The following is a 114806-nucleotide window of genomic DNA, read 5'->3' as shown; positions in this document are numbered from 1 at the left end:
CCGCCCGGTGGCGTCGGCGAGCAGCACCGGCACGCAATCGGCGACGAGCACCCCGAGACCGAGCCCCGGTTCCGCCGTGACCAGACCGTCCGCCGTGCCGGCACTCGTCGGGGGCGTGCCGGACCACTCGGCGCGCTCGTGGGGCCCGAGCTCGAGGACGTCGGCTCCGTGCACCTGCGTGGCGAACGCCACGGGGCTGCCGACCCAGTCGGCCAGCAGGTCACGGTTGCGCTGGACCCGGGCGCTGTCGTCACCGGTGCCGTCGGACAGGTCGAGCGACGACCACGGCGCCGGCGACACGCCCCCGTGCCGCGTGGTGAAGCCGGCGACGACTCCGGCGCCGAGGTCGACACGGAGCAGTCCGGCACCGAAGTCCTCGGGCAACATGGCCTCCTGGGCCCACGGGACGGACGAGGTCACTTGAGGAAGTCGGGGACGTCGAGGTCCTCGGCGGGCCGGGACTGGTCCACCATGCGGGGCACGTCCACCGGACGCTCGACCGTGACGCCCTCCCCCGCGCCCTCCTCGACCACGCCGAGGCTCGTCGGCCGCTGGACGTTGCCCACCGGCTCCAGGCTGGCGGGGACGTCGTCCGGACCGGCCGGGATCGGCCGCGGGCGCGCGTGGGCGGGCTCGGCGGCCGGCAGGGGCACCGGCGCCGTGGCCGGGGAGCCGCCGTGGCCGGTGCCCGGGCTCGCCGCGGACGAGCCCTGACGTCCGGCCGCGCCGTCGTCCCCGCCCGCACGGCTCGCCGAGGAGCTGCCCGCGACCTGCCCCAGGGCGCGGGAGTCCTCGCGCGCCTTGGGCAGCCCGCCGTCGAACCCGGCCGCGATGACCGTGACGCGCACCTCGTCGCCGAGCGCGTCGTCGATGACCGTGCCGAAGATGATGTTCGCCTCGGGGTGGGCCGCCTCCTGCACGAGCCGCGCGGCCTCGTGCACCTCGAACAGTCCCAGGTCGCTGCCACCCTGGATCGACAGCAGCACGCCGTGCGCACCGTCGATGGAGGCCTCCAGCAACGGCGAGGAGATCGCCAGCTCGGCGGCCTGGACCGCGCGGTCCTCCCCACGGGCCGACCCGATCCCCATGAGCGCGGACCCCGCCCCCTGCATGACGGACTTGACGTCCGCGAAGTCGAGGTTGATCAGCCCCGGGGTGGTGATGAGGTCGGTGATCCCCTGCACGCCCGAGTGCAGCACCTGGTCGGCGGAGTGGAAGGCGGCGATGGCCGACACGTTCCGGTCCGACATCGACAGCAGCCGGTCGTTCGGGATGACGATGAGCGTGTCCACCTCCTCGCGGAGCTGCTCGATCCCCTGCTCGGCCTGCACCGACCGGCGCCGGCCCTCGAAGGTGAACGGGCGGGTGACGACCCCGACCGTCAGCGCGCCGAGGGAGCGCGCGATGCGCGCCACGACCGGGGCGCCCCCGGTCCCGGTGCCGCCGCCCTCGCCCGCGGTGACGAAGACCATGTCGGCGCCGCGCAGGACGTCCTCGATCTCGTCGGCGTGGTCCTCGGCGGCCTTGCGGCCGACCTCGGGGTCGGCGCCGGCCCCGAGCCCGCGCGTCAGCTCGCGACCGACGTCCAGCTTGACGTCGGCGTCCGACATCAGCAGGGCCTGCGCGTCGGTGTTGATGGCGATGAACTCGACACCCTTGAGGCCGACCTCGATCATGCGGTTCACGGCGTTCACGCCGCCACCGCCGATGCCGACCACCTTGATCACTGCCAGGTAGTTCTGCGGAGTTGCCACGTCGTTGCCTCTCGGGTCGTTCGGGTCCTGACCCCACCGGTCAAACCTTCAGGTTATAGTTGAAGGTGAGTGTTATGTCAGGTTGCTGCTTGTGACGACGGTATTTCGCCGGAACCCGCCCGCGCCGCACGTGCCTCGGCGTGTCGCGACGGGTCGGACGGCGGTCACCGGGTCACCGGCAGCTCGGGCGACGAGACGTCGATGACGGCGACGTCCCCTCCGACCGCGCGCAACGTGCGCACGACCTCCACCTTCAGCGGCAGGCGGTCCGCCCCGCCCCAGCGGATGCTGAGCCCGTCGCGCAGCACGGTCTCCACGTCGTCCTGGGTGCGGGCGCTGACCTGCTCCACCCGCGCGGACAGCCCGGGCGGGAGCGCGGCGACGACCGCCAGCGCCGCCTGCAACGCCCGGGCGGACTCCTTCTCCAGCGGCACGGACACCACCGGGAGCCCCTCGGGCACGCCGGCACGGCGGCCCAGCCGCACACCCTCGTCGTCCAGCAGCACGTAGTCCGTGCCGTCCGGGACCGCCGCCACGGGTTCGCGGGCGACGACGACGACGCCGAGACCGTGCGGCCACGACCGGGCGAGCGTGACGTCCTTGACACCACGCAGGGAACGGATCTCGGCCGCCATGCCCGCCGTGTCGAGACGCAGCAGCGGTGTGCCGGCCGCGCCCAGGGCGATCTCGTGCACCCGCTCGCCGTCGACCACGGGCACGTCCGCCCCCGTGACGGTCACCTCCTCCGCGTCGAGCGCGAGCAGGTCGGACCACCCGACCACCCAGCCCGCCCCGCCCACGAGCCCGACCAGCAGCACCACCACGAGCGCCGTGCGCCAGGACCGGTGGCGGCGCATGGCCGAACGCTCGGCGAGCCGGTCGGCCATCGCGGTCGAGACGCGGGGGTCGCGGGCGGCGGGCGCCGGCACCGGGCGGGGGCCCCGCTCCGGCGCGGACGCCACCGGCCGGGGCCGCGCCGGGGACGCGGCGGACCGCGCGCTGCCGGCCGACCGTGCCGCACCGGCCGCACGACGTCCGGACCCCGCCGGGGACGCCGAGGACGCCGCCGGGGCGGGCCGTGGCCGCTCGGGCGTGCGGGGACGAGGTGGGGGACGCATCACCCCATCGTCGCGTCCGGCGCCGGTCCCGGGAGGTCCGCCACGCCGTGGCGCGCCGCCAGCTCGGCGAGGACGACGGGTCCGAGCTCGGTGACGTCGCCCGCCCCGACGGTCAGCACGACGTCCCCCGGGCGGGCCAGGCGGGCCACGGCGTGCGCCGCCTCGACCCGGTCCTCGACGGCCCGCACCCGCCCGCCGGAGACCGTCGGACCGGCCAGGTCCGTGATCGTCCTCGCGGTCACCTCCGGGTCGACGTCCTCACGCGCCCGGTACACCCCCGTCACCACGACCTCGTCGGCCAGGGACAGCGCGGCGGCGAACCGGTCGGCGAAGATCCGCGTGCGGGAGTACAGGTGCGGCTGGAACAGCACGAGGACCCGTCCCGTTCCCGCCACGGGCCGCGCCGCTCGCAGCAGCGCCTCCACCTCGGTCGGGTGGTGGTCGTAGCTGTCGAAAACCCGGACGCCACCGGCCTCGCCGCGGGGCTCGAAGCGTCGCCCGGTGCCCACGAAGGTGCCCGCCGCGGCCACCGCGGCCGACGGGCCGGCGCCGAGCAGCACGGCGGTGACCACCGCGGCGGTGGCGTTCAGCACGTTGTGCGCGCCCGGGACGTCGAGGGCCAGCAGCCGCTCCGCGTCGCCCAGGGGTCCGCCGGAGACCGTCGCCCGCGCGGTCCCGGCCCCGACCTCGACGCCGCGGACCCGCACGTCGGACTCCGGGACGGTCCCGTAGGTGACGACCCGGCCGCCCGCCGCCCGGTGCGCGGCCGCGAGCCGGGCCGAGCCGGCGTCGTCGGCGCACGCCACGAGCGTGCCGTCGGGGGTGATCCGGGCGGCGAAGTCGACAAAGGCCTGCTCGAACGCCTCCTGCGACCCGTAGTGGTCCAGGTGGTCGGCCTCGACATTCGTCACCACGGCCACCGTCGGGCTGTAGTTGAGGAACGAGCCGTCGGACTCGTCGGCCTCGGCGACCAGCACGTCGGCCGTCCCCGCGTGACCTCCCGGGACCGTCCGCTCCCCCGCCCCGTCGCGCCGTCGGACGGTGCCGCCGATCGCGAACGACGCGTCGACGCCCACCGCGGCCAGGACCGTGGCGACCATGGCCGAGGTGGTGGTCTTGCCGTGCGCACCGGCCACCGCGACCGTCCGCCGGCCCTCCATGAGGACGGCGAGCGCCTGCGACCGGTGCAGCACCTGCAACCCGGCCGCGCGCGCCGCGGCCAGCTCCGGGTTGCTCTCCCGGACGGCGGTGGACACGACCACGGTGTCCACCCGCGGCGTGCCGTCGGGGGCGACCACGTGCCCGGCGTCGTGCCCGACCCACACCGGGATCCCGTCGGCGCGCAGCGCGGCCAGCGCAGGCCCCTCCGCCGCGTCCGACCCCTGGACAGGGACGCCGCGGGCGGCGAGCAGCCGCGCGACGACGGAGACCCCGGCGCCCCCGATGCCGATGAGGTGGACGCGACCGAGCGCCGCCACGTCCGTCGGGGCGCTCATCGGGCTGCCCCAGCGACGTCCGCGACCATGTCCGCGACCCGTGCGGCCGCGTCCCGGACCCCGACGGATCCCGCGGCCTCGGCCATGGCGACAAGCCGGTCCCGGTCCTGGAGCAGGGCGGGCACCTCGGCCGCGACCCGTTCCGGGGTGAACGCGGCGTCGTCGATCACGATCCCGCCCCCGGCACCGACCACGTCGCGGGCGTTCAGCCGCTGCTCGCCGTTGCCGATCGGCAGCGGGACGTACACCGCGGGCAGGCCGAGAGCAGCCAGCTCGCAGACGGTGCCCGCCCCGGAGCGCGCGACGACGAGGTCGCAGGCCGCCAGCGCGTGCTGCATCTCACCGAGGTACTCGCGCACGTGGTAGCGCGACACGTCGTGGTCGCCGGCCAGCGCCGCCACGGCCTCCCGCACCTCGGTGTCCTTGCCCCGTCCCGTCAGGTGCAGCACCTGGACCCCGGCGTCGAGCAGCGTCGCGGCGGCACCCGTGACGGCCCGGTTGACGTTCAGCGCGCCCGAGGAGCCGCCGGTGACCAGCAGGGTCGGCAGGGCGGGGTCGAGCCCGAGCGCCGCGGCGCCGCGGGCGCGGGAGCCGGCCGGGTCCGCCCGGCGCTCGTCGACCAGCGCCGCGATCGCCGGACGGAGCGGCAGGCCCACGCAGGTCGCACCGGCGATCCGCGTGTCGGCGAAGGTGGTGCCCACCGCCGCCGCCCAGCGCGCCCCGAGCCGGTTGGCGAGGCCCGGGCGGGCGTTCTGCTCGTGGATCACCACCGGCACGCCGAGCCGGCGGGCCGCCAGGTAGGCCGGCGTGGAGACGTAGCCGCCGAACCCGACCACCGCCTGGGCGTCGATCTCGGTGATCGCGTCCTGGGCCGACCGCACGGCCGCACGGAGCCGGACGGGCAGGCGGAACAGGTCCGGGCTCGGGCGACGCGGCAGCGGGACGCGCGGGATCTCGTGCAGCGGGTAGCCGGCGGCGGGCACCAGGTCCGCCTCGAGACCGCTGGCGGTACCCAGGACCCGGAACGACGTCTCGGGGTCGCGGGCGCGCAGCTCGTCGGCGACCGCGAGCAACGGGTTGACGTGGCCGGCGGTCCCTCCGCCGGCCAGCACGACAGAACGCACGGAGGAAGTCTTCACACGGGCAGACCCTACCGGCCCCGGCCCCCCGCGCGGCCCAGCACCGTCAGGGAGCGGCGGACCACACCGGGCCGCGCCGCGAGCGCCTCGGCGGCACCCGGTTCGGACCGTGCGAAGCTGATGACCATGCCGAGCGCCGCCATCGTGGTCACCAGCGCGGACCCGCCGGCCGACACCAGGGGCAGCGGCACGCCGATCACGGGCAGCAGCCCGAGCACCACGCCGATGTTGACGAAGGCCTGGCCCACGATCCAGCAGGCCACGGCCGCCGTCGTGATCTTGACGAACGGGTCGGTGTGCCGGCGCACGATCCGGGCCATCGCGACACCGAGCACGACGAACAGGGACAGCACGAGCAGCGTGCCGAGGAGACCGAGCTCCTCACCGATGATGGCGTAGATGAAGTCGTTGTGAGCCTCGGGCAGGTACCGCCACTTCTCGCGGCTCGCCCCGAGCCCGACGCCGAACAGACCGCCGGTCCCGAGGCCGTACATCCCGTGCAACGACTGGTAGCACTCCCCCTCGGCGTCCGTGCACCCGCCGTAGGTCGCCAGGATGCGGCCCATGCGGTTCGCGTTGCCCAGCACGAACAGCCCCACGACCGCGGCGAGCGCGACGCTGCCGCCCAGGGCCAGCATCCGCCACGGGGCCCCGGCGACCCACAGGGCACCGGCGACGAGCCCGGCGATGACGAGCATGGTCCCGAGGTCGTTGCCGGCGATGACCAGGCCCAGGACCACCATGGCCCCGGGCACGGCGGGCACGACGGCGTGCGCCCACGAGCCCAGCAGGTGCTGCTTGCGGCCCAGCACGGCACCGAGCCAGACGGCCAGGGCGAGCTTGCTGACCTCGGCGGGCTGCACGGTGATCCCGCCGAGGGAGATCCAGCCGACGTTGCCGCCCTGCGCCCGGGCGAGCGCGGGGACGAGGGTCAGCGACTGCAGCACGATCGCGCACGCCAGCGCGGGCCAGGCGAGACGCCGGTACCAGTGCACCGGCAGGCGCGCGGCGACGAGCATCAGGGGCAGGCCGATCAGGGCGAACCGCGCCTGGGTCAGCCCGGCGGCGTAGGGCGGCTCCCCCGCGGCGATCGAGGTGACGGTCGTGCTGGAGAACACCATGACCAGGCCGATGAGCAGCAGCAGCCCGGTCGCCCCGACGACGAGGTAGTAGCTCGTCACGGCGGAGTTCCACTGCCCCAGCCACGGCCGGTCGGTGCGGCGTGCGGCAGACGTGACCGCCATCGTGCTCCCTACGTCAGGTCCCGCACCGCGGAGGCGAACTCCTCACCCCGTGCCGCGTAGGACGCGAACTGGTCCATGGACGCCCCGGCCGGGGCCAGCAGCACGGTGTCGCCCGCCCGGGCGGCCTGCCGTGCCGCGGCGACGGCGCGACGCATCACGGTGCCAGTGTCGCCGGGATCGATCACGGTGACCGGTACCTCGGGCGCGTGTCGGGCGAGCGCGTCGACGAAGGGCGTCGGGTCCGTCCCGATGACGACCGCGGCGCGCAGGCGGTCCGCGCGGCCCGCGACGAGGTCGTCGAAGGACGCCCCCTTGGCCAGCCCGCCCGCGATCCAGACACCCGTGCCCGGTGCGCAGGCCGCGAGGGACGCGGCCGCGGCGTGGGCGTTGGTGGCCTTGGAGTCGTCGACGTACGTCACCCCCTCCAGGGTGCGGACGACGGCGGCGCGGTGGGCGTCGGCGGAGAAGCTCCGCAGGCCGTCACGGACCGCCCGGGCGTCGACACCGTGGGCACGGGCGAGCGCCGCTGCGGCGAGGGCGTTGGCCACGACGTGCGGGGGCGGGCCCTGCGGGCCGCCGAGATGGGCCAGGTCGTCGAGGGTGGCCAGCTCGGCGGCCGTGCGGTGCCGGTCCGGGGCGTCGGTCGGCGCGTGGAAGGCGCGGTCGACCAGCACGTCCTCGACCAGCCCCAGCTGCCCCGGTCCGGGCGGACCGAGGGTGAACCCGACGGCCCGCGCCCCGTCGGCGACCTCGGCGTCGCGCACGAGCTGCTCGGTGCGCGGGTCGGCGACGTTGTAGACGCACGCCACCTGCGCGCCGCGGTAGATCCGGCCCTTGTCGGCGGCGTACGCCTGCGCCGAGCCGTGCCAGTCGAGGTGGTCGTCGGCCACGTTGAGCACGGCCGCGGCCTCCGCCGCCATGCTCGTGGTGTGGTGGAGCTGGAAGCTGGACAGCTCCACGGCCAGCACCTCCAGGTCAGGGTCCTGGGCGGCGGTGAGCACCGGGGTGCCGACGTTGCCGACCGTGGCGGTGCGCAGCCCGGCGGCCGTGAGGATCGAGGCGAGCATCTGCACGGTCGTCGTCTTGCCGTTGGTCCCGGTGACGGCCAGCCACGGGGCTCCGGTCCGCAGCCGCCAGGCCAGCTCCACCTCGCTCCACACCGGGACCTCGGCCTGCCGGGCGGCGGTGAGCAGCGGCGTCGACGGCGCCCACCCCGGCGACGCGACCACCAGGTCGGCGTCCGCGACGAGGCCGGCGACCACCCGCGGGTCCGTCGCGTCGGCCCCGGTCACGTCCGCGTCGCCGGCACGGCCGTCGACCGTCGTCACCATGGCCGCGCGACCCGCGAGCGCCGCGACGACGGCGCGGCCGGTCACGCCGAGCCCGGCCACGACCACCCGGGCACCGGTGAGCCTCAACTGACGACCCACTCGGCGTAGAAGATCCCCATGCCGAGGGCGGAGAAGAGGCCCGCGATGAGCCAGAACCGGATGACGATGGTGACCTCGCCCCAGCCGGACAGCTCGAAGTGGTGGTGCAGCGGGGCCATCTTGAACACCCGCTTGCGGGTGAGCTTGAAGGACCCGATCTGGATGATGTCGCTGAGCACGATGATCACGAACAGACCACCGATGATGGCGGCGAGGATCTCGGTGCGGGTGAGGATCGACAGCGCCGCGAGCGCACCGCCGAGGGCCAGCGACCCGGTGTCACCCATGAAGATCTTGGCCGGACTGGCGTTCCACCACAGGAATCCGAAGCAGGCTCCCATGACCGCCGCCGCCACGATCGCCAGGTCCTGCGGGTCACGCACCTCGTAGCAGCCCGGTCCGGCGGCGGCGAGGCGCTGGCAGGACTGGTTGAGCTGCCAGATGCCCACGAGCACGTAGGCGCCGAACACGATCAGCGACGACCCGGTCGCGAGCCCGTCCAGGCCGTCGGTGAGGTTGACCGCGTTGGACCATGCCGTGATGAGGAAGTTCGCCCAGATCACGAACAGGATCAGGCCGATCGTCGTCCCGGCGAAGGCGAGGTCCAGGTCGGTGTCCCGCAGGAACGAGATCTTGGTCGAGGCCGGCGTGCGGGAGTTGGCGTTGGGGAACTGCAGGGCCAGCACCGCGAACGAGATGCCGACGAAGCCCTGGCCGACGATCTTCGCGCGCGCCGTCAGGCCCAGCGACCGCTGCTTGCGGATCTTGGTGAAGTCGTCGAGGAACCCGACCAGCCCCAGGCCGGTCATGAGGTACAGCGCGAGCAGGGCCGAGGCGCTCGGCGGACGGCCCGCGAGGATCATCGAGGCGGCGACGCCCAGCAGGGTCGCCGCGATGATCACCACGCCGCCCATCGTCGGGGTGCCGCGCTTGGTGAAGTGCGCCGTCGGGCCGTCCTGGCGCACGAACTGGCCGTAGTTGCGGTGCACCAGGAAGCGGATGAACAGCGGGGTGCCCAGCAGGGCGACCAGGAGCGAGACGCCGGCGGCGGCGAGGACGGCGATCATCCGGCGGCCTCCACCAGCTCGTCGGCCAGCCGCCACAGCCCGGACCCGTGCGAGGCCTTGACCAGCACGACGTCACCGTCCGTGAGCGCCTCCGCCAGGAGCACGCGGGCCGCGTCCAGGTCCGGCACGAACACCGACTCCTCTCCCCAGGACCCCTCCTGCTGGGCCCCCTCGTGGATGTGGTACGCGCCCTCGCCGACCACGACCAGCAGCTTGACGTTGAGCCGGACGGCGAGCCGACCGATCGCGTCGTGCTCGGTGCGCGCGACCTCGCCGAGCTCGAGCATCTCCCCCAGCACGGCGACCGACCGGCGCGACCGGCCGGCCATCACGGCCAGGGTACGCAGGGCGGCCCGCATCGAGTCGGGGTTCGCGTTGTAGGAGTCGTCCACGACGGTCACACCGTCGGCCCGCTCGGTGACCGCCATGCGGTGCGGGCTCCGCGGCGTGGCCGACGACAGCCGCTCGGCCACGACCGGCAGGTCGACGCCGAGCCGGAGGGCCGCCGTCGCGGCGGCGAGCGCGTTGGTCACGTGGTGGGCGCCGACCAGCCGCAGCGCGACGTGGGCCGAACCCGCGGCCGTGCGGAGCGTGAACCGTGCGCGGCCGCCCTCGACGGTCACGTCCTGGGCGCGCACGTCGGCCGAGGAGATCGTGCCGAAGGTGACCACCTCCGTGCCGGGCTCCGCGCGGTCCGCCATCGCGGTCACGCGGGTGTCGTCGGCGTTGAGGGCGACCACACCGCCGGGGCGAACCCCGGCGACCATCTCGCCCTTGGTGCGCGCGATCGTCTCCACGTCGCCGAAGACGCCGAGGTGCGCGGTACCGACCGCGAGCACGATGCCGACGTCCGGCGGGGCGATGCGGGTCAGGTCGGCGATGTTGCCGGGCCGGTCCGCGCCCATCTCCAGGACCAGCAGCCGGGTGTCCGCGGTCGCCCGCAGCACCGTCAGGGGCAGACCGATCTCGTTGTTGAACGAACCGGTGGGCACCACGACGGCATCGGCACCGAAGGACGGCTCGAGGAGCTGGCCGAGCAGGTCCTTGGTGGTGGTCTTGCCCACCGACCCGGTGACGGCCACCACCCGGACCTCGTGCCGCTCGCGCAGCCGGGCCAGCACCACGCGGGCGAGCTCGCCGAGAGCCGTCTGGACGTCGTCGACGACGACGCAGGGCACGTTCTCCACGGGCCGTGCGGCCAGCACGAGGGCGGCCCCGGCCTCGACCGCGGCCGCGGCGAAGTCGTGGCCGTCGACGTGCTCGCCGGGGAGCGCGACGAACAGCGCGCCGGGTGACACCTGCCGGGAGTCGACGACGACCGGGCCGCGGACGACCACGTCGTCCCCGGCGCCGTGCGACGACCCCGCGGTCGCGGCGGCGACCTCGGCAGCGGTGAGCTCGATCATGCGGTGGGGGTCCTCTCTGCGCGGGCACGCAGCGCAGCGCGCGCCTCGACACGGTCGTCCAGCTCGAGGTCCACGCCGCGGACCTCCTGGAGGGTCTCGTGGCCGCGGCCGGCGACGAGCACCGTATCGGTGCCGGCCGCCTCGAGCACGGCGCGCCGGATGGCCTCGTCGCGCGGTGCCACCTCGGTGACGGTGACGTCGCGGCCCGCCGCGACGGCGCGGTCCCGGGCGGCCTCCGCCCCGGCGCGCACCGCGGCACGGACCGCGGCGGCGTCCTCGTCGTGCGGGTCGTCGTCCGTGACGACGACCACGTCGGCCCCCGCCACGGCGGCCGCACCCATGAGCGGGCGCTTGCCGGGGTCACGGTCGCCGGTCGCGCCGAAGACGACGACGAGGCGTCCGGTGGTGGTCGGGCGCAGCGCCGCCAGAGCCAGCTCCAGGGCGTCGGTGTTGTGCGCGAAGTCCACGACCACGCGGGGATGGGTGCCGTCCCCGGGTCCGACGACCTCCATCCGCCCGGGCACCTGCGCGGACAGCCCGTCGCCCGCCTCGAGGGCGGCGACGACGTCGTCCAGCGCGACCCCGGAGGCCAGCACCATGACGACGGCCAGGGCGGCGTTGGCGACGTTGAAGTGGCCCGGCAGGGACGTCCAGGCCCGCAGGGACCGGCCGTCGGCATGGGTCAGCGTGAAGGCCGACCCGGTGCCGCGCGGGGCGACCTCCGCGACGGTCCAGTCCGCGGCCGGCGCGCCCTCGCGGGCCGGGCCGGTCCGGACGGTCTGGACGGGGACGGTCGCCGCGGCGGCCATCCGCTCGCCCCAGACGTCGTCCACCACGACGACGCCCTGCCGCGACCTGGCGGGGGTGAACAGCTCGGCCTTGGCGGCGAAGTACGTGGCCAGGTCCCCGTGGAAGTCGAGGTGGTCCTGGCTGAGGTTGGTGAACCCGGCGACGTCGTAGACCACCCCGTCGACCCGGTGCATCGCGATCGCGTGCGAGGAGACCTCCATGGACAGCGAGTCCACGCCGTCCTCGCACATCGCCGCGAGCACCGCCTGCAGGTCGGAGGCCTCCGGCGTCGTGAGCCGGCTGGGCAGCACGCGGTCGCCCGAGCGGGTCTCGACCGTGCCCACCAGGCCGCCACGCCGTCCCAGTGCACGCAGCAGGTGGTCGAGCTGGTAGGTCGTGGTCGTCTTGCCGTTGGTGCCGGTGACGCCGAAGGTCGTCAGACGCTCCGCGGGGGCGCCGTGCACCCAGGCGGCGACCGGGCCGAGGAGCAGCCGTGGCTCCTCGGTCACCAGCACCGGGACGGGGAGGTCACCCAGGCCTGCGGCCCCCTCCGGGTCGGTCAGGACGGCGCGCGCGCCACGGGCCACGGCGTCGGCGGCGAACGCCGCCCCGTGGGCCCGGGCACCGGGCAGCGCCACGAAGAGGTCGCCGTCGGACACGGCACGATTGTCGCTGGCCACCGCGGTGACCTGCACCTCGGCGAGCGTCCCGGGGTCCGAGGTGGTCAGGTCGAACCGTGCGGCGAGCTCGGCCACGGGGCGGGGGACGAGCACCGCGGGCCGGATGCGGTCGGTCGGGGATGTCACGGGGAAGAACCTACCTGGTACCGGCTCGTCACCAGGTCAGCGGGAACAGGTCGGCCGGCTCCTCGGAGGGCGGCACGCCCGCGGAACGCAGGACGTAGCCCATCAGCTCGCTGAACACCGGCGCGGCCACGACACCACCGTAGATCGAGGACCGCGGGCTCTTGAGGAACACCGACACGGTGTAGCGGGGGTCGTCGGCGGGCGCCACGCCGATGAACGACGCGACGTACGTGGTCCCGCCGCCCTCGAACATCTGGGCCGTGCCGGTCTTGCCCGCCACGCGGTAGCCCGGGACCTGCGCGGCCGTGCCCGTGCCGTCCTCCGCGGTGACCGCCTCCATCATGGTCAGCACGTCCTGCGCCGTCTGCGACGACACCACCCGCGTCCCCTCCGCCCGCTCGGCGGGCACGACCTCCCCGGCAGCGGTCCGGGTGCCCGCCACGAGGTTGGCGGGCATCCGCACGCCGTCGTTCGCGACGGTCGAGAAGACCTGGGTCGCCTGCATCGCGCTGACCGCGACGCCCTGCCCGAACAGCACCGTGTACGGCGTGCGGTTCTCGATCTCGTCGATGTTCTCGTCGGGCAGCAGACCCGCGCTCTCCCCCGGCAGGCCGAGCGCCGTGCGCTGCCCGAAGCCGAACTTGCGCAGGTAGTCGTAGCGCACGGCGAAGGGGATCTCCTTGCCCATCATGACCGTGCCCGTGTTGGACGACTGGGCCAGGATCCCGGCGAGGGTCCAGTGTTCGACCGCGTGGGGGTGCGAGTCACGGAACGTCTCGCCGTCCACGGTGTAGGTGTCCGGGACCTCGAACTCGTCGGTCGGTTCCCAGTAGCCGCCCTCGAGCGCGGCCGCCATGGAGATGACCTTGCCGGTGGACCCCGGTTCGAAGACCACGTTCACCGCCCGGGACCCGTCCGCGACGTCCCCGGAGCTCCCGTTCGGGTCGACGTCGCCGGAGTCGGCCATCGAGACGACGTCGCCGGTGCGGAGGTCCTGCACGATCGCGATCCCGTAGCTCGCGCCGGTGTCCGCGACGGCCTCGTCGAGCAGCTCCTCCGCCTTCCACTGGACGTCGGAGTCCAGGGTGAGCTGGACGTCCTCGCCCGGCTCGGCCGGCACCGACTCGATCTCGGAGGTGGGGATGCGCGCACCGTCCCGGCCCCGTTCGTAGGTCAGGGTGCCGTCGGTCCCCGACAGGACGTCGTCGAAGGAGGCCTCGAGGCCGCCCACGCCGGTGTGCTCGCTGTTGACGTGCCCGAGCAGCGGGCCGGCCACCGTGCCGGCGGGATACGTCCGCTCCGACGTCAGGTGGGAGAACACGAAGCCGTACAGGCCGAGCGACGAGACCGCGCGCTGCACCTCGGGCACGACGTCGCGGGCCAGCACGACGTACTGGTCCTCCCCGTTCAGCCGGGCGCCGAGGGTGGCCCGGCTCTCCCCCAGCACGGGGGCGAGCAGCTGGGCGATGCCGAGGGCGCCGTCCTGCACGGGTTCGCCGTCCGCGTCGTGGCGGCCGTTGCCCCGGAACCCCTGGATGTTCACCTGGTCCGCCACGATGCGGTAGCGGTCCACGGACGTGGCCAGCACCCGGCCCTCGGCGTCGAGGATGTCCCCGCGGTGCGCCTGGGTCACCTGGGTCGCCAGCCGCGCCTGCTGGGCAGTGGAGGCGAGCGCCGGCCCCTGGACGACCTGGACGTCCACCAGCCGGGCCACGAACACCGACACGACGAGGGCCGCCAGCACGATCAGCCAGCGCTGGCGCCGCTCGGGATCCCCCGCCGTCCGTCCCGCCGGGCGCGCCGGGCGGCCACGTCCGGCGCCCGCGCCTGCGCGCGCCGCCGGTACGGCGCCGCGCCGACGGCCGTCCGGTCGTCTCGTGGACTGCACAGCACGATCGTGCTCCCCCGCGGACCGTCCGGTGCGGCGGCGCACCGGGCGTGTCGGGGTCACGGCTGCTCCGTCGGCTCCGGGACGACGGAACGGTCGGCGGCGGAGAGCATGGTGATCTCCTCGGCGGGGACCATGCCGAGGCGGTCGGCCTGCTCGGGCAGGGACGCCTCGGCGGCCCGCAGCTCGGCACGCACCTCCTGGACGTCCTGCGCCACGAGACCGGCCTCGCGCTGCAGCTGGGACATCTCGTAGGAACCGCGCGCCATGGTCGTGTTGAGCAGCAGCGCCGACAGGAGCGCGGCGACCAGCACCAGGGCGCACAGGACCATGAAGGGCAGCCCCGAGGTCGCCTGCAGGGGCGCGCGGACGGCGTCCAGGCGGCGGCCCGCACCGCCCTCGACGGCACGCAGCGGCGCGCGGCGAGGGGTGGGTTCGCCACGCGGGACCGGGTGGACGGTGGTGGCTCGCAGAGCGCTCATCGTGACTCCTTCCGGGTCTGGCCGAGCATGTGGGCGGGCGTGGGACGCAGGCGGCGGGCGGCGCGCAGCCGCACCGACGCCGAGCGGGGGTTGCGTGCCCGCTCGACCTCGTCCGCCTCCTCGGCGCCCCGGGTGAGGGCCTCGAGGTACGGCCGGTGGGTCTCGGGCTCCACCGGCAGGTCCGGCGGGGCGCTGGACGTCGTGCCGCGGGCGATCGCCCGCTTGACGATGCGGTCCTCCAGCGAGTGGTAGGACTCCACGACGATCCGACCGTCGACGGCGAGGACCTCGATCGCCGCCGGGACGGCACGTTCGAGCACCTCGAGCTCGCCGTTGACCTCGATGCGCAACGCCTGGAAGGTCCGCTTGGACGGGTTGCCGCCGGTCCGACGCGCGGCGGCGGGGATCGCCGCGCGCACCGCGTCCGCGAGCTCGGCGGTGCGGGCCCACGGCTCGCGGTCGCGCCGCCGGACCACCGCACGGGCGATCCGCGGGGCGAACTTCTCCTCGCCGTAGCGGCGCAGGACGCGGACGAGGTCCGCCTCGTCGTAGGTGTTCAGCACGTCGGCGGCCGTCATGCCCCGCGACGGGTCCATCCGCATGTCCAGCGGTGCGTCCTGGGCGTAGGAGAACCCGCGCTCCGGCTCGTCGAGCTGCAGCGAGGACACCCCCAGGTCCATGAGCACTCCCTGGACCGCGCCGCCCGCGTGCTCGTCGACGACGTCCTCGATCTCGTCGTACACGGCGTGGACCGGGGTGAAGCGCTCCCCGAACCGGGCCAGCCGTCGGCTCGCCAGCTCGAGCGCCTGCGGGTCGCGGTCGATGCCGAGCACCCGTGTCGTCGGGACCTGTTCGAGGACGGCCTCGGTGTGCCCGCCCATGCCGAGGGTGCAGTCCACCAGCACGCTGCCGGGCTCGGCCAGGGCCGGCGCGAGGAGGTCCACGCACCGCTGCAGGAGCACGGGCAGGTGCCGGTCGCTCGTCGGTCGCGTCGCGTCGTCGCTCACGGGCCCTCTCCTTCCTGTCGGTGACGGCCCCGCCCGACCAGGTCTCCCTCCGCGTCGTTCTGGCGCCGGGGAAGTGCGCCAGACCCTCGCGGGGAGAGGCCTCGCCGTGCGGGGCCGCGGCTGTGCTGATGTCGTCGTCGGTCGGTTAGAACTGCAGGTCGGGGAAGATCTGTTCGGCCACGTCGGAGTAGTCGGCCTCCTGCGCGGACAGGTAGCTCTCCCACGCTCCGGCGTCCCAGACCTCGACCCGGGTGCCGGCGCCGATCACGGCGACGTCCCGGCCGAGGCCCGCGTACTCTCGCAGGTTCGCGGGGATCACCACGCGGCCCTGCTTGTCCGGCACCTCGTCGCTCGCCCCCGACAGGAACACGCGCAGGTAGTCGCGTGCCTGGCGGCTGGTGACCGGCGCCTGCCGGACCTGCTCGTACATGCGGGAGAACTCGTCCATCGGCAGCAGGAACACGCAACGCTCCTGCCCCCGCGTCATGACGAGCCCGGCGGCGAGTCGGGAACGGAACTTCGCCGGCAGGATGAGCCGCCCCTTCTCGTCGAGCCTCGGGGTGTACGTGCCGAGCAGCAGCCCGGTCCCCGGGAACTGGTCTCCCAGCGTTCCTGCCACGGTCCGCACCTCCCCTCGGGCTCCCGCTTCCTCCACGCTACTCCACTTTCCTCCACCGGGCGCGGCTATTCGGCCGCCTCCCCTCCACCTGCGCACTTCCTCCCCATGTCTGCGCAGGTCAGAGAGGTGGGGGTGAAGTGGAGGGCCAGGCACCACCGCACCCCGCGGAACCACTCCCCGAGAGCCCCTCAGCGGGTGACCCGACTCACGAGACACGCCCGGGACGGGCTAGGCTGCAAGACGTACCGTCCCGCGACCGGAGGCCGCACCGTGCAGACCGACCACGTCACCGGCACCCTGCCGCCGCCCAACGAGGACGGGCAGGAGGCCCTGCGGGCCGGCCTGCGCGAGCTCGTGACGACCACGAGCCACGTGCGCGAACAGGTGGAGGGCGTCGTGACCGGGCGGCCCGACCTGGCCCGGCTGACCGTCGCCGTGCTCCTCGCCGGCGGGCACCTGCTGGTGGAGGACGTGCCGGGTGTGGGCAAGACCACCCTGGCCAAGGCACTGGCGCGCACGATCGACTCCCGTGTCGGCCGTGTGCAGTTCACCCCCGACCTGTTGCCGAGCGACCTCACCGGCGTGAACGTCTACCGCTCGGCCACCGGTGAGTTCGAGTTCCGGCCCGGTCCCGTGTTCAACAACGTCGTGATCGGCGACGAGATCAACCGGGCCTCGCCGAAGACGCAGTCCGCGCTGCTGGAGTGCATGGAGGAGGGACAGGTCACCGTCGACGGGTCCACCTACGTCCTGCCGAAGCCCTTCCTCGTGGTCGCGACGCAGAACCCGGTCGAGATGGAGGGCACCTACCCGCTCCCCGAGGCGCAGCGGGACCGCTTCATGGCCCGGCTCGCGGTCGGGTACCCCGACAACGAGGCCGAGATGGCCATGCTCGACGCCCAGTCGTCGGGAGACCCGCTGGCCCACCTCCAGCCGGTCACGCACGCCGACACGATGCTGCGCTACGCGGGATGGGTCCGCGCGGTGCACGCGGCACCCGCGGTCAAGCAGTACATCCTGGACCTGGTGGGGCGGACCCGTGATCACGCCGGGCTGCGTCTCGGCGCCTCGCCCCGCGCCTCGCTGCAGCTGCTCAAGGTCGCCAAGGCCCACGCCGCGATGGCCGGGCGGATGCACGTCCTGCCGGACGACGTCCAGGCGCTGGCGGTCCCGGTCCTGGCGCACCGCCTGGTGCTGTCCACCGAGTCCCGGCTGACCGGGCTGGACGGTCCGGGCATCATCGAGGAGGTCCTCCGGCAGACCCCGGTGCCCGCCCGGGCGCACGCCGCCCCCGGCGGCGCCGCCGTGCCACGCCAGCCCCGCTGACGATGAACGTCGAGCAGGTCACGAGCGCGCTGCGCCGCCTGGTCCGCGTCCGGCCGACGGCACGCGGCGCGGCGCTGATCAGCGCCGGGGGCGTCCTGGTGGTCGTCGGCGTCGTGCTGGACCTGCCCGACCTCGTGGGCCTCGGGGCCGCGGCCCTGCTGGTGGTGCTCGCCGCATGGGTCTCGCTCGGCGTGCAGCGGCTCGACGCGGGTCGCGGCGCGCTGGACGTGGAACGCCGGCTCGACCCCCACCCCGTGGTGGCCGGACAGCACGCGACCACCCAGCTCGTCGTCCGCGCCCGGGCGCGGACCGGAGCCGCGTTCGAACGGCTCGCCCGGCTGCGCCTGTCCGAGCAGGCGGCGCACGAGCTCGCCGGACCGCACGGCATCCGCGCCCGGGTGCGCGCCCACCCCGACCGCGTCGCGGTGCAGTACACGATCGCCCCGGTGCGCCGGGGGCGCTGGTCGCTCGGACCCGTCCTGACCACGCGGAGCGACGTCTTCGGCCTGGCCCGCACCACGCAGCCGCTCGGGGCGAGCACGCCGGTGTCGGTCTGGCCGCGCACGACGCACGTGCCCGCGCACAGCGCGGCGCTCGGTGACGTCGACCGGGCCGCGTCCGGCGCCCGGCTGGCCTCCTCCGACGACTCCGTCATCCGCGAGTACGTGCCGGGGGACGACCCGCGCCGGGTCCACTGGGCGGGATCGGCACGCCAGGGCCGGCTCATGGTGAGGGCCGACGAGAGCGCGGGCCTGCGTCCGGTCACGGTGCTGCTCGACAGCGGCCTGCTCGCGCCCGCCTCGGACGAGCGGCCGGGCGGACGCGCACCGACCCACGCCACCGTCGAGGACGGCGAGTGGGCCGTCGAGCTGGCCGCGTCGATCGCCACGTCCTTCCTCGAGGCGGGTCATCCCACCCGGTTGTCCGCCACCGGCGGTACCCACCAGCCGGCGACGCACCTCAGCGGGGCCCGGACCGGTCGCGCCGTGATGCTGGACTCGACCGTGGACCTGAGCGGCCTGCGCGGGGCGGCCGCCACCCGTGCCCTGGAGCAGACCGTCCAGGCGCTGCGGGCCGACCGCCGGCAGTCCGAGATCACGGTCGCCGTCCTCGGGCCCACCACGGGTCCGACCCGCCACGCGGTCGCCTCGCTGGGGGCGGACGGCGTCGCCTGGGCGCTGCTGGTCGTCCCGCGGGCGGAGGGCATGCGCCACGACGTGGAGCCCACGGCCGACGACCTGCGCTCCGCGGGGTGGCGCGTGACGACCTGCGCCCCCGGCACGCCGCCGGAACGCGTGTGGTCCGCACTGACGGAGCGCGTCGCATGATCCCGCCGTACGCCGGTCCGGTCGCGCGGCTCGTCGCCACGGGCGCACTGGTCGCGCTGGCCGTCGCGGCGTCGATGACGGCGCTGACCCAGCTCGTCCTGCCCGGTCCGTGGGTGCGTACCGGGGTGCTGGGCATCGTGCTCGTGACGGTCACGACGACCACCACGCGTGGCCTGCTGGAGGCCCGCGCGCGGCGCCGCGGTGTCGCGGGGGACGCCGGGAGCGGCTCGGCCCTGCCCACCCTCGCCGGCGCGCTGGTCGCCGCGTGGTTCGTCCTGTCCCGCTACGGCGCCCCGACGTCCGCGGCGGACCTGATCGTCGGCCCCGAGCACGTCAGCCGGGTGGTGGCACGGCTGGGCGAGGCGGGCGAGATCATCCGGTCCGAGGTCGCCCCGGTACCGGGCACGCTGCCGATGGCGCTGCTCACGGTGGGCGGCACATTGGCCGTGCTGCTGCTGGCCGACGCCCTGGCGGGCGGCCTGCACTGGCACGCCGGCGTCGGGCTGCCGCTGCTCGCCCTCTGGGCCCCGCCGCTGGTCCTCGTCGGCTCGGTGCCGCGCCTGGTCTTCGTCGTCGTGGTCGCCGCGCTGCTGCTGCTGCTGACGGTCTCGCCCCGGGGCGGCCCCCGGACCCGTCAGCGTGAGCAGCCACCGCGCTCGGTACGCCGCGCCGAGGGTCTGCGGGCCGTGGTCACCACGGCCGTGGCGGTCGTGGTCGCCGCCGGCGCGGGGCTCGTCGCCACCGCCTCGGAGTCGCTGCCCGGTTACGCGGGGGCCTGGTACCAGACGTTCACCACCTCGGGCGACGCCATCCAGCTCGCCGAGGACCTGGACGTGCTCGGCAGCCTGACCGAACGGTCGAGCGAGGTCGTGCTGACCTACACCGGCCCCACCGAGGGGGTCGGTCCCTGGCGCACCTACACCACGTCCGCGTTCGACGGCCGACGGTGGCAGCGCGGGGACGAGCGCTCCGGCGAGCCGTTCGGGCCCGACGACCTGCTCTGGCCCGAGGACGTCGACCGTGACGCCCTGGCCGACGCCCGGGCCGTGGCGGTCACGGTCGGGTCGCTGCGCGACGACCAGCTCCCCGTGCCGGGCGAGCCGCGGCGCGTGACCGTCGGCGGCACCTGGGGCTACGACGCGGTCCGGGACGAGGTGGTCGGCGACCGGACGGACGAGGGCGAGACCTTCGACGTCGCGGTCCGACCGCGCGACCTCGACCCGGAACGGCTCCGCGCTGCCGGTCCGGGCACGGCGGTGGACGCGTACCTGCAGGTCCCCGAGACCGACCGCGCCGCCGACGTGGCCGCGCTCGCCGAGGAGGTCGCCGGCGACGGACCGACGGCGTACGACCAGGCCGTCGCGCTGCAACGCTGGCTGCGCGACCCGTCGTCCTTCACGTACTCCACCGAGCTGCCGCGCGGCGGCACGGGCGACCCGGTCTGGGACTTCCTCCAGCACCGGACGGGCTACTGCGTGCAGTTCGCCACCACGATGACGATGATGGCCCGCACGCTCGACATCCCCGCACGGCTCGCGGTCGGGTTCCTGCCCGGCGAGGTGGTGTCCGAGTCCGACTCCGGGGAGCAGGCGACCTGGCAGGTGACCGGCCAGGACTCGCACGCCTGGCCGGAGCTGTACTTCGACGGGGTCGGATGGGTGCGGTTCGAACCGACCCCGGCGGTCCAGACCGGCGCACCGCCCGCCCACACGACGCCGCGGGACGGGCCCGCCGCCGGTCAGCAGGACCAGGCTCCCGAGGTGCCCGAGCAGGTGCCGCCGCAGGAACGTCTGGGCCAGGACGAGGTCGTCTCGCAGCCACCGGTCGCGGTGCCCGCCGGTGGTGGTGGGGGTCCCGAGGGCCCCGAGCCCTGGGTCTGGGTCGTCGGCGGAATCGTCGTCGTGGCGGCGGGCGTCGCCGGCGGCTTCCTGCTGCGTCGCCGGCGCGAGGACCGCCCCGTGGACGCCGAGCGCGCCTGGGAGCAGGTGCTCGCCGCGCTGGCCAAGAACGGGGTGACCCTGCCACCGCCGACGACGCCGCGTCAGGCGCCGGAGGCCATCGTCACCGCGGTGACCCGGGCGCACGGGCAACGGCCCTCCCCCGAGGTGCGCGACGGCCTGCAGCGGATCGCCGACGCCGTCGAACGGAGCCGGTACGCCGCCCCCGTCGAGGAGGCGCAGGACGACGACCTGGCCGAGCTGGCCGAGACGGTGGCCAGCGGACTGGCGCAGGGTCGTCGGGCGCGACGGACCGCGACGTCCGGTCGGTGACGACGTCCGGCCGGGTGCTCAGCGGGTGTCCGACCAGGTCCAGCAGGTCACGCATCCACGCGGACGTTCGGCGATCGCCGCGGTGCGAACCGGGCGTCGTGCGCGGGCGCCCGACGGGTCAGGTGCTCAACGGCCTTCGTCGCGACGTCGGTTCCAGCGCTCCTCGAGCCGGTTGAGGAACCCCGAGCTCTTGGGCTTCTTGGCCGTCCGGGTGGTCCTCCCCGAGGAGGCCGCCGACGGCGACACGGTGCCGTCACCCTTGACGACGCCCTGCGGCCCCTTCTTGCGCGGCGCCGCGAAGACGAACGCCACGCCGGCGAACATCAGCGCGAACCCGACGACGCCGAGCCACGCCATCTGCGACGCGGCACCGATCACCAGGAGCAGCAGACCGAGCACCACGCCCGCCCCGGCGAGCACGAAGCGCAGCGGAGAACGGCGGCGTGAGTGCTGGAGCGTGGTCGCCAACCGGGGGTCGTCGCTCTCCAGCGCGCGCTCCATCTGCTCCAGCACGCGCTGCTCGTACTCCGACAGAGGCATCGGGCCCCCCGATCTCGCTGTGGTCCACTGACGTTCTTCTAGGATATGCCCGCTCAGGGGTCCATGGTAGTCGACGGCGGGGCGAAGCTCGCCCCCAGCGCCACCGCGGACCGCCCGAACCGCGCCCGCACCGCGTCGACGGCGATCTCGGCCTCCCGACGGGCCTCGCCCCGGTCGTCCTCGGCGTCGAACAGGGTGGGCTGGCTCGACAGCCCGGACCGCGGGCGCAGGTTCTCCGCGCGGACGCCCACGAGCCGTACCGCGAGCCCTCCCCGGTCCACCCCGACCAGCAGCTCCCGCGCGACCGAGAAGAGCTCCTGGGCCACGTCCGTCGGCGCCTCGAGGGTCCGCGACCGGTTCACCGTGCGGAAGTCGCTGGTGCGGAGCTTCAGGGTGACGGTCCGCGCCACGACGTCGTGCCGGCGCAGCCTCGCGGCGACGCGGTCCGCGAGCTCGCGGAGCCGGGCCACCAGGTCGTCCGTGTCCCGCAGGTCCCGCTCGAACGTCGACTCGGCGCCGATGCTGCGCTCCGGCCGACCGGCGACCACCGGACGGGAGTCCCGACCCCAGGCGAGGTCGTGCAGGTGCTGTCCCGCGACGGGGCCGACGGCGGCACGCAGCACGTCCACCTCGGAGTCGGCGAGCTGGGCGACGGTGGTGATGCCCCACCGGGCCAGCACCGCCTCGGTCTTGTCCCCGACACCGGTCAGGGCCCCGACGGGCAGGGCTCGCAGGAACGGCTCGGTCGCGTCGCGCGGGACGAGCAGCAGGCCGTCCGGCTTCGCGTGCGTCGAGGCCAGCTTGGCGACGAGCTTGTTGCGGCCGATCCCGACCGAGCAGGTCACGCCGTGCTCGGACCGCACCCGTTCACGCAGGGCGGCACCGATCTCGGTCGGCAGACCGAGGCGACGACGCGCCCCCGCGACGTCGAGGTAGGCCTCGTCGACCGACACCTGCTCGACCACGGCGGTGATGTCCCCGAGCATCTCCATGACCGACCGCGACACGTCGCGGTAGGCCTGGTGGTCCGGGCGCACCACGACCGCCTGGGGGCACCGTCGCAGCGCCTGGGACATCGCCATCGCGGACCGGACGCCGTACGCCCGGGCCTCGTAGGTGGCGGCCAGCACCACGCCGCGGTCCCGTCCTCCGACGATGACCGGGCGCCCCCGCAGCTCCGGCCGGCGGGCCAGCTCGACGGAGGCGAAGAAGGCGTCCATGTCGACGTGCAGGATCGTGGCGCCGTCCTCGTCGCTCCCCCAGTTCCGGCGCACGTCCGCCGAACGCGGCCCGCGACTCACGACGCCGCCGTCGAGCGGTCCCGCAGACGCGTCAGCGCGAACCCGGCACGCGGGTCGAGCCGCAGGCCGACCTCGTCACGGAAGTCCTCGGCGCACGCGAGCAGCTCGTCGGCACGGCGAGCGGGCACCTGGTCGCCGTGGCCGGAGTCCACGACCGCCCGCAGCCGCGCGCCCGAGGCGAAGTAGACGCTCCAGGCCGCCAGCTCGGGCTCGACACGGCTCAGCAGCTCCCACACCGGCCGCGCGCGGCCACGGCGCGGCACGTCGTCGTGCCGGGCGACCACGGCGGCGGCCGCACGGAGCGCCGCCAGGTGCGCGTGCACGAACCGGTCGCCGCTGTCCCGCGCGTCGACGGCCTCGGCGAGCTCGGCGTCGGCGCGGGCGAGCAGCTGCTGGACGCGCTCCGGCATCGGGACGTCGTCTTGTGCGGACATCACACACCTCCAGACCCCAGAGCGGGTTCGTCCCGCCACCTCATCGTCGAACACCTGTTCGACTCCTGTCAAGATCGCGGACCGCTCGGGGAGAATGTCGGCCATGGCTCCACGCTCCCGGCGCGCCCGTCGCCCCCGATCCTCCCGCGAGGCACCGACACTGCCCGCCGGGGAGGTGCCGATCGACACCGGGACGGCACGCGTCGAGACCGACCCGGAGGACCCCGAGCGCCTGACCCTCTACGTCAACGACGTACCGAGCTCCTGCCTCGACCTCGGCGACGCGGGGTTCCTCGCCTTCGAGTACCTGCAGCAGATGGCCGCGGTCGTCGACGCGCTCCCGGACGGCCCGCTGCGTGCCGTCCACCTCGGCGCCGCCGGTTGCGCCCTCCCCCGCTACGTCGATCACACCCGGCCCGGTTCGCGTCAGATCGGCGTGGACGTCGACGCCGAGCTGCTGCGACTCGTCCGCCACTGGTTCGAGCTGCCCCGCTCCCCCGCGCTGCGGCTCCGCGCGGACGACGCCGGGCACGCGCTGGCGGGCCTGTCCCCCGGGCTGGCCGACGTCGTCGTCCGGGACGTGTTCGCCGGGGACACGACCCCCGACCACCTCGTCGGCACGGCGTTCGCCCGCGCGTGCGTCCGCGCGGTGCGCCCGGGCGGGGTGGTGCTGGCGAACTGCGCCGACCGCCCGCCGCTGACCACGGCACGGCGCGAGGTCGCGGCCTTCGCCGAGGCCCTCGGACCGGGCGCGATCGACGGCGGCCGCCTCGCGCTGGTGGCCGAGCCCGCGATCCTCAAGGGACGTCGGTACGGCAACGTGACGATCGTCGCGGTGGCGCCGACGCCCGACGGTGAGACGGACCCGGACGGGCCGCCCTCGCTCGACGTCCGCGCGCCGGCCCTGGGCCGCGCGCTGCGGTCGCTGGCCGTTCCGGCGCACGTGCTCGCCGGCGAGGAGCTGGCCCGGTTCACCGGCTCGGTCGCACCGTTGCCGTGACGACGCGCCCGGGAACGGCGCAGGCCGTCTCCCCGGCGGGGAGACGGCCTGCGCCGGTCGGGTACGCCTCAGATCGGGACGACCTGCTCCGCCTGGGGCCCCTTGGGCCCCTGCGTGATCTCGAACTCGACCCGCTGCGCCTCGTCGAGCGTGCGGTACCCCTGCGTCTGGATCGCCGAGTAGTGCACGAAGACGTCGGCACCGCCGTCGTCCTGGGCGATGAACCCGTAGCCCTTCTCAGCGTTGAACCACTTCACGGAACCCTGCGCCATGCTGATCCTTCGATCTTCCGTCCGATGCACGGGAGCCCCGGACGGGCACCCGCCGTCGCAGCGGGCGGTCGACGCCGGCTCGTGCGCTGCTCCGCCGATGCAACGCGGCAAGTGTGGCATGGAACACACCGGTTTGCACGGAATGGGCGGCGATGACCGGCAGGTGTCACGCAGCCGACACGTCCGACCCGGCGGGCGGGCGGCCGCGGGAACCTTCAGTCGTCGCCGCGCTCGGCCAGGAAGCGCTCGAACTCGGCGCCCAGCTCCTCCGCCGTCGGCAGGGACGAGTCCTCGGCGAGCAGGTTCTGCCGGCCCACCGACCGTGCGAAGGCGTCGTACTGCTCCTCGAGCTGGTGCACGACGGACGCCACCTCCTCGTTCTCCGCGACGAGCTCGGCGACCTCGACCCGCGCCTGGCCCGCCGCCTCGTCGAGGGCCCCGGTGTGCAGCGCGAGCCCGGTGGCCTTCTCGAGCTGCTGCAGCGCCAGGACCGCCGCGGGGACGTACCGCGACTGCCCCAGGTAGTGCGGGACGTGCACCGCGAACCCCATCGCGTCGTGCTCGGTCTCGCCGAGGCGGTACTCCAGGAGCGCCTCCCAGGAGCCCGGGACCTGCACGCGGCCGAAGTAGGTCGTCTGCTCGTCGACCAGCCCCTCCCGGGTCCCGTGCACCGTCAGGGTCAGCGGCCGGGTGTGCGGGACGGCCATCGGGATGCCGTGCAGCCCGACGGTCAGCGACACACCCAGCTCGTCGACGATCCGCCGCACCGCGGCCGCGGCCCGCTCCCACTGCAGGTCCGGCTCGGTCCCGTGCAGCAGCAGGAAGCCGGTGCCCTCGTCGTCGGCCAGGTGGTCGAGCGCCAGGACGGGTGCGTCGTACCCGGCCCAGCGGTCCGCGTCGAACGTCATCGGCGGGCGGCGGGACCGGTAGTCGACGAGCTGGTCGACGTCGAAGGTCACCAGGCGGGTCGGCGTGAAGCTCCCCAGGAGGTGCTCCGCCGCGAGCTCCCCGGTGGCACCGGCGTCCACGAAACCGCGCACCGCGTGCACCAGGACGGGCGCCGCGGCGGGTCCGCCCTCGTCGGCCGTGCCCAGGGTCCGCGCCACCGCGTCGTGATCCACCTCGTAGATGCCCTGCGGGTCCTGCACCGTTCCTCCTCACGAACCGGCTCCGGGGTGCGGTCGCACCTCTGCCGACCCACAACCCACGCCGCGCCCGAGATCATCCCGGCCGCCGGGAGCGCTCACCGCTGCGGCAGGCGCACCACCGAGACGAAGAAGTCGTCGATCTGCCGCACGACGTCGATGAACCGTTCGAAGTCGACGGGCTTGGTGACGTAGGCGTTGGCGTGCAGGCTGTAGGAACGCAGCACGTCCTCCTCCGCCTCGGAGGTCGTCAGCACCACCACCGGGATGTGCCGCAGCGCGGCGTCCTGCTTGACCGACGCCAGGACCTCGCGGCCGTCCATCCGGGGCAGGTTGAGGTCCAGCAGCACCAGGTCCGGGGTGGGGGCGGCGGCGTGCTGGCCCTCCTTGCGGAGGAACTCCATCGCGCTGACCCCGTCCGAGACGACCCACAGCGTGTTGGCGACCTTGTGCTCGGCGAAGGCCTCGCGGGTCATGAGCACGTCACCGGGGTCGTCCTCGACCAGGAGGACCTCGATGCCGACCTGCTGCTCCGCCATGGACGACACCATAGTCGCACGGCGCCGGGCGGCACGGTCGACGCCCGCCCGGTCCCGCGGGAGGGCGGAGCCGCCTAGGCCGCGGGCCCCCCGCCCTGGTCGATCCGGGTCGGGTCGCCCGGCCGCCAGGTCCGGTCGAACCAGGTCTCGAGGGGACCGTAGAGGCGGAACAGCATGTTCCAGCCCCGCCCGGGGACGGTCTGGACCCAGTTCGTCGCGCCGTTCGACGGCCGCTCGGGCCCGAAGTACACGTCGAACGACCCGTCGGCGTTCTGCTCGGCCCCCCGGGCGCTGCTGATGCCGGGCAGCCGCTGGTCCGTCTGCAGCATGGACCGGGTCTGGTTGTCGTAGACGACGAACGACCAGAAGTCCTGGGCCGGCACGTCGGGGGGCAGGTGGACGACGTAGGTCTCCGACCCGTCCAACGGTGCTCCGTCGGCGCCGAGGTACGCCACGGCGTACTGCGAGCCCTTGCCGACCATCGCCATGCTCATCGCCGGCGTGATGCCCGTGGCGTAGAAGTGCATGTAGGCACGGGCGTCGAGCAGCCGAGCGCCGTCGCGCAGGAACTCGTAGCTCCCCCCGACGAAGGGGTTCTGCCAGACGCGCTCCCCCGGGTAGAGGTAGTACTCCTCGTCGCGCGGCCGGGCCGCGAGCGCCCGGACCGTGGCCGCGCCGACGTCGGCCGCGTCGGCCAGGATCCGCCGCATCCGCGCGTCGGGCGCGAACGGCGCACCGTGGCGGATGCCGATCGAGGCCAGCAGCCCGAGGATCTCCGGATCCTGGCCGTCCGGCGGTTCGGTGCGCACCGTCGCGGCGACCTCGTCGAACAGTGCCGCGTCCATCCGGTGGACGGTGTTCAGCTCGGTCCCCGACACGTCGACCATCGTCATCTCGACGGGGTCGCTGCCGAGGGGGTGGATGCTGAACCGCTCGCGGGTCGTCCGCACCGCGGGCGCCGGGTCGCCGTCCACCGGGAAGCCCCGCCAGACCACCCAGTTGCCGAAGGTCTGCGTGCGGACCACGTGGTACCCGTCGGGTACCCCACCGTCGTGGCCGGGGGGCAGGACGAGGAACCGACCGCCCCGGCCCCGGTCGGGACCGGCGTTGCCGAAGTCGGCCACGTAGTGGAACCAGCTGTCGTCGATGATCCCCAGGACGTCCGGTGGGGTCTCCACGACGAGCGGCCCGTCGCTCAGGTCCAGCCACGACATCATGTAGACGCTGGTCGTGTTCGGCGTGAGGAACAGCGCGCGGGAGTCCATCATCGATTCGAACGCCACGATCGTGGTGTTCGCCGGACCCTGGGCGAGGATCCCCGCGCGCATCGCACGCATCGAGGCGATCTGGATGCTCGACAGGTACGCCTGCACCGCACGTTGGAAGTCGAGGTTGTCGTAGACCAGCCTCGTCGTCTCCTCGTCCGGCACCCCGTCGTGGAGCCGGAGCGTGCCGATGCGGGTGTGCAGCTCGTCCGGCGTCGCGATGCCCTCCGGGACGCTCGTGGTCATGCGCATCGTGGTGTCCTCTCGACGAACGCGGGCCGCCTGCTCGCATCGTCCTGCATCCGGCGAACGCTCGCCCTGTCGGCGGAACGGCGGCCTCAGGTCCACCCGATGCTGGCCCGGCAGCGGACCCGGGTCACCGGGCCGCCGGCAGCGTCCACCGGACGGTGGTCCCGGTGGTCACCTCCGGGTCGATCCACACCCTGCCGCCGTGATGCTCGACGACCCGCTTGACGAGCGCGAGCCCGATCCCGGTGCCGCTGTACACCTCCTTGGGGTGCAGGCGCTGGAAGATCACGAAGACGCGTTCGGCGTACTGCGGGTCGATGCCGATCCCGTTGTCCGTGCACGCCAGCTCCCACTCCTCGCCGTCGGGGCCGCTCACCCGCCGGGCCGACACGTGCACGCGCGGCGGCCGGTCCGGGTGGGCGAACTTCAGCGCGTTGCCCACGACGTTGCGCATCAGCATCGTCAGCGGGCCGCGCTCCCCCTCGACCACCGGCAGCGGGTCGCTGGTCACCTCGCCGTCCTTCTCGGCGAGGCGGTGCGACAGGTCGGACAGGACCTGGTCGAGCACGTCGGACAGGTCGACGTCCTCGCGCCGGCCGCCGGAGCGCCCCACCCGCGAGAAGCTGAGCAGGTCCTGGATGAGCCGCTGCATGCGGTGCGCCCCGTCCACGGCGAAGGCGATGTACTGGTCGGCCCGGTCGTCGAGCTGGTCGCCGTAGCGCTTCTGCAGGAGCTGGGTGAAGCTGGCGACCTTGCGCAGCGGCTCCTGCAGGTCGTGGGAGGCGACGTAGGCGAACTGCTCCAGGTCGCGGTTCGACCGCTCCAGCTCGGCGGCCTGCTCGCGCAGCCGCAGGTGGGCGTCCTCCACCTCCTGGTGCGCCGCGCGGGCGTCGGCGACCTGCTCGACCAGCTCGCGCCGCATCGCCTCGACGTCGCGCGCCAGGGCCGCGACCTCGCCCGAACCCACCGGAGGGATCTCGTGGTCGTGCTCGCCCGTGCTGGCGGCGCGGACCTCGGCGGCCAGGGTGGCCAGCGGGACCGTCAGGCCCCGGCGCACCTCGCGCAGGACCGTGACGGCGACGCCGACGCCGACGCCGCCCAGCACGACCACCACGGCCAGGAGCACCTCGTTCCACACCCGGGCGTCGTCGATCGCCGCGGCGTCGGCACCGGCTTCCAGCAGCCGCTGCGAACCCAGCGTGGCGACCAGGGCCAGCAGCAGCCCGGCGACGAGGGCCACCGTCCCCCAGCGCAGCAGCCGGCGCGCGCGGTCCAGCACGGAGCGTTCAGGACTCATCGGGCCACTCCACGGAGTCCGCGAGCATGGCGGAGCGCTCGCCCGGCACGTCCTCGGACCCGGTCCAGCCGACGACCAGCATCGCGGCGTCGTCCGCCAGGGGGCCACCGTGCAGGCGCCGGACCCGGCGCAGCACCCCCTCGACGACCCCGCCGAGACCTGCGCGCTCGACCTCGTCGCGGACGAGGTCGGCCAGACCGGCCACGCCCACGCGCAACGCGGCCCGCCGCCGTCCGACCCGACCCGGTGCGGACGACTCGTCGGCGGCCAGCGACGCCTCCACCAGACCATCGGTGTAGGTGACGACCGCGAACGGACCCTCGAGCTCGAGCCGTTGCGACGTCCACCCCCCGGGCACCGGCACGCCGAGGGCGCGACCACGCTCGACCGGCGCGAGGACCTCGCACCCCAGGGTGCCGTCCGTCCCGGTGAGGAGCATCGGGGCGAGGTGACCGGCGAGGCAGATCTCGACGGCGGACCGGTCGGCCTGCACGGTCACCTGGCACAGCGTCACGAAGATCTCCGGACGCGCACGTTCGGTGTGCAGCACCGTCTCCAGCGCGGGGAAGATCGCCTCGGGCGGGGTCCCGGTGAGCACGAGCGTCCGCCACGCGGTCCGGAGCGTCGCGCCGAGCGCGGCCTCGTCGGGCCCGTGGCCGGCGACGTCCCCGATCACCGAGAGCACCCGGCCGTCGGGCAGCTCGACGGTGTCGAAGAAGTCTCCGCCGAGGAGCCCCTCCCCGCCGGGCAGGTATCCCACGAGCACGGACACGGCCTCGTCGTCGACCAGGGGCGTGGGCAGCAGAGCCTTCTCCAGCCTCGCGGTCTCGGCCGCCCGGATCCGGCCGCGGTACAGGGCGCGTTCCTGCTCCGCCGACCGCCGGCGCTGCAGCGCGTAGCGCAGGGACCGGCCGAGCAGGTCCGGTCCGACCTCACCCTTGACGAGGTAGTCGTCGGCCCCGGCCGCCACCGCCTCGACGCCGAGATCGACCCCGCTGTGCCCCGTCAGCACCACGAGGGCGGGCGAGGCGGCGTGCCGGGCGCCCACGTGGCGCAGCCGCTGCACGGCCGTCAGACCCGCCGCGTCCGGGAGCCCGAGGTCCACCAGGAGGCAGTCCACCGCACCGGTGGCGACCTCGGCCGCTGCCTGGGAGACCGACACCGCGCGACGCAGCTCGACGTCGATCTCCGCGTCAGCGAGGAGCTCGGTGACCAGCAGGGCGTCGCCGTCGTCGTCCTCGACCAGCAGGACGCACGGCAGCGCGCCCCCCGCGGGGTCCCCGGCCTCCTCCTGACCCCCGTCGCCGCTGCTCATGGTCGGGATCCTATGCGCCGCTGTGGTCCACGTCACCGGTGGCGCGGCGGCGCGCCGCCCCAGATCACCCGGGGCGGGACACGACAGGGGTCACGGACGTGGAATGATGGTCGGCCGCACACCGAGCAGCACCTGGAGGACGCGTGGCGGGCAGGCACGACGAGCTGGCACGCGAGCAGGCGGTCGTCGACCGCCTCTACGCGCGACTCGACGAGCTGCGCGCCACGGCGCGCGCGCGGCTCGCGGCGGTCCGGCGCGAGGGACCCTCCGGCTCGCCGCAGAACCGTAGCGAGCGCGACGCCTTCGCGACCATGTACGAGGACCGCGCCGCCCGGCTCGACGCCGTCGAGGACCGCCTCGCCTTCGGCCGTCTCGACCTCGAGTCCGGCGAGGAGCGGTACATCGGCCGGATCGGCCTGACCGACGACGAGCACCGCGCGCTGCTGACCGACTGGCGCGCACCCGCCGCGCAAGCCTTCTACCGCGCCACCGCGCGCCACCCCGACGGCGTGCGACGCCGTCGGCACGTGGTGACCGCCGGACGCACGGTGACGGGCCTGGAGGACGAGGTCCTGGACCTGGACGCCGTCGACGACGGCCTGGACGCCTCCAGCCTGTCCGGGGAGGGAGCGCTGCTGGCGTCCCTGGCGCGGCGGCGGACCGGGCGCATGTCCGACATCGTCGCGACCATCCAGGGCGAGCAGGACCGCATCGTGCGGGACGAGCTCGGCGGCGCCGTCGTCGTCCAGGGCGGTCCCGGGACGGGCAAGACGGCGGTCGCCCTGCACCGTGCCGCCTACCTGCTGTACGCCCACCGGCGGCTGCTGGAACGCTCCGGCGTGCTGCTCGTCGGCCCCAGCCGCTCGTTCCTGCGGTACATCGACCAGGTCCTGCCCTCCCTCGGCGAGACCGGCGTGGTGTCCACGACCATCGCCGAGCTCCTGCCCGGGGTGACGGCCGACGCCGTCGAGGACCCGGTCGCCGCCGAGATCAAGGGCCGTCTGCTGTGGCGCGCCGCGGTCAAGCGTGCCGTGCGGGCCCGCGAACGGGTGCCCGCGACGGACGTGCCGGTGCGGATCGACGGGGTGGAGCTGCACGTGCGCCGCCGCGACGTGCGCGACGCGATCTCCCGGGCACGACGGACGCACAAGCCGCACAACGAGGCGCGCGCCACCTTCGTGCGCGAGATGCTCGGCCAGCTGGTCGAGCAGTACCGCGAGCGCACGCAGCGCGAGGTCACCGAGCACGACCTCGCCGTGCTCACCGAGGACCTGCGGGCGGACCGTGACGTGCGCGTGGCGATCAACCTGGCCTGGTTCCCCATCACGCCCGAGCGGCTCGTCGCCGACCTGTGGTCCAAGCCGCACCGCCTCGCCGAGGCGGCACCCGAGCTGTCCGACGCGGAGCGGGAGGCGCTGCGCCGCGACCCCGACGCACCCTGGACCGAGGCCGACGTGCCGATCCTGGACGAGGCCGCGGAGCTGCTCGGCGAGGACGACAGCGTCGCCCGGGCCGAGGCCCGGGCGGCCGAGGCGCGGCGCGCCGCCGAGATCGAGTACGCCCGCCAGACGCTCGCCAGCACCGGTGCCGGCCAGGGCATGGTCGACGCCGAGACGCTGGCCGCGCGGTTCGCGGAGTCGGGGCCGTCCCTGACGACGGCGGAGCGGGCGGCGGCGGACCGCTCCTGGACCTACGGCCACGTCGTGGTCGACGAGGCGCAGGAGCTCAGCCCGATGGCCTGGCACACGCTGGTGCGCCGGGTGCCCTCCCGGTCGCTGACGATCGTGGGGGACGTCGCCCAGACGTCCTCGGCGGCCGGCGCCCGGTCCTGGCAGAAGACGCTCGGCTCCGTGCTCCGCGACGGCTGGCGCCTGCACGAGCTCACCGTGTCCTACCGGACCCCCGCAGAGGTCGCCACGACCGCGCAGCGGGTGGCCGTGGCGGCGGGTCTGCCCGTCTCGCCCCTGACCGCGGCGCGCGACGCGCCCGACTCCCTCGTCGTCGCCCCGACGGACGACCTCGTGGGGGAGACCGCTCGCCGTGCCGCCGAGGAGGCCCGCCGGCACGTGGACCCCGACGGCGCCGGACGCGTGGCCGTCATCGCGCCGGCGGACCGGGTGAGCGGACTGCGCGGCGCGGTCGCCGCCGCCGTCGGCGAGGCGCTGGGGCCCGAGGAGGGCCGGCGGCTGGCCGCCCAGCGTCCCGAGGACGCGCAGGTCCTCGTGGCCTCGCCGCGGGAGATCAAGGGTCTGGAGTTCGACGCCGTCGTCGTCGTCGAGCCGGCGGCGGTCGCCGCCGGGGCCGGCGGCTGGGGCGACCTGTACGTGGCGATGACGCGCCCCACGCAGCGCCTCGTGGTCGTGCACGCCGGCGAGCTCCCCGCGGGGCTGATGCACGAGGGGTGAGACACGTTTGGCCCCGGTGCCCCGCGAGGCGCACCATAGGGGCGTGCTGCGCGCCCTTCTTCTCGAGAACATCCACCCCGACGCCGTCGCCGTCCTGGAGTCGGCCGGGATCGAGGTCGAGTCCCGCCCCGGTGCCCTCGACGAGTTCGAGCTGATCGAGACGCTCGCCGACTTCCACATCCTCGGCATCCGGTCCAAGACCCAGGTCACCCGCCGGGTGATCGAGGAGTCCCCCGGCCTGCTCGCGGTCGGGACGTTCTCGATCGGCACCAACCAGATCGACCTCGGGGCCGCGGCGGGCCACGGCGTGGCGGTCTTCAACGCCCCGTTCTCGAACACACGCTCGGTCGTCGAGCTCGCCGTGTCGGAGATCATCGCCCTGACGCGGCGGCTCACCGTCCGCGACAAGGCGCTGCACGACGGCCTGTGGGACAAGACGGCGGACGGGTCCCACGAGGTCCGGGGACGCACGCTGGGCATCATCGGCTACGGCAACATCGGGTCCCAGCTCTCGGTGCTCGCCGAGAACCTCGGCATGAACGTCGTCTTCTTCGACACCTCCGAGAAGCTGGCCCTCGGCAACGCGCGCCGTGCGGAGACCCTCGGCGAGCTCCTCGAGACCGCCGACGCCGTGACCATCCACGTCGACGGCCGGCAGGGCAACGCCGGTCTGTTCGGCGACGACCTCTTCGCCCGGATGAAGCCGGGGGCGATCTTCCTCAACCTCTCCCGCGGCTTCGTCGTGGACGTCGAGGCCCTGCGCGAGCACATCCTCAGCGGCCACCTCGCCGGGGCCGCCGTCGACGTCTTCCCGACCGAGCCGAAGAAGCGTGGCGACCACTTCGAGTCGCCGCTGCGGGGACTCGACAACGTCATCCTCACCCCGCACGTGGGCGGGTCGACGGAGGAGGCCCAGCAGAACATCGGGCAGTTCGTCGCCAAGAAGCTCCGTGACTACCTGCTCACGGGCTCGACGATGCTGTCCGTCAACCTGCCGAACCTGCAGCTCGAGCACACCGGCGTGGGGCGCATCGCCCTGCTGCACCGGAACGTGCCCGGCGTGCTGGCGGCGGTGAACCAGGTCTTCGCCGACCACGGGGCGAACATCGAGGCGCAGATGCTGGCCACCCACGGCGACCTGGGCTACGTGGTCACCGACATCTCCGACGTGACGCACCGCGGTGCGTCGAGCAAGCTCATGGCGATGGACACCACGGTGCGGCTCCGTATCCGCGACGCCTTCGACCGTCCGGAGTTCCCGCCGGGGCCCGCGGCCGGCTGAGGTCGGCGGTCACTCCTCCGACGCGCCGGCGCCCGACGTCTCGCGCTCGAGCCGCTCGGCACGCAACGAGGTGATCGCCGCCTCGAAGTCCTCGAGGGACTCGAAGGCCTGGTAGACCGAGGCGAACCGCAGGTAGGCCACCTCGTCCAGCTCACGCAGCGGGCCGAGGATGGCCAGGCCGATCTCGTAGGCGTCGATCTCCGCGCTGCCCGAGGACCGCAGGGCCTCCTCCACGCGCTGGGCGAGCAGGGCGAGGTCGTCCCCGCTGACCGGCCGGCCCTGGCAGGCCTTGCGGACCCCGGACACCACCTTGTCGCGGCTGAACGGCTCGGTCGCCCCGGACCGCTTCACCACCGACAGGCTCGCCGTCTCGATCGTGGTGAACCTGCGCTGGCAGGACGGGCACTGGCGACGACGGCGGATCGCCGCACCGTCGTCCGAGGTCCGCGAGTCGACCACGCGCGAGTCGGCGTGTCGGCAGAAAGGGCAGTGCATCCGAGATCTCCTGCGGTCGGTGCCGAGCCCCTGCCCGGCTGCCCGACGAAAGTATGCGCAGGCCCGGGCTCGGTGCAACACAGCACGGCACCGCTACGACCGCGGGAGCACCAGCACCTGCCCGACCTGCAGCGACGAGTCCGGCATGCCGTTGAGGTCGCGCAGCTCGGCGACGACGACGCGCAGGTCCTCGCCGGGCTCCGCCAGCCCGGCGGCGAACTGCCAGAGCGTCTCCCCCGGGGCGACCGTGTGCAGCCGGACCTCGATCGGCTCCCCCGGCGAACCCGCCACGGCCTGGGACCCCGCCAGCGCGACCGGCAGGCTCACCGCCACCGCCAGCAGGAACAGCACCAGCCGACCACGCGCCGTCAGTCGCAGACCCGCCAGACCCCACCGGTCCAGGAGGCCTGCCGATCGTGTCTCCGTCGTCGCCATGACGTCCGTCCCTCCGTGGTCGCGATCCTTCGTACACACGTTCGTCGAACACCTGTTCCCTTGATACCACGACCGCGCGACACACGTCGAGAGATCTCGAACAGATGTTTGATGTCGCAGGTGATCTGGCCTAGGCTGACGACAGCGGGATGGCAGGAATGTCGGGTTCGGGCCGGGCGTGCCGGCCACCCGCACCTCGAGACGGCACCAAGGGAGCGACGGATGGCGACGCGACAGGACAAGGACGCGAGGGGCGCCGGCAGCGGTCTGGCGTCGGTCTCGGAGCTCGCGCCCGGGGCGGACCGGCTCACGGCGCGGCAGCGCGGCGTCCTGACGACCATCCGCGAGTCGGTGGAGTCCCGCGGGTACCCCCCGACCATGCGCGAGATCGGCGAGGCCGTCGGGCTGGCGAGCCCGTCGTCCGTCAAGCACCAGCTGACGGTGCTCGAACGCAAGGGCTATCTCCGGCGCGACCCCCACCGCCCCCGGGCGATCGAGGTCGTCGACCCCGACACGGGCCGGACCGCCAGCACCGACGACCGGCCCGCCCGCACCGCTCCGGCACCGGACGGCGAGGGCGAGGAGACCCCCGTGCCGTCGTACGTGCCCCTGGTCGGACGCATCGCCGCCGGTGGTCCGATCCTCGCCGAGCAAGTCGTCGAGGACGTCTTCCCGCTGCCCCGGCAGCTCGTCGGCGACGGCGAGCTGTTCCTGCTCAAGGTCGCCGGCGACTCGATGGTCGACGCGGCGATCTGCGACGGCGACTGGGTCGTGGTCCGGCGCCAGAACGTCGCCGAGCAGGGCGAGATCGTCGCCGCCATGATCGACGGCGAGGCCACGGTCAAGACGTTCAAGCAGTCGGACGGCCACACGTGGCTGATGCCGCAGAACGCGGCCTACTCCCCCATCGCCGGCGACGAGGCACAGGTGCTCGGTCGCGTGGTGGCGGTGCTCCGCAGCCTCTGAGACCGGCCGCCCGTCCGCGCGGGCGGCACCCGGTCAGAGACCGAAGCGGTGCAGCACCGCGCGCACGCTCTCCGCGGAGGCCCGCAGCCCGGCGGCCTCCTCGTCGGAGACCGGCGTGTCGATCACCGTGGTGGCGCCCCGGGCGTCGACCAGCGTGGGCATCGACAGGCACACGCCGTCGATCCCGTGGAAGCCGTCGACCCGGGTGGAGACCGGCATCACCCGGTGCTCGTTCTTCAGCACGGCCTCGACGATGCGCGTCGCGGCGAGGCCGACGGCGTAGTTGGTGGCCCCCTTGCCCGAGATCACCTTGTAGGCCGACTCGACGACCTCGCGGGCGATCGTCGCGCGCGCCGCGTCGTCCAGGGGCGGTCGGCCGGGCAGGGCCTCCCACTCGAGCAGCGGCACGCCCGCGATCCGTGCCGAGCTCCACAACGCGATCTCCGAGTCGCCGTGCTCGCCGGCCACGTACGCGTGCACGTTGGCGGTGGCCACCCCGCAGTGCTCGGCGAGGGCCGCCCGCAGCCGGGAGGAGTCCAGCACCGTCCCCGACCCGAAGACGCGCTCCGGCGGAAGACCCGAGACCTGCTGGGCCGCGAAGGTCACCACGTCGACGGGGTTGGTGACCATCACGTAGATCGCGTCCGGTGCGACCTCGACCAGACCGGGCAGGATCTTGCGGGTCAGCCCGATCGTCGCCTCGGCGAGGTCGAGCCGGGACTGTCCGGGCTGCTGCTTCGCACCGGCGGTCACGACCACCACGTCGGCCCCGCGGCACACCTCGACGTCGTCCGACCCGATGACCTCGGCCTCGGGGACGAACATGCGTCCGTGCTGCAGGTCGAGCACCTCCGCGTCGACCTTCGCCTTGTTCACGTCCATCAGCGCGACCGTCCGCGCGGTACCGCGCGCCAGGGCCGCGTACGCGAGGGTGGAGCCGACCGATCCGGCTCCGACGACGGCAAGCTTGGTGGTGCTGCGAGGAACGTTCACACAGGACAGACTAGGTGTCCAGGCGCCGCAGCGCACCGCGGACCAGATGCTGGTCGGTGGTGCGCCAGAAGTCGGGCAGCGACCGGGTCAGGAACGATCCGTACCGTGCCGTGACGAGCCGCGGGTCGAGGATCGCCACGACACCCCGGTCGTCCTGGGAGCGGATCAGCCGGCCGGCGCCCTGGGCCAGCAGCAGCGCGGCGTGCGTCGCGGCGACCTGCATGAAGCCGTTCCCCCCGGCCTGCTCGACCGCTCGGGCGCGGGCCGCCTTCACCGGGTCGTCCGGTCGGGGGAACGGGACGCGGTCGATCAGGACCAGGCGACAGGCGTCGCCGGGCACGTCCACGCCCTGCCAGAGGGACAGGGTGCCGAACAGGCAGGTCGCCGGGTCCCGGGCGAACTCGGCCACCAGGCTCGGCAGCTGGTCGTCGCCCTGGCACAGCACGGGGACGTCCAGTCGCTCGCGCATCGCCTCGGCCGCCGCGGTGGCGGCCCGGCGGGACGAGAACAGACCGAGGGTGCGCCCGCCGGCGGCCTCGATGAGGCCGGCGATCTCGTCCAGCTGGGCGTCGGTCGTCGGCTCGCGACCCGGCGCCGGCAGGTGCTTGGCCACGTAGCAGATGCCCTGGCTGCGGTAGTCGAACGGGCTGCCGACGTCGATCCCCCGCCACGCGTCGTCCTCGGTGCCGGTCGAGGCGGCGAGCCCGAGGGACCGCGCCAGCGGGTCGAATCTGCCGCCCAGCGTCAGCGTGGCCGACGTCAGGATGCCGGTGCGCTCGGCGAGCAGCTGGGAGCTGATCAGCCCCGCCACCGCCAGCGGGGCCGCGTGGAGCCGGCCGACGCCGTCACCCCACGGTGCGTCGGCCGGCGGACGGGAGCACCACAGCACGTCGTCGCTCGTGTCCTCGGCGGCCATCCGCTCGGCGACGTCGAAGAGCTGCTGCACGGCCGACTGGGCCATCCGGATGCCCGCGTCCGGCTCGGCGCCGGGCTCGGGCCGCAGCTCGGCGAGCAGACCGCGCGCGGCGTCCCGCACGGCGGACACCGCGGTGTGCAGGGACTCCGGGAGGCCCTGCGGATATCGCTCGGCGGGGACGGAGGCCAGGACCTGGGCGAGGCCCTGGGCGGCCGCGTCGAGGTCGTCGGTGGTGCGTCCGCCGTGGCGACGGGCGAGGCGGGCCGCGTGCTCGACCGTCCCGGCCGCGAGGTCGACCGTGGCCGCCGAGGTGATGCGGTCGGCGAGCTCGTGCGCCTCGTCGACCACGAGCACGTCGTGCTCGGGCAGCACGTGCTGGTTCCCCGAGGCGGCGATGCCCAGCATGGCGTGGTTGGTGACGACGACGTCGGCCTCGCGGGCCGTGCCGCGGGCCTGCTCCGCGAAGCACTCGTCGAACACCGGGCAGCGCTGACCGAGGCACTCCAGGGACGTCACCGAGACCTGCCGCCAGGCACGGTCCGGCACGCCGGGGACGAGGTCGTCCCGGTCGCCGGTGTCGGTCTCCTCGGCCCAGGCGTGCAGCCGCCGGACGTGGTCGGCCAACCGGTCCGACCCGGCGTCGCCGCCGCGCGCCGACGCCGGGTGCTGCTCCGCGGCGGCGCCCTCGCCCGGTCCGGGGTCCGGGGGCAGGTCGAAGAGCGTCGCGTCGTCCGTCGGGTACCCGCCGGTGATCTTGTGCCGGCACAGGTAGTTGTGCCAGCCCTTGAGCAGGGCCACCTGCGGGGGTCGCGGCAGCGCGGGCGCCACGGCGTCGGCCACCAGGGGCAGGTCCCGGGTGATGACCTGGCGCTGCAGCGCCAGGGTGGCGGTCGAGACCACCACCCGTTCGCCCTCGGTCACCGCGTGCCGGACGGCGGGGACCAGGTAGCCGAGCGACTTGCCGGTCCCCGTCCCGGCCTGCACGAGCAGGTGCCGTCCGTCCTCGATCGCGCGCGCGACCTCGGCGGCCATCTCCCGCTGACCCTGCCGGGGGCTGCCGCCCAGAGCACCGACGGCGCGGTCGAGCAGCGCGGGGACGTCGGGTGCGGGTGCGGGCTCGGCGGTGTCGGACGGGGTCACCGGAAGATCCTACGGGCGCGCACCGACGCCGCGCCGGGACGGTGCACGACCGTCACACGGCGACGGCGTCGAGCTCGGCCGCGAGCCCGGGATCGACCCGACCGCGCAGCCGCGTGCCCTCGGCCAGGTACTCCTCGTCCGTGAGCTCCCCGTGCTCGTGGACGCGGTGCACCAGGTCGCCGCGGGAGTAGGGCACGACGAGGTCGATCTCCACCGCCGGACGCGGCAGGGCGTCGGCGATCAGCTCCTTGAGCTCGGCGATCCCCTCCCCCGTGTGCGCCGACACCACGGCGGTGCGGCGCTCGCGCCGCTGGATCCGTCCCACGGTGACCGGGTCGGCGAGGTCGGCCTTGTTCAGCACGACGATCTCCGGGAGGTCCTCCACGCCGGGGATGTCCGACAGCACCTCGCGGACGGCGTCGATCTGCCCCTCCGGGTCCGGGTGGGAGGCGTCGACGACGTGCAGCAGCAGCGCGGCGTCGCCCACCTCCTCGAGGGTCGAGCGGAACGCCTCGACGAGCTGGTGCGGCAGGTGACGGACGAACCCGACGGTGTCGGCGAGCGTGTACAGCCGACCGTCCTCCGTGCGGGCACGCCGCACGGTGGGGTCGAGCGTGGCGAACAGCGCGTTCTCCACGAGGACCCCGGCGTCGGTGAGGACGTTGAGCAGCGAGGACTTGCCCGCGTTGGTGTACCCGGCGATCGCGACGTTCGGCACCGAGTGCCGACGACGCTCGAGGCGCTTGGTCTCGCGAGCGGGTGCCATCGCGGCGATCTCCCGGCGCAGCTTCGCCATCCGGTTGCGGATCCGGCGCCGGTCGAGCTCGATCTTCGTCTCACCCGGGCCCCGCGAGCCCATGCCGGCGCTCGCGCCGCCGACCTGGCCGCCGGCCTGCCGGGACATCGACTCGCCCCAGCCGCGCAGGCGGGGCAGCAGGTACTCGAGCTGGGCGAGCTCGACCTGGGCCTTGCCCTCCCGCGACTTGGCGTGCTGGGCGAAGATGTCCAGGATCAGGGCCGTCCGGTCGACGACCTTGACCTTGACGACGTCCTCCAGCGCACGCCGCTGGGACGGGGCGAGCTCGGTGTCGACGACGACGGTGTCGGCCCCGTTCGCGGCCACCATCTCGGCGAGCTCGACGGCCTTGCCGGACCCCAGATAGGTGCCCGGGTCGGGGTTGGCGCGCTTCTGCAGCAGGCCGTCCAGCACCTGGGACCCGGCGGTCTCGGCCAGGGCGGCGAGCTCGCGCAGCGAGATCTCGGCCTCCCGGGAGGCCGCCTCGCCGCCGGTGTGGAGCCCGACGAGGACGACCTTCTCGAGCCGCAGCTGGCGGTACTCGACCTCGGTGACGTCGTCGAGCTCGGTGGACAGACCGGTGACCCGGCGCAGCGCCGAGCGCTCGGCCAGGTCGAGCTGGTCGCCGTCGTAGGCCGAGTGCACGGTCCCGCCCTCGGCCCGCGCCGTCCCGGCCCTCGCGAGCACGCGCGCGACGACGTCGTTGGCGATCGACTGCGCGTCCCGGGACTCCTCGGCGGCGGGCCCCGTCGCGGTCTGCTCGGGGTCGGTGGGGGTGTGGGTCAAGTCGTTCCTCTCGCTGGCTTCGGCGGGTACAACAAGGATCCCACGCGGTTTCGTCCCGACGAAGCGGATTACGATTCCCCCCGTGAGCGACCACTACTTCACGGCCCGCCCGGCGTCCGACGACGAACGACGCGGCGTCGTCGTCCACCTGGCCGGCCAGGACGTGACCGTGGAGGTCGCCCCCGGGATCTTCTCCCCCGGCGGTGTCGACAAGGGCACCCGGATCCTGCTCCACGAGCTGCCGCCGGCACCCGCGGGCGACCTGCTGGACCTCGGGTGCGGCTGGGGCCCGATCACGCTCACCGCGGCGCTCGAGAACCCGGTGACCACCGTCTGGGCCGTCGACGTCAACGAGCGCGCCCTGGACCTGGTGCGCCGCAACGCCGACCGCCTGGGCGTCGCCGACCGCGTCCGCGCGATGGCGCCCGACCAGGTGCCCGACGACGTGACCTTCGCCGCGATCTGGTCGAACCCCCCGATCCGCGTGGGCAAGCAGGTGCTGCACGACATGCTGCACCGCTGGCTGCCGCGGCTCGCTTCGCCGTCACCACCCGACGGGGGCGCGTGGCTCGTCGTGCAGAAGAACCTGGGCGCCGACTCTCTGGCCCGGTGGATCGAGACCGAGCTCGGGCTGGCGACCCGGCGTGCGGCGTCGTCGAAGGGGTTCCGCATCCTGCACGTGACGCGCTGAGGTCCGGGCCACCCGCGGCGCGTCACCACGGGCTCCCGCTGCGGTCAGGCGGCGAAGGCCGGGTACCCCGTCGGCTCCGTCTCGCCGCCCCAGGCCTCCGTGGCCCAGCGTGCCGCGGCGCCGCACGTGGCGGCGAGCTCCGGCATGGCGGTGCGCAGGTTGACGGCGGCCCACCGCCACCGCGACGTCATCAGCTGCCGGTAGGACGGCGACCGCCCCGCCGGGCCGACGTGCTCGCGTCCGGCCAGTGTGCTGTCCAGGAGCCACCCGGTCATCGCCAGGACGTAGGCCCCGCTCGCCCGCTCGACCTCGCGCTGCCACCCCTCGTGAGCGACGAGGCCCGGCACGGACACCTCGAGCCCGGCGGTGAACTCGGCGAGCAGGGTGTCGGTCAGCCCGGCCGGCGGGTCGAAGACGCACCAGCAGGTCGCGAACGGCAGCATCGTGTAGGCCGCGACGAACGCCGGGGGCTGGACGACCGTCCCCTCGAGGTCGAGGAACCACCACCCGTCGGGCCGCAGCACGGCGTTGTCGGGGCAGCTGTCGGACGGGGCGAGCACGACCGGGCCGCTCCCGGCGGTGAACGCCGTGGCAACCTCCCGCGCCTCGGCGTGCAGCCGGTCGATGCGCGCCGCACCGCCCAGCAGCTCGCCCAGACGCGCGGCACCCCGGGTCACGTGCTCGACGACGTCCCACGGTCGCGCCCCCAGGAGCTCGCGCGCCTCGTCGACCTGGTGACGGCCGCTGCCCGCCAGTCGTCCGAGCTCCCGGGCCCAGCCGGACGCACCGGACCAGGCGGCCTCGCGGTCGGCACCCAGCAGCAGGTCGGCCAGCGTCGGCGGGTCGCCGAGGTCGGACATCACGAGCAACCGCTGGGCGCCGTCGGCCGCGACCAGGTCGGGCGTCCGGTCGAGCAGGGTCAGGCCGGTCCGCTCGCGGTCGTAGCCGCCGTCGTCCTCGCCGTGGAACTGCTTGACCACGACCGTGCTGCCGGCGTCGCCGCCGACGCGGCACCGCAGGACCGTCGACCGCGCCGAGCCGCCGAGGTCCTCCGGGTCGAGCAGCTGCGCGCCGAGGAGGGTCGAGGCCGCCTGCGCGACCTCGGCGACGTCCGTCACGACAGCTCGACCTCACCGGTGAACACGAGCTCCGCGGGACCGGCCAGCTCCACGTGCCCTCCGTGCAGCAGCCGGACGCGGACCTCGCCGCCGGGCACCTCGACGAACCAGGTCGACGGCACCCCGTGCGGGTCCTCGACCCCGTGCGCCGCCCAGGTGCGCACCGCGAGCGCCGCCGCGCAGGCACCCGTCCCGCAGGACCGCGTCTCACCGACGCCGCGCTCGTGCACTCGCATGCGGATCCGTCCGACGGTGCCGCCGTCGGGCCCCGGCTCCTCGCCGAGCGGGACGACGAGCTCGACGTTGGTGCCGTGCGGCGGGACGGGTTCGACGGCGGGCGCCCGGCCGAGGTCCAGGGCGGCGAGCTCGGCGACGTCGGACAGCGCGACGACGGTGTGCGGGTTGCCGAGGTCGATGCTCAGGCCGGGACGGGGGGCGTCCCACCCCGGGGTCAGGACCATGGCGTCGGCGCCGGCCGCGGCGGAGTCCGGGCCGCCGGACAGGGACCAGGGCCCCATGTCCACGGCGTACCAGCCGCTCGGCTCCCGCCGGACCCGCTTGACGCCACCCCGGGTGCCGAGCGCGAGCTCGCCGCCGCCGGACAGGTCGACGAGGCCGAGCTGCTCGGCGAACGCGGTGAAGACGCGCACGCCGTTGCCGCACATCTCGGCGCGGCTGCCGTCACCGTTGCGGTAGTCCATGAACCAGATGGCCTCCGGGTCCTCGGCGAGGACGGCGTCGGCGACCTCCTCCCCCGCCCGGGCGAGCGCCGCCGTCGGGGCGAGCCGGATCACGCCGTCTGCCCCGACCCCGCTGCGGCGGTCGGCGAGGCGACGCACCTGCTCGGCCGTGAGGTCCATCTCGCCGCGGGTGTCGGCGAGGAGCACGAAGTCGTTCTGCGTGCCGTGCCCCTTGGTGAAACGTACGGTCATGAGCCCAGACTACGGCGCACGGGTCGGTCCTCCGGGACCGGCAGCTCGTCGGCGTCGGCGGCCCGGACCAGGGCCAGGGCGTCCTCGACCAGGGTGGGCGACCCGGCGTCCAGCCAGTGCACGCGCGGGTCGCGCCCGAACCACCCCATCTGCTTGCGGGCCAGCCGGCGGGTGTTGGTCACGACGGCCTCGCGCGCCTCGGCCTCGGTGAGGTCACCGGCGAACCAGCGCAGCAGCTCGGCGTAACCGACGGCGCGGGCCGCCGTCGTCCCGAGCCCGCCGCCGGTCCCGCCCTGCGCGGGCGAGGCCAGCGAGCGGACCTCCTCGACCAGCCCGGCGGACCACATCCGCTCCACCCGGCCGGCCACCCGGGCGTCGAGCACGGGCCGGTCGCAGTCCAGCCCGATCTGGACCGCGGGACGCACGTACTCCTGCCGCGGCAGGTTCGCGGTGAACGGCCGACCGGTGATCTCGACGACCTCCAGGGCACGCACGAGACGGCGGGTGTTCGCCGGGCCGATGGACTCGGCCGCGCCGGGGTCGAGACGGGCCAGCTCGGCGTGCAGCGCACGGGGGCCCTCGGTCTCGGCGCGTTCCTCGAGCCGGGTGCGGACCTCCGGGTCGGTGCCCGGGAACTCCATGTGGTCCAGCAGGGCACGCACGTACAGCCCCGAGCCGCCGACCACGACCGCCCGGGCCCCGCGTGCGGCGACGGCGTCCAGGTCCGCGCGGGCCGCCGTCTGGTAGCGCGCGACGGAAGCGTCCTCGGTCGGGTCGAGCACGTCGAGCTGGTGGTGCACGATCCCTCGTCGCTCGGCCGGTGGCACCTTGGCCGTGCCGACGTCCATGCCGCGGTAGAGCTGGAAGGCGTCGGCGTTGACGATCTCCGCCGGCGCCGACGGGCGCGACAGCGCCTCGGCGAGGTCCAGGGCGAGGTCCGACTTCCCGGTGGCGGTGGGTCCCACGACGGCGACGATCACGGACCCACGGTACGACGCGGGGGTGGGGGCCCGACGCCGTTAGGCTCTGCGGGTGCTGCTGCTGTCCACCCTCGCCGTGAGCCTGCTGTCGGGGCTCGTCCCGGTCGTCAGCATCGAGGTCTACCTCGGGGGTGTCGCGGCCGTGACGGACGTCAGCGCGGTCCCCGGCCGGGCCCTGGCGCTGTCGTTGGTGGCCGGCGTCGGGCAGACGGTCGCCAAGATGGTCTGGTACCTCGGCGCGGCCCGCTCCATGGAGACCCGCTGGGTGCGCGACAAGCTGGCGGTCGGCCGGCGCCGGGAGACCTTCGACCGGTGGCAGCGGCGGATCGCGGGGCGCCCGTGGCTGAGTGCCGTCGTGCTCCTGGCCGCGGGCGCGGTCGGGTTCCCGCCGCTGATGATCATGGCCGTCGTGGCCGGCTCGCTGCGGGTGCCGTGGGCGGTCTTCGTCCCGACGGTGCTCGTGGGCCGCACCGTCCGCTTCTGGCTGCTGCTCGAGGGCGTCGGCTGGTTCGCCGGAGGCTGAGTCAGTCGCCCCAGGTGACGACGTCGTAGGCGTCCGGGAGGTGCCCCCCGCCCGGCTCGGCCACCACGCGCACGGTCGCGGTCCAGCCGTGCCGGGCGGCGAGCTCGTCGAGCACGCCGCGGACCGCCGGCGCGCAGGCCGTCGGCCCGGCGGCCGCGTCCTCGGGATCGCCGCCGGCGACCACGAGCGCGTCCAGGCCGGACAGCTCGCCGAGGCCGTAGCCCACCGCGGCGTGGTCGTCGCCGGCCAGCTGCACCACGTGCGCCCGACGGGCGGCCTGCTCCCCCACCACCGCGGCCAGGGTCAGCAGGGCGACCGAGGCCGGCACCTGGGCGGTCGGGACACCGGCGGCGATCAGCCGCCCCGGCAGCCAGCAGTCGGCGACGCCGGCGGCGGCCAAGGACGGGCGGCGGGTCCCGGCGGAGCTGCGCGACGCGGGCGCGAGGACGCCCCAGCGGTCCGGCGGACCGCCGTGCGGGCCACGGACCGCGGCCAGGGCCCGCGACACGGCGGCGCGGACCGCCGTCAGCGGCCGCGCGTGACCGGCGGCGCCGGGGACCAGGAGCGGGGTCGCGGGCAGGACGACGGCACGGGTGGGCACGTTGCCAACCTACCGGGACGTGTAGCGTGGGACGTGTGAGGTTCTTCGGGTCGCGCCGGATCGCCAGATCGTCAGCTGCATCGCGTGAGGAGCCCCTCGACGCTGACCTGTTGCGCAGCGACGTCGAGAACGTCCTGCTGGACGGGCCGGTCGGGCAGGTCGCCGGTGCCGCACCTCGGCCGGTGTCGCGCGAGCGCGTCAGCGCCTGGCTGGACGCCTCGGGGTTCACCTACACCGTCGACAACGACGGCGACCTCGGGGGCATCTGGCACGGCCGGGTGTTCTCCTTCCTCGTCCTGGGCGACGACGGGGAGGTCGTGCAGGTGCGCGGGCAGTGGCACCGCCAGGCCACGATCGAGCGCCTCGGGGAGATCCTCGAGGTCTGCAACGCCTGGAACGCCGAGCGCATCTGGCCGACGGCGTACGCACGGGTGCGCGACGACGGCACGGTCGTGGTCTGCGCGGAGGTCACCACGAGCCTGGAGCACGGCGCCACCGACGACCAGCTCGCCCAGGTCCTGGAGTGCGGGCTGTCCACCGGGGTGATGCTCTTCGAGCACCTGGACTCGGTGTTCCCGGACCCGCTGCAGGTGACACCGTGACGGGGCCGCTGCGACGGGCGGCGACCGTGGTGCTGCAGGCGGCGCGGCGCCGACGGGCCGACGACCCCGGACCGCCGGCCGCCCGCCCCACGCCGGTGACCGCCCGGCGGATCGGCGCCGACCTGGCGCGCCGCGGCTACCGGTTCCGCACCGACGACGACGGTGACCTCACGGGCACGTGGGACGGGCACCGCTTCTGGTTCCTGCTCCTCGGCGAGGACGGCGAGATCCTGCAGGTGCGGGGTCGCTGGTCCGGCTCCGTGCCGGAGAGCGCGCGGCCCGCGGTGCTGCAGGCGTGCAACGACTGGAACCGGGAACGGATCTGGCCGAAGGTCTACACCCGCGCCGAGGGGGGCGGACTGGCCCTGTACGGCGAGGTGTCGGTCGACCTGGAGCAGGGCGCGACCGACGACCAGCTCGCCGAGACGCTGTCGTGCGGTCTGGTGACGACGTCGCAGTTCTTCGCCGGGCTCGCCACCCTGGTGGGGCCCGAGGCCGAGGACTGAGGCCCCGGCCCGCCGGGGTCAGCGACGCAGCGTCGGCATCCCCAGCGTGACCGGGCCACCGGGCTCGCCGCCGTGGCCGTGGTCGTCGTGGCCCCCGCCGAGCCGCGCGGTCTCGCGCTGGGCCCAGGCGTCGCCGGACCGGGTGCGACGCACCGCGTAGGTGCCGCCGTCGAGCGCCGAGTCGGCGATCAGGTGGTGCGGTGCGGCACGGGTCACCTCGACGGTCACCATGTCGCCCGGGCGCGGCAGGGACGGGTCGAGCGCGCCGACCTCGGCCAGTCGCGGGTCCTCGAGCGAGACGGGCTGGTCGGCGAGGCCGCCCTCGGGCAGCACGCCGGCGGGCACCGCGAGGTGCACGAGCCGGTTGTCGGGCGCCCGTCCGGACAGCCGGTGCGTGGCGCCGTCCTTCTTCCCCGATCCTTCCGAGACGAGCACCTCGAGGGTGCGGCCGGTCTGCCGGGCCGACTCCTCGGCGCTGATCCGCTCCTGCAGGGCGAGCAGTCGGTCGAACCGCTCCTGGACGACCTCCTTGGGCAGCTGGTCGTCCATCTCGGCCGCCGGCGTCCCGGGGCGCGGGGAGTACTGGAACATGAAGGCCGAGCTGAACCGCGACTCCTGGACCACGCGCAGCGTCTCGGCGAAGTCCTCCTCGGTCTCGCCCGGGAACCCGACGATGATGTCGGTGGTGATCGCGGCGTCGGGCAGGGCGGCGCGCACCCGCTCCAGGATGCCGAGGAACTTGGAGGAACGGTAGCTGCGCCGCATCGCGCGCAGCACCCGGTCCGAGCCGGACTGCAGGGGCATGTGCAGCTGCGGCATGACGTTCGGGGTCTCGGCCATCGCCTCGATGACGTCGTCGGTGAAGGCGGCCGGGTGCGGCGAGGTGAAGCGGACGCGCTCGAGCCCCTCGATCCGTCCGCAGGCCCGCAGGAGCTTGGCGAACGCGCCCCGGTCGCCGAACTCGACGCCGTAGCTGTTGACGTTCTGACCCAGCAGCGTGACCTCGACGGCGCCGCCGTCCACCAGGGCCTGCACCTCGGCGAGGACCTCGCCCGGACGGCGGTCGCGCTCCTTGCCGCGCAGGTGCGGCACGATGCAGAACGTGCAGGTGTTGTTGCAGCCCACCGAGATGGACACCCAGCCGGCGTACACCGACTCGCGCCGCGTCGGCAGCGTCGAGGGGAACACCTGCAGCGACTCGGCGATCTCGACCTGGGCGGCCTCGTTGTGCCGTGCCCGCTCGAGGAGCACCGGCAGCGCGTCGAGGTTGTGCGTGCCGAACACGACGTCGACCCACGGGGCCTTGTCGACGATCTCGCCGCGGTCCTTCTGCGCCAGGCAGCCCCCGACCGCGATCTGCATCCCCGGCCGCTCCGCCTTGAGCCCGGCGAGCTGGCCCAGGTTGCCGTAGAGCCGCGTCGCGGCGTTCTCGCGCACCGCGCACGTGTTGATGACCACCACGTCGGCGTTGCTCGCCGCCTCGTCGGCGGCGGTGGCACGGGTGTACCCCGCCTGCTCGAGCATCCCGGCCATGTGCTCGGAGTCGTGGACGTTCATCTGGCACCCCAGGGTGCGGACCATGTACGTCCGTCCGGCCCCGTCGGAGGGCAGGGACGTGGCGGTCTCACGGGGCGAGGGCATCGTGGTGGACATCGGTTCCAGGGTACGGTCCCGCGCGCCGCGGATCCGCCGTCGCAAGGTTGCCGATTCCCGGCTTTCCGGACAGTCGTTATCGAACCGTTGCCGACTCGGCGCGTGCTCGCACCCCACCGAAACGATCCACTGGTTAGGTTCATGACATGGATCACAGCGGAACGGCACCGGCGGACGACCAGCAGCCGCCGGCGGACGACTCGCACCTGGGCGCCCCCCTCGTCGAGCTCAGCGGGGTCGACAAGTACTTCGGCGACCTGCACGTGCTCCAGGACATCGAGCTGACCGTGCGGCGCGGCGAGGTGCTCGTGGTCATCGGCCCGTCGGGCTCGGGCAAGTCCACGCTGTGCCGCGCCATCAACCGGCTGGAGACGATCGACGGCGGCGAGATCCGGATCGACGGCCAACCCCTGCCCGCCGAGGGGCGGCAGCTCGCCCGGCTGCGTGCCGACGTCGGCATGGTGTTCCAGGCGTTCAACCTCTTCGCCCACAAGACGGTGCTCGACAACGTCACGCTCGGCCCCCGCAAGGTCCGCGGGCTGAGCAAGTCCGACGCCGAGGAGGAGGCCTTCAAGCTCCTCGACCGCGTCGGGGTGAAGAACCAGGCCGCGAAGTTCCCCGCCCAGCTCTCCGGCGGCCAGCAGCAACGCGTGGCGATCGCCCGGTCGCTGGCCATGCACCCCAAGGTGATGCTCTTCGACGAGCCGACCTCGGCCCTCGACCCCGAGATGATCAACGAGGTGCTCGACGTCATGGAGCAGCTCGCCAAGGAGGGCATGACGATGATCGTCGTCACCCACGAGATGGGGTTCGCCCGCAAGGCGGCCGACCGCGTCGTGTTCATGGCGGACGGCCAGATCGTCGAGGAGGCCACGCCCGAGGAGTTCTTCCACCACCCGCGCAGCGACCGCGCCAAGGACTTCCTGTCGAAGATCCTCACCCACTGATCTTCATCACGGCATCACCGGCACCACCGACGAAAGGACGCATCATGCGACGCACACGCACCACCGGGGTCATCGCCCTGGCGGCCACCGCCGCACTGACCCTGGCCGCCTGTTCCTCCGACGACGGCGGCGAGACCGACACCGGGGGCGAGACCACCGACACCATGGAGGAGGAAGGGGCCGGCGGCGAGGGCGTCACCATCGGCATCAAGTTCGACCAGCCGGGCCTCGGGTTCATGGACGGCGACACGCCCTCCGGCTTCGACGTCGACGTCGCGAAGTACGTGGCGGGCGAGCTCGGGTACTCCGAGGACCAGATCGAGTGGGTCGAGGCCCCGTCCGCCCAGCGCGAGACGCTGCTGTCGACCGGCCAGGTCGACATGATCTTCGCCACCTACTCGATCACGGACGAGCGGCGCGAGCAGGTCTCGTACGCCGGTCCGTACTTCGTGGCCGGCCAGGACCTCCTCGTGGCGGCCGACAACACCGACATCACCGGCCCGGACACCCTGGACGGCAAGAACCTGTGCTCGGTCACCGGTTCGACGTCGGCCCAGCGCATCAAGGACGAGTACTCCGAGGGCGTCAACCTCCTCGAGCAGCCCGGGTACGCCGAGTGCGTCACCGCGCTCACCTCGGGTCAGGTGGACGCGGTGACCACCGACGACATCATCCTCGCCGGCCTGGGGGCCCAGCCCGCCAACTCCGGCCAGGTGAAGGTCGTGGGCAACACCTTCTCCGAGGAGCGCTACGGCGTCGGCATCCCGCAGGACTCCGACCAGTGCGAGGACATCAACGCGGCGCTGCAGCAGATGATCGACGACGGCTCGTGGCAGGAGTACATCGACTCCGCCACCGAGGGCACCGGCTACACGCCGAACCAGGACCTCAACCCGCCGGAGTTCGACCCCTGCGACATGTGACCGACCACTGAGAACGGATCGGGCCCGCCGCGCCACGCAGCGGGCCCGATCCGGTGCCGCCGGAGTCCCGGCGACACGTCTCTGCCGCGACCGAGCCGAAGGAGCGTCCGCCGCGTGGAGGAGTACCTCGACATCATCCGCCAGTACGACGTGCTGGGGGCGTTCTGGGTCAACATCCAGCTCGCCTTCTGGGCGGCCGTGCTCTCCCTGGTCCTGGGGTCGGTGCTGGCCCTGTTCCGCATCTCCCCCATCGGCAGCCTGCAGTGGGCCGGCACCACCTACGTCACGATCCTGCGGAACACCCCGCTGACGATCATCATGGTGTTCATGGTCCTCGGGGCCTGGGGCCAGCTCGAGCTCACCCTGGCGACCGACTTCACCCTCAACTTCTTCTGGCTCGCGGTCGTGGGGCTGTCGATCTACCACGCCGCCTTCGTGTGCGAGGCGATCCGGTCCGGCGTCAACACGGTGCCGGTCGGGCAGGCCGAGGCGGCACGGTCCATCGGGCTGTCGTTCCTGCCCTCCGCCCGGCTGGTCATCCTGCCGCAGGCGTTCCGCGGCGCGATCGCGCCGCTCGGCAACGTCCTCATCGCCCTCATCAAGAACACCACGGTCGCCGCGGCAGCCTCGGTGACGGAGACCTCCTCGGTGATGCGGACGATGATCGAGTTCCGGCCCGACTACATCTACGCGATCTTCTTCACCTTCGCGATCGGCTACGTCATCCTCGTGACCCCCGTCGGCCTGCTGTCGACCTCGTTCTCGCGTCGACTGGCGGTGTCCCGATGAGCGCCCAGACCGTCCTCTTCGACGCGCCCGGCCCCCGCGCCAAGCGGCGCATCCGGGTCGGCAACGTCATCGGCGCCGTCATCGTCGGCGGCATCGCCGCCCTGCTGCTCGCCCGGCTCGGTGACAAGGGGCAGCTCGACCCGGACCTGTGGCTCGCCGCCGTGGACGCCGACGCCTGGCGGTTCTACTACTGGCCGGGATTCCTCAACACCATGCGGGCGGCCGCCGTCAGCATCGTCGGCGCGTTCGCCTTCGGCCTGATCTTCGGCGTGGGCCGGCTCTCCACGCTGCTGCCGGTGCGCGTGGTGTGCGGCGCCGTCGTGGAGTTCTTCCGCGCCGTGCCCGTGCTGCTCATGATGGTGTTCTTCTGGTTGTTGCTCGCCAACGCCGGCGCCGACTCGCCTTCCTTCTGGGGCGTGGTCATCGGCCTGGTCCTCTACAACGGGTCGGTCGTGGCCGAGCTGGTGCGTTCCGGTGTCCACGGGCTGCCGTCGGGCCAGCGCGAGGCCGCGCTGTCGACCGGACTGACCCGGGGTCAGTCGCTGCGGTCGGTCGAGGTCCCCCAGGCCCTCATCGCCATGCTGCCCGCGCTGCTCTCCCAGCTCGTCGTCGTGCTCAAGGACTCCGCGCTCGGCGCGATCATCACCTACCGCGAGCTGCTGCAGGAGGCCCGGCTGCTCGGCTCCGGCGAGGGCAACATCCTGCAGACCCTGGCCGTCGCCGCCGTGCTGTTCATCCTCATCAACTGGAGCCTGACGAAGGTGGCCGAGCGGCTCGGGAACTCCTTGCGGCGCACCTCCGGACGGACCGGGACGATGGCTGCCGGGCTCGACGCCGGCGTCGGTGTGGGTGCGACGGCCCAGGCGGCCGAGCGTCCGCACGGGGTCGACGAGGGACCCGAGGCCGGACCGGCGGATCCTGGCAAGCCGGGTCGCTGGGGCTGACGGCCGCTCGGGCGGTCCCTCGAGCGCTCCGGCGACGCCGGTCGTGCGGTCCGATGGGCATGGTGCCGCCGGGATCGCGTGGCCGGCGCGCCGGGGCGCGCCGCAGGGTCAGTCGTCGAGGGAGATCAGGTCGTCGAGATCCTCGGACTCCCCCTCGGCGGCCAGGGCGTCCTTGACGGCGGCGAAAGCGACCGAGGGGTTGTGCCCCTTGCGGCTCAGCGCCCCGACGGCGCGCCGGACGCGTCTGTCCCGGTCGAGTCCGCGGGTGCGGGCCACGTGCTTGCGGGCGAGCTCGGCCGCGGCCGCACGCTCGTCGTCGCCGTCGACCTGCTCGAGCGCAGCGGTCGCCGTCTCGGGGTCCACGCCGCGGCGCTGGAGCTCGGCCGAGATGGCTCGACGCGCCTGGCCCCGTTCGGTGTGCCGCGTGCGCACGATCATCTCGGCGTACGCGGCGTCGTCGACGAGGCGGACGTCCTGGAGCCGGTCCAGGACGTGCTCGGCGACGTCCTCGGGGTAGCCCTTGCGAGCGAGGGACCGGGCGAGCTCGGCCCGGCTCTTCGGCGCGGCGGTCAACGTGCGCAGCACGGCCTCCCGCGTGAGCTCCGTGGCCTCGTCGCGCGTGATCTCACCGGCCTCGAGGCGCTCGCTCACGCTCGGTCGGCGGCGACCGTCCTTCCGACGACCGCCCGCCGACCGTTCCTCCGCGCGTCCGGTGCTCAGAAGGGCGCCTTCTTGCTCTTGGCGCTCGACCGGCTCGTGCTCTTGGTCGCCGCGCCCGCCTTGGCGGGTGCCTTCTCCTCGTCGCCGGCGGCGACGGACGTGGCCTCGGCCGCCGGGGCGTCCCCGTCCGCCGGGGCGTCGAGCTTGGCCCCGACGCCGAGCTTCTCCTTGATCTTCTTCTCGAGCTCGTTCGCCAGGTCGGGGTTGTCCCGCAGGAACGACCGGGCGTTCTCCTTGCCCTGGCCGAGCTGGTCGCCGCCGTAGGTGAACCACGAACCCGACTTGCGGACGAACCCGTGCTCGACGCCCATGTCGATCAGGCCGCCCTCCCGGGAGATGCCCACGCCGTAGAGGATGTCGAACTCGGCCTGCTTGAACGGCGGGGCCATCTTGTTCTTGACGACCTTGACGCGGGTGCGGTTGCCGACGGAGTCGGTGCCCTCCTTGAGGGTCTCGATCCGGCGGATGTCCATGCGCACCGAGGCGTAGAACTTCAGCGCCTTGCCACCCGTGGTGGTCTCCGGCGAGCCGAAGAACACGCCGATCTTCTCGCGCAGCTGGTTGATGAAGATCGCCGTGGTGCCGGAGGAGCTGAGCGCACCCGCGATCTTGCGCAGCGCCTGCGACATCAGACGGGCCTGCAGGCCGACGTGGCTGTCACCCATCTCGCCCTCGATCTCCGCCTTGGGGACCAGCGCCGCGACGGAGTCGATGACGATGATGTCGAGCGCCCCGGAGCGGATCAGCATGTCGGCGATCTCCAGCGCCTGCTCACCGGTGTCCGGCTGGGAGACGAGCAGGGCGTCGGTGTCCACGCCGAGCTTCTTGGCGTACTCGGGGTCCAGGGCGTGCTCGGCGTCGACGAACGCGGCGATCCCGCCGTTCTTCTGGGCGTTCGCCACCGCGTGCAGGGCGACGGTCGTCTTGCCGGAGGACTCCGGGCCGTAGACCTCGACCACGCGGCCCCGGGGCAGGCCACCGATGCCGAGGGCCACGTCCAGGGCGATGGAACCGGTGGGGATGACGTCCACCGGGGCCCGCCCCTCCTGGCCGAGACGCATGACCGAGCCCTTGCCGAAGCTGCGGTCGATCTGGGCGAGCGCGGCCTCGAGGGCCTTCTCACGGTCTTCCGGTCCAGGCATGTCGGTCACCTTCGTGTTCTGGGCGCGGCCGCGCGCCTTCGGTCTGCTGCTCATGTCGACGACGACGCTACGCCCCGCCACCGACACGCCCCGCCCGAGCCGGTCGCGCTGTGGACGAGCGACCCACGAGGCCTTCCTGTGGACACCCTAGCCGAACATCTGTTCGACGTCAGCGTCCGCGGCGCGGCGTGTCGACACCGGGAGGCGCCGCGGTCAGCGGGCCGGCGGCGCCTGCCGGTGCCGGTCCGTCCCCCACCGCTCGGCGTCCGGGACGTCGAGGGCGTCGCACAGGGCGTGCCAGACGTCGCGGGGGTCCGTCCCCGCGTCGAGCGCCTCGGCCGGGGTGCGGTCCCCGAGGCGGGGCAGGACCTGCTCCCGCACGAGCGTGCGGCCGTAGGCACGGCCGAACACCTCGTCGACGAGCTGGGCGAAGTCGGAGTAGAGCACCCGCCCAGCGTGCCACGACCACCGGCCTGTCGGTGCCCGGGTGCACCATGGGCTGGTGGCCACCGACCCGCTCGCCCGTTTCTCCCCCGCGACCCGGGCGTGGTTCACCGATGCGTTCGCCGGCCCCACGGCGGTTCAGGAGGGCGCGTGGCGTGCCGTCGAGGAGGACCGGCACGCGCTCGTGGTGGCACCGACCGGTTCGGGCAAGACGCTCGCGGCGTTCCTCTGGGCGATCGACCGCCTTACGGCCGCCCCGCCGCCGCAGGACCCGACGCAGCGCTGCCGGGTGCTGTACGTCTCCCCCCTCAAGGCGCTGGCCGCCGACGTCGAGCGCAACCTGCGCGCCCCGCTGACCGGCATCCGGCGGGCCGCCGACCGGCTCGGGACCGACACCCAGGACGTCCGTGTCGGCATGCGCACCGGCGACACCCCCGCCTCCGAACGCCGGTCGTTCGCCACCCGTCCCCCGGACGTGCTCGTCACGACCCCCGAGTCGCTCTTCCTCGTGCTGACCTCCGCGGCGCGCGCCGGCCTGGCCGGGGTCGGCACGGTCATCGTCGACGAGATCCACGCGCTGGCGGGCACCAAGCGCGGGGCGCACCTGGCCGTCAGCCTCGAACGGCTCGACGCGCTCCTGCCACGCCCCGCCCAGCGCATCGGCCTGTCCGCCACGGTGCGGCCCGCCGACGAGGTCGCGGCCTTCCTCGCCGGGAGCCGACCGACCACCGCCGGGGGCCGGGAGGTTGCCGTCGTGCAGCCGCCGTCACGCAAACGCTGGGACCTGGACGTCGCCGTCCCGGTCCCGGACCTGACGGATCTGGGCGGGGACGACGAGCCCGACCTGTCCGGGGCGGCGAGCGGCCCGCAGCGCCAGGCATCCATCTGGCCGCACGTCACCGACCGGGTGGTCGACCTCGTCAGCGACCACCGGTCCACGCTGGTGTTCACCAACTCCCGGCGCGGGGCCGAACGCCTCACCGCGCGGGTCAACGAGACCTGGGCCGAGCGCCAGGGACTCGCGACCCCCGACGCCGGAGCGGAGCAGGCGGCCCAGACCCCCGGCCAGTCGGGCACGGCCGCCGCCCTCGACGCCGCGGCACCGGTCCTGGCGCGGGCCCATCACGGGTCGATGAGCCGGACCGAGCGCACCCGCACCGAGTCCGACCTCAAGGCCGGTCGGCTGCCGGCCGTGGTCGCGACGTCCTCGCTGGAGCTGGGCATCGACATGGGGGCCGTGGACCTCGTGGTGCAGGTCGGGTCCCCGCCGTCGGTGGCCAGCGGGCTGCAGCGCATCGGCCGGGCCGGGCACCAGGTCGGGGCCGTCTCTCGCGGTGTCGTGCTGCCCACGCACCGCGGTGACCTCGTCCCGGCGACCGTGGTCACCCAGCGCATGCGCTCCGGCGACATCGAGCCGTTGCGGATCGTGTCGACGCCCCTGGACGTGCTGGCTCAGCAGGTCGTCGCGGCGCTCGCCGTCGACGACTGGGACGCGGACGCCCTGCTGCGCACGGTCCGCCACGCCGCGCCGTTCGCCGCGCTCGGTGACGCCACCTGGCACGCCGTGCTCGACATGCTGGCCGGGCGGTACCCCAGCGAGGAGTTCGCGGAGCTGCGTCCGCGGATCGTGTGGGACCGGGCCGCCGGGCGGCTCTCGGCGCGTCCGGGTGCCCTGCGGCTGGCCGCCACGAGCGGCGGGACGATCCCCGACCGCGGGCTGTACGGCGTGTACCTGGCCGGTGAGGAGGCCGGGCGGGGCGGCAAGCGCGTGGGCGAGCTCGACGAGGAGATGGTCTACGAGTCCCGGGCGGGCGACACCTTCACCCTCGGGTCCTCCACGTGGCGCGTCGAGGAGATCACCCCGGACCGCGTGCTGGTGACCCCGGCCCCGGGGCTGCCCGGCCGGCTGCCGTTCTGGAAGGGCGACGCGCCGGGGCGGCCGGCCACGCTCGGGCGCGCCGTGGGCGCGTTCCTGCGGGAGACCGACGAGCTCCTCGCGGCCGACCCGCCGAGCGGTCGCGCGCACCTGCGCGACGCCGGGCTCGACGACTGGGCCGCCGACAACCTCGCGGGCTACCTGACCGAGCAGCGCGCGGCGACCGGGCGGCTGCCGGACGACCGCACCGTGCTCGTCGAGCGGTTCCGCGACGAGCTCGGCGACTGGCGGGTGGTGATCCACTCGCCCCTGGGGGCGCGGGTGCACGCCCCGTGGGCGCTGGTCGTCGCGGCCCGGCTGCGCGAGCGGCTCGGCACCGACGTCGCCGCCATGCCCGCCGACGACGGCATCGTGCTCCGCCTGCCCGGTGACTCGCCCTGGGACCTCGAGGCCGCCCAGACCCGGCCGGAGATCACCACGGACGACCTGCTCGTCGACCCGGAGGAGGTCGACGCCGCCGTCCGCACCGAGCTGGGTTCGTCGGTGCTGTTCGCCTCCCGCTTCCGCGAGGCGGCCGCCCGCGCCCTGCTGCTGCCGCGGCGTCGGCCGGACCGGCGAGCCCCCCTGTGGCAGCAGCGCCAGCGCGCCGCGCAGCTGCTGCAGGTGGCGTCGGCGTACCCCGACTTCCCGATCATGCTCGAGGCGGCCCGCGAGTGCCTGCAGGACGACTTCGACGTCGCCTCCCTGCGCACGCTCATGGCCGACCTCGCGGCAGGCCGGGTCCGGTTGGTCGAGATCTCCACCGACGGTCCCTCGCCGTTCGCCCGGTCGCTCCTGTTCGGGTACACCGCGCAGTTCCTGTACGACGGCGACGCGCCGCTGGCCGAGCGGCGGGCCGCGGCCCTCTCGCTGGACCCCACCCTGCTGGCCGAGCTCCTCGGCGAGCAGGGCGCCACCGACCTGTCCGACCTGCTGGACCCGGAGGTCGTCGAGCGGACCGAGGCCGAGCTGCAGGGGCTGGCCACGGACCGCCGGGCGCGGGACGCCGAGGCCGTCTGGGACCTGCTGCGCCGCACCGGCCCGCACCCGCTCGAGGAGGTGCGTCACCGCACGGCCGAGGACGCCGCCCTCGCCGTGCCGGACTGGCTGGCCGACCTCGAGCGGGACCGCCGGGTCATCCGCGTCCGCCTCGCCGGCGCCGAGCAGTGGGCGGTCGCCGAGGACGCCGCCCGGCTGCGCGACGCGCTCGGGGTGGCACCACCCGCCGGGCTGCCGGACGCCGTGATGGCGCCGGTCGACGACCCGCTGGCCGACCTGCTGCGACGCCACGCCCGGACGCACGGCCCGTTCACCGCCGCCGAGGTCGCCCACCGCTTCGGGCTCGGTGTCGCCGTGGCGACCGGGGTGCTGACCCGTCTCGAGCGCGACGGCGCGCTCGTGCGCGGTGCGCTGCGGCCGGAGGCCGTCGGCGGGACCGGGGACGAGTTCTGCGACCCGCAGGTGCTGCGCACGCTGCGGCGGCGCAGCCTGGCGGCGCTGCGGTCCGAGGTGGAACCGGTCGAGCCGGAGACGCTCGGCGTGTTCCTGCCGCGCTGGCAGGGCGCCACCGGTCCGCGGCTGCGCGGCAGCGACGGCCTGCTGCGGGCCGTGGAGCAGCTGGCCGGCGCCGCGGTCCCGGCGTCGGCGCTGGAGACGCTGGTGCTCCCGGCCCGCGTGACGGACTACTCCCCCGCTCTCCTGGACGAGCTGACCACCACCGGGGAGGTGGTCTGGGCCGGACACGCCGCGCTGCCCGGCACGGACGGCACGGTGAGCCTGCACCTGGCCGAGGACGCTCCCCTGACCCTCGCGCCGCCCGCCCCGCTGGGGCCCGAGGGGACCCTGGACACCGACCTGCACCGCGTGCTGCTCGACCTGCTCACGTCGTCGGGCGGCTACTTCCTGCCCCGCCTCGTCGAGCTGGCCGACGCCCCGACCGGCGAGGTGCTGGAGGCGCTGTGGGACCTCGTCTGGGGCGGCCACGTGACGAACGACGGCCTCGCGGTGCTGCGTGCCCGGCTCGGCGCGGGCGGCGGGGCGCACCGGGCTCCCCGGCGTCCGGCCCGCGCCCGGCCGGTGCGCCGGTCGCGCTTCGCCGTCGCCCGCCCCGTCGTGCCACCGGCCGGCGGGGGCCGCTGGTCCGGCCTGCCGGCGCGCGAGCAGGACCCGACAGTCCGGACGCACGCGCTGGCCCAGGTCCTGCTGGACCGGCACGGGGTGCTGACGCGGGCCGTCGCGCCCTCGGAGCACGTGACCGGTCAGTTCCGCGAGGTGTACCGGGTGCTCACCGGGCTCGAGGAACGCGGCGCGGTCCGTCGCGGCTACTTCGTGGAGCGGCTGGGCGGTGCGCAGTTCGCGCTGCCCGGGGCGGTCGACCGACTGCGCGTCGACGCCGCCGACCGCGAGCGTGTCCGGGACGACCCCGACGCCTCCCCGTCGGGACTGCTGCTGGCCGCGACGGACCCCGCCAACCCCTACGGCGCGGCGCTGCCCTGGCCGGCGACCACCTCGGCGGGCGACGACGGCGGCGGGCACCGCCCCGGACGCAAGGCGGGCGCTGTCGTCGTCCTCACCAACGGCGAGCCGGCGCTGTACGTCGAACGGGGCGGACGCACGCTGCTGTCGTTCACCACGGCTCCGGACGCGCTGGCGGTCGCGGGAGCCCTCCTCGCCGACCATGTCCGGCGCGGGCACCTCGGCCGGCTGGTGGTCCAGCGGCTCGACGGCGTCCCGGCCCTGGAGGCCGCCAAGGAACGCTCCGCGGCGGCGGAGGCCCTGCTCGACGCCGGGTTCACGGTGACGCCTCGCGGGCTGAGGGTGGCGGTCTGATGCCCGAGGGCGACGTCCTGCGGCTCACGGCCGAGCGTCTCGACCAGGCGTTGCGAGGTCGGCCGCTGGTCCGCGCCGAGCTGCGCTGGCCGGGGACGGGAGGCACCGACCTCACGGGCCGGACGGTGACGGGGTGCGTCTCCTACGGCAAGCACCTGCTGACCCGGTTCGACGACGGCCGCACCCTGCACACCCATCTGCGGATGGAGGGGTCCTGGCGCGTGGTGGCGACGAGCGACCGTGCCGCCGCGGCCCGCCATCCCGAGGTCCGGGCGGTGCTCGCCACCGCACGGTGGACGTGCGTCGGGTGGCGGCTCGGGATGCTGGACCTGCTGCGGACCCACGACGAGCCCCGGCTGCTGGCACACCTGGGCCCGGACGTGCTCGGAGCGGACTTCGGCACGGCGGGTCTGACCACGGCGCTGGACCGCTGGCACCGGGAGGGGGACCGCCCGTTGTGCGACGTGCTCCTCGACCAGTCGGTCGTGGCAGGACTCGGCACGATCTGGATGGCGGAGTCGCTCTTCGACCGCCGGCTGCACCCGTGGGCGCCCGCCGACTCCCTCGACGACGAGGAGGTCCGGGCCCTGCTCGTGACCGCGCGCCGACTGGTCGGACGCAGCGTCGACGTCGGGCGACGTGAGGGCCTCGGTGAGGTGCCGCGCGCGGTGCACGGCAAGCTGGGTCACCCGTGCCGGCGGTGCCGGACACCGGTCGCCGTCGGGCAGGCCAACGAACCGCCGTACGAACGGCCGGTGTTCTGGTGCCCCACCTGCCAGGCGGTCAGCCGACCGGCGTGAGGTCCTCGCGCTCGACGGTTCCGCGCGAGAGCATCCCGGCGAGCACGTCCGTGGGGATGGTGTCGGGGACGAGCAGCCCCTCGGCGACCGCGATACGGTCGCTGACCTCGCGCAGCACGAGGGACAGCGGGATGTCGAGAGCCTCGCAGATCGAGGCCAGCAGCTCGGAGGAGGCCTCCTTCTGCCCGCGTTCGACCTCGCTCAGATAACCCAGCGAGACCCGTGCGGCCGAGGACACCTCACGCAGGGTGCGCCCCTGACGCTGCCGCGCGTCGCGCAGCACGTCACCGATCTCCTGTCGCAGGACGACCATGTCACGCCCCCTTCCTTCCGCCGGCACCCCCTGACGAGGGTTGGCACTACCGTACCCCGACGCACGCGGGGCGCGTCGCCCGGGAGTCGCATCGATACCGCTTCGTGGCCTGTTGGCGATCACACCTGCCCAACGCACGACACCACGGCCGTGTTCCCGACGCACCGGGTCGTCCAGGATCCCCCCGGGCCACGCACGGTTCCTTCACCCCGGCGCGGCGTCGCCCAGGGTCGTGCGGCACAGGTCCAGGACCGCGACGACCGCCCCCGACCGGACGGCGGCCCGGTCGCCGGCCAGGTCGCAGCGACGCACGACCGTCCCTCCCGGCGTGGCGACGGCGACGAAGACCAGGCCGGGTGGACGGCCGTCCTGCGGGTCGGGCCCGGCGACCCCGGTCGTCGCGAGCCCGACGTCCGCGCCGGTCGCGGCACGCGCACCCCGGGCCATGGCGCCGGCGACGTCCGCGTCCACGGCGCCCCGGGACGCCAGCAGCGCACGGTCGACCCCGAGCAGAGACGCCTTGAGGTCCGTCGCGTAGGCGACGACGCCGCCGCGCAGCACCGCCGAGGCACCGGGCACCGTGGCGAGCTCGGCGGCCACCATCCCGGCGGTCAACGACTCGGCGACACCGAGGGTCCACCCCCGGGCGGCCACCGCCCCGAGGACGTCACGCGCGGTCGTCATCCGTCCGACCGGCCGCCCGGAGAGCGCTGGTCGTCCGCACGGCCGAGCGTCCTCTCCAGCCGGGCCCGGCGACTCAGTCGCAGCCCCTGGACGGCGTAGTCGACGCCGGTGACGACGGTGACGGCGATCGCCGCGCCCATCACGACCCACGCCACGACACCCACGGCGTCCGGCAGCTGCGCGAGCGGCAGCAGGAAGAGCGCGATGGCGACCACCTGCAGCACGGTCTTGATCTTGCCGCCGCGGGAGGCCGGCATGACGGCGTACTTCAGCACGGCCATGCGCATCAGGGTGATCCCGAGCTCGCGGACCAGGATGACCGTCGGCACCCACCAGGGCAGCTCGCCCAGCGGCCACCACAGCAGGACCAGCGCGGTGCCCACCAGGGCCTTGTCCGCGATCGGGTCGAGGAGCTTGCCGAGGTCCGTCACCAGGCCGCGCGACCGCGCCAGGTGGCCGTCGACCTTGTCGCTCAGCGCGGCCAGCAGGAAGATCGCGGTCGCCACCAGACGCCACGTCACCGACTCACCGCCGTCCACCAGCAGCGCCGCCGCGAAGACCGGGACGAGGGCGATACGGATCATCGTGACGATGTTCGCGATGTTCCAGGGCGAGGGCGCAGCGTCGGGCATGTCACCAGCCTACTGGGACCGCCACCGCGATAGCCTCGCACCGTGGCCGACGTCGCCCCGCGCAGGACCTCCCTGGTCGTGCTCGCCGTCACCGTGCTCACCGTGACGGCAGCCTGCGGTGTCCTCACCCCGGACGCCCCGCCCCCCGCTCCCCGGGTGACGGTCTCCCCGGACGTGGCGCGGGCCAAGATCGCACCCCCGCACCCTGTCCCCCCGGTCACCTTCACGGTCCTGGCCGCCGGGGACCTGCTCCCGCACGGCCCCGTCGTTCGTTCCGCCGACGGCGGCGAACGCTTCGACCGGCTGCTCGCCGGGCTCGACCCCTGGGTGGCCGGCGCCGACCTCGCGCTGTGCCACCTCGAGGTGCCGGTCGCGCCCGACGGCACGGCACCCAGCGGCTACCCGATCTTCGGCGCACCGCCGGGGCTGGTGCCGGCCCTGGCGGACCAGGGCTGGGACGGGTGCTCCACCGCCTCCAACCATTCCGTCGACCGCGGCTACGCCGGCGTCGTGACCACGCTGGACGCCCTCGACGCCGCGGGCATGGGCCACGTCGGCACCGCCCGGTCCCACCGTGAGCAGTCGAGACCGCAGCGTTACGAGCTGGAGCGATCGGGGCGTTCGCTGGCGGTGGCGCACCTCTCGGCCACGTACGGGCTCAACGGTCTGCCGATGCCGTCCGAGGCACCGTGGGCCGTCGACCTGATCGACACCGATGCCCTCGTCCGGGCCGCCGAGAAGGCGCGCGACCGGGGTGGCGCCGACGTGGTGGTGGTCAGCGTGCACGCCGGGACCGAGTACACGGAGGTGCTCACGGAGCAGCAGGTCGACGTCGCGGCCGCGCTGGCCGCCTCGGGGGCGGTCGACCTCGTCATCGGCCACCACGCCCACGTGCCCCAGCGCATCGAACGACTCGACGGCGGCCCGCACGGTGCGGGGATGTGGGTCGCCCACGGGCTGGGCAACCTGCTGTCGAACCAGAGCGCCTCGTGCTGCGACGCCCGGACGAGCAGCGGTGTCCTGCTGACCGCGACGATCACCGAGGAGCGGCCGAGCGCGCCGGCCCTGGTCACCGACGTGCGCTGGACCGCCAGCACGGTCGACATCCCGGCAGGGCACCGTGTCCAGGTGCTCGACGGGTCGCCTCCCCGCAGCACGACGCTCGACCGGCGCGAACGCCGCGTCCGCCACGAGCTGGTGGCGGACGCGGTCGGCGGGAAGGCCCGGGAACGGTCCGAGCCTCCCCGGCCCACCGGCGACCAGCCGACGGTCCTGCCCCGCGTCCCCGCGGGCGGATGACGATCCGCTCAGCGCACGGGGTGCTCGGCGTCGGTGTCGGCGCCGTCGTGGTACTGCGCCGCCACCGGAGGACGGTGGCCGTCCGTGCCGTCGGCGTACGGGTCGCCCGACGCCGCGGTCTCGGCGTCCTGGTCGTAGGCGGCCTCGGCGGGCGTCTCGCCCCGGATCAGGGCGAGTGCGGAGGACAGACCCTCGGGCTGGACGAGCACCTCGCGCGCCTTGGACCCCTCGGACGGGCCCACGATCTCGCGCGACTCGAGCAGGTCCATCAGACGCCCGGCCTTGGCGAAACCGACCCGCAGCTTGCGCTGCAGCATCGACGTCGAGCCGAACTGCGTCGACACGACGAGCTCGGCAGCCTGCAGCAGCACGTCGAGGTCGTCGCCGATGTCCTCGTCGATCTGCTTCTTGGCGGCCGCGGGGGCGGTCACGTCCTCGCGGTAGATGGGCTTGAGCTGCGACTTGACGTGCTCGGTGACCGCGTGGACCTCGGACTCGCTGACCCAGGCCCCCTGGACGCGCATCGGCTTGGAGGCACCCATCGGCAGGAACAGGGCGTCACCCTGACCGATGAGCTTCTCGGCGCCGGGCTGGTCGAGCACGACGCGGGAGTCGGCCAGGGACGACGTCGCGAACGCCAGCCGCGAGGGCACGTTCGCCTTGATCAGACCGGTCACGACGTCCACCGACGGACGCTGGGTGGCCAGCACGAGGTGGATGCCCGCCGCCCGCGCGAGCTGGGTGATGCGCTGGATCGCGGCCTCGACGTCCCGGGGTGCGACCATCATCAGGTCCGCGAGCTCGTCCACGACGACCAGCAGGTAGGGGTAGGCGGCGACCTTGCGCTCGGAGCCCGGCGGCGGCGTGACCTTGCCGGCGCGGACCGCGGCGTTGAAGTCGTCGATGTGCTTGTACCCGAAGGTCGCCAGGTCGTCGTACCGGGCGTCCATCTCGCGGACCACCCAGTCCAGCGCCTCGGCCGCCTTCTTGGGGTTCGTGATGATCGGCGTGATCAGGTGCGGGATGCCCTCGTACAGCGTGAGCTCCACGCGCTTGGGGTCCACGAGGATCAGCCGCACCTGCTCCGGGGTCGCCCGCATGAGGATCGAGGTGATCATCGAGTTGATGAAGCTCGACTTGCCCGCGCCCGTCGCACCGGCGACGAGGATGTGCGGCATCTTGGCCAGGTTGGCCACCACGAAGCCGCCCTCGACGTCCTTGCCGACGCCCATGACCATCGGGTGCTCGGTCCGTCGCGCCGCCGACGAGCGCAGCACGTCACCGAGCACCACCGTCTCGCGGTCGGTGTTGGGGATCTCGATGCCGATCGCGGACTTTCCCGGGATCGGCGACAGGATCCGCACGTCGGCGCTGGCGACCGCGTAGGCGATGTTGTTGCTCAGCCCGGTGATCCGCTCGACCTTGGTCTTCGGGCCGACCTCGACCTCGTACCGCGTCACCGTGGGACCGCGCGTGAAGTTCGTGACCTGGGCGTCCACGCCGAACTGCTCGAAGGTCTCCTCGAGCGAGGCGACCACCCGGTCGTTGGCGGCCGACCGGCTCTTGTGCGGCGCCCCTTCGACCAGCGCGTCCTCGGACGGCAGCAGGTAGACGGTGTCACCGGAGAGCATCGGCTGCTCGGCGCGGCCCTGCGGGGCGGGCAGCGGGTCGCGCGCGGCCGGGGCCGCCGGAGCCGGGGCCGCGCTGTCCACCGGGGCCGGCGACGTGGCCGACCCGGTCGAGATCACCTGGGTCGCCCCGGGATCGGCGGGTGCGGCCCCGCCCGGCGCCGGAGCGTCGGCCGCGTCGAGGGTCGCGGCCTTGTCGAAGGCGTGGTCCCCGGCGTACTCGTCGAGGTCGGCGGCGGCCGTCTTGGCGGCCCGTCCGGTGCGCGGTGACCGGATCCGCCGGGTGCGCTTCTTGCGGGCGGGCCGGTCCTCGCTGCCGTCGTGCTTCGACACGCCGTCGGCGAGCTCGAGGCCGTCGTCCTGCGCGCTGCCGTGGTTCCCGGTCAAGCGGTCGTACAGGCCCCGCACCCTCTCGGGGATGCGGTGCACCGGCGTGGCGGTGACGACGAGGAGCCCGAAGAACCCGAGCAGCAGGAACAGCGGCACGGCGACCCACTCGGTCACCCCGATGACCACCGGTGTGGCCGCGAGGTAGCCGATGATCCCGCCGGCGTCCTGGACCTGGGCGAACCCGTCGCGGGGCGAGGGGGTGCCCTCCGCGATCGCCACCAGCGAGCACACGGAGACCACCAGCAGGCTGACACCGATCGCGACCCGTGAGTTGGCCTGGCCTCGCTCGGGGTGCCGCATGATCCGCACGCCGATCCAGATCAGCAGCACGGGCAGGGCGACACCTGCCAGACCGACCGTCCCGGCGACGACCGCGTGCACCCACGTGCCGAAGTCGCCGGGGATGCCCCACCACTCGCGGGCGGCCACGACGAGGGCGATGGCGATGAGGAAGAAGGCGACGCCGTCACGGCGGTGCTCGGGTTCCAGGTCTCTTGCTCCCTTGGTGATCGTGCGTGTCAGGGCGCCGAGCCCGTGGGCGACGCCGAGGTAGGCGCCGCGCACCATCCGGACCGGCCACGGGGGTCCGGACCGGGACCGGCCCCGCGACGTCGGGGACGAGCGACCGCGGCCGCCGGAGGACCGGCCCGTGGTGGACCGCTTGCCCGACGACGAGCGCGCCGAGGTGCTGCGCGACGACGCCGGGGTTCCGCGCCCCGTCCGCGCCGCCGACCGCGAGGTCCCGGTGCTCTTCCGGGCAGGGATGCGCGTCGCCATGATGGTTCCACGGTACCCGCGCCCCTTCTCACGACGCCGCAGGCCGACACCTGCGTGTCCCCTCTGCCGGGCGTGGCGGACGTCACGCCGCCCCGGGAGCCTCCAGGCGCGCGCGCTGGGCAGCCGTGATCTCCCGGACGATGCGGATCCACTGCACGCACGCCACCGCCGTGGCGACGGTGGCGACACCCTCGACGAAGGGGAACATCGAGGGGTGGTCGCTGAGGACGCCGAGACCCACGCCTGCCAGACCGGTCTGGTTCGACGCCCACATCGCGACCAGCCAGGACGCCCACCACAGACCCAGGCCCGGGGCGCCGCGCAGCCCCGTCGTCCCGGACCGGACGTCCCGGACGACCTCGTAGGGGAACCACAGCGAGACCACGGGGACGACCCATCCGAACCAGATCCAGAGGGGGCGGCGGACGTGACGTTCCCGCGGCAGCACGGCGACGGCCACCGCCCGACTCTCCTGCAGCCAGAGGCAGGCCACGACGAACGTCGCGACCTGGACCATCAGGAACGGCAGACTCACGACGTCGTACCAGGTGAAGACGTCCATGACGCTGGCCCCCGCGTCCACGGCACGACCGTACGCGTCGGCGGCGGCGAAGGATGCCCAGAAGGCCAGGCCCTGGAAGGCGGTCCAGGCGACGGCCAGGCCGATCGTCCACCCTGCGAGCCCGGCGGGGACGGCCGGCACAGGGTGCCAGGGACCCGTCCGGACCGCCCCCGCGGCCGGCGCAGCCGGGGCGTACGCCCCGTAGGCCGGCTCCTGCGGGCGGGCGGGTGCGGGGCCGGGGGCCTCGGGCGCCGGAGGCAGCGCACCGGCTGGGGGCACGAACGGGTCAGGCTGATTCATCACGAACTCCAAGAAAGGGACAAGTCGCGCCACAGTAGCGCCAACCATCCCCGGAGCGGGTGAAGTCGCCCGACCCGTCCGCGGCCGTCAGGCCTCGACGACCACCGGCACGATCATGGGGCGACGCCGCAGGCGACGGTTCACCCAGCGGCCGATGACGCGGCGCATGATCTGCTGCATCTGGTAGGTGTCGGTGGCGCCGCCGGCGATCGACTCCTCCAGTGCCTGGACCACGTCAGGCATGATCTCCTCGAACACGGCGTCGTCCTCGGCCATGCCGCGCGCGAGGATCTGCGGACCCGCGAGCACCTTGCCGGTGGCGGTGTCCACGACGGCGAAGACCGAGACGAAACCCTCCTCGCCGAGGGTGCGACGGTCCTTCAGCTCGCTCTCGGTGACCTCGCCCACGGAGGACCCGTCGACGAAGACGTAGCCGCACGGGACGGCACCGACGACGGAGGCCTGGCCGTCGACCAGGTCGACGACGACCCCGTCCTCGGCGAGCACCACGTGGTCGGCCGGGACACCGGTCTTCACCGCGAGCGCCGCGTTGGCGACCAGGTGGCGCACCTCGCCGTGCACGGGCATGACGTTCTTCGGGCGCAGGATGTTGTAGCAGTAGAGCAGCTCACCGGCGCTGGCGTGCCCGGAGACGTGCACCTTGGCGTTGCCGGAGTGCACGACGCGCGCGCCCAGCCGGGTCAGGCCGTTGATGACCCGGAACACGGAGTTCTCGTTGCCCGGGATGAGCGAGGAGGCGAGGATCACGGTGTCCCCGTGGCCGACGTTGACCTGGTGGTCGCCGTTCGCCATCCGGCTCAGCGCCGCCATCGGCTCGCCCTGGGACCCGGTGCTCATGTACACGACCTGGTCGTCGGGCAGGTTGGTGGCCTGCTTGAGCTCGATGAGCACGCCCGGGGGGACGTCCAGGTAGCCGAGCTCGGCGGCGATGCCCATGTTGCGCACCATCGAGCGCCCCACGAACGCCACCTTGCGGCCGTGGGCGTGGGCGGCGTTGAGCACCTGCTGCACGCGGTGCACGTGCGAGGAGAACGAGGCGACGACGATGCGCTTCTCGGCCTGGGCGAAGACGCTGTCGAGCACCGGGCCGATGTCCGCCTCGTTGGTCACGAAGCCGGGCACCTCGGCGTTGGTGGAGTCGACCATGAACAGGTCGACGCCCTTCTCGCCGAGCCGGGCGAAGGCCCGCAGGTCGGTGACGCGGCCGTCCAGGGGCAGCTGGTCCATCTTGAAGTCGCCGGTGTGCAGCACGGTGCCGGCGGCGGTGGTCACCGCGACGGCCAGCGCGTCCGGGATGGAGTGGTTGACGGCGACGAACTCGCAGCCGAACTCCCCCAGCTGGACCGTGTCCCCCTCGGCGACGACGTGGGTGACCGGCTTGATCCGGTGCTCCTTGAGCTTGGCCTCGATGAACGCGAGGGTCAGCCGGGAGCCGTAGATCGGGATGTCGCGGCGCAGCCGCAGCAGGTAGGGCACGGCACCGATGTGGTCCTCGTGGCCGTGGGTGAGCACGATCGCCTCGACGTCGTCCATGCGGTCGGCGATGTAGTCGAAGTCGGGCAGGATCAGGTCCACGCCCGGCTGGTGGTCCTCGGGGAAGAGGACGCCGCAGTCGATGATGAGCAGACGGCCGCGGTGCTCGAGGACGGCCATGTTGCGGCCGACCTCTCCCAGCCCGCCGAGGGCGACGATCCGCAGACCGTTCGCCGGCAGCTCGGGGGGCAGGGGTAGTTCGGGGTGAGGGTGACTCACGGGGCCTCCTGGCCTGTGTCGTGTCGTTAGTGGGTGGTGGCGGGTTCGAGGATCCCGCCGGCGATGAGGGAGGCGCGCAGCGCGATGACGTCGTCGTCCGTGGCGGCGACGTTCGGCAGGCGCAGCTCGCGGTTGTGGTGGACACCGAGGAGCTCCAGGGCGGCCTTGACCATGACGGCCTGCGCACCGGCGCCGTTCATGGCGGCCAGGACGGGCAGCGTCGTGCTGAAGACCTCGAGGGCCCCGGCGTGGTCACCGTCGGTGAAGCGTCGCACGACCTCCGCGAAGCGGTCGCCGACGAGGTGGGCGGACACCGAGACGATCCCGGCCGCGCCGTGGGCGAGGAAGGGCAGCAGCAGCCCGTCGTCGCCGGAGTACCAGGCGAGCCCGGTGAGCTTCTGCAGCGCGGGCACGGACCCGACGTCGCCGGTGGCGTCCTTGGTCGCCACGACCTGCGGGTGGGCGGCGATCCGCTCGTAGGTCGCCGGGGCGATCCGCACGCCGGCGCGACCGGGGATGTCGTAGAGCATCACCGGCAGGTCGGTGGAACCGGCCACGGTCGCGAAGTGCTGGTACAGCCCTTCCTGGGTGGGCCGCGAGTAGTAGGGCGACACGACGAGCAGCCCGTCGGCACCGGCCTCGGCGGCCTGCTCGGCCATCCGGACCGCGTGCGCGGTGTCGTTCGAGCCGGCACCGGACAGGATCGTCGCGCGGTCGCCGACGGCGTCCACGACGGCGCGCACCAGAGCCGCCTTCTCGGGGGCGTGGGTCACGGGCGCCTCGCCCGTCGTCCCGGACAGCACGAGGCCGTCGTTCCCCGCGTCCACCAGCCGCGTCGCGAGGCGACCCGCGGCCTCGAGATCGATCTCCCCGGTCGCCGTCATGGGCGTGACCATCGCGGTCAGGACCGCGCCGAACGGGCGCTCGGGGGTGCCGGGCAGTGTCATGGGAACACCGTACCTGTCGAGGGCCCCGATGCGACGCCGGTGTCCACGGATTGTCGCGCCACGCCGGGCGCGACCGGTGGGTCGGGAGCGTGGTTCGATGACCCGGTGTCCCTCCCCCTCTCCCCCGCGGTCTCGGCCGCCGTGCGCCAGGGTGCCGGCGTGGCCGTCGCCACGGGTCTGTACGGCATCTCCTTCGGTGCGCTGGCCGTCGTGGCCGGACTCTCCGTCGCCCAGACCGCCGTGCTCAGCCTGCTGCTCTTCTCCGGCGGCTCGCAGTTCGCCCTGATCGGGGTCGTGGCCGCCGGCGGCACACCGCTGGCCGCGGTGACCACGTCGAGCCTGCTCGGCGTCCGCAACACGTTGTACGGGGCGGTGGTCTCCCCGCTGCTCGGCCTGCGCGGCTGGCGCCGGTGGGCCGCCGCCCACCTGACGATCGACGAGTCCACCGCCGTGGCCGTGGCGCAGCGCGACCCGCGGGCCGTGCGGGCGGGGTTCTGGGCGACCGGCCTGGGCGTCTTCGTGCTGTGGAACGCCTGCACCCTGCTCGGGGCGCTGGCCGGCGACGCCCTCGGCGACCCCCGGGCGTGGGGCCTGGACGCGGCGGCGGGGGCGGCCTTCCTGGCGCTGGTCTGGCCGCGGCTCGCCACCCGGAGCGGTCGCCTCGTGGCCGGGCTCGCCGTCCTGGTCGCGGCCGCGCTGGTCCCGGTCGCGCCCGCCGGCGTCCCGGTGCTGGCGGCCGCGGCGGCCGCCGTCGTCGTCGGGCTGCTCGCCCCCGCACCGGGGACCCGGACGGGAGGTGACCGGTGACCCCCGCCGCCCTCTGGCTGACCGTGCTCGTCGCCTCGGTGGTCAGCCTCGGCCTCAAGCTCGCCGGCCACCACGTGCCGCAGCACTGGCTCGCCACCGACCGGGTGCAGCGCACCTCGGTGCTGGTGACCGTGGCGCTGCTGGTGGCGCTCGTCGTGGTGCAGACGTTCGCCGACGGCACGGCGCTCGTCGTCGACGCCCGCCTGCCGGCGCTGGCCGTGGCGGCGGTCGCCCTCGCCCTGCGCGCGCCCTTCGTCCTGGTGATCGTGCTCGCCGCCGCCACCGCGGCCGGCCTGCGAGCGCTCGGGTGGGGCTGAGCCCGCACTAGGGTGGAACGATGGCACTGTTCCAGGAGACCGCCGACGTCTCGGTGCGGCCCGCCGTCGCCGGCGACGAGGAGGCCGTGACCCGCATCCAGGTCGAGGCCTGGCGCACCACCCACGCCGACGTGCTGGGGGGCGCCGTCGACGCCCTCGACACCGCGGCCATGACCGAGCGCTGGGCCGACGCCATCCGCCGGCCGCCCGGGCCGGGGTTCGCAGTCCTCGTCGCGCTGGACGGCCCGGTCGTCGTCGGCTTCGCCGCGGTGGCCCCCGGTCAGGTGATGTCCCTGGAGGTCGTCCCGCACGCACGGCGCGGCGGGCACGGCTCACGACTGCTGGCCGCCGCCGTGGACCGGCTGCGTACCGACGGCGAGAGCGAGGTCGTCACCTGGGTCCTCGACGGCGACGAGGGCCGGGAACGGTTCCTGTCGTCCTCCGGGCTCGGCCCCGACGGGACGGAACGGTCCCTGGCGACCGGGGTGCGCGACGTCGTCGAACGCCGCTGGTCCGCCTCGATCTGACGCCCGGGCCCACGGCGGGCGTCGGCGACGAGGCGCCCGGTCCTGGCCGATGGTCCGGCGAGCCGTTAGACTCGACCGGGTCAAGGTGGACAGATCGCCTGCGCTCGAAAAAGGGGCGCACGGGCGGCCCGACGACGGGCGCGACCCGGGCACATACGGACTGCATCCCTCATCCGTCACTGACCGGAGTATCTCGTGCCCACCTCGCACACCCATGTCTCTGCCCACGTGGCACGCACCCTCGCCCAGCACGTCGACCACGTCTTCGGTGTCATGGGCAACGGCAACGCCTGGTTCCTCGACGCGCTCGAGAACGACACCTCCTGCCGGTTCACCGCGGTGCGCCACGAGGCCGGTGCCGTCGTGGCCGCGGACGCCCACTACCGCGCGTCCGGCCGGATCGCCGCCGCGACGGTCACCTATGGGGCCGGGTTCACGAACACGCTGACGGCCCTGGCCGAGGCGGCGCAGGCCCGCGTCCCGCTCGTGCTGCTCGCCGGGGACGAGCCGACGTCGGGCCCGCGGCCGTGGGACGTGGACCAGATCGCCCTGGCGGCGGCCGTCGGCGCACGGACCTACACCGTCGGGCGCACCGACGCCGCCGCGACCACGGTGATCGCGATCGAGCACTCCCTCACCTATCGCGTCCCGGTGGTGCTGGCCGTCCCCTACGACGTGGCGGCGCGCGAGGCCGGGCCCGTGCCGGAGGCCCCGCAGCCCGTGCTGCCGCAGCCGGCCGCTCCGGACGGCCCGTTCGACCGGGCGGCGATCTCCCACCTCGCCAAGGCGCTCGTGGACGCCGAGCGGCCGCTGCTGCTCGCCGGCCGCGGGGCGTGGCTGGCGCAGGCGGGCGAACCGCTCGGCGAGCTCGCGGACGCCACCGGCGCGCTGACGATGACCACCGCCCTGGGGCGCAGCATCTTCCCCGACGCGCGCCACGACCTCGGCGTGGCCGGAGGGTTCGGGGCCGACGGCGCGATGAAGCTCGCCCACGAGGCGGACGTCGTCGTCGTGTTCGGCGCGTCGCTCAACCAGTTCACGATGCGGTTCGGCGAGCTGTTCGCCCCGGGCACGCGGGTCGTCCAGGTGGACACCGCCGAGGCCGCCACCCACCGGCACGTGGGCGGGTTCATCCGCGGTGACGCGGCCCTGGTGGCCCGTGCGCTGGTGGACGAGCTCGCCGCGCTCGGCGCGACGCCGTCCGGCTGGCGTGAGTCCGTGGACGCCGCCCCCGCGCGGCAGTACGAGACCGGGCCGGCCGACGGCCTCGCGGAGGACGGACGCCTCGACCCCCGCTCGGTGGCCCACCGGCTCGCGCACCTGCTGCCGCAGGACCGGGTCGTCGTCTCCGACGGCGGCCACTTCATCGGCTGGGCCAACATGTACTGGCCGGTCGCCTCCCCCGACCGCATGATCATGGTCGGCACCGCGTACCAGTCGATCGGGCTCGGCCTGGCCAGCGTGCCGGGCGCGGCCGCGGCCCGCCCGGGGTCGGCCGTGGTGCTCACCACCGGCGACGGCGGCGGACTCATGGCGTTGGCCGACCTCGAGACCGCGGTCCGTACCGCGGGCGGCCGGGGGATCGCCGTCGTGTGGAACGACACCGTCTACGGGGCCGAGGTGCACGTGTACGGGCGCCAGGGGCTCGCCGAGGGTCCGATGCGCATCCCGGAGACCGACTTCGCGGCCCTGGCGAGCGCCGTCGGCGCCGAGGGGATCGTCGTGCGCTCGTTGGCGGACCTCGACCGGCTCGCCACCTGGCGGGAGGAACCGGAGGACGAGCGCCGCTTCCTCCTGCTGGACTGCCGCGTCTCCCCCACCGTCGTCGCGCCGTACCAGGAGGAGATCCTGCGCGTGAACCGGCGCTGACACCGCGGCGACACCGGCGCCGCGCGAACGCAGCGCCGCGAACCGCTCCCCCACGACGGCGGGGCCGCCGCCGGCGGCCCCGCCGTCCGTGTCAGTTCCCGAAGGCCCCGTCCAGGAACGCGGCCAGCTCGTCGGTGGCCGTCAGCGGGAGCACGTGCGCCACGTACTGGTCGGGGCGCACGACGACGACCACGCCGTCGCGCGACAGCTCCCGCTCGGCGAAGATGTCGACGCCGGTCCACACGGTGGGCCCCGCGGCGAACACCTTCTCCCAGTCGATGAGTCCGAGCGGACCGGTCCGCGGGCGGAACACCCCGGGGACACCGGCGAGGTCCACGTCCTGGAAGGCCTGCTGGTAGACCACCTTGACGTCGAAGACGGCGTCGACGTCGGCCCCGGCCGGGGTGTGCCTCGACACCGGCGACTCCGCCGAGTCGAGCCACGCCGCCCACGCGGCGAGCGCCGAGTCCTCGCCGGCGCGGGAGGCGTCGGCGAACGCGTAGAGGCGCCAGCGGCCGTCGGCCCGGGCGTGATGGCCCAGGTGGACGGCGTTGCCGTCGGCGACCCGCGTCACCTCGGCGGACTTGAACCGCTTGCCGATCGGGAACCCGGCGGCCAGCTCCTGGTGCGTCGGCTCGCCGACGATCATCGACGGCGCGTACCGGGTCATGAACCCCGAGGGGAACTCGGAGGTCGCGAGGTAGTGCTGGGCGAGCTCGGTCGGGTCGGAGATCTCCTCCGGCTTGCGCGCCATGAGGCTGGACCATTCCCGGTCGAAGTCGATCAGCTCCTGGGCCACCGGCTGCCGCTCGGACGAGTAGGTGGCGAGGAGGGACTCGGGGCTGAGCCCCGTGAGCACGGAGCCGAGCTTCCAGCCGAGGTTCAGCCCGTCCTGCATCGAGACGTTCATCCCCTGCCCCGCCTTCGCGCTGTGCGTGTGGCAGGCGTCCCCGGTGAGGAACACCCGCGGCGTGCGCTCCGAGCCCTCGGGGACGTCGTCGAACCGGTCGGTCACCCGGTGCCCGACCTCGTAGACGCTGTGCCAGGCGACGTCCACCACGTCGAGCGTGTAGGGCGTGAGGATCTCGTTGGCGCGCCGGATGATCTCCTCGACCGGCGTCCTGCGCACCTCGTGGTGGTCGTTCTCGGGCACCTCGCCGAGGTCGACGTACATGCGGCTGAGGTATCCCCCTTCGCGCGGGATGTGCAGGATGTTCCCGGCCTCGGAGTTGATCGCGCACTTGATGCGCCAGTCGGGGAAGTCGGTGTTCACCAGCACGTCCATCACGCCCCAGGCGTGCGCCGCGAACTCGCCGACGTGGCGGCGGCCGATCGCCTCGCGCACGGCGCTGCGGGCGCCGTCGCACCCGGCGACGTACTTCGCGCGGACGGTGCGCTCCCGGCCCGGCAGGTCGCCGGCCGTCTCCCGGACGCGCACCTCGACGGGATACGGGCCGGCGTCGGGCCCCTCGTGCACGGTGAGCCCGAGGAACTCGACGCCGTAGTCGGGCGCGATCCGGGCGGGACCGTTCGCGGCCGCCTGCGCGAAGTAGTCGAGGACGCGCGCCTGGTTGACGATGAGGTGCGGGAACTCGCTGATCTTCAGCCCGTAGTCCTCCGTGCGCGACGTGCGCACGATCCGGCCCGGGTCGTCGGGGTCCGGGCCCCAGAAGTTCATCCAGCCGATGTTGTAGGCCTCGGCGGTGATCTGCTCGGCGAACCCGAAGGCCTGGAACGTCTCGACGCTGCGCGGCTGGATGCCGTCCGCCTGGCCGAGCACGAGCCGTCCTGGCCGCCGCTCGATGATGCGGGTCGTGACGTCGGGGTACTGCGACATCTGCGCGGCGAGCAGCATGCCCGCCGGGCCGGAGCCGACGACGAGGACGTCGACCTCGTCGGGCAGCTCGGCGGGCCGGTCGAGGCCCGTCCCGGCGGCGGGCAGGACCCGCGGGTCGCCGGACACGTAGCCGTGGTGGTGGAACTGCACGGGTGCTCCTCATCGTCCTCGATGTCCCGGCGGCGTCGCCGGGGTTCGATCATCCAACACATCCTCGGCAGGACGGCGCCGGTGCGCCCGGCGCCGTCCTGCCGGGGTCTCAGGCTCGGGGCAGCCCGAACACGGGGCTGGCGACCTGCTCGGCCTCGTGCTCCGGTCCGAGCGGGATGCCGGTGCGGTCGCGCAGGAGCAGGGTGGCGGCGAAGGCGACCACCATCATCCCCGCGATGTAGAACGCGACGGAGGTGGCGCTGCCGGTGGTCTGCACGAGCCAGGCGGCGATCGTCGGGGCGAACGCGCCGCCGAGGATCGCACCGATCGCGTAGGTGATGGACACCCCGGAGTAGCGGATCGAGGCAGGGAAGAGCTCCGCGAAGTAGGCCGCCTGCTGGCCGTAGGTGAAGCCGTTGCCCACCGCGAACAGCGAGACGCCCAGGAACAGCAGCCACGGGTCCCCCGTGTTCACCAGCGGGAACAGCAGGAACACGGTGCCGAGGAACGCGAGCCAGCCGATGATGTAGGTGTTGCGTCGCCCGATGCGGTCGGAGACGACACCGGCCGCGTAGGTGCACACCAGCCAGACGACGGACGCGCCGGCCACCGCCAGGAGCACCGGCGTGCGGTCCATCCCGACCAGACCCCCCTCGTCCAGCGGGGTCGTGGCGTAGTTCTGCAGGTAGCCGCCGGTGGTCATGTACCCCGCGGCGTTGTTGCCCGCGAAGGTCAGGGCGGCGAGCAGCACGAGCAGCCAGTGCTGACGGAACAGGGTGGTGACCGGCGTGCGCGCGGCGGACTTCTTCTCGGCGATCTCGACGAACACCGGGCTCTCCTCGACCGTGCGCCGCACCACGATGCCGACCACGATCAGCACGACGCTGAGCAGGAACGGGATCCGCCAGCCCCACTCGACGAACGCGTCGCCGGGCGAGACGACGCCGGTCATGAGCGCGAGCACACCGGAGGCGAGCAGCAGACCGATGGGGACGCCGATCTGGGGGAAGGCGCCCATGCGGCCGCGCCGGCCGTCCGGCGCGTGCTCGACGGCCATGAGGACGGCGCCGCCCCACTCGCCGCCGGTGGACAGGCCCTGCAGGATGCGCAGGAGCACCAGCAGGATCGGGGCCAGGATGCCGATCTGCTGATAGGTCGGCAGCAGCCCGATCAGCGTCGTGGCGCCCCCCATCAGCATCAACGTCACGACGAGCACGGCCTTGCGACCGATCTTGTCGCCGAAGTGACCGGCGAGGAATGCCCCCAGCGGCCGGAACAGGAAGCTGATGCCGACGGTCGCGAAGGCCAGCAGGGTGCCGACCGCGGAGCCGGCCGGTTCGAAGAACAGTGCGCTGAACACCAGGCCCGCGGCGCTGGCGTACAGGAAGAAGTCGTACCACTCGATGGTGGTACCGATGACGGTCGCGAAGGCGACCCGGCGCAGCTCGCGCCGATCTGTCGGGGTCGTGGCGACGGTGCTCACGGTCATGCGGGGACTCCTCTGTCGATTCCGCTCGAGGCCCGCATCGTATACGATGAGTGATACGACACGACAAGGGGGTTCCTGTGGTCACCGACGACGACACCTCGGCCGGCCCGTCGGCCGCGGCACAAACGCTGCTGCCCGACGGCCTCGCGCCCGGCAAGATCATCGCCGTCCACCTCAACTACCAGTCGCGCGCGGCACAGCGCGGACGGACGCCGAGCCAGCCGTCCTACTTCCTCAAGCCGGTCTCCTCGCTCGCGCCGAGCGACGCCACGATCGAACGTCCGGCCGGCACCGAGCTGCTCGCCTTCGAGGGCGAGGTGGCCGTGGTGATCGGCACCCCGGCGCGCTGGGTCGACCCGGCCGACGGCTGGTCGCACGTCGCGGCCGTCAGCGCCGCGAACGACTTCGGCCTGTACGACCTGCGCAGCGCCGACAAGGGGTCCAACCTGCGCTCCAAGGGTGGTGAGGGCTTCACTCCGCTCGGTCCGCACTGGATCCCCGCCGCCGACGTCGATCCTGCGGGCCTGCGCGTGCGCACCTGGGTCGACGGCGAGCTCGTCCAGGAGGACTCCACCGCGACGCTGCTGTTCGACGTCGGGCGCCTGGTCGCCGACCTGTCCCAGCACTTCACGCTCGAGCCCGGCGACGTCGTCCTCACCGGGACGCCTGCCGGCTCCTCCGTCGTCGTGCCGGGCCAGACCGTCGAGGTCGAGGTGGACGCTCCCGGCTCCCCCGGCGCACCCACCAGCGGACGTCTGGTCACCCGCGTGACCTCGGGCACGACACCCTTCGGAGACTTCGGCTCCCAGCCGGCGGTCGACGCGACGCAGCGTGCCGAGGCCTGGGGCACCGAGCCGCCGGCGACCGCAGCACCGGCTCCGGCGCCGGTGCTGACCGACGACCAGCGCGCCCGGTTCGCCACCGTGGCCGTGGCCACCCTCTCCGCCGCGCTGCGCCGGCGCGGCCACACCGACGTCTTCCTCGAAGGGGTGCACGGGCTGCACCCCGACGACCGGTTCGTCGGTCCCGCCCGCACGCTGCGGCTGGTGCCGTTCCGACCGGACCTGTTCGCCGCGCACGGCGGCGGCTACAACGCCCAGAAGCGCGCCTTCGACACCGTCGGCCCCGGCGAGGTGCTCGTCGTCGAGGCCCGGGGGGAGCGTGGCACCGGGACCGTGGGCGACGTGCTGGCCCTGCGCGCGAAGGTGCGCGGCGCGGCCGCCGTGGTCACCGACGGCGGTGTGCGCGACGCCGAGGCGGTCGCCGAGATCGGCCTGCCCGTCTTCTCCGCCGGCCCCCACCCGTCGGTGCTCGGCCGCCGCCACGTGCCCTGGGAGACCGACGTCACCGTCGCCTGCGGCGGCGCCGCCGTCCAGCCGGGTGACGTCGTCGTCGGCGACCGGGACGGCGCCCTGGTCATCCCGGCGGCGCTGGTCGAGGAGGTCCTCGCCGAGGCCGAGGAGGCCGAGGCCGCCGACGCCTTCGTGGCACGCCAGGTGGCCGAGGGAGCACCGGTCGACGGCCTGTTCCCCATGGACGCGCACTGGCGCGCGCGCTACGAGGCCGAGCGGGAGGGCGACCGGTGAGCACCCCCACCGCCGACGACGCGCGCCTCACCGCGGGCGGCGTGAGCAAGTCGCAGCGCGCGTACACCTACCTGCGCGACCGGATCGAGGACGGGACGCTCGGACCCGGCTACCGGCTGGTGCTCTCCCAGATCGCCGGTGAGCTCGACGTCTCCGTCGTCCCCGTCCGCGAGGCGGTCCGGCGGCTCGAGGCCGAGGGGCTCGTCACCTACGAGCGCAACGTGGGCGCGCAGGTGGCGCTCGTCCAGGAGGCCGAGTACCAGCACACCATGCAGACCCTCGCTCTCGTGGAGGGATTCGCGACCGCGCTGTCCGCTCCGCTGCTGACGGCCGACCAGCTCCGGGCCGCCCGGCAGGTCAACGCCCGGATGCGCCAGAGCCTGGCCGACTTCGACCCCCACCGTGTCACCGAGCTCAACCTCGAGTTCCACGCCGTGCTGTTCGAGCCGTGCCCCAACCCGCACGTCCTCGACCTCGTCCACCGCGGCTGGCGCCGCATGAAGGTCCTGCGCGACTCGTCGTTCGGGTTCGTGCCGGGCCGGGCGCACGAGTCGGTCGCCGAGCACGACCGGATCCTCGACCTCGTCGAGGACCTGCAGGCGGGCCGCGTCGAGGCCACCGAGCTCGAGCTCACCGCACGCCGTCACCGCACCGCCACCCTCGACGCGGTGCTCGCCTACCAGGCGGCCCACCGACCGCACCACCAGGAGGACCGATGACCGCTCCCGCCACCGACGCACCGCACCGCCCCGACGGGCTCCCGGACCGGATCCGCCACTACATCGACGGCCACGAGGTCGACTCGATCGGTGGCGAGACGTTCGAGGTCCTGGACCCGGTGACCAACCAGACCTACCTCACCGCGGCCGCCGGGCAGCAGGCCGACGTCGACGCCGCCGTCGCCGCCGCCCGGCGCGCGTTCGTCGACGGTCCGTGGCCGCGCATGCTGCCGCGCGAACGCTCCCGCGTGCTGCACCGGATCGCCGACCTGGTGGAGTCCCGTGACGCCCGGCTCGCCGAGCTGGAGTCCTTCGACTCCGGCCTGCCGATCACGCAGGCTCTCGGGCAGGCACGTCGCGCGGCCGAGAACTTCCGGTTCTTCGCCGACCTGGTCGTGGCGCAGAGCGACGACACCTTCAAGGTGCCCGGACGCCAGATCAACTACGTCAACCGCAAGCCGATCGGGGTGGCCGGGCTGATCACGCCCTGGAACACCCCGTTCATGCTCGAGTCGTGGAAGCTGGCCCCGGCGCTCGCCACGGGCAACACGGTGGTCCTCAAGCCGGCCGAGTTCACCCCGTTGTCCGCGTCGCTGTGGGCCGGGATCTTCGCCGAGGCAGGGGTGCCCGCCGGTGTGTTCAACCTGGTCAACGGCCTGGGCGAGGAGGCCGGTGACGCGCTGGTCAAGCACCCGGACGTCCCCCTGATCTCCTTCACCGGCGAGTCCGGCACCGGCGAGGTGATCTTCGCCAACGCCGCCCCGCATCTCAAGGGCCTCTCGATGGAGCTCGGCGGCAAGTCGCCCGCGGTCGTGTTCGCGGACGCCGACCTCGACGCCGCGATCGACGCGACGATCTTCGGCGTCTTCTCCCTCAACGGCGAGCGCTGCACCGCGGGATCGCGGATCCTCGTCGAGCGGTCCGTGTACGACGAGTTCGTCGAGCGTTACGCGGCGCAGGCACGGCGCGTCGTGGTGGGCCACCCGCACGACCCCGACACCGAGGTCGGCGCACTGGTGCACCCCGAGCACTTCGAGAAGGTCATGGGCTACGTCGAGCTCGGCCGGTCCGAGGGCCGCCTGGTCGCCGGCGGCGGACGTCCCGAGGGCTTCCCGACCGGCAACTTCGTCGCACCGACGGTGTTCGCCGACGTGGCACCCGACGCACGCATCTTCCAGGAGGAGATCTTCGGACCCGTCGTGGCGATCACGCCGTTCGACACCGAGGCCGAGGCCGTCGAGCTCGCCAACGCCGTCCGCTACGGCCTGGCCGCCTACGTGTGGACGAACGACCTCAAGCGAGCCCACAACGTCTCCCAGTCGATCGAGGCCGGGATGGTCTGGCTCAACTCGAACAACGTGCGCGACCTGCGTACCCCGTTCGGCGGCGTGAAGGCCTCCGGTCTGGGGCACGAGGGCGGCTACCGCTCGATCGACTTCTACACCGACCAGCAGGCCGTGCACATCACGCTCGGCGCGGTCCACAACCCGACCTTCGGCAAGAACTGACACTCCCGCACCAGGCAAGGACGCCCCGCATGAGCACTCTCGACCCGAACACCCCCGAACCCGTCGTCACCGACGAGTCCCCGATCCGCACGACGGACCCGGTGCCCACCCCGTCCAGCCCGCCGCCGGACGTCGTGCGCGCCGCCTCGATGGAGCTCGTGGTCACCGACCTCGAGGCCAGCCGCCGGTTCTACGTCGACGTGCTGGACCTCGTCGTGACCGAGGAGGACGAGGACACCGTCTACCTGCGCAGCCTCGAGGAGTTCATCCACCACAACCTCGTGCTCCGGCGCGGGCCGGTGGCCGCCGTGGCGGCGTTCAGCTACCGCGTGCGCACACCCGAGGACCTCGACCGGGCCGTCGCGTTCTACACCGAGCTCGGCTGCCGGGTCGAGCGCCGGACCGACGGGTGGGTCAAGGGCGTCGGCGACTCCGTGCGCGTGACGGACCCGCTGGGCTTCCCCTACGAGTTCTTCCACGAGGTCGACCACGTCGAGCGGCTCGCCTGGGCCTACGACCGGCACACCCCGGGCGCGCTGGTGCGCATCGACCACTTCAACCAGGTCACGCCGGACGTCCCGCGTGCCGTGGCGTACATGGAGAACCTCGGGTTCCGCGTCACCGAGGACATCCAGGACGAGGCCGGCACCACCTACGCGGCATGGATGCGCCGCAAGCCGACCGTCCACGACACGGCGATGACCGGCGGCGACGGACCGCGCATGCACCACGTCGCGTTCGCGACCCACGAGAAGCACAACATCCTGGCGATCTGCGACAAGCTCGGTGCGCTGCGGATGACGGACAGCATCGAGCGCGGGCCGGGCCGCCACGGCGTGTCCAACGCGTTCTACCTGTACCTGCGCGACCCCGACGGCCACCGCGTGGAGATCTACACCCAGGACTACTGGACGGGCGACCCGGACAACCCCGTGGTCACCTGGGACGTGCACGACAACCAGCGCCGCGACTGGTGGGGCAACCCCGTGGTGCCGAGCTGGTACACGGACGCCTCCCGCGTGCTCGACCTCGACGGCGAGCTGCAGCCCCTCACGTCACGGACCGACGACAGCGAGATGGAGGTCACCATCGGCGCCGACGGCTTCTCCTACACCCGCAAGGGCGACACGGAGCACGGGTTCAAGCTCGGGGCGACGCTGTGAGCAGCTCTCCCGACGGCGAGCGGACGCTCGACGACCGCACGGTGACGGCGATCGCGGACGAGCTCGCCGAGGCCGAGCGCACCCGGACCCCCGTCCCGCTGCTGACCGCGCGGCACGCCGGGATGACCGTCGCCGACGCCTACGCCGTGCAGCGCACGTGGCGCGAGCGCGGTGAGGCCGCGGGCCGACGCGTCGTGGGGCACAAGATCGGCCTGACGTCGAAGGCCATGCAGGCGGCCACCGGGATCACCGAACCGGACTACGGGGTGATCTTCGACGACATGGTGCTCGAGTCGGGCAGCATCGTGGAGCACGCCGCCTGGTCCAACGTCCGGGTCGAGGTCGAGCTGGCGTTCGTGCTCGGCGAGGCGCTGCAGGGACCCGGCGTCACGGTCACGGACGTGCTGCGCGCGACGGAACGCGTCGTCCCCGCGCTGGAGATCCTCGACGCCCGCGTCGAGATGCCGGGGCGCACCATCGTCGACACCATCAGCGACAACGCCGCGATGGGCGCGATGGTCCTGGGCGGGCGGCCCGTGCGACCCGACGACGTCGACCTGCGGTGGGTCCCGGCGCTGCTGTACCGCAACGAGACGATCGAGGAGACCGGCGTCGCAGCGGGCGTGCTCGGCCATCCCGCGGCCGGCGTCGCCTGGCTGGCCGACAAGCTGGCGGCTCACGGCGACTTCCTGGCCGCGGGCGAGACCGTCCTGGCCGGGTCGTTCACCCGACCGACCTGGGTGCACCCCGGTGACACCGTGCACGCCGACTACGCCGAGCTGGGAGCCGTGACATGCCGCTTCGTCTGAGCACCGACACCTCCCTGGCCGACCTCCTGGACGCCGCCGCCTCCGAGGGCCGAGCCCTGGTCGGGGCCTGGTCGTCCCTCGGCAGCCCGCTCGCCGCGGAGATCCTCGCCGGCAGCGGCCTGGACGTCGTCCTCGTCGACGGCGAGCACGGGCCCAACGACCTGACGACGGTCCTCGGCCAGCTCCAGGCGACCGCGGCCTACCCGGTGGCCACGCTCGTCCGGGTGCCGTCCGGGGACCCCGTGCGCATCAAGCAGGTCCTCGACCTGGGGGCCACCAACCTGCTGGTGCCGATGGTGGACTCCCCCGCCGAGGCCGCCGAGGCCGTCCGCGCGGTGCGCTACCCGCCCGCGGGCATCCGCGGCGTCGGCAGCGCCCTGGCCCGCTCCTCGCGCTGGAACGGCGTCAACGGCTACCTGGACGGTGCCGACGACGGGATCACCCTCGTCGTCCAGCTGGAGACCCGCGCGGGTGTCGAGGCGGCCGAGGCGATCGCCGCCGTCGACGGCGTGGGCGCCGTGCTCGTCGGTCCCGCGGACCTCGCGGCGTCCCTGGGCCACCTGGGCCAGCAGGACCACCCGGAGGTCGTGGCCGCCGTGCACGCCGCGATCGAGGCCGGGCACCGCGCCGGCACCCCCGTGGCGGTCAACGCGTTCGACCCGGCCATTGCCGACCGCTACGTCGAGGCCGGGGCGGCGTTCGTCGCCGTGGGCGCCGACGTCACCCTCGTCGCCCAGGGTGCGCGCCGACTCGTCGCGCGCCGGGCCGACCATCGCACGTCCCCCGAGGAAGGTGAGTGACCATGAGCACCAGCAGCACGCCCAGCACCCGGGACCTGGTCCCGGAGGCCCTGGACGCCGTCCCGACCGGTCTGCTGATCGGCGGCGAGTGGCGCGACGCGTCGGACGGCGGCACATTCGCCGTGGAGAACCCCGCCACCGAGACCGAGCTCGTCCGGGTCGCCTCCGCGACCGCGGACGACGCGCAGGCCGCCATGGACGCCGCGGCGGCGGCGCAGGACTCCTGGGGCGCGACGTCGGCGCGGGAACGTGCCGAGATCCTGCGCCGGGGCTTCGACCTCGTGCAGGAGCACGCCGAGACCCTGGCCACGGTCATGACGCTCGAGATGGGCAAGCCGCTGGCCGAGTCCCGCGGCGAGGTGACCTACGGCGGCGAGTTCGTCCGCTGGTTCGCCGAGCAGGCCACCCAGGACGTCGGCCGGTACACGCACACCCCCGAGGGCAGCCTGCGCATGTTCGTGCAGCGTCGCCCCGTGGGCCCGTCGTTCCTCATCACGCCGTGGAACTTCCCCCTGGCGATGGCGACCCGCAAGGTGGCCCCGGCGCTGGCCGCCGGGTGCACGACGATCCTCAAGCCGGCCCGGCTCACCCCGCTGACCTCGATGCTGTTCGCCCGGCTGATGGTGGAGGCCGGGGTGCCGGACGGCGTGCTGAACGTCGTGCCCTCGCGGTCGGCCTCCACGGTGAGCGAACCGATCCTGGCCGACCCGCGCCTGCGCAAGCTGTCCTTCACCGGCTCCACCGCCGTCGGGCAGTCGCTCCTGCGCGACGCCGCGACGAACGTGCTGCGCACGTCGATGGAGCTGGGCGGCAACGCCCCGCTGGTCGTCTTCGAGGACGCCGACCTCGATGCCGCCGTCGACGGGGCGCTGGCCGCCAAGCTCCGCAACGGCGGCGAGGCCTGCACGGCCGCCAACCGGATGTACGTCCACGAGGACGTCGCCGACGCGTTCGTCGACCGGCTCGCGCAGAAGCTGCGCGACGTCGTCGTCGGCAACGGGCTGGACGACGGCGTGACCCTCGGTCCGCTCATCGAGCCGTCGGCGGTCGACTCCGTCCAGGCGTTCGTCGACGACGCCGTCGAGCGCGGCGCGACGCTCGTCGTCGGCGGTGACCGCCCGGACGGCACCGGGCACTTCTTCTCCCCGACCCTGCTGCGCGACGTGCCGCCGGACGCGCGCTGCATGCGCGAGGAGATCTTCGGGCCGGTCGCCCCCGTGGCGACGTTCTCCAGCGAGGACGAGGCCGTCGCGCTCGCGAACTCGACCGAGTACGGGCTGGCGTCCTACGTGTTCACCCGCGACGTCCCCCGGGGTCTGCGGTTCGCCGAGCGCCTGGAGTTCGGTCTGCTCGGGCTCAACGCCGGGGTCATCTCCAACGCCGCGGCGCCCTTCGGCGGCATGAAGCAGTCCGGGATCGGGCGCGAGGGCGGCTTCGAGGGCATCGCCGAGTACCAGGAGACCCAGTACGTCGGCATGCCGCTGGCGTAGTCCTCAGGAGCGGTCGCCCCGCCACCGGCGCGGCGACCGCTCCGGCGTCGCGGTGCCGTCCGCGCGCTCCTCGGTCCCGTCGGCCGTCGCGTCGTGCGGGCCGTGCTCGTCGGCCGAGGGCGGGGTGCGGCTGTCGTCCGCGGCGGAGCCACCGCTGGTGATCGCGTCCGCGCCCGGCGTGGCGGGACGTGCCACGGGCGAGGCGGAGTCGTCCTCGGGCGAGGCGGAGTGGTCCTCGGGCTCCGACGCCGGAGATGTGCCGGAGCCGCCTCCGTCCGTGAGGGCGCCGGCGGACGGCGGACCGGAGGCCCGCGCGGGGGTGACCTGCGGGTTCGCGGACCCGAGGACGGACCCCCCGGTCACGGTGACGCCGACCCGTTCGGCCTGCTCCCGCAGGCTGCTCAGCTCCCGTGCCACCGACCGGACGGCGAACCCGGAGACGATGTCCAGCGCCCCGGCCACGAACGCGAACAGGGCGAACACGATCGCCACGAGCCGGAGCACGTCGAGGGAGTCCAGCGGCCGGGTGACCAGCAGCAGCCCGAACAGCGTCGCCGTGATCCCGAACGCGACCATCCACGGCCAGCCGAGGTCGCGGTTCCGGGTCAGCGCGGCCCCGCCGATGATCGCCACCACGCCGAGCACGATCGCCCAGACGGCGAGCACGTAGTAGAGCGGGGTGGGCGTCAGGTCCGGCCACAGGGCCACGGCGGCACCGAAGCCGATGTTCACGCCCGCCTGGGCGAGCCACCAGGCGGATCCGACCTGCCGACGGTGCGCCACCCACTGGACCAGGACCAGCACCCCGTCGAACGCCAGGAAGATCCCGATGAGCAGCCGCAGGATCTCCAGCTCCTCGAGCGGCTCGATCATCAGCAGCAGGCCGAGCACGATGAAGGCCGTGCCCCGCAGCACGGGCAGCCACCAGATCCGCCGGAAGGGGTTGTGCGGGTCCGGCGGCGTCGCGTCGACCGTCTCGTCCGGGGTGGGTGCGTCGTCGCGTGCCATGCGAGCCCTTCGTCGATGCCTGCTGACCTGCGGCCATGCTATGCGCACCGGCGCGGACGCGCCCGGGAGCCTCAGGGAGCGGGGGCGTCCTGCGGCGGGGTGACGAGGATCAGGTCGAGGTAGGCCCCCAGCGTGGCCGCCATGTCCGGGCGCTGTGCGCGTGGGAGGTCGCGGGCGAGCAGCCACTGCAGCTGCATGCCGTCCATGATCGCGACGAGCGAGCGTGCCGTGGTCTCGAGGTCGAGTCCGGGCACGAGCTCGCCGGCGTCCCGGCGGGCGGCGAGCTCGTCGACGATCAGCGCGACCGTCCGGGCGTATCGCCGTTCGAAGTACGCGTGCGCGGGGTGGTCCGCGGAGGTCGCCTCCGCGGCGACCGAGGTGTACAGGTCGACGATGGCGGGCCGGAGCGCGTTGCGCTCCATCAGGTGCACGAGCGCGGTGAAGAGGTCGGTCCCCCGCTCCCGGTCCGCCTCGAGGTCCGCCTCGTCGACCGCGTCGCGGTGCTCCAGGAGCGCCTCGAGCACCGCGGCCTTGGTCGGGAAGTGATGCAGCAGGCCGGGATGGGAGATGCCGGCGGCACCGGCGATGTCCCGCAGCGAGGTGCCGTGGAAGCCTGCTTCCCCGAACAGCGTGATCGCCGCCTGCAGGATCTGCTCGCGCTTCCTGCGTCCCCGGGCGTAGCCCCCCGCCCGCGCGGCTCCGGCCTGCGGCGTCGCACCCGTCGTCGTCATCGCACTCCTTCGCCCGTCACGTGGCCATCATGCCAGGGTCGCGCGAACCCCGACCAGTCGGTAAGTGCCCGTTGGACCGGTCGACGAACCGTGATGACCGCCACTCCCCACCCCGGCCGACGTCCGGGCCCGACGTCGCGGTGACAGGATGTCCCGGTGACACACCGCACCGTCCGGGACGCCGCCGCGGGGATCACGGTCCTGGCGGTGGCGAACTTCGTCGCCATCACGACCGAGGTCCTGCCGGTCGGCCTGCTGCCGCAGCTCGCGGGTGGCCTCGGCGTCCCCGAGTCCACCGCCGGGTTGCTGGTGTCCGTCTACGCCTTCGTCGTCGCGGCGTGCGCGGTGCCGCTGACGCTGGCCACCCGGCGCCTGGCCCGCAAGCCGCTCCTGCTCACGACGGTCGTCGTCTACACCGCCGCGAACCTGCTCGCCGCCGTCGCACCGTCCTTCGGCGTCGTCGTGGCCGCCCGGACGCTCGGCGGCCTCGGGCACGCCCTCTTCTTCTCGGTGTCCATCGCCTACGCGGCCCGGCTGGTCTCGCCCCTGTACACGGGACGCGCCGTGACGCTCGTGACCACCGGCGGCACCTTCGGGTTCGTCCTGGGCGTCCCGCTGTCCACCTCGCTGGGGGCGGCCGTCGGCTGGCGGTGGTCCTTCGCCGTCCTGGCCGGCGTCTGCGCGCTGACCGCGGTCCTCGTCGCCCGGTTGCTGCCCCCGGTGGAGGTCGCGCCGGGTGCGGGCGAGGGCGCCTCCTCCGACGCCCGTGGCGCGCGTTCGCGCCTCGGGGTCGTCGTCGGCACCAACACCCTGCTGTTCGTGGGCCAGTACACCGTCTACACGTTCATCTCGTTGCTGCTGCTCGCGACGGGGCTCGGCGAGGCCGCGGTCGGCCCGACCCTGCTCGTCTTCGGTGCCCTGGGGATCCTGGGCCTGTGGGCGGCCGGCCGCTACCTGGACCGCAGGCCACGGACCCTGACCCTCGCCACGATCGCCGTGATGGTGCTCGCCCTGGCGGCCGTCGCGCTGGGGCTGCCGCACCAGGGCGTGGTGCTGGTCGGTGCGGCCGTCTGGCTCGCCGCGTTCGGGGCGGTGCCGGCCGCCTTCCAGACGCTGGCGCTGCGGGCCCGCGGTGCGAGCGCCGACGTCGCCGGGGCGTTCGTCAACGCCACCTCGAACCTCGGCATCGGTCTGGGGGCGGCCGTGGGGTCCGTGGTCGTCGCGGGACCGGGTCTGGCGACCCTCGCCTGGACCGGGGCGTCGGCCATGGCGCTGGCCGGTGCCGTGGTCGTCGTGGCACGGCAGGCGTTCCCGCACGACCCCGCGCGGTAACCCGCGCGTGACGATGCCGTAGCACCCTGATGGCAGGCTGGGCGCATGTCCGACGTCGGGGATGGGTCCGCAGGTCCGAGCAGCAGGCGGCGGCGTCTGGCGAGTCCGACGGAACCGATGATCACGGACTACTTCGCCGCTCCCTCCGACGCCCTGGCCGCGACGGTGCTGCAGGTCGAGGACGGGCCCAGCACACCGACGCGCGGTTCGGGCGAACCGCTCTTCGACACCGTGGCCCTGCCGTCCGTCGACCCGTTCGTCGCCCTCGCCGTGCTGGCCGGCACCACGTTCGGGCTGCCCTACGGCGAGGTGACCGGCGCCGCGCGCCACGGGCAGGTCGTCGACGGCCGCGACGAGGGCCCGTTCGTCGTCACCGTCGCCGACGAGCTGGCTGCGCACCTGGCGGCGGCGTCCCCCCACGAGCTCGGCGAGGCGGCGCACCGCTGGGTGCACGGGGGCGAGCACGCGGGCGACGCCGAGGAGCTGGCACGGGCCCTCCAGGGTCTCGGCGAGCTCGCGTGCCGGGCCGCCGACGTCCGCCACCACCTGTACTGCTGGACGCGGTGGCCGGCCCGGTGAGGGGTCAGCCGGAGAACAGCGAGGAGGCCCGGCGCAACGCGGCGCGCGCGCGGCGGCGGTCGTGGGCGGCGTCGTAGGCGAAGGCCAGGTGGTACCAGGCCCGCCAGCTCTCGGGCTCGGCCTCGACGGCCTGCTGCGCCTCCGCGAACGCGGCGTCGGCCGCGTCGCGGTCGATGCGTCCACCCGGGGACCGGGGCAGGTCGTCGACCGGGAGCTCGCCGGCCCCGGCGAGGGTGTCGGCCATGCGCTGCACCCGCGCCGCCAGCCAGAACTCGCGGGCGATGAGCCCGACCACGAGCAGCGGGATGACGAGCACCGCCACGCCGATCGCGACCAGCACCGCCTCGCCGCTGGCGATCATCGCGACGCCGCGTCCGGCGATCGCCCAGACGTAGATCGCCAGCAGCCCGGTGACGGCCAGGGCGCCGACGAGACCGCGCGGCGGGCGGCTCCGGGTGGCCGGGGACGGCTCGGACGAGGTCACGACAGGTCCAGCACGTTCTCGAGGCCGACGGTGAGACCCGGCCGCGAGCCGACCTCGCGCACCGCGAGCAGCACGCCCGGCATGAACGAGGCACGGTCGAAGGAGTCCTGCCGGATCGTGAGCTGCTCGCCGGCGTTGCCGAACAGGATCTCCTCGTGGGCGACGAGACCGCGCAGCCGGACCGCGTGCACCCGGACCCCGTCGACGTCCGCGCCCCGGGCGTCCCAGCCGTTCTGGGTGGCGTCCGGGGACGGCTCCAGGCCGGCCTCCGCCCGTGCGGCGGCGATCGCGGCCGCCGTGTGCCGTGCCGTGCCGGAGGGCGCGTCGACCTTGTCCGGGTGGTGCAGCTCGACGACCTCCGCGGACTCGAAGTAGCGCGCCGCCCGGGCGGCGAACGTCATCGCCAGCACGGCGGACAGCCCGAAGTTCGGCGCGATGAGGACGCCAGGACCCGGCCCGTCGCCCGCCGCGGCGAGCCGCTCGAGGTGCTCGGCCACCCGGCCGCGCGAGTAGTCGTCCCAGCCGGTGGTCCCGACCACGACGTCGGCGCCGGCGTCCAGCGCCGCGTGCACGTTCGCCTCGGTGGCGGCGGGGACGCTGAAGTCGACCGCGACCTGGGCCCCGGACTCGCGGACGACGGCCGCCACGTCGTCGCCGGCGCCGATGCGCGCGACGAGCTCCAGGTCCTCGGCGGCCTCGACGGCGGCGCACGTCTGGCCACCCATGCGGCCGGCCGCCCCGATGACGGCCACCCTCACGGCGCTGCTGCTGCTCACGATCATCTCCTCATTCCGTGAAGGGCCCCACCCGCACCACCGACCGCGGCCGCGCGGCCAGGTCGGCGGCGAGCTCACGCACGTCCTCGCGGGTCACGGACCGGATGCGCTCCAGGGACTCGTCGACGGTCATCAGCTCGCCCAGGACGAGCTCGGACCGGCCCAGGCGGCTCATCCGCGACCCGGTGTCCTCGAGCCCGAGCACGAGCCCGCCGGAGAGCTGCCCGACGGACCGGTCGAGCTCCGCGACGGTGATGCCGTCCTCGGCCAGCCGGTCGAGCTCGGCGCCGAGCATCGTGACGACCTCGTCGGTGCGCCCGGGCGTGCATCCCGCGTACAGCCCGAAGGTCCCCAGTCCCCCGTGGCCCTGGGCGAAGGAGTACGTGGCGTAGGCGAGCCCGCGCTTCTCCCGGATCTCCTGGAACAGCCGCGAGGACATGCTGCCGCCGAGCACCGCGTTGAGCACGGTCATGGTGAAGCGGCGCTCGTCGGTCGCGCTCAGCCCGGTGGTGCCGAGGATGACGTTCGCCTGCTCGATCGGGCGGTGCACGGTGACGTCCACGCCCTCGGTGGGCACGCCGTCCGACTCCGGGGCGTCCGACCGCCGCGGCCGCGGGCTGGCGGGGACGGTCAGGTCCCAGCCGCCGGCCGACAACGCCTCGCCGACCTGGTCGACGAGCCGGTCGTGGTCGACACCGCCCGCCGCCGCGACCACGAGGGTCTCGGGCCGGTAGTGCCACCGGTAGTGCTCCCAGACCGCCTCGCGCGGCACGCCACGGATCGCGTCCGGGGTGCCGCCGATCGGACGGCCCAGCGGGTGGCTGCCGAGCACGGCGGCGGCGAACCGCTCGTGCGCCAGGTCCGCGGGGTCGTCCTCGGCCATCGCGAGCTCCTCGAGGATCACACCCCGCTCCGTCTCGAGCTCGTCGGGGTCGAGCCGTGCCGAGGTCATCATGTCGCTGACGACGTCGACCGCCATCGGGACGTCGGCGTCGAGCACCCGCGCGTAGTAGCACGTGTGCTCCTTGCCGGTCGCGGCGTTGGCCTCGCCGCCGACGGCGTCGAACGCCTCGGCGATGTCCAGCGCCGACCGGCGCGCCGTGCCCTTGAACAGCAGGTGCTCGAGGAAATGGGTCGATCCGTGGTGCCCGTCGGTCTCGTCGCGGGACCCGACGCCGACCCAGGCGCCGACGGTGGCCGAGCGCAGCCCCGGCATGTGCTCGGTCAGCACACGCACACCGCCGGGCAGGACGGTGCGACGGATCGTCGCACCGTCCTGCCCGGCGGTCAGCTCGGCACCCGGCTGATCCGCTCCGACGAGCGGCAGGTGCTGGCTCATGGGTGAGATCAGGCCTCGCTCGCCTCGGTGGCGACGGCCTCGTCGGCGGGCTTGTCGTCCTCCTCGGTGATCGCGACCAGCGACAGCTTGCCGCGGGAGTCGATCTCACCGATCTCGACCTGGATCTTCTGGCCGATGGACAGGACGTCGTCGACGTTCTCCACCCGCTTGCCACCGACCAGCTTGCGCAGCTGGCTGATGTGCAGCAGACCGTCCTTGCCGGGGGCCAGCGAGATGAAGGCCCCGAACGAGGTGGTCTTGACCACGGTGCCGACGAAGCGCTCGCCGACCTCGGGGACGTGCGGGTTGGCGATCGCGTTGATCGACGCCCGCGCCGCCTCGGCGCTCGGGCCGTCGGTCGCACCGATGTAGACCGTGCCGTCGTCCTCGATGGAGATGTCCGCGCCGGTCTCCTCCTGGATCTGGTTGATCATCTTGCCCTTGGGCCCGATGACCTCACCGATCTTGTCGACGGGGACCTTGACCGCGATGACGCGCGGCGCGTTCGGCGACATCTCGTCCGGGGTGTCGATGGCCTCGGCGATGACGTCGAGGATCGTCAGACGGGCGTCGTGGGCCTGACCCAGCGCGGCCGACAGCACGGAGGCCGGGATGCCGTCGAGCTTGGTGTCGAGCTGGATGGCGGTGACGAACTCCCGGGTGCCGGCGACCTTGAAGTCCATGTCGCCGAAGGCGTCCTCGGCACCGAGGATGTCGGTCATCGCGGCGTAGCGGGTCTCCCCGTCCACCGTGTCCGAGACCAGACCCATCGCGATGCCCGCCACCGGCGCCTTGAGGGGCACTCCGGCGTTGAGGAGCGACAGCGTCGAGGCGCAGACCGAGCCCATCGAGGTGGACCCGTTGGAGCCGAGGGCCTCGGAGACCTGGCGGATCGCGTACGGGAACTCCTCGCGGCTCGGCAGCACCGGGACCAGGGCGCGCTCGGCGAGCGCGCCGTGGCCGATCTCACGGCGCTTGGGCGAGCCGACACGGCCGGTCTCACCGGTCGAGTACGGCGGGAAGTTGTAGTTGTGCATGTAGCGCTTGCGCGTGACCGGCCCCAGGGAGTCGATCTGCTGCTCCATGCGCAGCATGTTCAGCGTCGTGACGCCCAGGATCTGGGTCTCGCCACGCTCGAACAGCGCCGAGCCGTGCACCCGCGGGAGCACCTCGACCTCGGCCGACAGGGTGCGGATGTCCGCGAGCCCACGGCCGTCGATCCGCACGCCGTCGGTCAGCACGCGCTGACGCACGAGCTGCTTCTGCAGGGAGCGGAAGGCCGCCGAGAGCTCCTTCTCGCGGCCCTCGAACTGCTCGGCGAGCTGCTCGAGCATCCCCGCCTTGATCTCGTCGAGGCGGTTCTCGCGCTCCTGCTTGTCGCCGATCGCCAGGGCCTCGGCGGCCGGGGCGGAGACCGCGGACTCGACGGCGGCGTAGGCGTCGTCGGCGTAGTCCGGGAACAGCGGGAACTCGGCGACGTCCTTGGCCGACTGCGAGGCCAGCGAGAGCTGGGCGTCGCACAGGGCGGCGATGAACGGCTTGGCCGCGTCGATGCCCTCGGCCACGACCTGCTCGGTCGGGGCGGTGGCGCCCTCGTTCTTGACCAGGTTCCAGGCGTCGTCGGTGGCCTCGGCCTCGATCATCGCGATGGCGACGTCCTCGGAACCGTCGGCGGCGGTGACCTTGCGGCCCGCGACGACCATCTCGAAGACGGCGCGCTCCTTGTCCGAGTACTTCGGGAAGGCGACCCACTGGTCGTCGATGAGCGCGATGCGCACGGCGCCGGCCGGGCCGGAGAACGGCAGGCCGGAGATCTGCGTCGACGCGGACGCGGCGTTCATCGCCAGCACGTCGTAGGCGTCGTCCGGGTGCTGCGCCATGACGGTGATGACGATCTGCACCTCGTTGCGCAGGCCCTTGACGAAGAGCGGGCGCAGCGGGCGGTCGGTGAGCCGGCAGGTGAGGATCGCCTCGGTGGACGGGCGGCCCTCACGGCGGAAGAACGAGCCGGGGATGCGGCCCGCGGCGTACATCCGCTCCTCGACGTCCACCGTCAGCGGGAAGAAGTCGAACTGGTCCTTGGGGTGCTTGCCGACCGCGGTGGTCGACAGCAGCATGGTCTCGTCGTCGAGGTAGGCGGAGACGGCGCCGGCGGCCTGCCGGGCCAGTCGGCCGGTCTCGAAGCGGACGGTACGGGTGCCGAAGCGGCCGTTGTCGATGACGGCCTCGGCGGACTGGATCTCGGGACCCTCCACGGGTGCCCTCCTTGCTCTCGAAGGCGCCGCCCGCCCGAGCGACGGTCTTCGATCGAGGCCCTCGGAGCACACCGGGGGAACCGGCGGATCGGGGGGCCACTACCGAGGACCGGACGACGGCCCGGCGGCGCGGTGTGCGGTGTTACGTCTACAAGGACATCACACCAGACCAGCCCGGTCCCTGCGAGAGGGACCGGGCTGGTGGCGGGACGTCAGCGGCGCAGGCCGAGGCGCTCGATGAGCGCGCGGTAGCGCTGGATGTCGACCTTCTGCAGGTAGCTGAGCAGACGGCGACGCTGGCCGACCAGGAGGAGCAGACCACGACGGGAGTGGTGGTCCTGCTTGTGCTCCTTGAGGTGCTCGGTCAGGTCGGTGATCCGCTGGGTCAGCAGAGCGATCTGGACCTCCGGCGAGCCGGTGTCGCCCTCGTGAGTCGCGTACTCGGTGATGATGTTCTGCTTCGTGGCAGCGTCGAGCGGCATGGCTCTCCTTCTGGTGTCGTTGCGCGGTGCTCCGGGACTGCTTCACCGGGCGCTCTGGATCCGCGGCCGATCTACGGCAGCGACCATCGTATCAGGACAGCAGCACACCGCGGGCGCGGGCCACGTCGTGGGTCATCTGCTCGACCAGCGCCTCGATGCCGTCGAAACGGACCGTCGGGCGCAGGTGCTCGACCATCTCGAGCACCACCTCCTCGCCGTACAGGTCGAGATCGGTGCGGTCCAGGACGTAGGCCTCCACCCGACGTTCGACGCCGTCGAACGTCGGGTTGGTGCCGATCGAGATCGCCGCGGGCAGCAGCGCGTCGGGGTCCGCGGGCTCCTGGCCCGTCCGCCCGGGCCGGCGCAGCCACCCCGCGTACACCCCGTCGGCAGGGACCATGCCGGCGATGTCCCCCAGGTTGGCCGTGGGGAACCCGAGCTCGCGGCCGCGGGCGTCCCCCCGCACGACGACGCCCCGCACCCGGTGGGGCCGGCCCAGGACGTCGGCGGCCTGGGCGACGTCGCCCTCGGCGATCAGGGCGCGTGCCGCCGAGCTGGACCAGCGCTGGCCGGCACCGTCCTGCGCGGGCTGGCACTCCCCCACGTCGTCGATCGCCACGACCTCGAACCCGTGGCGCCCGCCCAGGTCGACCATGGTGGCCAGCGTCCCGGCGTTGGCCCGGCCGAAGCGCACGTCGTGGCCCACGACGACGCTGCGCGCACCGAGCGCCCCGGTGAGGTAGCGCGTGACGAACTCCTCGGGGCTCTGCTCCGCGAAGTCCAGGGTGTAGCGGATCACGAGGACGGCGTCGAGGCCGGTCTCCGCCAGCAGCTCGAGGCGGTCGTCGATCCCCGTGATGAGCTCGGGAGCGGAGTCGGGACGGTGGACGGCGGCGGGGTGCGGGTCGAAGGTCACGGCGACCGCGGCGCAGCCGTCGGCGCGCGCCAGGCGGACGAGTCGGGCGAGCACCGCCTGGTGACCGCGGTGCACGCCGTCGAAGTTGCCGATCGTCACGACCGACGGACCGAAGTCCTCGGGGACCTCGGAGAGGTCCGTGAACACCTGCACGCCGATCGCGCTCCTCGTTGCCGGACGGGCCGACGCCTCACGACGCCGACGGATCAGGATAGTCCCGCTCAGGCCGGGGCGAGGACCAGGACGGGCTTGGCCCGCCGTTCCCCGCGCCGCGTCGTGTCCTCCAGCAGGGCGACGAGCGTGCCGTCCGGGGCCAGGCCCGCCACGGTGCCCCGCATGCCGGTCGGGGTCACCCACTGCCCGTAGCCCAGGGCCCGGGCCTCGGCGTCGGTCAGCTCACGGACGGGGAAGGTGCTCCGCGCGGCGTCGCCGAGCGGGAGGGTGGCGAGCACGCCGTCGGCGTCGGCCTGGGCCTCGAGCTCGTCGAGGGTCCGGGCACGATCGAGCGGGTACCCGCCGACACGGGTGCGGCGCAACGCGGTCAGGTGCCCGCCGACGCCGAGCGCCTCGCCCAGGTCCCGGGCCAGCGCACGCACGTACGTGCCCGAGGAGACCACCACCTCGACGTCGACGTCGAGCACCGCCACGCCGCCGTCGGCCGTGGCCGGACGGGTCTCGAGCACCTCGAACGAGCTCACGGTGACGGGACGGTCGGCGAGCTCGACCTCCTCGCCGGCACGGGCCCGGGCGTAGGCCCGGCGTCCGTCGACCTTGATCGCGCTGACGGTGCTCGGGACCTGCCGGATGTCGCCGGTGAGGGCGGCGACCTGCCGCGCGAGGGCGGCAGGGTCCACGCCCTCGCCCACGCCCCGGGCCTCGAGGGTCTCGCCCTCGGCGTCGTCGGTCGTCGTGGAGACACCCAGCCGGATCGTCGCCCGGTAGGCCTTGTCCGCGCCCACCACGTAGGTGAGCAGCTTGGTCGCCCGACCGACGCCGACCACCAGCACACCCGTCGCCATCGGGTCCAGGGTGCCGGCGTGCCCGACCTTGCGCGTGCCCGCCAGCCGCCGGCAACGCCCGACGACGTCGTGGCTGGTCCAGCCGGCCGGCTTGTCGACGATCAGCAGACCGTCCGGCGCCGTCGGACGGCGCGGCGGGCGCGCCGTGCCACGGTCGGCCACGGGATCTCCCCTCTCCCCCACCGCCACGCGCAGGAGGTGCCGGGCCGGATCGCTCCGGCCCGGCGGACCTTCTCCCCGCGGCATCGGGGCGGTCGTCAGTCGGTGTCGTCGTCCGACGTGCGGTACGGGTCGGCGTCACCGGCCGGGGACTTGCCCTCGCGCAGCGCCGCGAGCTCGGCGTCCCGCAGCCGCGCCTGGGACAGCGCCTCGTCGAGGTGCGCCGCCGTCTCCGGCACGGAGTCCAGGTGGAACTCGATCGTCGGCGTCAGCCGCACGCCGGTCTGCTTGCCGACCTCGGAGCGGATCATGCCCTTGGCGCTCTCCAGCGCCGCCGCCGTGCCGTCGCGGTCCTCGTCGCTGCCGAGGACCGTGTAGAACACCGACGCCTGCTGCAGGTCGCCGGTGACACGGACGTCCGTGACCGTCACGAAGCCGAGTCGCGGATCCTTGATCCGCGTGTCGAGCATCTGCGCGACGATCTCCTTGATGCGGTCCGCCAACCGGCGCGCCCGCGGGTTCTCGCTCATCCGTCCTCCTTGTCCTGACGCCGACGGCGCCCCGCCCCCACCGCGCTCGGCGGTGCGGACGGGGCGCCGTCGTCCGTCCCGACCTTCTCAGGCGCGGGGGATCTCGCGCATCTCGAAGGTCTCGATGATGTCGCCCTCGACGATGTCGTTGTACGACCCGAGTCCGATACCGCACTCGAAGCCCTCGCGGACCTCGGTGACGTCGTCCTTCTCGCGTCGCAGCGACTCGACCGTGAGCTCGTCGCCCACCACGCGGCCGTCGCGCAGCACGCGGGCCTTGGTGTTCCGTCGGATCGTGCCCGACCGGACGATCGAACCGGCGATGTTGCCGAACTTCGAGGACCGGAAGACCTGGCGGATCTCGGCGCTGCCGAGCTTCGCCTCCTCGTACTCCGGCTTGAGCATGCCCTTGAGGGCGGCCTCGATGTCGTCGATGGCCTGGTAGATCACCGAGTAGAACTTGACCTCGACGCCCTCGCGCTCGGCCAGGTCCTCGACACGCTCGCCGAAGCGGACGTTGAAGCCGAGGATCACGGCGTTGTCGACCGTGGCCAGGTTGACGTCGTTCTGCGTGATCGCACCCACACCGCGGTGGATGACGCGCAGGTCGACCTCGTCGCCCACGTCGATCTTGAGCAGCGCGTCCTCCAGCGCCTCGACGGCACCGGACACGTCACCCTTGATGACCAGGTTGAGCGTCTCGACCTTGCCCTGCTCGAGAGCCTTGGTGAAGTCCTCGAGGCTGATGCGCTTGCGCCGCTTGGCCAGCAGCGCGGCACGCTCGGCCGCCTCGCGCTTCTCGGCGATCTGACGAGCGGTGCGCTCGTCGGGTGCGGCGAGGAACGTGTCGCCGGCGCTCGGCACCGACGCCAGACCCAGGACCTGGACCGGACGCGCCGGACCCGCCTCGGTGACGGACTCGCCGTGCTCGTCGAACATCGCCCGCACACGACCGTGCGCGGTGCCCGCGACGATGGCGTCGCCGACGCGCAGCGTGCCCGACTGCACCAGGACGGTGGCCACGGAACCGCGGCCCTTGTCCAGGTGGGCCTCGATCGCCACACCGCGGGCGTCCTTCTCCGGGTTGGCCCGGAGGTCGAGCGCCGCGTCAGCGGTCAGCAGGACGGCCTCGAGGAGGCTGTCGATACCCTGGCGCCGCAGCGCGGAGACCTCGACGAACATCGTGTCGCCGCCGTACTCCTCGGCCACGAGGTTGTACTCGGTGAGCTGCTGGCGGATCTTGTCGGGGTTCGCCCCCTCCTTGTCCACCTTGTTCACCGCCACGACGATCGGCACGTCCGCCGCCTGGGCGTGGTTCAGCGCCTCGATCGTCTGCGGCATCACGCCGTCGTCCGCGGCCACCACGAGGATCGCGATGTCCGTCGCCTTGGCACCACGGGCACGCATGGCCGTGAAGGCCTCGTGACCCGGGGTGTCGATGAACGTGACGGCCCGGTCGGCGCCCTCGTGCTCGGTGTGCACCTGGTAGGCACCGATGTGCTGGGTGATCCCACCGGCCTCACCGGCGACGACGTCCGTGGACCGGATGGCGTCCAGCAGCTTCGTCTTACCGTGGTCGACGTGACCCATGACGGTCACGACCGGCGGCCGCGCCTCCAGGTCCTCGTCGGTCTCGTCGGCCTCCTCGGCCTGCAGGTCGATGTCGAAGGACCCGAGCAGCTCGCGGTCCTCCTCCTCGGCGGAGACCATCTCGATCTTGTAGCCGAGCTCCGACCCGAGCGTGACGAACGTGTCCTCGTCCAGCGACTGCGTCGCGGTCGCCATCTCGCCCAGGTGCAGGAGCACCGTGACCAGCGCCGCCGGGTTCGCGTCGATCTTGTCCGCGAAGTCGTTCAGGGACGAGCCGTAGCGCAGGCGCACCAGGGTGTTGCCGTTGCCGCGCGGGACCGAGACGCCACCCGGCGTCGGGGCCTGCATCTGCTCGAACTCTTGACGCTTCGCCCGCTTCGACTTGCGTCCCCGGACCGGCTTGCCGCCGGCGCGACCGAACGCACCCTGGGTGCTGCCACGGCCGGCGCCGCCACGGCCGCGGAACCCGCCGCCGCCACCGGGACGGAAACCGCCCCGACCGCCACCGGGACCGCCGGCACCACCGGGACCGCCCGGGCCGCCACCGCGACCACGGCCGCCGCGACCACCGCCGCCGGGACGCTCGCCCGGTCGCGGCATGCTGGTCTTGCCCGGCATCATGCCCGGGTTCGGGCGCGGGGCGCCCGGACGCGGAGCGGCCGGACGCGGGGCACCCGGACGCGGACCGCCGGAGCGCTCGGCCGGCTTGCCCTCGCCGCGCGCGGGCCGCTGCTGCATGCCCTGCTGCGAGGAGTACGGGTTGTTGCCCGGCCGCGGACCCCCGCCACGCTGCATGCCCTGCTGGGACGCGTAGGGGTTGTTGCCCGGCCGCGGACCGCCGCTGCGGCCGCCACCACCGGAACGCTGCCCGCCCGGCTTCGGTGCACCCGGCTTGGGGCCGCCACCCGGCTTGGGCGTGGCGCCCGGCTTCGGTGCCGACCCGGGGGTCGGAGCAGCGGGCTTCTCGGCCTGCGGTGCCTTCTCGGCAGCGGGCTTCGGGGTCTCCGCCGCCGGCGCCTTCTCGGCACCCGGCTTCGGCGCGGCCCCGGGCTTCGCCGCACCCGGCTTGGGTGCGGAACCCGGCTTCGGCGCCTCGGCGGGCGTCGAGGCGGCAGGCTTCGCGGCCTGCTCGCCGGCCGCCGCCGGTGCACCCGGCTTGGGCGCGGCGGGCTTCTTCTTCGGGGCGGGCTTGGCGGACTTGCCGTCCTTGGCCGCTCCGGCGTCGGACGCCGTGAACTTGCCACGCATCATGCGCTCGACCGGTGCCTCGAGCGTCGAGGACGCCGACCGGACGAATTCACCTGAGGCCTTCAGCTCGGCCAGCAGGGTCTTGCTCTCCACCCCGAGCTGCTTCGCCAGCTCGTGGACGCGGATCTTCGCCACATCTCTCCTGTCTCGGCCCCACCGAGACAGGCAGGACCGTCGCTAGTACTGAGTACTCATCGTTCGGGACTCATCGGGTGCCCATCGGCTTCTGACCCGCTTCCTTGTCGACGTACGCGTGTGCGGCCGGGCGAGGACGCCCGGTCGCGACGGGGGCGGCACCGACGGTGCCGCCCAGGTTCTTCAACGGTCCTGGTGCTCCAGATATGCCCGGACCGGCTCCAGGTCCACCGGGCCACCCGCACGCAGTGCGCGCGGGACGGCCCGTCGCCGGACGGCACGGTCCAAGCAGGCGAGGTCCTCATGGATCCAGGCTCCACGCCCCGGCAGGCACGCCCGGACGTCGACCGCGACGCGCGGGGCGTCGTCCGACGTCACGAGGACCAGCCGCAAGAGCTGCGACCGCAGGTCGCGCTGCCGGCATCCGACACACGTCCGCACCGGTCCCACCGGTCGTGGCGGGGTGGTGGCGGGGCGTGCCGGAACAGGGTCGCGCGACCCGATCCCCTCCAGTCTAACGCGACTGCTCATGGGCCTCGACCAGCTCAGGCTTCCTCGACCGCGTCCCCGTCGGCCACCGCCCCCGGCGTGCCCTCGTCGGAACGGATGTCGATCCGCCACCCCGTGAGCTTGGCCGCGAGCCGGGCATTCTGCCCTTCCTTGCCGATCGCGAGCGAGAGCTGGTAGTCCGGCACGACGGCGCGGGCGGCCTTCGCCTCCGCGTCGACGACCGTGACAGAGCTCACACGGGCCGGGGACAGGGCGCTCGCCACGAAGCGGGCCGGGTCGTCGCTGTGGTCGACGATGTCGATCTTCTCCCCGTGCAGCTCCGCCATGACGGCGCGCACGCGCGAACCCATCGGGCCGATGCAGGCGCCCTTGGCGTTGAGCCCGGGCACCGTGGACCGCACGGCGACCTTGGAGCGGTGCCCGGCCTCCCGGGCGACGGCGGTGATCTCGACCGACCCGTCGGCGATCTCCGGGACCTCGAGCTCGAACAGCTTGCGGACGAGACCCGGGTGGGTGCGGCTGAGCGTGACCTTGGCGCCCTTCATGCCACGGGCGACCTCCACGACGTAGGCGCGCAGGCGCTCGCCGTGGACGTACTTCTCGCCCGGCACCTGCTCGTGCGGCGGCAGGACGGCCTCGATCTCGCCGACGTCCACGAGCACCGTCCGCGGGTCGTGACCCTGCTGGATCACGCCGGCGAGGATCTCGCCCTCCTTGCCGCGGAACGTGCCCAGCACCTGGTCGTCCTCGGCGTCGCGCAGACGCTGCACGATCACCTGGCGGGCGGTGGCGGTGGCGATCCGGCCGAAGTTCTCGGGCGTGTGGTCGAACTCCGGGCCCAGCTCGATCGTGCCCCGGCCCTCCGGGTCCTCCGGGTCGGGCGTCCGGATCTGCTCGCGGGCCCACACCGTGACGTGCCCCGACTTGCGGTCGAGCTCGACCCGCGCGTGGTGGTAGGCGTTCGGGGTGCGGTGGTAGGCGGACAGCAGCGCCTGCTCGATGGCCTCGACCAGCAGGTCCAGGCTGATCTCCCGCTCGCGCTCCAGCATCCGCAGCGCGCTCATGTCGATGTCCATCGTCAGCTCTCCTCGCCCTGGCGGGACGTCCCCGCCTCGTCGTCCTCGCGCCGGTCCAGCTCCGCCTCGACGCGTCCCCGGCGCACCCGTCCGTACGCGACCCGCTGCTCGCCGTCGAGGACCAGCACCGCGTCGTCGCCGTCACCGTCCACGCCGGTCAGACGGCCCTCCGCGACCTGCCCGTCGTCCAGGGTCAGCCGCACCCGGCGGGTGCGCGCCCGACGGTAGTGGCGCAGCTCCGTCAGCGGGCGGGACACACCCGGGGTGGACACCTCCAGGGTGTACTGGCCGCGGACCACGTCGGCGTCGTCCAGCGCGGCGGAGACCGCCCGGGACGTGTCGGCGAGCGTGTCGGAGTCGAGGCTGCCCACGAGGTGCTCCGGGAGGTCGATCGTCAGCCGGACCACCGACCGGCTGCCGGCCCGGGTCACCCGGACGTCCTCGAGGAACAGACCGGCGTCGTCGACCACCGGGCCGACCACCGCTCGGACACGTCCGTCCGAGGTCCGGTCCTCTCCTGCTGCCATCGTTGCCTCCCGTGGGTGCTCCCGCGCCGGGACGTCCCGCGGCGGTGTGTCGTTGTGCGTCGACCAGCGTAACGAACCCCCCGCCCACCGTGCGCCCGACGACCCGCGTGGACAGGTGGAGGAACGTCACACCGGGACGTGGCAAGATCGGGGCACGATGGAACCGCAGCCCCCGCCCGCCCCGACCCGCCGCCGGATGCGGGTCGTGGTCGGCAGCGTCCTCGTGGCGCTGCTGCTCACCGGCTGCGGGCTGCGGCTGGAGACGCCCCCGCCTGCCGAGCCGGGGCCGGACACGATCGAGATCGTGCGCCGTACCGCCGTCACCGACGCGCTGTTCGTCGCCGAGCAGGCCGACGCCGTGATCGACGAGCTGGGCGACCGCCGTCGCCGGCTCGTCGCCGAGCTCGAACGTGTCGCGGCCGACTCCCGGGAGCAGGCCGACCAGCTGGGCGGCGTGTACGACTCCGGGCTGCAGGAGCCGGCGGACCCGCCGAGCGGGTCCCCGCAGAGCTCGCCGGCCGACGCCGTCGGCCCGGACGACGTCGTCGCGGCCCTGGCCGACGCCTCCGGGCGCAACCGGACCGCCGCCGGGACCACGGCCGACGGTCCCCTCGCACGGCTGCTGGCCTCCGTCGGCGCGGCCCAGGCCGTCTCGGCGACCCGCGTCGGCGAGTACACCGACAGCGCGCCCCCGCCGGTGGTGCCGCAGCTGCCCGGACCCGCCGAGGTGGACGCCGCGGTGGCCGACGATCCGGCGCCGGCCGAGGACGCCCGGGACGACGCCGGGGCGGACGGTTCCGCCGAGCCCACCGTGACGGCCCCGCCGGACGGCCCCGAGGACGGAGCGGAGGCCGACGAGACACCGGCCGAGGGGGACCCGGCCCGTACCGGCGTCTCCAGCACCTCGCCGGACTCCGGGGAGCCGGCGGTGGTGCCCGAGGGGCTCACCGCGGCGGACCTGCGGACACTCGTGGCCTCCGAGCACTCGGCGGGCTACGCCGTCCGGCTGCGTGCCGCGATCCGTCCCGAGGACGAACGTTCCCGGTACGTCGAGCGCGCCGACGTGCACACCGATCGGGCCGCTGCCTGGGCGCTCGTGGCCGGGACGGACGGGACCGCGCAGGACCCGCGCCAGGCGGCGTACGCCGTCCCCCGCCGACCGGGCGACCGCGCGCTGGTGCGCTCGGTGGAGAACGACCTGGCCACGACCTACGCGACGCTCGTCGGCACGACCGCGCCGGACACCCGCACCGTCCTGGTCGACCTGCTCGTCGAGTCCGCGCTCACGCTCGACGCCTGGGGCGCCGAGCCCGTGCCGTTCCCGGGGCTGCCGGAGCAGCGCCCCGAGGAGGCGACGGACGGGGACGGCCCGCAGGAGCCGACCGACCAGGACGGGTGAAGTTCAGGCGAGCAGCTCCTCGACCTGGCGTGTGACCTCGGCGACCGCGTCGTCCACCGCGACCTGCCGGGCGTCCCCGACGCGCGGCCGCACCTCGACCACACCGTCGGCCAGGCCCCGGCCCACCACGACGACGAGCGGGACGCCGAAGAGCTCGGCGTCGGCGAACTTCACGCCGGGCGAGACCTTGGGCCGGTCGTCGTAGATGACCTCGACACCCTCGGCGACCAGTCGCGACGCCAGCTCGTCAGCGGCCTCGAACACCTCGGCGTTCTTGCCGGTGGCGACGACGTGGACGTGTGCCGGGGCGACCTTCGCCGGCCACGCGAGACCCCGGTCGTCGTGGTTCGCCTCGGCCAGCGCGGCCAGCACGCGGGTCACGCCGATGCCGTAGGAGCCCATGGTCACCACGGCCTGCTTGCCGTTCGGGTCGAGCACCTTCAGGTCGAGGGACTCGGCGTACTTGCGGCCGAGCTGGAAGATGTGGCCGATCTCGATGCCGCGGGCGAGCTCGAGGGGCCCCGACCCGTCGGGCGCCGGGTCGCCGGCGCGGACCTCGGCGGCCTCCACGGTGCCGTCGCCGCTGAAGTCGCGGCCCGCCACGAGGTCGAACACGTGGCGCCCGGCCTCGTCGGCACCGGTGATCCACCGGGTCCCGCTGACGACGCGCGGGTCGAGCAGGTAGCGGACCGCGGACCGCACCTCGCCGGACTCGACGTCGGTGACCTGCTTGCCCTGAGGGCCCAGGACGCCCGGGCCGATGTAGCCCTTGACGAGCTCGGGGTGCGCGGCGAAGTCGGCCTCCGAAGCCGGCTCGACCTCCGCCGGCGCCATCGCCGCCTCCAGCCGCTTCACGTCCACCTCGCGGTCCCCCGGCACGCCGACCACGACGAGCTCCCGGCGTCCGCCGGGATGGGTCGCAGCGAGCACCACGTTCTTCAGGGTGTCCGCCGCGGTCCAGGCGCGGTCCGGCCGCGGGTGGTGGGCGTTGGCGAAGTCGACCAGCGTCTCGATCGTCGGGGTGTCCGGGGTGTCCTCGACGTGGGCCGCCGGGGCGTCGTCGAAGGGCACCGGGTCGGGCACCGGCGTCGAGACCGCCTCCACGTTGGCCGCGTAGCCGCCGCCGGAGCGCACGAAGGTGTCCTCCCCGATCGGGGACGGCGAGAGGAACTCCTCGGACCGGGACCCGCCCATCGCCCCGGAGGTCGCCGCGACGATCACGTAGTCGAGCCCGAGCCGGTCGAAGATCCGCCGGTAGGCGCCCCGCTGCTTCTCGTAGGCCGTCGCCAGACCCTCGTCGTCGAGGTCGAAGGAGTAGGCGTCCTTCATGATGAACTCGCGGCCCCGGATGAGACCGGCGCGGGGACGCGCCTCGTCACGGTACTTCGTCTGGATCTGGTAGAGGGCCAGCGGCAGGTCCTTGTACGAGGAGTACAGGTCCTTGACCAGGAGCGTGAACATCTCCTCGTGGGTGGGCGCCAGGAGGTAGTCCGCGTCCTTGCGGTCCTTGAGCCGGAACAGGTTGGGCCCGTACTCGTTCCACCGGCCCGTCGCCTCGTACGGCTCGCGCGGCAGCAGCGCCGGGAAGTGGACCTCCTGCGCACCGATCGCGTCCATCTCCTCGCGCACGACGGCCTCGATCTTCGCGAGCACGCGCAGCCCGAGCGGCAGCCACGAGTACACGCCCGGGGCGGCACGCCGGATGTACCCGGCACGGACCAGCAACCGGTGGCTGGCGACCTCGGCGTCGGCGGGATCCTCGCGCAGGGTACGCACGAACAGGGAGGACAGGCGCAGCAGGTCACCGCTGCGGTGGGACGCGATCGACATGGGGCACAGCCTAACGGCGCGCACCGGCCGGATCGGCGACACTGGGACCATGCCAGAGCTGCCGGAGGTGGAGGCGCTGGCCCGCTTCCTGGACGGACGGACGCGGGGCCGCACGATCGAGGCCGCCGACGTCGGGGCCGTCGCCGCGCTCAAGACCTACGACCCGCCGCTGTCGGCCCTGGTCGGCCGGTCGGTGCACGGCTGGTCACGGCGGGGCAAGTGGCTCGTGCTCGCCACCGACGGCCCGTCGCTGGCGGTGCACCTGGCCCGCGGCGGCTGGGTCCGCTGGCGGGAGCAGGCACCGACCACGCCGGTCCGGCCCCGGCTGGGCGGCGGGTCGCGCGGGGCGTCGCTCACGCTCCGCCTCCGGTTCGACGACGGCGCCGGCGCCGACGTGACCGAGGCCGGTACCCGTCGACGCGTCGCCGTGCACGTCGTCGAGGACGCGGAGGCGGTGGAGGCGATCCGCACGCTCGGTGTCGAGCCGCTGTCCGAGGACTTCACGGCGGACGTGCTGGGCGAGCTGCTGCGGGCCCGCAACCAGCAGGTGAAGGGGCTGCTGCGCGATCAGCGCGCGATCGCCGGGATCGGCAACGCCTACTCCGACGAGATCCTGCACACCGCCCAGGTGTCCCCCTTCGCGCTGACGCGGTCGTTCGACGACGACGCCGTCGACGCCCTGCACCGGGCCGTCGTGGACACGCTCACGGCCGCGGTGGCCGCCGCGGAGGGTCGTCCGGCGGCCGAGCTGAAGGACGCCAAGCGCCGCGGCATGCAGGTGCACGGACGGACCGGGCAGACGTGCCCGGTGTGCGGCGACGTGGTGCGCGAGGTCTCGTTCGCCGACCGCTCGCTGCAGTACTGCGCGACCTGCCAGACCGGGGGGCACGTGCTCGCCGACCGGCGCATGTCGCGGCTGCTGCGGTAGCGCGGCCTCAGAACAGGACGGTGGCGAACGTCCCGACCTGGGTGAACCCCACCCGACGGTACGTGGCGAGCGCCGGGGCGTTGAACCCGTTGACGTACAGCGACACCACCGGTGCGACGTGCTGCCGCGTCAGGGCGACGACGGCGGCCATGCCGGACGCGGCGAGTCCCTGCCCGCGCAGCTCCGGGTCGACCCACACGCCCTGGACCTGCGCCACGCCACCCGCCACCGCGCCCAGCTCGGCCTTGAACACCACCCGCGGCGCCCCGGTGTCGTCCGGGTCGATCCGGACGTAGGAGCGTCGTTCGGCGATGAGCGCGCGCACCCGGGCCGCGTAGGCGCTGCCGCCCCCCGCCACCGGGGAGTACCCGACCTCCTCGGTGAACATCCGCACGCAGGCGGGCAGGACCAGGTCGAGCTCGGACAGGTCGGAGACCCGGACCCGGGGGTCGGGGTCGATCTGCGGGTCGTGGTCGAGCACCAGCGACGGCTGGTCGGTACGCACCTCGCGCGGGGGCGGCCACACCGGGGAGAGCAGCTCCCAGAGCCGCAGGGTGGTCCGCCGCTCCCCCACGATCGAGCTGGAGCGCCGACCCTGCTCCCGCGCGACGGCGGCGAACGCGGCCACGGCGTCGTCGGCGTCGGAGCGGTCCAGCGCCGACGGCACGACGGGCACGAGGTTCGCCCCGGCCCAGCACACGGCGCGCAGGTCACCTGCCGCCGGGTAGCCCCAGACCTGGCCGCCGGCCGCTGCCAGCCCCACGTGCAGGGCGATGTCGAGCCGGGCCGCGGCGAGCACGCCCGTGACAGGTTCCCGCGCGCAGACCCGTCGGGCCTCGACCAGGTCCTCCGCCCCGAGGACCCGCGCCCCGGCGCCACCCCCGTCACCGGGCGCGGGCGACCGGCTGCGCAGCGCCGGTCGCCATCCCATCGCGTGCTCCCCTCGGCCGTCGCCCTCGTGCGTGACTAGCCCACCGTGACCACGGCACCGGCCTGGTCGTCGTTCTCGGGGGCGTCCATCGTCTCGGCGATGCGGTTCGCCTCCTCGATGAGGGTCTCGACGATCTGCGCCTCGGGGACGGTCTTGATGACCTCGCCCTTGACGAAGATCTGCCCCTTGCCGTTCCCGGAGGCGACGCCGAGGTCCGCCTCGCGCGCCTCACCGGGACCGTTGACGACACAGCCCATGACCGCCACCCGCAGCGGCACCGCCATGCCCTCCAGCCCGGCGGTCACCTTGTCGGCCAGCTCGTAGACGTCCACCTGGGCACGGCCGCAGGACGGGCAGGAGACGATCTCCAGCTTGCGGGGCCGCAGGTTGAGCGACTGCAGGATCTGCGTGCCGACCTTGACCTCCTCGACCGGCGGGGCCGACAGCGACACGCGGATGGTGTCGCCGATCCCCTGGCTGAGCAGGGCGCCGAACGCCGTGGCGGACTTGATCGTGCCCTGGAAGGCGGGGCCGGCCTCGGTGACGCCGAGGTGCAGCGGCCAGTCGCCCCGCTGCGAGAGCAGCTCGTAGGCGCGCACCATGACGACCGGGTCGTTGTGCTTCACGGAGATCTTGAAGTCGTGGAAGTCGTGCTCCTCGAACAGGCTCGCCTCCCAGACCGCGGACTCGACGAGCGCCTCCGGGGTCGGCTTGCCGTACTTCTCCAGCAGCCGCTTGTCCAGGGAGCCGGCGTTGACGCCGATGCGCAGCGACGTGCCGTGGTCCTTCGCCGCCTGGGCGATCTCCTTGACCTGGTCGTCGAACTTCTTGATGTTGCCCGGGTTCACACGCACGGCGGCGCAGCCGGCCTCGATGGCGGCGAACACGTACTTGGGCTGGAAGTGGATGTCTGCGATCACGGGGATCTGCGACTTCTTCGCGATGATCGGCAGCGCCTCGGCGTCGTCCTGCGTCGGGCAGGCGACGCGCACGATGTCGCAGCCGGCGGCCGTCAGCTCCGCGATCTGCTGGAGGGTGCCGTTGATGTCGGTGGTCTTGGTCGTCGTCATCGACTGGACGCTGATCGGGGCGTCGCCACCGACGTAGACGTCACCGACCTTGATCTTGCGGGTCTTCCGCCGCGGGGCGAGCGTGGGCGCGGGGGGTGCGGGCATGCCGAGGTTCACTGCAGTCACCACGCCAGTATCGCGCGGTTTTGCCCGTGCTGTGCACCGCCGACCCGGTCACACCCTGATGGTCACCGGATCACCACGCCGTGCTCGCGATCAGAACAGCCGGACGGGATCGACCAGATCGGCCACCATGAGCACGGCACCGACACCGATGAGGAGCACGAACACCACGTAGGCCACGGGCATCATGCGGGCGACGTCCGCCGGTCCCGGCAGCGCGTGCCCCCGCACCCGGGCGACCGTGCGCCGGCCGCCCTCGTAGAGCGCGTTCGCCACGTGGCCGCCGTCCAGGGGCAGCAGCGGGATGAGGTTGAACATGAACAGCGCCACGTTCAACGAGGCGAGCAGCATGAGCATCAGCTGGACGCGGGCGACCACGGAGTAGTCCTCGGCCCCCGCGGTGTCCACGGCCGCGCGCCCCACGCCGACCACGGACATCACCGAGTCCTGCGAGCGCGGCGCGTCGGTGAACGCCTCGTAGGCGGCGTCGTACACCCGCACCGGCAGGCTGACGATCGCCTTGGCGGTCTCCGAGGTCTGCAACCAGATCGCCTCGGGGACCGACGAGACCGGCAGCGCCTGCCGCTCCACGCTCGACGTCACGCCCAGCAGCGCGCCGTCGACCAGCACCGGCTCGCCGTCCGCGTCGAGGACGGGGTAGCCGTCGGCGTCGGTCTGCGGCCGCTCTGCCGGGGTCGGGGTGACGGTCAAGGTGACCTGCGCGCCGTCCCGCTCGACGACCATCGGCACGGGCTCCCCCGCCGCGTCGTTGATCATCCCGACGAGCTGGTTCCAGTCCTCGACGGGCTCCCCGTCGAAGGCGACGACCTCGTCCCCGGACTCGACCCCGGCGGACGCCGCGGCGGTGTCGTCGCCGACCTGCGCGACGGTCGTCGTCGCGGTGGGCATGCCGATCGCCAGGAAGACCACCGCGAGCAGCACCACGGCGATGACGAGGTTCATCACGGGCCCGCCCAGCATCACCACCAGCTTCTTGGGGGTGGAGAGCCGGTAGAACGCGCGGTGCTCCTCGCCGGGCCGGATCTCGGAGACGCTGGCGTCGCGAGCGTCGGCGATCACCTGACCGAAGAACCCTTCGCGCGGGCGGCGGCCCGCCGGCGCGGGGGGCATCATGCCGACGAGGCGCACGTAGCCGCCCAGCGGGATCGCCTTGAGGCCGTACTCGGTCTCGCCCTTGCGGCGCGACCACAGGGTCGGGCCGAACCCGACCATGTACTCGCTGACCCGGACGCCGAACTTCTTGGCGGGCACCATGTGCCCCACCTCGTGCAGGGCGATCGAGACGAGGATGCCGACCACGATGACGACGATGCCGACGACGAGAGGAAGGATGTCCACCCCAGCAGCCTAGGCGACCTTCCTGGGAGGTCGCTGTCCGGTCCGGCGGCCCCCGCCGCGCCTCAGCGGCGGGAGAGCAGCTCGTCCGCCCGGGCGCGCGCCCAGGTCTCGGTCTCCTCGACGTCCTGGAGAGTGACGTCCGCCGCTGCCGCGCCCTCGTGCTCGCCAAGAACCCGTTCGACGGTGCCCACGATGTCGAGGAACCCGATCCGCCCGTCGAGGAAGGCGGCGACGCCCTGCTCGTTGGCGGCGTTGTAGACCGCCGGGTGGGTGGCGGAGGCAGCGGCCGCCGCCCGCGCCAGCCCGACGGCCGGGAAGGTGTGCTCGTCCAGCGGCTCGAAGGTCCAGCTCGCCGCCTGCGTCCAGTCGCACGGCGGCGAGACGACGTCGAGGCGCTCGGGCCACGACAGGCCCAGCGCGATGGGCAGGCGCATGTCCGGCGGCGAGGCCTGCGCGATCGTCGAGCCGTCGCGGAACTCGACCATCGAGTGCACCACCGACTGCGGGTGCACGACGACGGTGATGTCGTCGGTGGGCACGTCGAACAGCAGGTGCGCCTCGATGAGCTCGAGGCCCTTGTTCATCAGCGACGCCGAGTTCACCGTGACCACCGGTCCCATCGCCCACGTCGGGTGGGCGAGCGCCTGGTCCGCGGTCACCGTCCGGATCTCGTCACGGGTCCGGCCGCGGAACGGCCCGCCGGAGGCCGTCAGGACGATCCGGCGGACCTCCTCGCGCGCCCCGCCACGCAACGCCTGCGCGATGGCGGAGTGCTCGGAGTCGACCGGCACGATCTGGCCGGGGGCAGCGGCCGTCTTGACGAGCGCGCCGCCGACCACCAAGGACTCCTTGTTCGCCAGCGCCAGGGTCGACCCCGCCGCCAGGGCGGCCAGGGTGGGACGCAGACCGACGGACCCGGTGATGCCGTTGAGCACGACGTCGCTGCCGCGTCCGGCCACCTCGGCGGCGGCCTGCGGACCGGCCAGCACCTCGACCTCGGCCGCGCCGGGCCCCTTGGCTCCGCGCAGCGCCTCGCGCAGCGCGTCCGCCCGGTCGGCGTCGGCCACCGCGACGGCACGCACCCCGTACCGGGCCGCCTGGGCGGCCAGGGCGTCCACGTCGGACCCTCCGGCGCTGAGCGCCTCGACGACGAAGCGTCCCGGGTGGGCGTCGATGACGTCGAGGGCCTGCGTGCCGATCGATCCGGTGGAACCGAGCAGGGTCAGGGTGCGTGCGGCGTGGGGCATGGCCCCATCATCCCAGGTCACTCGACCCCGAGGAGCACCTCGATCGCCCGCGCCAGGAACTTGTCCACGGGCCCCTCGGCGTAGGCGTCCTTGCCCTTGGCGCGGCTGAACGTGGCCGACCGCAGCTCGGCCGCCGTCAGCGGCTCCTGGCGGTCGAAGTACCCCACGAGCCGGTCGCACAGCGCGTCGACGTCGTCCATGTCGTAGCCCTGCTGGCCGCGCTCGGCCGGGGCGAACTTCTGACCGTCGGGACGACCGAGGCGGCCGTACAGCGTGCGGGCCCGCTCGGCCAGCGCGGCCATCCAGGCCTCCTGCCCGTGGCCGTTGACGAAGTCGGCCCGCTGCCGGGCGATGAAGGCGCCCTCCAGGCGGTCCAGGGCCGCGTCGACCTCATGGGTGTTGTAGCCACCGCGCACCAGGTCGAAGGTGGACGCCGCGACGTCCGCGTTCGTCATCGGCTCGGGGGTCTGCCCCTCGTACGCCTGTCGGGCGTGGTCGAAGAACTCGTCGACCTCGTCCGGGTCGTACCCCTGTCGCATCTTCGACACGGTGGAAAAGAGCGTGCTCACTCGTCGTCGTCCTCCTCGGCGGCCAGCTGCCCGCAGGCGCCGTCGATGTCGCTCCCGCGGGTGTCACGGATCGTGGTCGGGATTCCGTGCCCGCGCAATCGTGCCACGAACTCGTCCTCCACGGAACGGTCGGACGCCGTCCAGATCGAGCCGGGGGTCGGGTTGAGCGGGATCGGGTTGACGTGCACCCAGCCCCTGCCGCGGGCGTTGAGCTTCTCCGCGAGCAGGTCGGCACGCCAGCCGTGGTCGTTCATGTCCTTGATGAGCGCGTACTCGATGGACACGCGCCGGCCGGTCACCTCGTAGTAGTGCCGCGCAGCGTCGATCGCCTCGTCGACGCTCCAGCGCGTGTTGATCGGCACCAGCTCGCTGCGCAGGTCGTCGTCCGGCGCGTGCAGCGACAGGGCGAGCGTGACGGGGATGCCGAGGTCGGCGAGCTTGCGCATCGCGGGCACCAGACCGACGGTCGACACGGTGATGTTGCGCGCCGACATGCCGAACCCCTCGGGGGCGGGCGCCACCAGGGCCTTGACCGTCTCGATGACGGCGCGCGGGTTCGCCAGCGGCTCCCCCATCCCCATGAACACGAGGTTGTTCAGGCGGGCGGGGCCGCCCGGGATCTCCCCGCGGTCCAGCGCACGGAAGGCGTCCCGGACCTGCTCGAGGATCTCGGCCGTCGACAGGTTGCGGGTCAGCCCGAGCTGACCCGTGGCGCAGAACGGGCACGCCATGCCGCACCCCGCCTGCGAGGACACGCACAGCGTGGTCCGGTGCGGATAGCGCATCAGCACCGACTCGACCTTGGCGTCGTCGAACAGGTGCCACAACGTCTTGACGGTGGTGCCGCCGTCGGCCTCCATCCGCCGGGTGGGGCGGATCAGCGGCGGGAACATCGTCTCCGCCAGCTGGTCCCGGGTGGCCTTGGGCAGGTCGGTCATCTCCGACGGGTCGGAGGTGAAGTGCGTGAAGTAGTGCGCGGCGAGCTGCTTGGCGCGGAACGGCTTCTCGCCCATCTCGGCGACCGAGGCGACGCGCTCGGCGGGGGTCAGGTCCGCGAAGTGCTTCGGCGGCTTGCCGCGACGGCGGGGCGCCATCTGCAGCGGCATCGGCGCGGTCTCGTCGGAGGGGCGCACCGCGGGGATGCCGAGGTCGGCGCCGGCCCCGGTGGGGGCGTTCGGTGGTGCCATGAGTAGTTCCTTCGCAGCTCAGACCGTGGCGGCCATGACCAGGTAGACGAACGGGGCGGTGACGACCAGGGAGTCCAGGCGGTCGAGGACGCCGCCGTGGCCGGGCAGCAGCGACCCCATGTCCTTCAGGTCGAGATCACGCTTGATCAGGGACTCCGCCAGGTCGCCGGCCGTCGCGGTGACCGCGGTGAGGACGCCGAGGCCGATGCCGAGCCACCACGGGGCGTCCAGCACGAACAGCGCTCCGACGATCCCCACCGTGGTGGTCAGGACCACCGAGCCGGCCAGCCCCTCCCAGCTCTTCTTGGGACTGACCGAGGGTGCCATGGGATGGCGCCCGAAGAACACCCCGGAGGCGTAGCCGCCGACGTCGTTCGCGACGGCCAGCAGGACGAAGAGCGCCACCCGCAGCTCGCCGTCCGGCTGGTCCAGGATGAGCATCACGAAGCCCGCCATGAACGGCAGGTACGTCGCGGCGAACACGCCGGCGGCCGCGTCCCGCAGCGCTCGTGGGCCGGAGCCGTCCAGCACCCGCCAGACCACGACCGCGCCGACGGTGAGCATGAACGCCACCAGCAGCGCCTCGGGCCCGGCGGCGTACGCCGACACGGCCATGCCGGCCCCGCCCACGAGCAGCGGGGTCAGCGGGATCTGGATCGCACGCCGGGCGAAGGCGACGCGCAGCTCCCACAGGGCTGCGCTCTGGGCCACGACCGCGAACGCCACGAAGGGCTCGGGCCGGAACCAGAGCGAGGCGGCGAGCAGCAGGAGCAGCCCGAGCCCGACCGCGACGGCGGCGGGGAGGTTGCGTCCGGCTCGGGACGGCCGGCGCTGCGCGTCGACGGGGGACATCAGACCTCGAGCAGCTCGCTCTCCTTGTGGGCGAGCAGGTGGTCCACGAGGTCGACGTGCTTCTTGGTCAGCGCCTCGAGCTCCTTCTCCGCGCGGGCACCCTCGTCCTCACCGACCTCGCCGTCCTTGACCGCCTTGTCGATCTGCTCCTTGGCCTTGCGGCGCACGCCACGCACGGAGATGCGCGCGTCCTCGGCCTTGGTCTTGGCGAGCTTGACGTAGTCGCGGCGACGCTCCTCGGTCAGCGTCGGCATGACGACGCGGATCGTGTTGCCGTCGTTGGACGGGTTCACACCGAGGTCGGACTCGCGCAGCGTCTTCTCGATCGCCGACATCGAGCTCTTGTCGAACGGGGAGATGAGGACGGTCCGCCCGTCGGGGATGTTGAAGGACGCCAGCTGCTGCAGGGGCGTCGGCGCGCCGTAGTAGTCCACCTCGAGCGAGGAGAACATGCCGGCGTTCGCGCGACCGGTGCGGATCGCACCGAACTGCTCCTTGGCGAACTCGATCGCCGTGTCCATCTTCTCCTCGGCCTCGAGGAGGGTGTCGTCGATCACCCGGGTGCTCCTTGCTCGTGATGGTTAGGGGGGTCGGTGCACGCTCAGCGGGTGGTGACGGAGGTCCCGATCTTCTCGCCGAGCAGTGCACGGGTCACGTTACCGGTCTCCTCCAGGCCGAAGACACGCATGTGCACGTCGTTGTCCCGGCACATCGACAGGGCCGTGGCGTCCATCACGTTCAGTCCGCGCACGAGGGCGTCCGTGTAGGTGAGGTGCTCGAGCCGCTCGGCCGACGCGTCGGTGCGGGGGTCGGCGGTGTAGACACCGTCGACGCCGTTCTTGCCCATGAGGACCTCGTCGCAGTGCGTCTCCAGGGCGCGCTGCACCGAGACCGTGTCGGTGGAGAAGTACGGCATGCCGGCGCCGGCGCCGAAGATGACCACGCGGCCCTTCTCCAGGTGGCGCATGGCACGCAGCGGGATGTAGGGCTCGGCGACCTGGCCCATCGTGATCGCCGTCTGGACCCGCGTCTTGACGCCGTCCTGCTCGAGGAAGTCCTGCAGCGCCAGACAGTTCATCACCGTGCCCAGCATGCCCATGTAGTCCGCGCGGGCCCGGTCCAGACCGGCACGGGACAGCTCGGCGCCGCGGAAGAAGTTCCCGCCGCCGACGACGATGGCGACCTGCACGCCCTGGCGCACGGCCTCGCCGATCTCCTGGGCGACCCGGCGCACGACGTCGCTGGCCAGACCGACGGCGCCGCCGCCGAACGTCTCACCGGACAGCTTGAGCAGCACCCGCCGGGTGTCGGCGTCCTTCGGCGGGACGTGCCCGGTCACGATCTGGTCCTGGTCGAAGTGCGTCATGCCACCGTCCGTCTCGTCGTCGTCCGGGTCGCCCCGTACGGGTCCCTCTCCTGGCGCATCCTGGCATCGGATGCCGTCGTCCGCCCGGGGAGGTACCGGGAGCGGACGCACGACGGCCCGGCCGCATCCGTCGCCGGTGCGGCCGGGCCGTGGTCACATCAGTTGCCGACGCGGAAGCGCACGAAGCCGAGCAGCTGGCCGCCCGCCGCCTCGACGTGCTTGCCGACGGTCGTCTTGGTGTCCTTCGCCAGCGGCTGGTCCACCAGCACGGCCTCCTTGAAGAAGCCGTTGAGGCGACCCTCGACGATCTTCGGCAGCGCGGCCTCGGGCTTGCCCTCGGCGATCGACCGCTCGCGGGCGATCTCGCGCTCCTTCTCGACGATGTCCGCGGGGACGTCGTCGCGGGTCAGGTACTGCGGGGCCAGCGCGGCGATGTGCTGGGCCACGTCCTTGGCGACCTCCTCGCCCGCGGCGTCCGTCACGACCAGGACGCCGATCGACGGCGGCAGGTCCTTGGCGGTCTTGTGCAGGTAGGCGGTGACCTTCGGGCCCTCGACGCGCGCGACGCGGCGCAGCACGACCTTCTCGCCCATGGTGGCGCCCTGGGCGGCGATCGTGTCGGCGACCGTGCTGTCACCGGCCGGGGCGGCCAGGGCCGACTCGGCGTCGGTGGCACCGGCGGCCGCGGCGGCCTGCAGCACCGTGTCGGCCAGCGCGACGAAGTTCTCGTTCTTGACGACGAAGTCCGTCTCCGCGTTCAGCTCGACCATCGTGGCGACCTGGCCGTCGGCAGCGTCGGTGATCGTCGCCGCGACGAGACCCTCGGAGGCGGTGTTGCCCTCGCGCTTGGCCGCCTTGGCCAGGCCCTTCTTGCGGATGATCTCGATGGCCTGGTCCGTGTTGCCGTCGGCCGCGTCGAGCGCCTTCTTGACGTCGAGCATGCCGGCGCCGGTGCGCTCACGCAGGGCCTTGATGTCAGCGGCGGTGTAGTTCGCCATGGGGGATGTCCTCCGTGCTGGTGTGCGGTGGGCGGTGAGGCGGCGGGGGGGGGGGGGGGGCGACCCCGCCCCCCCC

Annotated in this window: 103 protein-coding genes (1 of these 103 cut by a window edge); 33 read left to right on the top strand and 70 right to left on the bottom strand. The window is 73.8% G+C overall.

The window, feature by feature from the left end:
- The 14 genes from pgeF to mraZ form a co-directional block, all read right to left on the bottom strand.
- Positions 1-420: the 5' portion of a peptidoglycan editing factor PgeF gene (gene pgeF / locus Q6349_RS08820; protein WP_304603733.1), read on the bottom strand. 387 nt of this gene lie to the left of the window's left edge; the window shows 420 of its 807 coding nt (coding positions 1-420); its start codon is at positions 418-420; its stop codon lies beyond the left edge, outside the window.
- Positions 417-1754: a cell division protein FtsZ gene (gene ftsZ / locus Q6349_RS08815; RefSeq protein ID WP_304603732.1), complete on the bottom strand. Its 1338-nt coding sequence runs from the start codon at positions 1752-1754 to the stop codon at positions 417-419. The genes pgeF and ftsZ overlap by 4 nt, the downstream gene beginning before the upstream one ends.
- Positions 1755-1918: 164 nt before the next feature.
- Positions 1919-2872, bottom strand: coding sequence for a cell division protein FtsQ/DivIB (locus tag Q6349_RS08810; RefSeq protein ID WP_304603731.1), 954 nt, complete (start codon positions 2870-2872; stop codon positions 1919-1921).
- A complete protein-coding gene (gene murC, locus Q6349_RS08805; RefSeq protein WP_304603730.1) occupies positions 2872-4368 on the bottom strand; it encodes a UDP-N-acetylmuramate--L-alanine ligase in 1497 nt (498 codons plus the stop codon). The genes Q6349_RS08810 and murC overlap by 1 nt, the downstream gene beginning before the upstream one ends.
- Positions 4365-5507, bottom strand: a complete 1143-nt coding sequence (murG, locus tag Q6349_RS08800) for an undecaprenyldiphospho-muramoylpentapeptide beta-N-acetylglucosaminyltransferase (RefSeq protein WP_304603729.1) — start codon at positions 5505-5507, stop codon at positions 4365-4367. The genes murC and murG overlap by 4 nt, the downstream gene beginning before the upstream one ends.
- Positions 5508-5518: 11 nt before the next feature.
- Positions 5519-6751 (bottom strand): putative lipid II flippase FtsW, encoded by a 1233-nt coding sequence (ftsW, locus tag Q6349_RS08795; protein WP_304603728.1) that lies wholly within the window; start codon positions 6749-6751, stop codon positions 5519-5521.
- 8 nt (positions 6752-6759) lie between these two features.
- Positions 6760-8169, bottom strand: coding sequence for a UDP-N-acetylmuramoyl-L-alanine--D-glutamate ligase (murD, locus tag Q6349_RS08790; protein ID WP_304603727.1), 1410 nt, complete (start codon positions 8167-8169; stop codon positions 6760-6762).
- Positions 8166-9248 carry a phospho-N-acetylmuramoyl-pentapeptide-transferase gene (gene mraY / locus Q6349_RS08785; protein WP_171247740.1) on the bottom strand — a complete coding sequence of 361 codons (1083 nt, stop codon included), beginning with the start codon at positions 9246-9248 and terminating at the stop codon, positions 8166-8168. The genes murD and mraY overlap by 4 nt, the downstream gene beginning before the upstream one ends.
- Positions 9245-10654: a UDP-N-acetylmuramoyl-tripeptide--D-alanyl-D-alanine ligase gene (gene murF / locus Q6349_RS08780; protein WP_304603726.1), complete on the bottom strand. Its 1410-nt coding sequence runs from the start codon at positions 10652-10654 to the stop codon at positions 9245-9247. The genes mraY and murF overlap by 4 nt, the downstream gene beginning before the upstream one ends.
- On the bottom strand, positions 10651-12249 hold the full coding sequence (locus Q6349_RS08775) for a UDP-N-acetylmuramoyl-L-alanyl-D-glutamate--2,6-diaminopimelate ligase (RefSeq protein WP_304603725.1): 1599 nt from the start codon (positions 12247-12249) through the stop codon (positions 10651-10653). Before Q6349_RS08775 ends, murF begins: the two co-directional genes overlap by 4 nt.
- 28 nt (positions 12250-12277) lie before the next feature.
- On the bottom strand, positions 12278-14137 hold the full coding sequence (locus Q6349_RS08770; protein ID WP_304603724.1) for a penicillin-binding protein 2: 1860 nt from the start codon (positions 14135-14137) through the stop codon (positions 12278-12280).
- A gap of 59 nt (positions 14138-14196) precedes the next feature.
- On the bottom strand, positions 14197-14619 hold the full coding sequence (locus tag Q6349_RS08765) for a hypothetical protein (protein ID WP_216077671.1): 423 nt from the start codon (positions 14617-14619) through the stop codon (positions 14197-14199).
- A complete protein-coding gene (gene rsmH / locus Q6349_RS08760; protein ID WP_304603723.1) occupies positions 14616-15626 on the bottom strand; it encodes a 16S rRNA (cytosine(1402)-N(4))-methyltransferase RsmH in 1011 nt (336 codons plus the stop codon). The genes Q6349_RS08765 and rsmH overlap by 4 nt, the downstream gene beginning before the upstream one ends.
- Positions 15627-15771: 145 nt before the next feature.
- Positions 15772-16245 carry a division/cell wall cluster transcriptional repressor MraZ gene (gene mraZ / locus Q6349_RS08755; RefSeq protein ID WP_304603722.1) on the bottom strand — a complete coding sequence of 158 codons (474 nt, stop codon included), beginning with the start codon at positions 16243-16245 and terminating at the stop codon, positions 15772-15774.
- Positions 16246-16515: 270 nt separating this feature from the next.
- Here mraZ and Q6349_RS08750 point away from each other — a divergent pair, with 270 nt between their 5' ends.
- Genes Q6349_RS08750 through Q6349_RS08740 form a run of 3 tightly spaced genes read left to right on the top strand, consistent with a single transcriptional unit; the run spans position 16516 to position 21169 of the window.
- Entirely contained in the window at positions 16516-17571 is a 1056-nt protein-coding gene (locus tag Q6349_RS08750; RefSeq protein ID WP_369810838.1) for an AAA family ATPase, read from the top strand.
- Between the two features lie 2 nt (positions 17572-17573).
- The gene (locus Q6349_RS08745; RefSeq protein WP_171247747.1) at positions 17574-18899 is read left to right on the top strand and encodes a DUF58 domain-containing protein; all 1326 of its coding nucleotides are present in this window, start codon (positions 17574-17576) and stop codon (positions 18897-18899) included.
- A complete protein-coding gene (locus Q6349_RS08740) occupies positions 18896-21169 on the top strand; it encodes a transglutaminase domain-containing protein (protein ID WP_304603721.1) in 2274 nt (757 codons plus the stop codon). Before Q6349_RS08745 ends, Q6349_RS08740 begins: the two co-directional genes overlap by 4 nt.
- Positions 21170-21295: 126 nt before the next feature.
- Here Q6349_RS08740 and Q6349_RS08735 read toward each other — a convergent pair whose 3' ends face one another.
- The 3 genes from Q6349_RS08735 to Q6349_RS08725 are packed head-to-tail and all read right to left on the bottom strand — an operon-like array spanning position 21296 to position 23444.
- Positions 21296-21709 carry a DUF3040 domain-containing protein gene (locus tag Q6349_RS08735; protein WP_304603720.1) on the bottom strand — a complete coding sequence of 138 codons (414 nt, stop codon included), beginning with the start codon at positions 21707-21709 and terminating at the stop codon, positions 21296-21298.
- A gap of 53 nt (positions 21710-21762) precedes the next feature.
- Positions 21763-23010 (bottom strand): DNA polymerase IV, encoded by a 1248-nt coding sequence (locus Q6349_RS08730; RefSeq protein ID WP_171247750.1) that lies wholly within the window; start codon positions 23008-23010, stop codon positions 21763-21765.
- Positions 23007-23444: an SAV_6107 family HEPN domain-containing protein gene (locus tag Q6349_RS08725; RefSeq protein WP_171247751.1), complete on the bottom strand. Its 438-nt coding sequence runs from the start codon at positions 23442-23444 to the stop codon at positions 23007-23009. Before Q6349_RS08725 ends, Q6349_RS08730 begins: the two co-directional genes overlap by 4 nt.
- Positions 23445-23547: 103 nt before the next feature.
- On the opposite strand from Q6349_RS08725, the gene Q6349_RS08720 reads away from it, so the two are divergent.
- The gene (locus tag Q6349_RS08720) at positions 23548-24444 is read left to right on the top strand and encodes a spermidine synthase (protein WP_304603719.1); all 897 of its coding nucleotides are present in this window, start codon (positions 23548-23550) and stop codon (positions 24442-24444) included.
- Between the two features lie 68 nt (positions 24445-24512).
- On the opposite strand, the gene Q6349_RS08715 is transcribed toward Q6349_RS08720, so the two are convergent.
- From Q6349_RS08715 to Q6349_RS08690, 6 genes are all read right to left on the bottom strand, one after another.
- Positions 24513-24716, bottom strand: a complete 204-nt coding sequence (locus tag Q6349_RS08715) for a cold-shock protein (RefSeq protein WP_171247753.1) — start codon at positions 24714-24716, stop codon at positions 24513-24515.
- A 215-nt stretch (positions 24717-24931) separates the two neighbouring features.
- Complete coding sequence (locus tag Q6349_RS08710; protein ID WP_304603718.1) at positions 24932-25864, bottom strand: PAC2 family protein; 933 nt, start codon at positions 25862-25864, stop codon at positions 24932-24934.
- Positions 25865-25959: 95 nt separating this feature from the next.
- Positions 25960-26400 carry a response regulator gene (locus Q6349_RS08705; RefSeq protein WP_304603717.1) on the bottom strand — a complete coding sequence of 147 codons (441 nt, stop codon included), beginning with the start codon at positions 26398-26400 and terminating at the stop codon, positions 25960-25962.
- Between the two features lie 74 nt (positions 26401-26474).
- Complete coding sequence (locus Q6349_RS08700; protein WP_304603716.1) at positions 26475-27911, bottom strand: DUF1254 domain-containing protein; 1437 nt, start codon at positions 27909-27911, stop codon at positions 26475-26477.
- Between the two features lie 130 nt (positions 27912-28041).
- Positions 28042-29211, bottom strand: coding sequence for an ATP-binding protein (locus Q6349_RS08695; protein WP_304603715.1), 1170 nt, complete (start codon positions 29209-29211; stop codon positions 28042-28044).
- A complete protein-coding gene (locus tag Q6349_RS08690) occupies positions 29201-30526 on the bottom strand; it encodes a PP2C family protein-serine/threonine phosphatase (protein ID WP_304603714.1) in 1326 nt (441 codons plus the stop codon). The genes Q6349_RS08695 and Q6349_RS08690 overlap by 11 nt, the downstream gene beginning before the upstream one ends.
- A gap of 143 nt (positions 30527-30669) precedes the next feature.
- Between Q6349_RS08690 and Q6349_RS08685 the strand changes: the two genes are divergently transcribed.
- Complete coding sequence (locus Q6349_RS08685) at positions 30670-32931, top strand: AAA family ATPase (RefSeq protein ID WP_304603713.1); 2262 nt, start codon at positions 30670-30672, stop codon at positions 32929-32931.
- Positions 32932-32974: 43 nt separating this feature from the next.
- Positions 32975-34213 (top strand): phosphoglycerate dehydrogenase, encoded by a 1239-nt coding sequence (gene serA / locus Q6349_RS08680; protein ID WP_304603712.1) that lies wholly within the window; start codon positions 32975-32977, stop codon positions 34211-34213.
- A gap of 9 nt (positions 34214-34222) precedes the next feature.
- On the opposite strand, the gene nrdR is transcribed toward serA, so the two are convergent.
- Both nrdR and Q6349_RS08670 read right to left on the bottom strand, forming a co-directional pair.
- Positions 34223-34708 carry a transcriptional regulator NrdR gene (gene nrdR / locus Q6349_RS08675; protein ID WP_304603711.1) on the bottom strand — a complete coding sequence of 162 codons (486 nt, stop codon included), beginning with the start codon at positions 34706-34708 and terminating at the stop codon, positions 34223-34225.
- A 93-nt stretch (positions 34709-34801) separates the two neighbouring features.
- A complete protein-coding gene (locus tag Q6349_RS08670; RefSeq protein ID WP_304603710.1) occupies positions 34802-35143 on the bottom strand; it encodes a LysM peptidoglycan-binding domain-containing protein in 342 nt (113 codons plus the stop codon).
- Positions 35144-35365: 222 nt separating this feature from the next.
- Here Q6349_RS08670 and lexA point away from each other — a divergent pair, with 222 nt between their 5' ends.
- Positions 35366-36109, top strand: a complete 744-nt coding sequence (gene lexA, locus Q6349_RS08665) for a transcriptional repressor LexA (RefSeq protein WP_304603709.1) — start codon at positions 35366-35368, stop codon at positions 36107-36109.
- 33 nt (positions 36110-36142) lie between these two features.
- On the opposite strand, the gene Q6349_RS08660 is transcribed toward lexA, so the two are convergent.
- Genes Q6349_RS08660 through hflX form a run of 3 tightly spaced genes read right to left on the bottom strand, consistent with a single transcriptional unit; the run spans position 36143 to position 40740 of the window.
- A complete protein-coding gene (locus Q6349_RS08660) occupies positions 36143-37102 on the bottom strand; it encodes an L-lactate dehydrogenase (protein WP_171247763.1) in 960 nt (319 codons plus the stop codon).
- Positions 37103-37112: 10 nt separating this feature from the next.
- Positions 37113-39158: an ATP-dependent DNA helicase gene (locus Q6349_RS08655; protein WP_304603708.1), complete on the bottom strand. Its 2046-nt coding sequence runs from the start codon at positions 39156-39158 to the stop codon at positions 37113-37115.
- A gap of 52 nt (positions 39159-39210) precedes the next feature.
- Positions 39211-40740 (bottom strand): GTPase HflX, encoded by a 1530-nt coding sequence (gene hflX / locus Q6349_RS08650; protein ID WP_304603707.1) that lies wholly within the window; start codon positions 40738-40740, stop codon positions 39211-39213.
- 73 nt (positions 40741-40813) lie between these two features.
- Between hflX and Q6349_RS08645 the strand changes: the two genes are divergently transcribed.
- Complete coding sequence (locus tag Q6349_RS08645; RefSeq protein WP_304603814.1) at positions 40814-41431, top strand: class I SAM-dependent methyltransferase; 618 nt, start codon at positions 40814-40816, stop codon at positions 41429-41431.
- 44 nt (positions 41432-41475) lie between these two features.
- Here Q6349_RS08645 and Q6349_RS08640 read toward each other — a convergent pair whose 3' ends face one another.
- Genes Q6349_RS08640 through miaA form a run of 3 tightly spaced genes read right to left on the bottom strand, consistent with a single transcriptional unit; the run spans position 41476 to position 44461 of the window.
- The gene (locus Q6349_RS08640; protein ID WP_304603706.1) at positions 41476-42549 is read right to left on the bottom strand and encodes a hypothetical protein; all 1074 of its coding nucleotides are present in this window, start codon (positions 42547-42549) and stop codon (positions 41476-41478) included.
- Positions 42546-43481 (bottom strand): diaminopimelate epimerase, encoded by a 936-nt coding sequence (dapF, locus tag Q6349_RS08635; protein ID WP_304603705.1) that lies wholly within the window; start codon positions 43479-43481, stop codon positions 42546-42548. Before dapF ends, Q6349_RS08640 begins: the two co-directional genes overlap by 4 nt.
- Positions 43478-44461, bottom strand: a complete 984-nt coding sequence (miaA, locus tag Q6349_RS08630; protein WP_304603704.1) for a tRNA (adenosine(37)-N6)-dimethylallyltransferase MiaA — start codon at positions 44459-44461, stop codon at positions 43478-43480. The genes dapF and miaA overlap by 4 nt, the downstream gene beginning before the upstream one ends.
- A gap of 52 nt (positions 44462-44513) precedes the next feature.
- Here miaA and Q6349_RS08625 point away from each other — a divergent pair, with 52 nt between their 5' ends.
- Positions 44514-44984: a hypothetical protein gene (locus tag Q6349_RS08625; RefSeq protein ID WP_171247769.1), complete on the top strand. Its 471-nt coding sequence runs from the start codon at positions 44514-44516 to the stop codon at positions 44982-44984.
- A gap of 1 nt (position 44985) precedes the next feature.
- Here the strand turns inward: Q6349_RS08625 and Q6349_RS08620 are convergent, their stop codons facing one another.
- Complete coding sequence (locus tag Q6349_RS08620; RefSeq protein ID WP_304603703.1) at positions 44986-45585, bottom strand: hypothetical protein; 600 nt, start codon at positions 45583-45585, stop codon at positions 44986-44988.
- A 110-nt stretch (positions 45586-45695) separates the two neighbouring features.
- Between Q6349_RS08620 and Q6349_RS08615 the strand changes: the two genes are divergently transcribed.
- Positions 45696-46187 carry a YbjN domain-containing protein gene (locus Q6349_RS08615; RefSeq protein ID WP_304603702.1) on the top strand — a complete coding sequence of 164 codons (492 nt, stop codon included), beginning with the start codon at positions 45696-45698 and terminating at the stop codon, positions 46185-46187.
- The gene (locus Q6349_RS08610; protein ID WP_369810836.1) at positions 46184-46693 is read left to right on the top strand and encodes a YbjN domain-containing protein; all 510 of its coding nucleotides are present in this window, start codon (positions 46184-46186) and stop codon (positions 46691-46693) included. The genes Q6349_RS08615 and Q6349_RS08610 overlap by 4 nt, the downstream gene beginning before the upstream one ends.
- Before the next feature lie 18 nt (positions 46694-46711).
- On the opposite strand, the gene miaB is transcribed toward Q6349_RS08610, so the two are convergent.
- Positions 46712-48346 carry a tRNA (N6-isopentenyl adenosine(37)-C2)-methylthiotransferase MiaB gene (miaB, locus tag Q6349_RS08605; RefSeq protein WP_304603701.1) on the bottom strand — a complete coding sequence of 545 codons (1635 nt, stop codon included), beginning with the start codon at positions 48344-48346 and terminating at the stop codon, positions 46712-46714.
- A gap of 146 nt (positions 48347-48492) precedes the next feature.
- Here miaB and Q6349_RS08600 point away from each other — a divergent pair, with 146 nt between their 5' ends.
- The 4 genes from Q6349_RS08600 (at position 48493) to Q6349_RS08585 (ending at position 51949) form a co-directional block, all read left to right on the top strand.
- Positions 48493-49293 carry an amino acid ABC transporter ATP-binding protein gene (locus Q6349_RS08600; protein WP_171247773.1) on the top strand — a complete coding sequence of 267 codons (801 nt, stop codon included), beginning with the start codon at positions 48493-48495 and terminating at the stop codon, positions 49291-49293.
- Between the two features lie 44 nt (positions 49294-49337).
- The gene (locus tag Q6349_RS08595; protein WP_304603700.1) at positions 49338-50216 is read left to right on the top strand and encodes a glutamate ABC transporter substrate-binding protein; all 879 of its coding nucleotides are present in this window, start codon (positions 49338-49340) and stop codon (positions 50214-50216) included.
- Between the two features lie 114 nt (positions 50217-50330).
- A complete protein-coding gene (locus Q6349_RS08590; RefSeq protein WP_304603699.1) occupies positions 50331-51005 on the top strand; it encodes an amino acid ABC transporter permease in 675 nt (224 codons plus the stop codon).
- Positions 51002-51949: an amino acid ABC transporter permease gene (locus Q6349_RS08585; protein WP_304603698.1), complete on the top strand. Its 948-nt coding sequence runs from the start codon at positions 51002-51004 to the stop codon at positions 51947-51949. The genes Q6349_RS08590 and Q6349_RS08585 overlap by 4 nt, the downstream gene beginning before the upstream one ends.
- A 108-nt stretch (positions 51950-52057) precedes the next feature.
- On the opposite strand, the gene Q6349_RS08580 is transcribed toward Q6349_RS08585, so the two are convergent.
- The 3 genes from Q6349_RS08580 to Q6349_RS08570 form a co-directional block, all read right to left on the bottom strand.
- Positions 52058-52600 carry a regulatory protein RecX gene (locus tag Q6349_RS08580; RefSeq protein WP_304603697.1) on the bottom strand — a complete coding sequence of 181 codons (543 nt, stop codon included), beginning with the start codon at positions 52598-52600 and terminating at the stop codon, positions 52058-52060.
- A gap of 65 nt (positions 52601-52665) precedes the next feature.
- Positions 52666-53811 (bottom strand): recombinase RecA, encoded by a 1146-nt coding sequence (recA, locus tag Q6349_RS08575; protein WP_304603812.1) that lies wholly within the window; start codon positions 53809-53811, stop codon positions 52666-52668.
- A 213-nt stretch (positions 53812-54024) separates the two neighbouring features.
- Entirely contained in the window at positions 54025-54258 is a 234-nt protein-coding gene (locus Q6349_RS08570) for a DUF3046 domain-containing protein (RefSeq protein ID WP_171247779.1), read from the bottom strand.
- A 55-nt stretch (positions 54259-54313) separates the two neighbouring features.
- Here Q6349_RS08570 and Q6349_RS08565 point away from each other — a divergent pair, with 55 nt between their 5' ends.
- Both Q6349_RS08565 and Q6349_RS08560 read left to right on the top strand, forming a co-directional pair.
- A complete protein-coding gene (locus Q6349_RS08565) occupies positions 54314-58999 on the top strand; it encodes an ATP-dependent helicase (protein ID WP_304603696.1) in 4686 nt (1561 codons plus the stop codon).
- Positions 58999-59799, top strand: coding sequence for a DNA-formamidopyrimidine glycosylase family protein (locus tag Q6349_RS08560; protein WP_304603695.1), 801 nt, complete (start codon positions 58999-59001; stop codon positions 59797-59799). The genes Q6349_RS08565 and Q6349_RS08560 overlap by 1 nt, the downstream gene beginning before the upstream one ends.
- Here Q6349_RS08560 and Q6349_RS08555 read toward each other — a convergent pair.
- From Q6349_RS08555 to pgsA, 3 genes are all read right to left on the bottom strand, one after another.
- Entirely contained in the window at positions 59783-60112 is a 330-nt protein-coding gene (locus tag Q6349_RS08555; protein WP_304603694.1) for a helix-turn-helix domain-containing protein, read from the bottom strand. The two genes, Q6349_RS08560 and Q6349_RS08555, sit on opposite strands and share 17 nt — an antisense overlap.
- 204 nt (positions 60113-60316) lie before the next feature.
- Complete coding sequence (locus Q6349_RS08550; protein ID WP_304603693.1) at positions 60317-60796, bottom strand: CinA family protein; 480 nt, start codon at positions 60794-60796, stop codon at positions 60317-60319.
- Positions 60793-61428, bottom strand: coding sequence for a CDP-diacylglycerol--glycerol-3-phosphate 3-phosphatidyltransferase (gene pgsA / locus Q6349_RS08545; protein ID WP_304603692.1), 636 nt, complete (start codon positions 61426-61428; stop codon positions 60793-60795). The genes Q6349_RS08550 and pgsA overlap by 4 nt, the downstream gene beginning before the upstream one ends.
- A 42-nt stretch (positions 61429-61470) precedes the next feature.
- Here pgsA and Q6349_RS08540 point away from each other — a divergent pair, with 42 nt between their 5' ends.
- The gene (locus Q6349_RS08540; protein WP_304603691.1) at positions 61471-62727 is read left to right on the top strand and encodes a CapA family protein; all 1257 of its coding nucleotides are present in this window, start codon (positions 61471-61473) and stop codon (positions 62725-62727) included.
- A gap of 8 nt (positions 62728-62735) precedes the next feature.
- Here the strand turns inward: Q6349_RS08540 and Q6349_RS08535 are convergent, their stop codons facing one another.
- From Q6349_RS08535 to dapA, 4 genes are all read right to left on the bottom strand, one after another.
- Positions 62736-65522 (bottom strand): DNA translocase FtsK, encoded by a 2787-nt coding sequence (locus Q6349_RS08535; RefSeq protein WP_304603690.1) that lies wholly within the window; start codon positions 65520-65522, stop codon positions 62736-62738.
- 82 nt (positions 65523-65604) lie between these two features.
- Positions 65605-66384 (bottom strand): DUF4328 domain-containing protein, encoded by a 780-nt coding sequence (locus Q6349_RS08530; RefSeq protein WP_304603689.1) that lies wholly within the window; start codon positions 66382-66384, stop codon positions 65605-65607.
- A gap of 87 nt (positions 66385-66471) precedes the next feature.
- Entirely contained in the window at positions 66472-68157 is a 1686-nt protein-coding gene (locus Q6349_RS08525) for a ribonuclease J (protein ID WP_304603688.1), read from the bottom strand.
- 26 nt (positions 68158-68183) lie between these two features.
- Positions 68184-69104 (bottom strand): 4-hydroxy-tetrahydrodipicolinate synthase, encoded by a 921-nt coding sequence (dapA, locus tag Q6349_RS08520; RefSeq protein ID WP_304603687.1) that lies wholly within the window; start codon positions 69102-69104, stop codon positions 68184-68186.
- A gap of 105 nt (positions 69105-69209) precedes the next feature.
- Here dapA and Q6349_RS08515 point away from each other — a divergent pair, with 105 nt between their 5' ends.
- The 4 genes from Q6349_RS08515 to Q6349_RS08500 all read left to right on the top strand — a co-directional run bounded on the left by Q6349_RS08515 (position 69210) and on the right by Q6349_RS08500 (position 72624).
- Positions 69210-69911, top strand: coding sequence for an AzlC family ABC transporter permease (locus Q6349_RS08515; RefSeq protein WP_304603686.1), 702 nt, complete (start codon positions 69210-69212; stop codon positions 69909-69911).
- A complete protein-coding gene (locus Q6349_RS08510; protein ID WP_304603685.1) occupies positions 69908-70228 on the top strand; it encodes an AzlD domain-containing protein in 321 nt (106 codons plus the stop codon). The genes Q6349_RS08515 and Q6349_RS08510 overlap by 4 nt, the downstream gene beginning before the upstream one ends.
- Before the next feature lie 20 nt (positions 70229-70248).
- Positions 70249-70755 (top strand): GNAT family N-acetyltransferase, encoded by a 507-nt coding sequence (locus Q6349_RS08505; protein WP_304603684.1) that lies wholly within the window; start codon positions 70249-70251, stop codon positions 70753-70755.
- A 228-nt stretch (positions 70756-70983) separates the two neighbouring features.
- Positions 70984-72624: a thiamine pyrophosphate-binding protein gene (locus Q6349_RS08500; protein ID WP_304603683.1), complete on the top strand. Its 1641-nt coding sequence runs from the start codon at positions 70984-70986 to the stop codon at positions 72622-72624.
- 91 nt (positions 72625-72715) lie between these two features.
- On the opposite strand, the gene Q6349_RS08495 is transcribed toward Q6349_RS08500, so the two are convergent.
- Together Q6349_RS08495 and Q6349_RS08490 are read right to left on the bottom strand one after the other, a co-directional pair.
- A complete protein-coding gene (locus Q6349_RS08495) occupies positions 72716-74611 on the bottom strand; it encodes an FAD-dependent monooxygenase (protein ID WP_304603682.1) in 1896 nt (631 codons plus the stop codon).
- Between the two features lie 109 nt (positions 74612-74720).
- Positions 74721-76100, bottom strand: coding sequence for an MFS transporter (locus Q6349_RS08490; RefSeq protein ID WP_304603681.1), 1380 nt, complete (start codon positions 76098-76100; stop codon positions 74721-74723).
- A 131-nt stretch (positions 76101-76231) separates the two neighbouring features.
- Here Q6349_RS08490 and Q6349_RS08485 point away from each other — a divergent pair, with 131 nt between their 5' ends.
- Genes Q6349_RS08485 through Q6349_RS08455 form a run of 7 tightly spaced genes read left to right on the top strand, consistent with a single transcriptional unit; the run spans position 76232 to position 84175 of the window.
- Positions 76232-77686, top strand: coding sequence for a fumarylacetoacetate hydrolase family protein (locus Q6349_RS08485; RefSeq protein WP_304603811.1), 1455 nt, complete (start codon positions 76232-76234; stop codon positions 77684-77686).
- Positions 77683-78405 carry a GntR family transcriptional regulator gene (locus tag Q6349_RS08480; protein WP_304603680.1) on the top strand — a complete coding sequence of 241 codons (723 nt, stop codon included), beginning with the start codon at positions 77683-77685 and terminating at the stop codon, positions 78403-78405. Before Q6349_RS08485 ends, Q6349_RS08480 begins: the two co-directional genes overlap by 4 nt.
- Positions 78402-79913, top strand: a complete 1512-nt coding sequence (hpaE, locus tag Q6349_RS08475) for a 5-carboxymethyl-2-hydroxymuconate semialdehyde dehydrogenase (RefSeq protein WP_171247793.1) — start codon at positions 78402-78404, stop codon at positions 79911-79913. Before Q6349_RS08480 ends, hpaE begins: the two co-directional genes overlap by 4 nt.
- Before the next feature lie 29 nt (positions 79914-79942).
- Entirely contained in the window at positions 79943-81076 is a 1134-nt protein-coding gene (gene hpaD / locus Q6349_RS08470; protein ID WP_171247794.1) for a 3,4-dihydroxyphenylacetate 2,3-dioxygenase, read from the top strand.
- Positions 81073-81885, top strand: coding sequence for a 2-oxo-hept-4-ene-1,7-dioate hydratase (hpaH, locus tag Q6349_RS08465; protein WP_304603679.1), 813 nt, complete (start codon positions 81073-81075; stop codon positions 81883-81885). Before hpaD ends, hpaH begins: the two co-directional genes overlap by 4 nt.
- Positions 81870-82685 carry an aldolase/citrate lyase family protein gene (locus tag Q6349_RS08460; protein ID WP_304603678.1) on the top strand — a complete coding sequence of 272 codons (816 nt, stop codon included), beginning with the start codon at positions 81870-81872 and terminating at the stop codon, positions 82683-82685. Before hpaH ends, Q6349_RS08460 begins: the two co-directional genes overlap by 16 nt.
- Positions 82686-82687: 2 nt before the next feature.
- Positions 82688-84175, top strand: a complete 1488-nt coding sequence (locus Q6349_RS08455) for an NAD-dependent succinate-semialdehyde dehydrogenase (protein WP_304603677.1) — start codon at positions 82688-82690, stop codon at positions 84173-84175.
- A 3-nt stretch (positions 84176-84178) separates the two neighbouring features.
- Here Q6349_RS08455 and Q6349_RS08450 read toward each other — a convergent pair whose 3' ends face one another.
- Both Q6349_RS08450 and Q6349_RS08445 read right to left on the bottom strand, forming a co-directional pair.
- Positions 84179-85183 (bottom strand): HdeD family acid-resistance protein, encoded by a 1005-nt coding sequence (locus Q6349_RS08450; protein ID WP_304603676.1) that lies wholly within the window; start codon positions 85181-85183, stop codon positions 84179-84181.
- A 71-nt stretch (positions 85184-85254) separates the two neighbouring features.
- Positions 85255-85914, bottom strand: a complete 660-nt coding sequence (locus Q6349_RS08445) for a TetR/AcrR family transcriptional regulator (RefSeq protein WP_304603675.1) — start codon at positions 85912-85914, stop codon at positions 85255-85257.
- A gap of 156 nt (positions 85915-86070) precedes the next feature.
- Here Q6349_RS08445 and Q6349_RS08440 point away from each other — a divergent pair, with 156 nt between their 5' ends.
- Both Q6349_RS08440 and Q6349_RS08435 read left to right on the top strand, forming a co-directional pair.
- Positions 86071-87246 (top strand): MFS transporter, encoded by a 1176-nt coding sequence (locus tag Q6349_RS08440; RefSeq protein ID WP_304603674.1) that lies wholly within the window; start codon positions 86071-86073, stop codon positions 87244-87246.
- Between the two features lie 117 nt (positions 87247-87363).
- Positions 87364-87825, top strand: coding sequence for a hypothetical protein (locus Q6349_RS08435; protein WP_304603673.1), 462 nt, complete (start codon positions 87364-87366; stop codon positions 87823-87825).
- Between the two features lie 4 nt (positions 87826-87829).
- On the opposite strand, the gene Q6349_RS08430 is transcribed toward Q6349_RS08435, so the two are convergent.
- The 12 genes from Q6349_RS08430 to rimP all read right to left on the bottom strand — a co-directional run bounded on the left by Q6349_RS08430 (position 87830) and on the right by rimP (position 100871).
- The gene (locus Q6349_RS08430) at positions 87830-88309 is read right to left on the bottom strand and encodes a hypothetical protein (protein ID WP_304603672.1); all 480 of its coding nucleotides are present in this window, start codon (positions 88307-88309) and stop codon (positions 87830-87832) included.
- On the bottom strand, positions 88306-89085 hold the full coding sequence (dapB, locus tag Q6349_RS08425) for a 4-hydroxy-tetrahydrodipicolinate reductase (RefSeq protein WP_304603671.1): 780 nt from the start codon (positions 89083-89085) through the stop codon (positions 88306-88308). Before dapB ends, Q6349_RS08430 begins: the two co-directional genes overlap by 4 nt.
- Positions 89086-89095: 10 nt before the next feature.
- Positions 89096-90424 (bottom strand): pitrilysin family protein, encoded by a 1329-nt coding sequence (locus Q6349_RS08420; RefSeq protein WP_171246274.1) that lies wholly within the window; start codon positions 90422-90424, stop codon positions 89096-89098.
- An 8-nt stretch (positions 90425-90432) separates the two neighbouring features.
- Positions 90433-92679, bottom strand: a complete 2247-nt coding sequence (locus Q6349_RS08415; RefSeq protein ID WP_171246275.1) for a polyribonucleotide nucleotidyltransferase — start codon at positions 92677-92679, stop codon at positions 90433-90435.
- 212 nt (positions 92680-92891) lie between these two features.
- Positions 92892-93161, bottom strand: coding sequence for a 30S ribosomal protein S15 (gene rpsO / locus Q6349_RS08410; protein WP_171246276.1), 270 nt, complete (start codon positions 93159-93161; stop codon positions 92892-92894).
- A gap of 91 nt (positions 93162-93252) precedes the next feature.
- On the bottom strand, positions 93253-94230 hold the full coding sequence (locus Q6349_RS08405; protein WP_304603670.1) for a bifunctional riboflavin kinase/FAD synthetase: 978 nt from the start codon (positions 94228-94230) through the stop codon (positions 93253-93255).
- Between the two features lie 68 nt (positions 94231-94298).
- Complete coding sequence (truB, locus tag Q6349_RS08400; protein ID WP_304603669.1) at positions 94299-95258, bottom strand: tRNA pseudouridine(55) synthase TruB; 960 nt, start codon at positions 95256-95258, stop codon at positions 94299-94301.
- A 95-nt stretch (positions 95259-95353) separates the two neighbouring features.
- Positions 95354-95785, bottom strand: a complete 432-nt coding sequence (rbfA, locus tag Q6349_RS08395) for a 30S ribosome-binding factor RbfA (RefSeq protein ID WP_304603668.1) — start codon at positions 95783-95785, stop codon at positions 95354-95356.
- Between the two features lie 87 nt (positions 95786-95872).
- Positions 95873-98758, bottom strand: a complete 2886-nt coding sequence (gene infB, locus Q6349_RS08390) for a translation initiation factor IF-2 (RefSeq protein WP_304603667.1) — start codon at positions 98756-98758, stop codon at positions 95873-95875.
- A 183-nt stretch (positions 98759-98941) separates the two neighbouring features.
- Positions 98942-99289 carry a YlxR family protein gene (locus Q6349_RS08385; protein WP_304603666.1) on the bottom strand — a complete coding sequence of 116 codons (348 nt, stop codon included), beginning with the start codon at positions 99287-99289 and terminating at the stop codon, positions 98942-98944.
- Positions 99290-99303: 14 nt separating this feature from the next.
- Positions 99304-100344, bottom strand: a complete 1041-nt coding sequence (gene nusA / locus Q6349_RS08380) for a transcription termination factor NusA (protein ID WP_304603665.1) — start codon at positions 100342-100344, stop codon at positions 99304-99306.
- Between the two features lie 2 nt (positions 100345-100346).
- Positions 100347-100871 carry a ribosome maturation factor RimP gene (rimP, locus tag Q6349_RS08375; protein WP_171246283.1) on the bottom strand — a complete coding sequence of 175 codons (525 nt, stop codon included), beginning with the start codon at positions 100869-100871 and terminating at the stop codon, positions 100347-100349.
- 157 nt (positions 100872-101028) lie between these two features.
- Here rimP and Q6349_RS08370 point away from each other — a divergent pair, with 157 nt between their 5' ends.
- Positions 101029-102270 carry a DUF4439 domain-containing protein gene (locus tag Q6349_RS08370; protein WP_304603664.1) on the top strand — a complete coding sequence of 414 codons (1242 nt, stop codon included), beginning with the start codon at positions 101029-101031 and terminating at the stop codon, positions 102268-102270.
- A 3-nt stretch (positions 102271-102273) separates the two neighbouring features.
- Here the strand turns inward: Q6349_RS08370 and Q6349_RS08365 are convergent, their stop codons facing one another.
- Positions 102274-104100 (bottom strand): proline--tRNA ligase, encoded by a 1827-nt coding sequence (locus Q6349_RS08365; protein ID WP_304603663.1) that lies wholly within the window; start codon positions 104098-104100, stop codon positions 102274-102276.
- Positions 104101-104149: 49 nt separating this feature from the next.
- Between Q6349_RS08365 and Q6349_RS08360 the strand changes: the two genes are divergently transcribed.
- Complete coding sequence (locus Q6349_RS08360) at positions 104150-105028, top strand: Fpg/Nei family DNA glycosylase (RefSeq protein WP_304603662.1); 879 nt, start codon at positions 104150-104152, stop codon at positions 105026-105028.
- Between the two features lie 7 nt (positions 105029-105035).
- On the opposite strand, the gene Q6349_RS08355 is transcribed toward Q6349_RS08360, so the two are convergent.
- The 10 genes from Q6349_RS08355 to tsf all read right to left on the bottom strand — a co-directional run bounded on the left by Q6349_RS08355 (position 105036) and on the right by tsf (position 114730).
- Entirely contained in the window at positions 105036-105959 is a 924-nt protein-coding gene (locus tag Q6349_RS08355) for a DUF4081 domain-containing GNAT family N-acetyltransferase (protein ID WP_304603661.1), read from the bottom strand.
- 35 nt (positions 105960-105994) lie between these two features.
- Complete coding sequence (gene ispG, locus Q6349_RS08350) at positions 105995-107155, bottom strand: flavodoxin-dependent (E)-4-hydroxy-3-methylbut-2-enyl-diphosphate synthase (RefSeq protein WP_304603660.1); 1161 nt, start codon at positions 107153-107155, stop codon at positions 105995-105997.
- Positions 107156-107245: 90 nt separating this feature from the next.
- Positions 107246-108511, bottom strand: a complete 1266-nt coding sequence (locus tag Q6349_RS08345; protein ID WP_304603659.1) for an RIP metalloprotease — start codon at positions 108509-108511, stop codon at positions 107246-107248.
- A 62-nt stretch (positions 108512-108573) separates the two neighbouring features.
- Entirely contained in the window at positions 108574-109758 is a 1185-nt protein-coding gene (gene dxr / locus Q6349_RS08340) for a 1-deoxy-D-xylulose-5-phosphate reductoisomerase (RefSeq protein WP_304603658.1), read from the bottom strand.
- A 17-nt stretch (positions 109759-109775) separates the two neighbouring features.
- Entirely contained in the window at positions 109776-110327 is a 552-nt protein-coding gene (locus Q6349_RS08335) for a DivIVA domain-containing protein (protein WP_171246290.1), read from the bottom strand.
- Positions 110324-111421, bottom strand: a complete 1098-nt coding sequence (gene rlmN, locus Q6349_RS08330) for a 23S rRNA (adenine(2503)-C(2))-methyltransferase RlmN (RefSeq protein ID WP_369810845.1) — start codon at positions 111419-111421, stop codon at positions 110324-110326. Before rlmN ends, Q6349_RS08335 begins: the two co-directional genes overlap by 4 nt.
- Positions 111422-111532: 111 nt before the next feature.
- Entirely contained in the window at positions 111533-112366 is an 834-nt protein-coding gene (locus Q6349_RS08325) for a phosphatidate cytidylyltransferase (protein WP_304603657.1), read from the bottom strand.
- Positions 112366-112923 carry a ribosome recycling factor gene (gene frr, locus Q6349_RS08320; RefSeq protein WP_304603656.1) on the bottom strand — a complete coding sequence of 186 codons (558 nt, stop codon included), beginning with the start codon at positions 112921-112923 and terminating at the stop codon, positions 112366-112368. Before frr ends, Q6349_RS08325 begins: the two co-directional genes overlap by 1 nt.
- A gap of 44 nt (positions 112924-112967) precedes the next feature.
- The gene (gene pyrH / locus Q6349_RS08315; RefSeq protein WP_246246398.1) at positions 112968-113732 is read right to left on the bottom strand and encodes a UMP kinase; all 765 of its coding nucleotides are present in this window, start codon (positions 113730-113732) and stop codon (positions 112968-112970) included.
- 158 nt (positions 113733-113890) lie between these two features.
- Complete coding sequence (tsf, locus tag Q6349_RS08310) at positions 113891-114730, bottom strand: translation elongation factor Ts (protein WP_171246293.1); 840 nt, start codon at positions 114728-114730, stop codon at positions 113891-113893.
- Positions 114731-114806 lie beyond the last annotated feature (76 nt).

Origin of the sequence: Isoptericola sp. 178 (assembly GCF_030586525.1) — a bacterium.
Lineage (GTDB): Bacteria > Actinomycetota > Actinomycetes > Actinomycetales > Cellulomonadaceae > Isoptericola > Isoptericola sediminis.
The sequence above is the reverse complement of the archived record's forward strand: the minus strand, read 5'-3'. Positions and strand labels throughout refer to the sequence as shown.

Excerpts from the sequence above, each read along its gene's own strand:
- Q6349_RS08355 (WP_304603661.1), bottom strand. The coding sequence starts at position 105,959 with ATGGGATGGCGACCGGCGCTGCGCAGCCGGTCGCCCGCGCCCGGTGAC.
- Q6349_RS08455 (WP_304603677.1), top strand. The coding sequence starts at position 82,688 with ATGAGCACCAGCAGCACGCCCAGCACCCGGGACCTGGTCCCGGAGGCC.
- tsf (WP_171246293.1), bottom strand. The coding sequence starts at position 114,730 with ATGGCGAACTACACCGCCGCTGACATCAAGGCCCTGCGTGAGCGCACC.
- Q6349_RS08745 (WP_171247747.1), top strand. The coding sequence starts at position 17,574 with ATGAACGTCGAGCAGGTCACGAGCGCGCTGCGCCGCCTGGTCCGCGTC.
- rimP (WP_171246283.1), bottom strand. The coding sequence starts at position 100,871 with ATGGCAGCAGGAGAGGACCGGACCTCGGACGGACGTGTCCGAGCGGTG.
- ftsW (WP_304603728.1), bottom strand. The coding sequence starts at position 6,751 with ATGGCGGTCACGTCTGCCGCACGCCGCACCGACCGGCCGTGGCTGGGG.
- Q6349_RS08810 (WP_304603731.1), bottom strand. The coding sequence starts at position 2,872 with ATGCGTCCCCCACCTCGTCCCCGCACGCCCGAGCGGCCACGGCCCGCC.
- Q6349_RS08555 (WP_304603694.1), bottom strand. The coding sequence starts at position 60,112 with ATGGTCGTCCTGCGACAGGAGATCGGTGACGTGCTGCGCGACGCGCGG.
- Q6349_RS08595 (WP_304603700.1), top strand. The coding sequence starts at position 49,338 with ATGCGACGCACACGCACCACCGGGGTCATCGCCCTGGCGGCCACCGCC.
- Q6349_RS08735 (WP_304603720.1), bottom strand. The coding sequence starts at position 21,709 with ATGCCTCTGTCGGAGTACGAGCAGCGCGTGCTGGAGCAGATGGAGCGC.
- Q6349_RS08445 (WP_304603675.1), bottom strand. The coding sequence starts at position 85,914 with ATGACGACGACGGGTGCGACGCCGCAGGCCGGAGCCGCGCGGGCGGGG.
- Q6349_RS08725 (WP_171247751.1), bottom strand. The coding sequence starts at position 23,444 with ATGTCCGCACAAGACGACGTCCCGATGCCGGAGCGCGTCCAGCAGCTG.
- mraY (WP_171247740.1), bottom strand. The coding sequence starts at position 9,248 with ATGATCGCCGTCCTCGCCGCCGCCGGCGTCTCGCTCCTGGTCGCCCTG.
- murC (WP_304603730.1), bottom strand. The coding sequence starts at position 4,368 with ATGAGCGCCCCGACGGACGTGGCGGCGCTCGGTCGCGTCCACCTCATC.
- dxr (WP_304603658.1), bottom strand. The coding sequence starts at position 109,758 with ATGCCCCACGCCGCACGCACCCTGACCCTGCTCGGTTCCACCGGATCG.
- Q6349_RS08700 (WP_304603716.1), bottom strand. The coding sequence starts at position 27,911 with ATGACCACGAGCGTCCCGGAGGGCATCGCGACGCCGGACGAGCTGCAC.
- Q6349_RS08370 (WP_304603664.1), top strand. The coding sequence starts at position 101,029 with ATGGAACCGCAGCCCCCGCCCGCCCCGACCCGCCGCCGGATGCGGGTC.
- Q6349_RS08535 (WP_304603690.1), bottom strand. The coding sequence starts at position 65,522 with ATGGCGACGCGCATCCCTGCCCGGAAGAGCACCGGGACCTCGCGGTCG.
- hpaE (WP_171247793.1), top strand. The coding sequence starts at position 78,402 with ATGACCGCTCCCGCCACCGACGCACCGCACCGCCCCGACGGGCTCCCG.
- hpaD (WP_171247794.1), top strand. The coding sequence starts at position 79,943 with ATGAGCACTCTCGACCCGAACACCCCCGAACCCGTCGTCACCGACGAG.
- Q6349_RS08530 (WP_304603689.1), bottom strand. The coding sequence starts at position 66,384 with ATGAATCAGCCTGACCCGTTCGTGCCCCCAGCCGGTGCGCTGCCTCCG.
- Q6349_RS08715 (WP_171247753.1), bottom strand. The coding sequence starts at position 24,716 with ATGGCGCAGGGTTCCGTGAAGTGGTTCAACGCTGAGAAGGGCTACGGG.
- Q6349_RS08325 (WP_304603657.1), bottom strand. The coding sequence starts at position 112,366 with ATGTCCCCCGTCGACGCGCAGCGCCGGCCGTCCCGAGCCGGACGCAAC.
- lexA (WP_304603709.1), top strand. The coding sequence starts at position 35,366 with ATGGCGACGCGACAGGACAAGGACGCGAGGGGCGCCGGCAGCGGTCTG.
- nusA (WP_304603665.1), bottom strand. The coding sequence starts at position 100,344 with ATGGACATCGACATGAGCGCGCTGCGGATGCTGGAGCGCGAGCGGGAG.
- pyrH (WP_246246398.1), bottom strand. The coding sequence starts at position 113,732 with ATGACGCACTTCGACCAGGACCAGATCGTGACCGGGCACGTCCCGCCG.
- rpsO (WP_171246276.1), bottom strand. The coding sequence starts at position 93,161 with ATGCCGCTCGACGCTGCCACGAAGCAGAACATCATCACCGAGTACGCG.
- Q6349_RS08720 (WP_304603719.1), top strand. The coding sequence starts at position 23,548 with ATGGCTCCACGCTCCCGGCGCGCCCGTCGCCCCCGATCCTCCCGCGAG.
- rbfA (WP_304603668.1), bottom strand. The coding sequence starts at position 95,785 with ATGAGCGAGAACCCGCGGGCGCGCCGGTTGGCGGACCGCATCAAGGAG.
- Q6349_RS08670 (WP_304603710.1), bottom strand. The coding sequence starts at position 35,143 with ATGGCGACGACGGAGACACGATCGGCAGGCCTCCTGGACCGGTGGGGT.
- Q6349_RS08360 (WP_304603662.1), top strand. The coding sequence starts at position 104,150 with ATGCCAGAGCTGCCGGAGGTGGAGGCGCTGGCCCGCTTCCTGGACGGA.
- dapF (WP_304603705.1), bottom strand. The coding sequence starts at position 43,481 with ATGACCGTACGTTTCACCAAGGGGCACGGCACGCAGAACGACTTCGTG.
- Q6349_RS08365 (WP_304603663.1), bottom strand. The coding sequence starts at position 104,100 with ATGTCGATCGCGTCCCACCGCAGCGGTGACCTGCTGCGCCTGTCCTCC.
- Q6349_RS08705 (WP_304603717.1), bottom strand. The coding sequence starts at position 26,400 with ATGGCGGAGCAGCAGGTCGGCATCGAGGTCCTCCTGGTCGAGGACGAC.
- Q6349_RS08690 (WP_304603714.1), bottom strand. The coding sequence starts at position 30,526 with ATGAGCAGCGGCGACGGGGGTCAGGAGGAGGCCGGGGACCCCGCGGGG.
- Q6349_RS08550 (WP_304603693.1), bottom strand. The coding sequence starts at position 60,796 with ATGACGACCGCGCGTGACGTCCTCGGGGCGGTGGCCGCCCGGGGGTGG.
- miaB (WP_304603701.1), bottom strand. The coding sequence starts at position 48,346 with ATGTCCACCACGATGCCCTCGCCCCGTGAGACCGCCACGTCCCTGCCC.
- nrdR (WP_304603711.1), bottom strand. The coding sequence starts at position 34,708 with ATGCACTGCCCTTTCTGCCGACACGCCGACTCGCGCGTGGTCGACTCG.
- Q6349_RS08740 (WP_304603721.1), top strand. The coding sequence starts at position 18,896 with ATGATCCCGCCGTACGCCGGTCCGGTCGCGCGGCTCGTCGCCACGGGC.
- pgsA (WP_304603692.1), bottom strand. The coding sequence starts at position 61,428 with ATGCCCGACGCTGCGCCCTCGCCCTGGAACATCGCGAACATCGTCACG.
- rlmN (WP_369810845.1), bottom strand. The coding sequence starts at position 111,421 with ATGGCGCCCCGCCGTCGCGGCAAGCCGCCGAAGCACTTCGCGGACCTG.
- Q6349_RS08420 (WP_171246274.1), bottom strand. The coding sequence starts at position 90,424 with ATGAGCCAGCACCTGCCGCTCGTCGGAGCGGATCAGCCGGGTGCCGAG.
- Q6349_RS08450 (WP_304603676.1), bottom strand. The coding sequence starts at position 85,183 with ATGGCACGCGACGACGCACCCACCCCGGACGAGACGGTCGACGCGACG.
- dapA (WP_304603687.1), bottom strand. The coding sequence starts at position 69,104 with ATGACACTGCCCGGCACCCCCGAGCGCCCGTTCGGCGCGGTCCTGACC.
- recA (WP_304603812.1), bottom strand. The coding sequence starts at position 53,811 with ATGCCTGGACCGGAAGACCGTGAGAAGGCCCTCGAGGCCGCGCTCGCC.
- Q6349_RS08385 (WP_304603666.1), bottom strand. The coding sequence starts at position 99,289 with ATGAGCAGTCGCGTTAGACTGGAGGGGATCGGGTCGCGCGACCCTGTT.
- Q6349_RS08765 (WP_216077671.1), bottom strand. The coding sequence starts at position 14,619 with ATGAGCGCTCTGCGAGCCACCACCGTCCACCCGGTCCCGCGTGGCGAA.
- Q6349_RS08560 (WP_304603695.1), top strand. The coding sequence starts at position 58,999 with ATGCCCGAGGGCGACGTCCTGCGGCTCACGGCCGAGCGTCTCGACCAG.
- Q6349_RS08585 (WP_304603698.1), top strand. The coding sequence starts at position 51,002 with ATGAGCGCCCAGACCGTCCTCTTCGACGCGCCCGGCCCCCGCGCCAAG.
- Q6349_RS08600 (WP_171247773.1), top strand. The coding sequence starts at position 48,493 with ATGGATCACAGCGGAACGGCACCGGCGGACGACCAGCAGCCGCCGGCG.
- Q6349_RS08695 (WP_304603715.1), bottom strand. The coding sequence starts at position 29,211 with ATGAGTCCTGAACGCTCCGTGCTGGACCGCGCGCGCCGGCTGCTGCGC.
- murF (WP_304603726.1), bottom strand. The coding sequence starts at position 10,654 with ATGATCGAGCTCACCGCTGCCGAGGTCGCCGCCGCGACCGCGGGGTCG.
- Q6349_RS08490 (WP_304603681.1), bottom strand. The coding sequence starts at position 76,100 with ATGACCGTGAGCACCGTCGCCACGACCCCGACAGATCGGCGCGAGCTG.
- Q6349_RS08435 (WP_304603673.1), top strand. The coding sequence starts at position 87,364 with ATGATCACGGACTACTTCGCCGCTCCCTCCGACGCCCTGGCCGCGACG.
- Q6349_RS08460 (WP_304603678.1), top strand. The coding sequence starts at position 81,870 with ATGCCGCTTCGTCTGAGCACCGACACCTCCCTGGCCGACCTCCTGGAC.
- Q6349_RS08505 (WP_304603684.1), top strand. The coding sequence starts at position 70,249 with ATGGCACTGTTCCAGGAGACCGCCGACGTCTCGGTGCGGCCCGCCGTC.